General features: G+C 67.1%; 104 protein-coding genes and 1 pseudogene (2 of these 105 only partly in view). 39 read left to right on the forward strand and 66 right to left on the reverse strand.

The genetic code is table 11. The features are described from left to right. Both BW981_RS08575 and BW981_RS08580 read right to left on the reverse strand, forming a co-directional pair. A protein-coding gene (locus BW981_RS08575; protein ID WP_076438127.1) for an ABC transporter permease crosses the window boundary here: on the reverse strand, window positions 1-358 show its start. 506 nt of this gene lie to the left of the window's left edge; 358 of the gene's 864 nt are visible here — the first part of the coding sequence; its start codon is at window positions 356-358; its stop codon lies beyond the left edge, outside the window. After that, on the reverse strand, window positions 355-1347 hold the full coding sequence (locus BW981_RS08580; protein ID WP_076438129.1) for an ABC transporter substrate-binding protein: 993 nt from the start codon (window positions 1345-1347) through the stop codon (window positions 355-357). Before BW981_RS08580 ends, BW981_RS08575 begins: the two co-directional genes overlap by 4 nt. A 299-nt stretch (window positions 1348-1646) precedes the next feature. On the opposite strand from BW981_RS08580, the gene uvrA reads away from it, so the two are divergent. From uvrA to rimO, 8 genes and pseudogenes are all read left to right on the forward strand, one after another. Further along, entirely contained in the window at window positions 1647-4640 is a 2994-nt protein-coding gene (uvrA, locus tag BW981_RS08585; RefSeq protein WP_076438381.1) for an excinuclease ABC subunit UvrA, read from the forward strand. A gap of 185 nt (window positions 4641-4825) precedes the next feature. Beyond that, complete coding sequence (locus BW981_RS22530) at window positions 4826-5686, forward strand: hypothetical protein (RefSeq protein ID WP_139333687.1); 861 nt, start codon at window positions 4826-4828, stop codon at window positions 5684-5686. Further along, entirely contained in the window at window positions 5686-8007 is a 2322-nt protein-coding gene (locus BW981_RS08590; RefSeq protein ID WP_076438131.1) for a UvrD-helicase domain-containing protein, read from the forward strand. Before BW981_RS22530 ends, BW981_RS08590 begins: the two co-directional genes overlap by 1 nt. A gap of 659 nt (window positions 8008-8666) precedes the next feature. Next, window positions 8667-9011, forward strand: a complete 345-nt coding sequence (locus BW981_RS08595) for a hypothetical protein (RefSeq protein WP_076438133.1) — start codon at window positions 8667-8669, stop codon at window positions 9009-9011. A gap of 167 nt (window positions 9012-9178) precedes the next feature. After that, window positions 9179-9943, forward strand: a pseudogene (gene cobA, locus BW981_RS08600) (uroporphyrinogen-III C-methyltransferase); the annotation flags it as partial. A gap of 65 nt (window positions 9944-10008) precedes the next feature. Continuing rightward, window positions 10009-10446, forward strand: a complete 438-nt coding sequence (locus BW981_RS08605; RefSeq protein WP_076438137.1) for an OsmC family protein — start codon at window positions 10009-10011, stop codon at window positions 10444-10446. Next, window positions 10443-11303: a sulfurtransferase gene (locus BW981_RS08610; protein ID WP_076438139.1), complete on the forward strand. Its 861-nt coding sequence runs from the start codon at window positions 10443-10445 to the stop codon at window positions 11301-11303. The genes BW981_RS08605 and BW981_RS08610 overlap by 4 nt, the downstream gene beginning before the upstream one ends. A 203-nt stretch (window positions 11304-11506) precedes the next feature. Next, window positions 11507-12826 (forward strand): 30S ribosomal protein S12 methylthiotransferase RimO, encoded by a 1320-nt coding sequence (gene rimO, locus BW981_RS08615; RefSeq protein WP_076438141.1) that lies wholly within the window; start codon window positions 11507-11509, stop codon window positions 12824-12826. Between the two features lie 12 nt (window positions 12827-12838). Here rimO and BW981_RS08620 read toward each other — a convergent pair whose 3' ends face one another. Beyond that, window positions 12839-13189, reverse strand: coding sequence for a hypothetical protein (locus BW981_RS08620; RefSeq protein WP_139333688.1), 351 nt, complete (start codon window positions 13187-13189; stop codon window positions 12839-12841). A 160-nt stretch (window positions 13190-13349) separates the two neighbouring features. After that, on the reverse strand, window positions 13350-14324 hold the full coding sequence (locus BW981_RS08625) for a quinone oxidoreductase family protein (RefSeq protein ID WP_076438383.1): 975 nt from the start codon (window positions 14322-14324) through the stop codon (window positions 13350-13352). A gap of 133 nt (window positions 14325-14457) precedes the next feature. On the opposite strand from BW981_RS08625, the gene BW981_RS08630 reads away from it, so the two are divergent. Beyond that, window positions 14458-15642, forward strand: a complete 1185-nt coding sequence (locus BW981_RS08630) for a UbiH/UbiF family hydroxylase (protein ID WP_076438146.1) — start codon at window positions 14458-14460, stop codon at window positions 15640-15642. Between the two features lie 53 nt (window positions 15643-15695). On the opposite strand, the gene BW981_RS08635 is transcribed toward BW981_RS08630, so the two are convergent. Together BW981_RS08635 and BW981_RS08640 are read right to left on the reverse strand one after the other, a co-directional pair. After that, entirely contained in the window at window positions 15696-16811 is a 1116-nt protein-coding gene (locus BW981_RS08635; protein ID WP_076438148.1) for a CaiB/BaiF CoA transferase family protein, read from the reverse strand. Between the two features lie 16 nt (window positions 16812-16827). After that, complete coding sequence (locus tag BW981_RS08640) at window positions 16828-17799, reverse strand: AEC family transporter (RefSeq protein ID WP_076438150.1); 972 nt, start codon at window positions 17797-17799, stop codon at window positions 16828-16830. 241 nt (window positions 17800-18040) lie between these two features. Here BW981_RS08640 and BW981_RS08645 point away from each other — a divergent pair, with 241 nt between their 5' ends. Both BW981_RS08645 and hspQ read left to right on the forward strand, forming a co-directional pair. After that, the gene (locus BW981_RS08645) at window positions 18041-19090 is read left to right on the forward strand and encodes an HpcH/HpaI aldolase/citrate lyase family protein (RefSeq protein WP_076438152.1); all 1050 of its coding nucleotides are present in this window, start codon (window positions 18041-18043) and stop codon (window positions 19088-19090) included. A 112-nt stretch (window positions 19091-19202) separates the two neighbouring features. Next, the gene (gene hspQ / locus BW981_RS08650) at window positions 19203-19532 is read left to right on the forward strand and encodes a heat shock protein HspQ (protein WP_076438154.1); all 330 of its coding nucleotides are present in this window, start codon (window positions 19203-19205) and stop codon (window positions 19530-19532) included. A 101-nt stretch (window positions 19533-19633) separates the two neighbouring features. Here the strand turns inward: hspQ and BW981_RS08655 are convergent, their stop codons facing one another. Beyond that, on the reverse strand, window positions 19634-20398 hold the full coding sequence (locus tag BW981_RS08655) for an invasion associated locus B family protein (protein WP_076438156.1): 765 nt from the start codon (window positions 20396-20398) through the stop codon (window positions 19634-19636). Window positions 20399-20660: 262 nt separating this feature from the next. Here BW981_RS08655 and BW981_RS08660 point away from each other — a divergent pair, with 262 nt between their 5' ends. The 9 genes from BW981_RS08660 (at window position 20661) to lexA (ending at window position 30295) form a co-directional block, all read left to right on the forward strand. Beyond that, window positions 20661-22511: an extracellular solute-binding protein gene (locus BW981_RS08660; protein WP_076438158.1), complete on the forward strand. Its 1851-nt coding sequence runs from the start codon at window positions 20661-20663 to the stop codon at window positions 22509-22511. Window positions 22512-22519: 8 nt separating this feature from the next. Next, window positions 22520-23536, forward strand: a complete 1017-nt coding sequence (locus BW981_RS08665) for an AMP-binding protein (RefSeq protein ID WP_076438160.1) — start codon at window positions 22520-22522, stop codon at window positions 23534-23536. 126 nt (window positions 23537-23662) lie between these two features. Next, window positions 23663-25174, forward strand: coding sequence for a helicase HerA domain-containing protein (locus BW981_RS08670; RefSeq protein ID WP_076438162.1), 1512 nt, complete (start codon window positions 23663-23665; stop codon window positions 25172-25174). A gap of 88 nt (window positions 25175-25262) precedes the next feature. After that, window positions 25263-25880: an anthranilate synthase component II gene (locus BW981_RS08675; protein ID WP_076438164.1), complete on the forward strand. Its 618-nt coding sequence runs from the start codon at window positions 25263-25265 to the stop codon at window positions 25878-25880. A 30-nt stretch (window positions 25881-25910) separates the two neighbouring features. After that, complete coding sequence (gene trpD / locus BW981_RS08680; RefSeq protein WP_076438166.1) at window positions 25911-26924, forward strand: anthranilate phosphoribosyltransferase; 1014 nt, start codon at window positions 25911-25913, stop codon at window positions 26922-26924. A gap of 10 nt (window positions 26925-26934) precedes the next feature. Next, entirely contained in the window at window positions 26935-27747 is an 813-nt protein-coding gene (gene trpC, locus BW981_RS08685; protein ID WP_076438168.1) for an indole-3-glycerol phosphate synthase TrpC, read from the forward strand. Continuing rightward, complete coding sequence (gene moaC / locus BW981_RS08690) at window positions 27744-28226, forward strand: cyclic pyranopterin monophosphate synthase MoaC (RefSeq protein WP_076438170.1); 483 nt, start codon at window positions 27744-27746, stop codon at window positions 28224-28226. Before trpC ends, moaC begins: the two co-directional genes overlap by 4 nt. Window position 28227: 1 nt before the next feature. After that, window positions 28228-29439 carry a molybdopterin molybdotransferase MoeA gene (gene glp / locus BW981_RS08695; protein WP_076438172.1) on the forward strand — a complete coding sequence of 404 codons (1212 nt, stop codon included), beginning with the start codon at window positions 28228-28230 and terminating at the stop codon, window positions 29437-29439. Window positions 29440-29581: 142 nt separating this feature from the next. After that, on the forward strand, window positions 29582-30295 hold the full coding sequence (gene lexA, locus BW981_RS08700) for a transcriptional repressor LexA (protein WP_076438174.1): 714 nt from the start codon (window positions 29582-29584) through the stop codon (window positions 30293-30295). On the opposite strand, the gene BW981_RS08705 is transcribed toward lexA, so the two are convergent. Further along, window positions 30289-32544, reverse strand: coding sequence for a ComEC/Rec2 family competence protein (locus tag BW981_RS08705; protein WP_076438176.1), 2256 nt, complete (start codon window positions 32542-32544; stop codon window positions 30289-30291). The two genes, lexA and BW981_RS08705, sit on opposite strands and share 7 nt — an antisense overlap. Window positions 32545-32692: 148 nt before the next feature. Between BW981_RS08705 and gltX the strand changes: the two genes are divergently transcribed. Together gltX and gltA are read left to right on the forward strand one after the other, a co-directional pair. Next, entirely contained in the window at window positions 32693-34111 is a 1419-nt protein-coding gene (gene gltX, locus BW981_RS08710) for a glutamate--tRNA ligase (RefSeq protein WP_076438178.1), read from the forward strand. 309 nt (window positions 34112-34420) lie between these two features. Next, window positions 34421-35710, forward strand: coding sequence for a citrate synthase (gene gltA, locus BW981_RS08715; protein WP_076438180.1), 1290 nt, complete (start codon window positions 34421-34423; stop codon window positions 35708-35710). A 219-nt stretch (window positions 35711-35929) separates the two neighbouring features. On the opposite strand, the gene lpxB is transcribed toward gltA, so the two are convergent. The 14 genes from lpxB to BW981_RS08785 all read right to left on the reverse strand — a co-directional run bounded on the left by lpxB (window position 35930) and on the right by BW981_RS08785 (window position 50986). Continuing rightward, window positions 35930-37117, reverse strand: coding sequence for a lipid-A-disaccharide synthase (gene lpxB, locus BW981_RS08720; RefSeq protein WP_076438182.1), 1188 nt, complete (start codon window positions 37115-37117; stop codon window positions 35930-35932). After that, a complete protein-coding gene (gene lpxI / locus BW981_RS08725; RefSeq protein WP_076438185.1) occupies window positions 37117-37932 on the reverse strand; it encodes an LpxI family protein in 816 nt (271 codons plus the stop codon). The genes lpxB and lpxI overlap by 1 nt, the downstream gene beginning before the upstream one ends. A gap of 44 nt (window positions 37933-37976) precedes the next feature. Next, window positions 37977-38786, reverse strand: a complete 810-nt coding sequence (gene lpxA / locus BW981_RS08730) for an acyl-ACP--UDP-N-acetylglucosamine O-acyltransferase (protein WP_076438187.1) — start codon at window positions 38784-38786, stop codon at window positions 37977-37979. Between the two features lie 93 nt (window positions 38787-38879). Continuing rightward, window positions 38880-39335 (reverse strand): 3-hydroxyacyl-ACP dehydratase FabZ, encoded by a 456-nt coding sequence (gene fabZ / locus BW981_RS08735; protein ID WP_076438189.1) that lies wholly within the window; start codon window positions 39333-39335, stop codon window positions 38880-38882. Between the two features lie 169 nt (window positions 39336-39504). After that, window positions 39505-40569 (reverse strand): UDP-3-O-(3-hydroxymyristoyl)glucosamine N-acyltransferase, encoded by a 1065-nt coding sequence (gene lpxD / locus BW981_RS08740; RefSeq protein WP_076438191.1) that lies wholly within the window; start codon window positions 40567-40569, stop codon window positions 39505-39507. Between the two features lie 35 nt (window positions 40570-40604). Further along, on the reverse strand, window positions 40605-43133 hold the full coding sequence (gene bamA, locus BW981_RS08745; protein WP_076438193.1) for an outer membrane protein assembly factor BamA: 2529 nt from the start codon (window positions 43131-43133) through the stop codon (window positions 40605-40607). A gap of 199 nt (window positions 43134-43332) precedes the next feature. After that, window positions 43333-44481, reverse strand: a complete 1149-nt coding sequence (rseP, locus tag BW981_RS08750) for an RIP metalloprotease RseP (RefSeq protein WP_076438195.1) — start codon at window positions 44479-44481, stop codon at window positions 43333-43335. 23 nt (window positions 44482-44504) lie between these two features. Continuing rightward, entirely contained in the window at window positions 44505-45683 is a 1179-nt protein-coding gene (dxr, locus tag BW981_RS08755) for a 1-deoxy-D-xylulose-5-phosphate reductoisomerase (RefSeq protein ID WP_076438197.1), read from the reverse strand. Window positions 45684-45688: 5 nt separating this feature from the next. Beyond that, on the reverse strand, window positions 45689-46516 hold the full coding sequence (locus BW981_RS08760) for a phosphatidate cytidylyltransferase (RefSeq protein WP_076438199.1): 828 nt from the start codon (window positions 46514-46516) through the stop codon (window positions 45689-45691). After that, entirely contained in the window at window positions 46513-47271 is a 759-nt protein-coding gene (locus BW981_RS08765) for an isoprenyl transferase (RefSeq protein ID WP_076438201.1), read from the reverse strand. Before BW981_RS08765 ends, BW981_RS08760 begins: the two co-directional genes overlap by 4 nt. Window positions 47272-47333: 62 nt before the next feature. After that, window positions 47334-47897: a ribosome recycling factor gene (gene frr / locus BW981_RS08770; RefSeq protein WP_076438385.1), complete on the reverse strand. Its 564-nt coding sequence runs from the start codon at window positions 47895-47897 to the stop codon at window positions 47334-47336. Window positions 47898-48039: 142 nt separating this feature from the next. Next, a complete protein-coding gene (gene pyrH, locus BW981_RS08775) occupies window positions 48040-48747 on the reverse strand; it encodes a UMP kinase (RefSeq protein ID WP_076438202.1) in 708 nt (235 codons plus the stop codon). Window positions 48748-48883: 136 nt separating this feature from the next. Beyond that, window positions 48884-49807 carry a translation elongation factor Ts gene (gene tsf, locus BW981_RS08780; RefSeq protein ID WP_076438204.1) on the reverse strand — a complete coding sequence of 308 codons (924 nt, stop codon included), beginning with the start codon at window positions 49805-49807 and terminating at the stop codon, window positions 48884-48886. 174 nt (window positions 49808-49981) lie between these two features. Then, complete coding sequence (locus BW981_RS08785) at window positions 49982-50986, reverse strand: 30S ribosomal protein S2 (RefSeq protein WP_076438205.1); 1005 nt, start codon at window positions 50984-50986, stop codon at window positions 49982-49984. A 224-nt stretch (window positions 50987-51210) separates the two neighbouring features. Here BW981_RS08785 and BW981_RS08790 point away from each other — a divergent pair, with 224 nt between their 5' ends. After that, the gene (locus tag BW981_RS08790; protein ID WP_076438207.1) at window positions 51211-52380 is read left to right on the forward strand and encodes a GGDEF domain-containing protein; all 1170 of its coding nucleotides are present in this window, start codon (window positions 51211-51213) and stop codon (window positions 52378-52380) included. Window positions 52381-52392: 12 nt separating this feature from the next. On the opposite strand, the gene BW981_RS08795 is transcribed toward BW981_RS08790, so the two are convergent. The 9 genes from BW981_RS08795 to BW981_RS23625 form a co-directional block, all read right to left on the reverse strand. Next, complete coding sequence (locus BW981_RS08795; protein WP_076438209.1) at window positions 52393-52764, reverse strand: VOC family protein; 372 nt, start codon at window positions 52762-52764, stop codon at window positions 52393-52395. 81 nt (window positions 52765-52845) lie between these two features. After that, the gene (locus tag BW981_RS08800) at window positions 52846-53541 is read right to left on the reverse strand and encodes a helix-turn-helix transcriptional regulator (RefSeq protein WP_076438211.1); all 696 of its coding nucleotides are present in this window, start codon (window positions 53539-53541) and stop codon (window positions 52846-52848) included. Between the two features lie 9 nt (window positions 53542-53550). Next, window positions 53551-54177, reverse strand: coding sequence for a bifunctional nicotinamidase/pyrazinamidase (gene pncA, locus BW981_RS08805; RefSeq protein WP_083712253.1), 627 nt, complete (start codon window positions 54175-54177; stop codon window positions 53551-53553). 157 nt (window positions 54178-54334) lie between these two features. Continuing rightward, on the reverse strand, window positions 54335-57808 hold the full coding sequence (gene dnaE / locus BW981_RS08810) for a DNA polymerase III subunit alpha (RefSeq protein ID WP_076438216.1): 3474 nt from the start codon (window positions 57806-57808) through the stop codon (window positions 54335-54337). Window positions 57809-58325: 517 nt separating this feature from the next. Next, window positions 58326-59018, reverse strand: a complete 693-nt coding sequence (locus BW981_RS08815) for an ABC transporter ATP-binding protein (RefSeq protein ID WP_076438219.1) — start codon at window positions 59016-59018, stop codon at window positions 58326-58328. Continuing rightward, entirely contained in the window at window positions 59018-60307 is a 1290-nt protein-coding gene (locus BW981_RS08820; protein WP_076438222.1) for a lipoprotein-releasing ABC transporter permease subunit, read from the reverse strand. Before BW981_RS08820 ends, BW981_RS08815 begins: the two co-directional genes overlap by 1 nt. Then, window positions 60304-61635 (reverse strand): proline--tRNA ligase, encoded by a 1332-nt coding sequence (gene proS, locus BW981_RS08825; protein WP_076438225.1) that lies wholly within the window; start codon window positions 61633-61635, stop codon window positions 60304-60306. The genes BW981_RS08820 and proS overlap by 4 nt, the downstream gene beginning before the upstream one ends. A 104-nt stretch (window positions 61636-61739) precedes the next feature. Continuing rightward, on the reverse strand, window positions 61740-62240 hold the full coding sequence (gene coaD, locus BW981_RS08830) for a pantetheine-phosphate adenylyltransferase (RefSeq protein WP_076438227.1): 501 nt from the start codon (window positions 62238-62240) through the stop codon (window positions 61740-61742). A 61-nt stretch (window positions 62241-62301) separates the two neighbouring features. Beyond that, window positions 62302-62424 carry a hypothetical protein gene (locus BW981_RS23625; protein ID WP_280174196.1) on the reverse strand — a complete coding sequence of 41 codons (123 nt, stop codon included), beginning with the start codon at window positions 62422-62424 and terminating at the stop codon, window positions 62302-62304. A gap of 152 nt (window positions 62425-62576) precedes the next feature. Between BW981_RS23625 and BW981_RS08835 the strand changes: the two genes are divergently transcribed. Beyond that, window positions 62577-64451, forward strand: a complete 1875-nt coding sequence (locus BW981_RS08835; protein ID WP_076438229.1) for an ABC-F family ATP-binding cassette domain-containing protein — start codon at window positions 62577-62579, stop codon at window positions 64449-64451. A gap of 75 nt (window positions 64452-64526) precedes the next feature. Continuing rightward, the gene (locus BW981_RS08840) at window positions 64527-64817 is read left to right on the forward strand and encodes a DUF1330 domain-containing protein (RefSeq protein ID WP_076438231.1); all 291 of its coding nucleotides are present in this window, start codon (window positions 64527-64529) and stop codon (window positions 64815-64817) included. 141 nt (window positions 64818-64958) lie between these two features. On the opposite strand, the gene BW981_RS08845 is transcribed toward BW981_RS08840, so the two are convergent. The 4 genes from BW981_RS08845 to BW981_RS08860 all read right to left on the reverse strand — a co-directional run bounded on the left by BW981_RS08845 (window position 64959) and on the right by BW981_RS08860 (window position 67855). Then, complete coding sequence (locus BW981_RS08845) at window positions 64959-65216, reverse strand: hypothetical protein (protein WP_139333690.1); 258 nt, start codon at window positions 65214-65216, stop codon at window positions 64959-64961. A gap of 19 nt (window positions 65217-65235) precedes the next feature. Then, window positions 65236-65724, reverse strand: a complete 489-nt coding sequence (locus tag BW981_RS22285; protein ID WP_139333691.1) for a hypothetical protein — start codon at window positions 65722-65724, stop codon at window positions 65236-65238. Beyond that, on the reverse strand, window positions 65721-66173 hold the full coding sequence (locus BW981_RS08855) for a DNA polymerase III subunit chi (RefSeq protein WP_076438235.1): 453 nt from the start codon (window positions 66171-66173) through the stop codon (window positions 65721-65723). The genes BW981_RS22285 and BW981_RS08855 overlap by 4 nt, the downstream gene beginning before the upstream one ends. 188 nt (window positions 66174-66361) lie before the next feature. Continuing rightward, on the reverse strand, window positions 66362-67855 hold the full coding sequence (locus BW981_RS08860) for a leucyl aminopeptidase (protein ID WP_076438237.1): 1494 nt from the start codon (window positions 67853-67855) through the stop codon (window positions 66362-66364). 153 nt (window positions 67856-68008) lie between these two features. Here BW981_RS08860 and lptF point away from each other — a divergent pair, with 153 nt between their 5' ends. The 4 genes from lptF (at window position 68009) to rsmA (ending at window position 73934) form a co-directional block, all read left to right on the forward strand. After that, window positions 68009-69202, forward strand: a complete 1194-nt coding sequence (gene lptF, locus BW981_RS08865) for an LPS export ABC transporter permease LptF (protein WP_244560271.1) — start codon at window positions 68009-68011, stop codon at window positions 69200-69202. Beyond that, window positions 69202-70296 (forward strand): LPS export ABC transporter permease LptG, encoded by a 1095-nt coding sequence (gene lptG, locus BW981_RS08870; protein WP_076438239.1) that lies wholly within the window; start codon window positions 69202-69204, stop codon window positions 70294-70296. The genes lptF and lptG overlap by 1 nt, the downstream gene beginning before the upstream one ends. Before the next feature lie 49 nt (window positions 70297-70345). Then, window positions 70346-72898, forward strand: coding sequence for an LPS-assembly protein LptD (locus BW981_RS08875; RefSeq protein WP_244560272.1), 2553 nt, complete (start codon window positions 70346-70348; stop codon window positions 72896-72898). Window positions 72899-73079: 181 nt separating this feature from the next. Next, the gene (gene rsmA, locus BW981_RS08880; protein WP_076438243.1) at window positions 73080-73934 is read left to right on the forward strand and encodes a 16S rRNA (adenine(1518)-N(6)/adenine(1519)-N(6))-dimethyltransferase RsmA; all 855 of its coding nucleotides are present in this window, start codon (window positions 73080-73082) and stop codon (window positions 73932-73934) included. A 3-nt stretch (window positions 73935-73937) separates the two neighbouring features. Here the strand turns inward: rsmA and gmk are convergent, their stop codons facing one another. The 7 genes from gmk to fabD form a co-directional block, all read right to left on the reverse strand. Next, complete coding sequence (gene gmk, locus BW981_RS08885) at window positions 73938-74588, reverse strand: guanylate kinase (RefSeq protein WP_175624083.1); 651 nt, start codon at window positions 74586-74588, stop codon at window positions 73938-73940. A gap of 5 nt (window positions 74589-74593) precedes the next feature. Next, complete coding sequence (locus BW981_RS08890) at window positions 74594-75475, reverse strand: YicC/YloC family endoribonuclease (RefSeq protein ID WP_076438246.1); 882 nt, start codon at window positions 75473-75475, stop codon at window positions 74594-74596. 112 nt (window positions 75476-75587) lie between these two features. After that, window positions 75588-76934 carry an endolytic transglycosylase MltG gene (gene mltG, locus BW981_RS08895; RefSeq protein WP_244560273.1) on the reverse strand — a complete coding sequence of 449 codons (1347 nt, stop codon included), beginning with the start codon at window positions 76932-76934 and terminating at the stop codon, window positions 75588-75590. 203 nt (window positions 76935-77137) lie between these two features. Then, the gene (gene fabF, locus BW981_RS08900; RefSeq protein ID WP_076438248.1) at window positions 77138-78409 is read right to left on the reverse strand and encodes a beta-ketoacyl-ACP synthase II; all 1272 of its coding nucleotides are present in this window, start codon (window positions 78407-78409) and stop codon (window positions 77138-77140) included. Between the two features lie 52 nt (window positions 78410-78461). Further along, complete coding sequence (locus BW981_RS08905; RefSeq protein ID WP_076438249.1) at window positions 78462-78698, reverse strand: acyl carrier protein; 237 nt, start codon at window positions 78696-78698, stop codon at window positions 78462-78464. Window positions 78699-78954: 256 nt separating this feature from the next. Beyond that, on the reverse strand, window positions 78955-79692 hold the full coding sequence (gene fabG / locus BW981_RS08910; protein WP_076438251.1) for a 3-oxoacyl-[acyl-carrier-protein] reductase: 738 nt from the start codon (window positions 79690-79692) through the stop codon (window positions 78955-78957). 60 nt (window positions 79693-79752) lie between these two features. Continuing rightward, window positions 79753-80694, reverse strand: a complete 942-nt coding sequence (gene fabD / locus BW981_RS08915) for an ACP S-malonyltransferase (protein ID WP_076438252.1) — start codon at window positions 80692-80694, stop codon at window positions 79753-79755. A gap of 335 nt (window positions 80695-81029) precedes the next feature. On the opposite strand from fabD, the gene rpsF reads away from it, so the two are divergent. The 10 genes from rpsF to BW981_RS08965 all read left to right on the forward strand — a co-directional run bounded on the left by rpsF (window position 81030) and on the right by BW981_RS08965 (window position 90895). After that, window positions 81030-81461, forward strand: a complete 432-nt coding sequence (rpsF, locus tag BW981_RS08920) for a 30S ribosomal protein S6 (protein WP_076438254.1) — start codon at window positions 81030-81032, stop codon at window positions 81459-81461. A gap of 2 nt (window positions 81462-81463) precedes the next feature. Beyond that, window positions 81464-81709 (forward strand): 30S ribosomal protein S18, encoded by a 246-nt coding sequence (gene rpsR, locus BW981_RS08925; RefSeq protein ID WP_038367644.1) that lies wholly within the window; start codon window positions 81464-81466, stop codon window positions 81707-81709. A gap of 212 nt (window positions 81710-81921) precedes the next feature. Further along, complete coding sequence (locus BW981_RS08930) at window positions 81922-82866, forward strand: hypothetical protein (RefSeq protein WP_076438256.1); 945 nt, start codon at window positions 81922-81924, stop codon at window positions 82864-82866. Window positions 82867-82894: 28 nt separating this feature from the next. Then, the gene (gene rplI / locus BW981_RS08935; RefSeq protein ID WP_076438257.1) at window positions 82895-83461 is read left to right on the forward strand and encodes a 50S ribosomal protein L9; all 567 of its coding nucleotides are present in this window, start codon (window positions 82895-82897) and stop codon (window positions 83459-83461) included. 197 nt (window positions 83462-83658) lie between these two features. Beyond that, window positions 83659-85146 (forward strand): replicative DNA helicase, encoded by a 1488-nt coding sequence (locus tag BW981_RS08940; protein ID WP_076438259.1) that lies wholly within the window; start codon window positions 83659-83661, stop codon window positions 85144-85146. Beyond that, window positions 85146-86273: an alanine racemase gene (alr, locus tag BW981_RS08945; protein ID WP_076438390.1), complete on the forward strand. Its 1128-nt coding sequence runs from the start codon at window positions 85146-85148 to the stop codon at window positions 86271-86273. Before BW981_RS08940 ends, alr begins: the two co-directional genes overlap by 1 nt. A gap of 163 nt (window positions 86274-86436) precedes the next feature. After that, window positions 86437-87867, forward strand: coding sequence for a DNA repair protein RadA (gene radA / locus BW981_RS08950; RefSeq protein ID WP_076438261.1), 1431 nt, complete (start codon window positions 86437-86439; stop codon window positions 87865-87867). A gap of 75 nt (window positions 87868-87942) precedes the next feature. Then, window positions 87943-88617, forward strand: coding sequence for a CvpA family protein (locus BW981_RS08955; RefSeq protein ID WP_076438263.1), 675 nt, complete (start codon window positions 87943-87945; stop codon window positions 88615-88617). A gap of 48 nt (window positions 88618-88665) precedes the next feature. Continuing rightward, entirely contained in the window at window positions 88666-90138 is a 1473-nt protein-coding gene (gene purF / locus BW981_RS08960; RefSeq protein WP_076438265.1) for an amidophosphoribosyltransferase, read from the forward strand. A 16-nt stretch (window positions 90139-90154) separates the two neighbouring features. Beyond that, complete coding sequence (locus BW981_RS08965; RefSeq protein ID WP_076438266.1) at window positions 90155-90895, forward strand: SDR family NAD(P)-dependent oxidoreductase; 741 nt, start codon at window positions 90155-90157, stop codon at window positions 90893-90895. 154 nt (window positions 90896-91049) lie between these two features. Here BW981_RS08965 and der read toward each other — a convergent pair whose 3' ends face one another. The 24 genes from der to BW981_RS09085 all read right to left on the reverse strand — a co-directional run. Continuing rightward, window positions 91050-92468: a ribosome biogenesis GTPase Der gene (gene der, locus BW981_RS08970; protein ID WP_076438268.1), complete on the reverse strand. Its 1419-nt coding sequence runs from the start codon at window positions 92466-92468 to the stop codon at window positions 91050-91052. Between the two features lie 4 nt (window positions 92469-92472). Next, window positions 92473-93135, reverse strand: coding sequence for a tetratricopeptide repeat protein (locus BW981_RS08975; RefSeq protein ID WP_076438270.1), 663 nt, complete (start codon window positions 93133-93135; stop codon window positions 92473-92475). A gap of 80 nt (window positions 93136-93215) precedes the next feature. Next, the gene (gene queA / locus BW981_RS08980) at window positions 93216-94301 is read right to left on the reverse strand and encodes a tRNA preQ1(34) S-adenosylmethionine ribosyltransferase-isomerase QueA (RefSeq protein WP_076438271.1); all 1086 of its coding nucleotides are present in this window, start codon (window positions 94299-94301) and stop codon (window positions 93216-93218) included. A 95-nt stretch (window positions 94302-94396) separates the two neighbouring features. Further along, a complete protein-coding gene (locus tag BW981_RS08985) occupies window positions 94397-94867 on the reverse strand; it encodes a peptidylprolyl isomerase (RefSeq protein ID WP_076438273.1) in 471 nt (156 codons plus the stop codon). Then, a complete protein-coding gene (locus BW981_RS23030) occupies window positions 94867-95517 on the reverse strand; it encodes a hypothetical protein (protein WP_076438275.1) in 651 nt (216 codons plus the stop codon). The genes BW981_RS08985 and BW981_RS23030 overlap by 1 nt, the downstream gene beginning before the upstream one ends. Before the next feature lie 10 nt (window positions 95518-95527). After that, window positions 95528-96079, reverse strand: a complete 552-nt coding sequence (locus BW981_RS08995; protein WP_076438392.1) for a peptidylprolyl isomerase — start codon at window positions 96077-96079, stop codon at window positions 95528-95530. Between the two features lie 393 nt (window positions 96080-96472). Continuing rightward, window positions 96473-96703: a DUF1467 family protein gene (locus tag BW981_RS09000; protein WP_076438277.1), complete on the reverse strand. Its 231-nt coding sequence runs from the start codon at window positions 96701-96703 to the stop codon at window positions 96473-96475. After that, on the reverse strand, window positions 96700-97092 hold the full coding sequence (locus BW981_RS09005) for a RidA family protein (RefSeq protein ID WP_076438279.1): 393 nt from the start codon (window positions 97090-97092) through the stop codon (window positions 96700-96702). The genes BW981_RS09000 and BW981_RS09005 overlap by 4 nt, the downstream gene beginning before the upstream one ends. 4 nt (window positions 97093-97096) lie before the next feature. Further along, complete coding sequence (gene mce / locus BW981_RS09010) at window positions 97097-97501, reverse strand: methylmalonyl-CoA epimerase (protein WP_076438281.1); 405 nt, start codon at window positions 97499-97501, stop codon at window positions 97097-97099. Window positions 97502-97639: 138 nt separating this feature from the next. After that, window positions 97640-99310, reverse strand: a complete 1671-nt coding sequence (locus BW981_RS09015; RefSeq protein WP_076438282.1) for a ribonuclease J — start codon at window positions 99308-99310, stop codon at window positions 97640-97642. 192 nt (window positions 99311-99502) lie between these two features. Then, window positions 99503-100261, reverse strand: coding sequence for a biotin--[acetyl-CoA-carboxylase] ligase (locus BW981_RS09020; RefSeq protein ID WP_139333693.1), 759 nt, complete (start codon window positions 100259-100261; stop codon window positions 99503-99505). A gap of 144 nt (window positions 100262-100405) precedes the next feature. Further along, window positions 100406-101833, reverse strand: a complete 1428-nt coding sequence (nuoN, locus tag BW981_RS09025) for an NADH-quinone oxidoreductase subunit NuoN (RefSeq protein ID WP_076438286.1) — start codon at window positions 101831-101833, stop codon at window positions 100406-100408. A 9-nt stretch (window positions 101834-101842) separates the two neighbouring features. Beyond that, entirely contained in the window at window positions 101843-103354 is a 1512-nt protein-coding gene (locus BW981_RS09030; protein ID WP_076438288.1) for an NADH-quinone oxidoreductase subunit M, read from the reverse strand. Between the two features lie 4 nt (window positions 103355-103358). After that, window positions 103359-105368, reverse strand: coding sequence for an NADH-quinone oxidoreductase subunit L (nuoL, locus tag BW981_RS09035; RefSeq protein WP_076438289.1), 2010 nt, complete (start codon window positions 105366-105368; stop codon window positions 103359-103361). A gap of 27 nt (window positions 105369-105395) precedes the next feature. Continuing rightward, entirely contained in the window at window positions 105396-105704 is a 309-nt protein-coding gene (gene nuoK, locus BW981_RS09040) for an NADH-quinone oxidoreductase subunit NuoK (protein ID WP_076438291.1), read from the reverse strand. After that, window positions 105701-106324 (reverse strand): NADH-quinone oxidoreductase subunit J, encoded by a 624-nt coding sequence (locus BW981_RS09045; protein WP_076438293.1) that lies wholly within the window; start codon window positions 106322-106324, stop codon window positions 105701-105703. Before BW981_RS09045 ends, nuoK begins: the two co-directional genes overlap by 4 nt. 172 nt (window positions 106325-106496) lie before the next feature. Beyond that, complete coding sequence (gene nuoI / locus BW981_RS09050) at window positions 106497-106985, reverse strand: NADH-quinone oxidoreductase subunit NuoI (protein WP_076438394.1); 489 nt, start codon at window positions 106983-106985, stop codon at window positions 106497-106499. Window positions 106986-107005: 20 nt separating this feature from the next. Further along, window positions 107006-107242, reverse strand: coding sequence for a hypothetical protein (locus BW981_RS09055; RefSeq protein ID WP_076438295.1), 237 nt, complete (start codon window positions 107240-107242; stop codon window positions 107006-107008). Then, the gene (gene nuoH, locus BW981_RS09060; RefSeq protein ID WP_076438395.1) at window positions 107239-108291 is read right to left on the reverse strand and encodes an NADH-quinone oxidoreductase subunit NuoH; all 1053 of its coding nucleotides are present in this window, start codon (window positions 108289-108291) and stop codon (window positions 107239-107241) included. The genes BW981_RS09055 and nuoH overlap by 4 nt, the downstream gene beginning before the upstream one ends. A gap of 5 nt (window positions 108292-108296) precedes the next feature. Beyond that, the gene (gene nuoG / locus BW981_RS09065; protein ID WP_076438296.1) at window positions 108297-110360 is read right to left on the reverse strand and encodes an NADH-quinone oxidoreductase subunit NuoG; all 2064 of its coding nucleotides are present in this window, start codon (window positions 110358-110360) and stop codon (window positions 108297-108299) included. Window positions 110361-110370: 10 nt separating this feature from the next. Next, the gene (locus tag BW981_RS09070; RefSeq protein ID WP_076438298.1) at window positions 110371-110580 is read right to left on the reverse strand and encodes a hypothetical protein; all 210 of its coding nucleotides are present in this window, start codon (window positions 110578-110580) and stop codon (window positions 110371-110373) included. Window positions 110581-110584: 4 nt separating this feature from the next. Beyond that, entirely contained in the window at window positions 110585-111889 is a 1305-nt protein-coding gene (gene nuoF / locus BW981_RS09075; protein ID WP_076438300.1) for an NADH-quinone oxidoreductase subunit NuoF, read from the reverse strand. 8 nt (window positions 111890-111897) lie between these two features. Beyond that, window positions 111898-112812, reverse strand: coding sequence for an NADH-quinone oxidoreductase subunit NuoE (gene nuoE, locus BW981_RS09080; protein ID WP_076438301.1), 915 nt, complete (start codon window positions 112810-112812; stop codon window positions 111898-111900). Continuing rightward, window positions 112812-113451, reverse strand: partial view of an NADH-quinone oxidoreductase subunit D gene (locus BW981_RS09085; protein ID WP_076438303.1) — the 3' portion only. It continues 551 nt past the right edge of the window; only the last 640 of its 1191 coding nucleotides appear in the window; the start codon falls outside the window, past its right edge — the gene reads right to left on this strand; its stop codon occupies window positions 112812-112814. Before BW981_RS09085 ends, nuoE begins: the two co-directional genes overlap by 1 nt.

Below are 113451 nucleotides of genomic sequence, written 5' to 3' on the forward strand. Positions count from 1 at the left end.
CGGCCATGCCGAGCGGCAGCCCGATCAGCAGCACCAGCAGCACAGAGACCGTGATCAGGGCGAGCGACTGCATCGCCTCGGTCCAGACGCCGAGCATCGCGATCAGCAGCGGCAGCAGTGCGATGCCGATGGTGAAGCCGAGGCGGCGGCTCGCGGCCCACGCGCCCAGCCCGACCGCCACGGCGAAGAGGGGCGCCGGCACCAAAGCCAGCACCGTCTCCAGCCCGCGAACCGGCGCCGTCAGCGCAGCGCTGACACCGTCGAGCCTGTCGCCATAGCCCGTGACCACCGCATCGACCGCACGGTTGACCGCGCCTTGCAGCGCCTTGCCGAGATCAGGCAGAAAGCCATCCGTCACAGGCCGGACGCGACCTTCTGGGCGATCTCGGCCGGAACCCACTTCTTCCAGACATCGGGCTGCGTCTTGAGGAAGACGAGCGCCTGCTGCTCCGGCGTGACGCCCTTCTCGCGGGCCTCCGCCAGCATCTTCGAGGTCAGTTCGCTGCTGGTGGTGTAGGCCTTGAGGAAAGCGGCGAGCTGCGGCGCCTTCCTGACGAACTCGACATTCGCACCGTTCACCACCTTGCTGTCGGGATAGGCGGTGGCGCGCTTGGGCGCATCGCTCGCCTTGAGGTCCGCCCAGATCGCGGGATCGAAGGCCGGCTCCTGCAGCTTGACGAGGTCATAGGCGCCGACGAGCCAGCTCGGGCCCCAGTAATAGAACACCACCGGCCGCTTGCGCTTCATCGCCGCCTCGATCGCGGCGACCAGCGCCTCGCCCGAGCCGCCGCGGATATTGGTGAAGTCGTTCGCAAGACCATAGACCGCGAGCTTCTTGGTGTTGATGCCCTCGCAGACCCAGCCGGCGACGCAGTTGTAGAAGCGTCCCTTGCCGGGCTCCTCCGGATCGGCGAACAGCTCCTTGTAGCGCTTGAGGTCCTCGACCGATTTCAGCTCCGGCGCCTTCGCGTCGGGGCCGGAGACGAGGTAGCGCGGCACGAACCAGCCTTCGTTCGCATCCGGGAAGGTGGTGCCGAGCGGCTCGACCTTGCCGGCCTCGGCCGCCTTGACCCAAGCCTCGACCGGGTTCGCCATCCAGATTTCCATGATGACGTCGACATCGCCGCGCGCCAGCCCGTTGACCAGCGGCGCGACCACGCCCGGCACGCGCTCGACCTTGCAGCCATAGCCCTTCTCGGCGATGGCGCCGGCGACGGCGGTGTGGAAGGCGGCGGAATCATAGTCCAGGCCGGCCATTTTCAGCGGGCGGCCGAGCTCGCAGGCGCCCGCCGCGCCGCCCCAGGCCAGTCCCGCCGCCACCAGCGCGGCTCCCCAAACGGCTTTCATCCTCGTCGCTCCCCCTGCTTCCTGTAGCACCCCGAAGGCCTGCGTCCCCGCCCGCACGCGACCGGCGCTCGCGAAGCAACGCAGGACAGTGCCGGATGATCCGTTGCCCTTGCAAGGATTGCGCAACCGCGCCGGATGCACCATCTCCGCTCCTGCCATCGACTGTCAGGACAAGGCGGCTCAGGCCGCCGGTCGCGTGGTAGTCATGCCGACGAAAACCGGATCGACAGCTCCTCCCAGGGGCTGGCGCCGCCGGGCATTTGACCTATCTTCAGGCCTTCTCCGACACGGACGCCCCGATGGCTCGCAAGACCAAACCCGCCGCTGCGCAGTCGGCTGCCGAACAGGCCGCCGCGCTGGAGACGATGTTCGACCGCAACGCCGGCTCGGTCGCCGACCGCAACAGCCGCGCCATCACCGTGCGCGGCGCGCGCGAGCACAATCTCAAGAACGTCGATCTGGCGATTCCCCGCGACAAGCTCGTCGTCTTCACCGGCCTCTCGGGCTCCGGCAAATCCTCGCTCGCCTTCGACACGATCTATGCCGAAGGCCAGCGGCGTTATGTCGAGAGCCTCTCGGCCTATGCCCGCCAGTTCCTCGAGATGATGAGCAAGCCCGATGTCGACCAGATCGACGGGCTCTCGCCGGCGATCTCGATCGAGCAGAAGACGACCTCGAAGAATCCGCGCTCGACGGTCGGCACCGTCACCGAGATCCACGACTATATGCGCCTGCTCTGGGCGCGCACCGGCATTCCCTATTCGCCCGCCACCGGCCTGCCGATCGAGAGCCAGACCGTGCAGCAGATGGTCGACCGGCTCGCCGAGCTGCCGGAGAAGACGCGCGGCTACCTGCTGGCGCCGGTGGTGCGCGGCCGCAAGGGCGAGTTCCGCAAGGAGATGGCGGAGTGGCTGAAGCGCGGCTTCCAGCGCGTCAAGGTCAATGGCGAGTTCTACGAGATTTCCGACGCGCCGAGCCTCGACAAGAAGTTCAAGCACGACATCGACGTGGTGGTGGACCGGATCGTCATCCGGCCCGACCTCGGCGCGCGCCTGGCGGATTCGCTGGAGCAGGCGCTGGAGCTGGCTGACGGCATCGCCGTCTTCGAATATGCCGACGCGAAAGAGGAGAACGGCGATGCCCGCCGCATCACCTTCTCGTCCAAATTCGCCTGCCCGGTCTCCGGCTTCACCATCCCCGAGATCGAGCCGCGGCTGTTCTCGTTCAACAATCCGTTCGGCGCCTGCCCGGTCTGCGACGGCCTCGGCCACGAGATGCGGATCGACCCGGACATGATCGTGCCGGACCATTCGCTGACGCTGAAGAAGGGCGCCATCGCGCCCTGGGCCAAGTCGACCTCGCCCTATTACGCCCAGACGCTGGACTCGCTCTCGAAGCATTTCGGCTTCTCGATGACGAAGCCCTGGTCCGAGCTGCCGGAGAGCGCCCGCAAGGCGATCCTGTTCGGCACGGGCTCCGAGGCCGTGCGGATGTCCTATAATGACGGCCTGCGCGCCTATGAGGTGAGGAAGCCCTTCGAGGGCGTCATCACCAATATGGAGCGGCGCTGGAAGGAGACGGAGTCGGACTGGGCGCGCGAGGAGATCGGCCGCTTCATGTCCGAGACGCCCTGCGCCGCCTGCAACGGCTATCGCCTCAAGCCCGAGGCGCTGGCGGTGAAGATCGACATGCGCCATATCGGCGAGATCTCGAAGCTCTCGGTCAGGGACGCGCTGGACTGGGTCAGCGCCCTGCCCTCGCGCCTCACCAAGAAGCAGAACGAGATCGCCCCGCGCATCCTCAAGGAGATCCGCGACCGGCTGACCTTCCTGCTCGATGTCGGGCTCGAATACCTCACCCTCGCCCGCGCCTCGGGCACGCTGTCGGGCGGCGAGAGCCAGCGCATCCGGCTCGCGAGCCAGATCGGTTCGGGCCTCACCGGCGTGCTCTATGTGCTGGACGAGCCCTCGATCGGCCTGCATCAGCGCGACAATGAGCGCCTGCTCGGCACGCTGCGGCGGCTGCGCGATCTCGGCAACACCGTGATCGTGGTCGAGCATGACGAGGACGCGATCCTCACCGCCGATTACGTCGTCGATGTCGGCCCCGGCGCCGGCATCCATGGCGGCGAGATCGTCGCCAAGGGCACGCCGCAGGACATTCTGGACGATCCGAACTCGCTCACCGGCAAATATCTCACCGGCGAGATGTCGGTCGCGGTGCCGGCCAGGCGCCGCAAGGCCTCGAGCGGCCGCAGCCTCAGGATCGTCGGCGCGCGCGGCAACAACCTCAAGAACGTCGATGTCGAGATCCCGCTCGGGCTCTTCACCTGCATCACCGGCGTCTCCGGCGGCGGCAAGTCGACGCTCGTCATCGACACGCTCTACAAGGCGGTGGCGCGCAAGCTCAACGGCGCGATCGAGCACCCGGCCCCGCATGACCGCATCGAGGGGCTGGAGCATCTCGACAAGGTCATCGACATCGACCAGTCGCCGATCGGCCGCACGCCGCGCTCGAACCCGGCGACCTATACCGGCGCCTTCACGCCGATCCGCGAATGGTTCGCCGGCCTGCCGGAGGCGAAGGCGCGCGGCTACCAGGCCGGCCGGTTCAGCTTCAACGTGAAGGGTGGCCGCTGCGAGGCCTGCCAGGGCGACGGCGTCATCAAGATCGAGATGCACTTCCTGCCGGATGTCTACGTCACCTGCGACGTCTGCAAGGGCAAGCGCTACGACCGCGAGACGCTGGAGGTGAAATACCGCGACAAGTCGATCGCCGACGTGCTCGACATGTCGGTCGAGGAGGCCAAGGGCCTGTTCAAGGCCGTGCCCTCGATCCGCGACAAGATGGAGACGCTGGCGCGCGTCGGCCTCGACTACGTCAAGGTCGGCCAGCAGGCGACGACGCTCTCAGGGGGCGAGGCGCAGCGCGTCAAGCTCTCCAAGGAACTCTCGAAGCGCGCCACCGGCCGCACGCTCTACATCCTCGACGAGCCGACGACCGGCCTCCATTTCCACGACGTCGCCAAGCTCATGGAGGTGCTGCACGAGCTGGTCGACCAGGGCAATTCGGTGGTGGTGATCGAGCACAATCTCGAGGTGGTGAAGACCGCCGACTGGGTGATCGACATGGGCCCCGAAGGCGGCGACGGCGGCGGCGAGGTGGTGGCCGAGGGCACCCCGGAAGACATCGTCCGCATCGGCAAGGGCCATACCGCACGATTCCTGAAGGAGGTGCTGGAGCGGCGGCCGATCAAGAAGGGGAAGGCGGTGGCGAGGGAAGCGGCGGAGTAGAGCGCGGTAGCATCGATCAACCGATCCAGTTGATTGGTATACGACTAATCGAGCACCAAACAGCCACACAACGATCTCATGGCGCACTAGCTAATTGCATCCGCCCTTGTTAGGTTACGATTACGACAGCAGTCTCTGGAACACGCGAATGAAATACTTTCGCCCTATTAATGCTAAATCGTATTATGACCCCCCTGCCGCCTGATCAGCATAGCTGTGGCGACATCTGGTCAAATCTTCCTTCAATGGGACTAGTATCTGATTTAGAATTAATCGCCGGCATAACAATAACACCCGCGTGCGATGTAAGTAATTTCAAGAGCGAAACCATCACATTTTTACCTATTGTTTCAATACAACAGTACCTATCGACATTAAGTATGCTGCCTACGGTCAGGCGGAAGCTAATAGAGCGCCTGACGTCTGCAGGCATTGTATCTGGCATAAATTGGCCTGAACCCGGCTATGAACCTCCACATGAAGGATCTATAGACCTTGAGATCATAAGACTGTCACAGATTCTCCAAGATCAAAAAACGAAAGAAAAACATAGGGCCCACATCGAGAGAGCATTAGCGGGATTACGAATTACAAAGAATTGCTGCTCCACTCAAGATAGAGAAGCAAATATTGCTGATTATGATAAACTTTACGGCAGCGAGTGGAGCGAAATAAAAGAGCAGATAGTCAAAAACTCTTTTAGAAGCGACATTCATTTTCTTCCCAAAAGTGACAACAGCGATATTTCTTATGGCCTCGCGCAACATAGCGTAGCCTTGATGCGATATCCAATTACAGTTCCATCAGAAATTCTTACGCGCGCAATATCTACGTCGGAGCAATCATGGCCCGAATTCTTAAGTTCCTATCGATCAATTAGCACAGCATCAGTATTGTTTTCAAAAGCAAGGCCGATAAAGATATCTTCGTTAAAGTCACAATTTATGTCAGATTTGTTATCGCGATTTACATCTTTATTTAGCCGAATTGGATCGCCTGATTTTTCGAAATTTACAATTACGAAATACTGCGCGGAGATCGAGTGATGGACAAATATTTAGCCCTGAGTCAACAAACTTGCTCTTGGCTTCTTTCGCAGCGGCCAGTCCTGACGGCTCTATATCAGAGTCTAAGCGAGGATAATTTAAATGCCCTTGCGAAGGCGGAGTTTGTCGCCGGCCCGTTTCGAATGGCTGGCGCTATTGACGGACGGTTAATTGCAGGGTGGAATCGTGAGTACCTGAGCGGCACAGGCAATGAAAACTGGGGAATCATTAGACTTACCGGTACCTTTGGGCTGCTTGAATTAAAAGAAATTAGCCAGCAAGTATTTGAACGTCAGATTTATTTATTTAATCAGAGACTCCAAGGATTAATCGTCGATGGAGATTTTATACACCGCACTTGGCCGAATGGATCGCAAACTTGCTTAGCAGGCCGAGGTAACGAAGCTCGCCAAAATTCTGTTTGTTACTTTGAAGGCGGGCCGGGATATGGAGGATTGAACGCAAGGGCTTTGATCTGTATTGGCCCCGGATATGACTTCGATCAACTCCAGAAATCAATCCAGTCGGAAATGCCTCGTCTGGCGGAGTTAGCTGCACTCGCCGACGGCCTCGTCGACATTAAGCGACGCCCTCTTCTGGATTCGCCGAGCCTTCAACCACTGAGATCAGCGCTCGTAGTGGGACAGCAGGCATCCCTGCAATTCGATAAAGTAAAGCTAAGTGCTGAATTTCATCCCAGTCAATCTAACATTTCATCTTATGAGACAGTCCACTGGAGCTACGAACATTGGATCGCCAGCGGCTCGCTTAATGATTCGCAACGACGAGTTCTAGAATCAGACGTTTTACTCAAACACCCAGTTCGTGTGATTGGCCCAGCGGGTTCAGGAAAAACATTGTTGATGCAACTTCTAGCTATGCGTCACCTCAAAGCAGCACAAGAGCAGAGCGATAAAATCAAAATACTGTATGTTGTTCACAACGCGCCTATGGCGACATCTGTATCAGATCGTTTTCGCGTCCTTGGAGGCGAAGAGTTCCTAACAAGCTCTAATCAATCTCTTAAAATAACGACTTTAGCAGATTATGGGAGACAGGTTACCGGCTTAACGGAAGACATGATTATTGATAAGGATGCGCATGAAACAAAACAGTTCCAGCTTACGCAAGTGCGTAAATCGCTCAGAGAAGCGCTATCAGCAAACTCAGCGCGAATTGATCAGAGCCCGCTACTGAAGCAAGTTACAGAAAACGATTCTCTTTTCGCGGTGTTTTCAGCACTCGTGGTCGCTGAGATTTCCAATGCGATCAAAGGTCGTGGTCTCGTCGATGATGAGAAGCGTTACGTTCATTCCGAAACGTCACTGAGCCGACTTCATGGAGTGTTAAATGTAAACGAACGATCAGTCATTTATGATTGTTTCCGTAGATATCATACCGCGATTTTCGAAGAATTTGAGTTATTAGATTCGGATGATGTCGCTATCACCCTTGTTGGACGGCTTAGAACTCCACTTTGGGATCTTAAGAGAAAGAAGGAGGGATTTGACTATATATTCGTTGATGAAGCTCAACTGTTCAATGAGAACGAGCGTAGAATTTTCGCATACCTATCCAACGCGCACACGAAACATGTACCAATCGCTCTTGCCTTGGACGAGGCACAAGACATATTCGGTTTTTCTAGTGCCGGACTTGCAACGCTCGGCATCAAGGATGTCGAGAACGAAAGCTTACCTTCTAACCATAGGTCGACAAAAGAGATCGTCGATCTTGCCTTCCATGTCATCCAGCAAACAACTGATTTATTTTCGTCAGATTTCCCTGATTTTGAGACGATTGAGCAGGCAATGGTACCATCAAACCATCAGCTTGCGAAACGCCCAGCGATCATCAGGTGCAGTGACGATCAGCCTAATTTTGGACGTTTTGTAGTCAAGCAGGTGCAAAAAATGCGCGCCAGCAATGTCAGACAGATTGCGGTAGTTTGCCACGCAGAATTATACTGGAGCGATCTTGTAGACGCCTTCAAAGCTTCCGGCCTGCCACTGCACATCATTGAGCAAAGAGGCGAAAAAATAGTTCCTGACCAACCTCTTGTTGTTCTGAGCCGCCCTTCTTTCATAGGCGGACAAGAATTTGATGCAGTTTTATCGGTTGGACTCGAGCAGGGTGTTGTGCCGCCGCGCATTGTTGACAATGCCACACTGGCCGCCGCCGTTGAGCAACAAGTACTAAGAGAAATATATCTAGCTATAACGCGCGCAAGATACAGATTTGCTATAATGCTGAACAAAGCGGCGCTTCCGAATTCAATCGTTGAGGATGCTATGTTAGCGCGCTTGATCGATCAAGCATAGCTCAACTGAACGTTAACTTTGACCTTCCGATAATACATCATCGGAAGAGCGTTCGAATTTTCACTTATCCCCGCTCTCCCAACCTCCCCCATACTCCCCTCGCCCATCACCCGAACGGGGCGGCCATCCGGAGGTGTGCCAATGGCTGGGTGAAGGGTCGGCGCCTGCGGGCGGGGGTCACGCCCTGCTCCCGGGAGGCTTCGGGGCACCGCCCTGGGGGTACTACGGCCCCTGCGCGAGGAGCTCGCTGGACGGACGGCGACGCGGGAGGTGGCTCGCGAGCGCGGGAGCGACGAGGCCGTGTCGGGCCGGCGAGGGATCAGCCCCTCCCACACCCCGACATCCGCGGCCGGACGCGCGACCGGCGCAGACGAGGCACCCGACGCGGCGCGGACCCGATAAGCGCGGCCCGAGGTCTTAAAATCGCCGAAGGCGGAGCGCCACGGGGCGTGCGACGGGTGGCTCAATCCCGCCGCGCCGTTTCCTGGCTCAACGGAAGCGGATTGTTTTCGCGCCTCGCGGCGCTCCGCCAGCCCCGTTTCATCCGTCCCCGCCGCGCTCCTGGCGCGGGCGGCGCGGCCGCGCGCGTCCGGTCCGGCGCCGCGTTGCCATCGACGATGCCTGCCCGAAGCAGAGGCCTTGGCCGGAGGAGACCAGCGATGAGCGCCAGCGAGAAATCCGCCTTCAGCGCCGAGCAGATTGCCGCATTCGAGCGCATCCAGGCGCTTCGTCCCGTCCTGTTCCGCCAGTCGGCCGACAAGGCGCGCCTCTTCGAGATCTGCCCCGATCGGAGCTGCCGGCGCGCTCGTGCGTGCTGCGAACCGCGCGGCCTGTGCTTCCAGATCTTCCTGGCCACGACGCCGGATTATCTGCGCCGGACCTTCGTCTATGCCCTGCGCTACCGCTGCGATGGGCTCGGCCCCGAGGACGCCTGGCGCAAGGCGGAGGCTCGCGTCGCGGTGGAGGGCGCCATGCCGCTGCCGGTCGATCCCGCCGGCCGCTGAGCGATCCCGCGCCGCGCGGGCGCGAACCGCGCTCGCCGCCATCTGGCCCGCAGCCGGCTTTGCTCCTATGATGCGCCGCAGCGACGCGGGGCGAGGCGGCAGAGGCGGCGGTGAGCGGGATCGACGGGATGGAGGAGCCGGGCGGGGACAGGCGCGCGGAAAAGCGCGGCGCGGTCACCCTTGTCGGCGCCGGGCCGGGCGATCCCGAGCTTTTGACGCTGAAGGCCGTCAAGGCGCTGCAGAGCGCCGACATCATCCTCTATGACGACCTCGTCTCGGCCGGGGTGCTCGATTTCGCCCGGCAGGAGGCGAAGCGCCTGCTCGTCGGCAAGAAGGGCTACGGCCCGCAGGTCAAGCAGGCCGAGATCAACGCGCTGATCGTCTCGCTGGCCCTGCAGGGCAAGCATGTGGTGCGGCTGAAGGGCGGCGATCCCGGTATTTTCGGCCGCGCCGGCGAGGAGATCGAGGCCTGCCGGGCCGCCGGCATCCCGGTCCGGGTCGTGCCGGGCATCTCGGCGGCGCAGGGGGCGGCGGCCTCGCTCTGCGTCTCGCTGACCCATCGCGACCACGCCCGGCGGCTGCAATTCGTCACCGGCCATTCGCGCGAGGGCGCCCTGCCGGACGATCTCGACTGGGGCGCCATGGCCGACCCCGCCGCCTCGACGGTGATCTACATGGCCAGAGCCACCCTCCCCGGCTTCCGCGCGCACGCGCTGGCGGCCGGGCTCGATCCGGCGACCCCCGCCGTCGCGGTGCTGGCGGCGACCCGGCCCGACGAAATTCGGCTCGCCGCGACCATCGGGACGCTGCCGGAAAAGCTCGCCGACCTCCCCGCCGACCGGCCGGTCCTGGTCCTGCTCGGCCACGCCTTCGGCGCGCTTCTGGAGCAGGCGGAGCCTGCGGCGGATCGGCGCCTGTCCGGAACCGGCTAGACCCGTCCGGATAATTCCTTAGGCTCGCGCCCTTCCGAATCCGGGCCGAGTTTGAGGACAGGATCATGAAAGCACGCGCGCGTTGGGTCGAAGGCATGGCCTTCATGGGCGAGGCCGGCAGCGGCCACGCGGTGATGATGGACGGCGCCCCTGAATATGGCGGGCGCAATATCGGCATCCGGCCGATGGAGATGCTGCTGATCGGCCTCGCCGGCTGCACCGGCTTCGACGTCGTCAGCATCCTCCGGAAGGGGCGCGAGAGCGTCACCGGCTGCGATGTCGAGGTGGAGGCGCAGCGCGCCGAGACCGACCCGAAGGTCTTCACCAAGATCCACCTCTCCTACCGCATCGCCGGCAAGGGGCTCTCGCAGGCCAAGGCCGAGCGGGCCGTCACATTGTCGAAGGAAAAATACTGTTCCGCTTCGATCATGCTCGGGGCGACGGCCGAGATGACCTACAGCCTCGAGGTCGTCGACGAACTGCAGAAGGATGAAGCTGCATGAGCGGATCCGATTTCGCAGGGCTGATCTCGGCCGACGCGCTCGCCGCCCGGCTCGGCGACGAAAAGCTCGTCATCCTCGACGTGCGTTCGGGCGACGGAGCGCAGGCCGCCTTCGAGGCGGGACGGATTCCCGGCGCCGTGCGCACGGACTATGCCGCCGATGGCTGGCGCGCCAAGATGGGCAACGCGCCCGGCATGCTGCCGCCGCTGGAGCATCTGGCCGTCCTCGCCGGCCGGCTCGGCATCAGACCGCATGACGATGTCGTGATCGTCCCAGCCGGGCTGACGCCGAACGATTTCGGCGCGGCCGCGCGCATCTACTGGACGCTGAAATTCATCGGCCACGGCCAGCAGGCGATCCTCGACGGGGGCTACGAGGCCTGGACGGCGGATGGTGCGCGGCCGGTCGAGAGCGGCCCGTCGCAGCCGAAAGGCGCGGAGCCCTATCCGGTCGTGGCGCAGCAGCGCCTGCGCAGCACGACGGATGCGACCTTCATCGCCTCGCGCAGCAAGCTCGCCAGCCTCGTCGATGCGCGTGGCGCCTCCTATTTCGAGGGTCAGGAAAAGGCAGCGGAAGCGACCCGCGGCGGGCATATTCCGGGGGCGATCCGGCGCGACTATGCCGAAGCCTTCGAGCCCGGCACGGGTCGGCTCAGGCCGAGCGCCGCGCTGCAGAAACTGTTCGCGCCCGTGCCGCATGGTCCGGCGATCTCCTACTGCAACACCGGGCACTCGGCGGCGGCGAACTGGTTCGTCATGGCGGAGGTGCTGGGACGCGACGAGGTCGCGCTCTATGACGGCTCGATGACCGCCTGGACTCAGGATCCGGAGCGCCCGGTCGCGACCGGGCCGGCCTGACACCCTCCGCCATCGCGGGCGCAGCGAAGCAATCCAGGGATATCGCGCTCCGCCGCTCCTGGATCGATTCGTCGCTTCGCCCCTTGCAATGACGGCTTGTCTCTCGCCGCAATTGCAAAACAGGCTGAAACGGTTCAAAGGAGGCGCAGATCCGCAGCGTGAGCGCGGGCGCCTCCTGACATCATGGACCGAGCCACCCGCCGATGAACGCCGTCGCGCCGAAAATCTCCTTCGTTTCGCTGGGCTGCCCCAAGGCGCTCGTCGATTCCGAGCGGATCATCACCTCGCTGCGCTCGGAGGGCTATGAGCTTTCCAAGAGCCATGCCGGCGCCGACCTCGTCATCGTCAACACCTGCGGCTTCCTGGACAGCGCGAAGGCCGAGTCGCTGGAGGCGATCGGTTCGGCCATGGCCGAGAACGGCAAGGTCATCGTCACCGGCTGCATGGGCGCCGAGCCCGAGCAGATCCGCGACGTCTTCCCGAACGTGCTCGCGATCACCGGGCCGCAGGCCTATGAAAGCGTCGTCTCTGCCGTGCACCAGGCGGTGCCGCCGAGGCACGACCCCTTCGTCGATCTCGTGCCCGACCAAGGCGTGAAGCTGACGCCACGGCACTACGCCTATCTCAAGATTTCAGAGGGCTGCAACAATCGCTGCACCTTCTGCATCATCCCCAAGCTGCGGGGAGATCTCGTTTCGCGCCCGATCGGCGACGTGCTGCGCGAGGCCGAGAAACTGGCCAAGGCCGGCGTCAAGGAACTGCTGGTGATCTCGCAAGACACCAGCGCCTATGGGCTCGACATCAAATACGCGCCCTCGATGTGGAAGGACCGCGAGGTCCGCACCCGCTTCTTCGAGCTCGCCCGCGAGCTTGGCCAGATGGGGATGTGGGTGCGCATGCACTATGTCTACCCCTATCCGCATGTCGACGAGGTCATCCCGCTGATGCAGGAAGGCCTGATCCTTCCGTATCTCGACATCCCCTTCCAGCATGCCTCGCCGAACGTGCTGAAGGCGATGAAGCGCCCGGCGCATCAGGACCGCACGCTCGACCGCATCCGGAAATGGCGCGAGATCTGCCCGGATCTCGCCATCCGCTCGACCTTCATCGTCGGCTTCCCCGGTGAGACGGAAGAGGATGTGCAGTTCCTGCTCGAATGGCTGAAGGAAGCCAGGCTCGAGCGCGTCGGCTGCTTCAAATACGAGCCGGTGAAGGGCGCTCCGGCCAACGATCTCGGCCTTCCGCTCGTTCCGGAAGAGGAAAAGGAGGCGCGCTGGCACCGTTTCATGAAGGCGCAGGCGGAGATTTCCGCCCGCATCGTCAAGGGGCGCGTCGGCAAGCGCATCCCCGTCATCATTGACGAGGCCGGGCCGACCGTCGCGAAGGGCCGCTCGAAATGGGATGCGCCCGAGATCGACGGCAACGTCTATGTCTCCAGCCGCCGGCCGCTGCGCGCCGGCGACATCGTCACCGTGAAGATCGAGCGCGCCGACGCCTACGACCTGCACGGCATCGCGGTCTGACCGGACGGCCGCTCAATTCATCCGGCAGATGCGGCGGATCGCGCGGCCCTGTCGGTCGCGCGCCACGACCTGCTCGCTGCAGCCGTCGCCCATAAGCACGATCGGCTCGGCTCGCTGCGGCGGCTCGTTGCACGCATGGGTCCGGCAATTGGCCTGCGCGGCCTTCATCGTGACAGGGCGAGGGACGCGAAGGCGCTCATGATCCTGCAGGCGGATGGCGATGATCGAGTCGTCGCGGCTGCCGCTGTCACCGCCGGAGCCGCCGTCGCCACCGCGACCGCCGCCGCCCTGCTGGGCCGCGGCAACGGTGGATAGGGTCAATGTCGCAAAGAGAAGGCCGACGATCTGAAGCCTGCTGGTCATGGCATCACCTCGAATGAGCCGGCGAAGATCGCCGATGATCATGGGTCGCGGTGACGGGCCGGCAGGTTCACCTCTCTCGCAAGCGCATGGTTCGCCCGCCGTGCCTGCGTCATCCCAGGCAAGCCCGGGATGACGGCGCGTTCTTCGAGAACGCTGATGGCTAGGGGATCAGAACCGTCGAGCCGGTCGTGGCGCGCGATTCCAGGGCCCGGTGCGCCTCGGCGGCATCCTTCAGCGGGAAGGTCGCGTTGACCGGCACGGTGACCTTGCCGGAGAGAACCGCGTCGAAGAGGTTGTTCGCCATCGCGACCATCGTCTCGTGCTTCGCCGTATGCGTGTTCAGCGTCGGGCGCGTCACATAGAGCGAGCCCTTGGCGGCGAGAATGCCGAGATTGAACGCCTCGACAGCGCCTGAGGCGTTGCCGAAGGAGACCATCATCCCGAAGGGCTTCAGCGTGTCGAGCGACTTCAGGAAAGTGTCCTTGCCGACGCCGTCATAGACCACGTCGCAGAGCGCGCCGCCGGTGATCTCCTTGGCGCGGGCGGCGAAGTCCTCCTCGCGGTAGTTGATGACGTGGTCGGCCTTGTGGGCCTTGGCGAGTTCCGCCTTCTCCTTCGACCCGACCGTGCCGATGACGGTCGCGCCCAGCGCCTTGCCCCATTGGCAGAGGATGAGCCCGGTGGCGCCGGCCGCGGCGTGGACGAGCATCGTGTCGCCCGGCTTCACCTTGTAGGTCCGGTGCAGCAGATATTCGGCTGTGAGGCCCTTCAGCATCATGCTGGCGGCGGCCTCGTAGGAGATGCCCTCGGGGATGATGACCGCCGTTGCCGCCGGCACGATCCTCTCCTCGGCATAGGCGCCGAGACCGGCGACCACAGCGACGCGGTCACCCGGCTTGAATGCCGTGACATTCGGCCCGACCGCAAGCACCTCGCCCGCGCTCTCGTTGCCGAGGGTAAAGGGCATCTGCGGGGCCGGATAAAGCCCCGAGCGGAAATAGGTGTCGATGAAGTTGAGGCCGATGGCGCGATTGCGAACCAGCAACTCGCCCGGGCCAGGCTGCGGCAGCGTGACGTCCTCGAACTGGAGGACCTCCGGTCCGCCGGTCTTGTGGGCGCGGATGGCTTTGACCATGAAAGGCGTCTCCCGATGTTGATGGCCGAGCATAGACCGAGCCGGGCGGCGACCGCACCCGCTTCGCGCGCAAATGCCGGTTGCGACTTTGCGGACCGTGGCCAAGCGCGACGGACCGCGCTAGCCATGAGGCATGAGCACAGCAACACCTCGCCGGGTCGACATCGCCATCGTGGGAGCCGGTGCCGTCGGCCTGGCAGCCGGCCTCGCCCTCTCCGGCCGCGGGCACAGCGTCGCCCTGCTGGGCCCTGTCGCCACGCCGCGTGATGGACGCACGGTCGCGCTGTTCGATGGCTCCTGGCGATTCCTGTCCAGCCTTGGCATCGGGGAGGCGTTGCAGGCGAAGGCGGCGCCGCTCGCGGTCATGCGCATGGTCGACGACAGCGGCAGCCTGTTCCGCCAGCCTCCGGTCGAGTTCCGCGCCTCCGAGATCGGGCTCGACACCTTCGGCTGGAATATCGAGAACGCCGATCTCACGACCATCCTCGCCGAGGAGGCCGGAAGGCGCGATCTGGAGACGAGTCCCGGCCTCGCCCGTGAGATTCGTCCGGGCGCGGATGGCGTACTGCTCTCCGGAGAGGGCTTCGACCCCATCGAGGCGCGGCTCGTCGTCGGTGCGGATGGGCGCAACTCGCCGGTGCGCAAAGCGGCCGGAATCGAGAGCCGGGACTGGCGCTATCCGCAGACTGCCTTGACGGCGATCCTGGCGCACGGCCGCGATCACAAGGAGACCTCCACCGAGTTCCACACGCGCACGGGCCCCTGCACGCTGGTGCCTCTGCCCGGGCGCCGGTCCTCGCTGGTCTGGCTGCTGGATCCGCAGGAGGCCGCGATGCTTGCGGCGCTCGATGACGAGGCCTTCGCGCGGCGCGTCGAGCGGCAAGTGCAGTCGATCCTCGGCCCGATGAGCGTCGTCGGTGCGCGCGGCCAGGTCCCGATGGGCGGGCTCTCGATCGATCGCTTCGCGGCGGGGCGCATGGCTCTGATCGGCGAAGCGGCTCATGTGTTTCCGCCGATCGGCGCACAGGGGCTCAATCTCGGCCTGCGCGACGTCGCCGCCTTGCAGGAGGCGGTGCGCGGCGCGGCCGATCCCGGCAGCGAGCGCGCCATGGCGGCCTATGACGCAGCACGGCGCAGCGATGTCCGGCTGCGGACCGGCGCCATCGACATGCTCAACCGCACTTTGCTGACGGACCTGCTGCCGGCGGACCTGCTGCGCGGCGCGGGCCTGCTGGCGCTGTCGCGGATCGGGCCGCTGCGGCGCTTCGTGATGCGGCAGGGCCTGGGCAACGATGCCGGGCGGCGCGCGGCCTCCTGAAGCCCGGCGGAGTTTCACAGGTCCTTTTGCAGGTCCTGCCGTCGTTCTGGGCTCTAGTCTCGAATCTGGGCGGTATCCTCGCCACTGTCAGCGACGGAACGGATCGCCTCGGCGCCCCTGCGAAAGAGAGGGGCCAGCGGGAGCGGCGTCGAAGGGATCGAACGGCCTCCCGGCTCACGGGCTTGGACGGCGAAGAGGCCGCGCTCGGAGAGATGCGGGTCGGCCCGCGCCTCCTCGAGCCTGCGCACGACGGTACAGCAGCAATCGAGGGGCTCGAGACGGGCACGCCAATGCTCCGCGCTTTGACCCGCGATGATGCCGGCGACCGCAGCGCGGGTCGCCTGCGGATCGCGCCGGTCGTCGCGCAGCGGCTGGGCGAGACCGATGTCGTCGCAGAAGGCCTGCCAGAATTTCGGCTCCAGCGCGCCGACGGCCAGGAACCAGCCATCGGAAGTCGCATAGAGGCCATAGCGCGGGCTGGCGCCGGTCAACAGCCCCTCGCCGCCCTGCGGAAAGGTGCCGGTCGCGTGGCCCTGCGCCAGCCCGTACCAGGCGAAGCTGGGCATGGCGTCGACCATGGCGATGTCGAGATGGCAGCCTTTGCCCGTCCGGTCGCGCCGGCGCAGCGCGAGAAGGATGTTGATGACGGCCGGCATCGTGCCGCCGCCGATATCGGCCACAAGGGGCGGCGGCAGCGGAGGCTCCTGCCCCCGCTGCAGTGATTGGCCGAGGAGCCCGCCCAGCGCCTGATAGTTGATGTCGTGCCCCGCCTCCTGCGCGCGGGGGCCGTCCTGCCCGTAGCCGCTGATCGAGCAGTAGACCAGCCGCGGGTTGAGCGCGGCGAGCGTCTCGTAGCCGAAGCCGAGGCGGGCCATGACGCCGGGCCGGAACTGCTCGACAAGGATATCGGCCTGCCGGACCAGCGGCGTCAGCCGCTCCAGCGCGCCCGGCGCCTTCAGATCGATCGCGACGCTGCTCTTGCCGCCGTTGAGAACCGCGAAAGGCGCGGAGGTCTCGCCGAATTTCGGCGGGAAGCCGCGCATGTCCTCGCCGCCCGGCCGCTCGAGCTTGACCACGCGGGCGCCGGCCTCCGCAAGCATGAGCGTCGCCAGCGGCCCCGGCAGCAAGGTCGAGAAATCCAGGACCAGCAGATCGTCCAGCGGCAGCATGGCTCCTCGGCGATGATCAGTGGAAGAGGTCGGCCACCATCCTGCCCGTCTTCACCAGCCACAGGAAGCCCGAGAGCGTCACCATCGATACGATGGTGCCGATCAGGATGCAGGCGGAGGCCCGCTCGATGCCGACGCGGTACTGCGTGGAGATGACGAAGATGTTCAGCGCCGGCGGCAGCGCCGCCATGATGACCGCGGCATAGATCCAGTTCTGCGGGATGCCGCCCACCGCCGAGAGCAGCAGCCAGACCGTGAGCGGATGCAGCAGCAGCTTGACGGCGACCAGCGCCGGCACCTCGCGCGGCAGCGAGCGCATCGGCCGCAAGGCCACCGTCACGCCGAGCAGGAAGAGCGCGCAGGGCGCCGCCGCCTGCGAGAGCCACAGCACCATCCGGTCGAGCGCGACCGGCAGCTCGAAGCGGAAATAGCTCGCCAGCACACCGGCCAGCGTCGCGAGGTTGAAGGGATGGGTGAGGACGCGCCAGACCACCGTCGCGAGCGTCGCGGGCAGGCTGCGTTTCTCGACCCCGGCGAAGGCCATCAGCAGCGGCACGAGCGAGAACAGCAGCAGGCTGTCGAAGACGAAGATCAGCACGACCGGCGTGCTCGCCTCCGGCCCCAGCGCGGCCAGGATCAGCGGCGGGCCCATATAGCCGATGTTGGAATAGGAGCCGGCGACACCCTGCATCACCGCCTGCGGCAGATCCCCCTTCGTGCTCCTCAGCCCGATGGCGAGCGAGACGGCGAAGGCGATGAAGGTGGCCGCCGTCGTCGTTGCGATGAAGCTCCAGTTCGCCAGCTCGCTCAGCGGCTTGTCGGCGATCAGGCGATAGAACAGAGGCGGCAGCGCGACATAGATCAGGAAGAACTGCATCCAGGCCAGCCCTGCCTCAGGCAGGCGCTCGTAGCGCCCCAGCGCGAAGCCGAGCAGGATCAGCCCGAAGAAGGGCGCGACCAGATTGAAGATGCTGACGAGATCGGCCATGGCGAGGATCGGTTGCGCTTCACCCGCATTGGCCCGTCCGGCGCGAGGGAACAAGCGCATTGGCGCCGCCCTCCCGGCACCCCAGCGCAGGACAAGGACGATTGTCCTAGGTATTTTATCCTCCACCATCGTTGCGATTATTTACCTAGGCATCCATTCCACCGAGCGCGGCCTTCGAAAGCATCATGGACGGCCGCTCCTTCCTGACGCAGATTTCCCGCACTGCAACATGGTGAGCCCGATGACCGTCAAGACGCCGCGCCAGTTCTTCCGCCCTCTCGCGATCGGTGCGCCGGAGCCCTTCCGCGAACTGCCGCTCAAACTCGAACGGATGATCCATTTCGTGCCGCCGCATCTGGAAAAGGTGCGCGCCAAGGTCGGCGACCTCGCCGGACAAGTCGACATCGTGCTCGGCAATCTGGAGGACGCCATTCCCGTCGAGGCCAAGCAGGCGGCGCGGGACGGCTTCATCGCCATGGGCAAGGCAGTGGATTTCGGGCAGACCGGGCTCTGGACGCGGGTCAATGCGCTGAATTCGCCCTGGTTCCTCGACGACATCACCGCGATCATGGCCGAGATCGGCGGCAAGCTCGACGTGGTGATGGTGCCCAAGGTCGAGGGGCCGTGGGACATCCATTATGTCGATCAGCTGCTCGCGCAGTTCGAGGCCCGGCACCTCCTGCGCAAGCCCATCCTCATCCACGCCATCCTGGAGACGGCCGAGGGGGTGAAGAATGTCGAGGCGATCGCGACCGCCTCGCCTCGCATGCACGGCATGAGCCTCGGCCCGGCGGACCTCGCCGCCTCGCGCGCGATGAAGACGACCCGCGTCGGCGGCGGGCACCCCGACTACAAGGTGATCGCAGACCCCTCGCCCGAAGGCGGGCCGCGCGCGGTCGCGCAGCAGGACCTCTGGCACTACACGCTGGCCAAGATGGTGGACGCCTGCGCGGCGGCCGGCATCAAGCCGTTCTACGGGCCGTTCGGCGACTTCTCGGATGCCGCGGCCTGCGAGGCGCAGTTCCGCAACGCCTTCCTGCTCGGCTGCGCCGGCGCCTGGACGCTGCATCCGTCCCAGATCGACATCGCCAAGCGGGTCTTCAGCCCGGACCCTTCCGAAGTGCTCTTCGCGAAGCGCATTCTGGAGGCGATGCCGGACGGCTCCGGCGCCGTGATGATCGACGGCAAGATGCAGGACGATGCCACCTGGAAGCAGGCCAAGGTCATCGTCGATCTGGCGCGACAGGTCGCCGCAAGGGACCCCGCTCTGGCCGGGCATTACGGAATGTGATGGGGATGCAGGCCGCGGTTGGTTGATTGCGACGCATTTGCGACGCAATTCTTGCGCAAGGGCGGCGAGGCCCGGCCGGCAGCCTATCGGGCCGGCACAGCATGGAACCCCTATGGAAGCGCGTTCGGCCAAATTCCGCATCGGCCAGGTGGTCAAGCACCGCCTCTATCCGTTTCGCGGCGTGATCTTCGACGTCGACCCCGTGTTCTCCAACACGGAGGAATGGTGGATGGCGATTCCGGAGGAGATGCGCCCCTCGAAGGACCAGCCCTTCTACCACCTCTTCGCCGAGAACGAGGAGACCGAGTACGTCGCCTATGTCTCGGAGCAGAATCTCGTCAGCGACGAATCCGGCCTGCCGGTGCGCCATCCGCGTGCGCGCGAATTCTTCCGCCGCGACCGCAAGGGCCGGTACCTGATCGATCGGGCGGAGCTGAACTGAGCGGAGCGACCAACGCCCGGCCCGTCAGCAGAGATCACGAAAAAGGCCGGTCCTCGCGGACCGGCCTCTTCTTTAGGTCAGCAGCCGCGCCGAGCGCCCGATCAGGGCTTCGGCGGGGTCGCGGGAGCCGCCGGGGCCGCGCCGGGAGCGGGGGCAGCACCCGGAGCCGCGTTGGCGCCGCCGGGGCCGAGACGGTTGCGCAGCTCCTCCTGGCGCTTGGCCAGCTCGTCCTGAAGCTGCTTCTGCTGCTCCTCGAGCACCTTCGGGTCGATGGCGGCGCCGTCGAAGCCCTTGGCGAAGTCGGCGAGCGGGATCTGGAAGGTGACCTCGCGGGCGCCCTGGTTCTGGACGCTGACGTTGAGGTTCGTGCCCTTCTTCATCGCGTTGATGAAGTCGTCCTTCACCTGCGCCTCGGCGAAGCAGCCGTTCGGGAAGCAGATGGCGTAGCGGCCGCCGGTCGGCTGGGCGCTGTCGACGCCGAAGCGGATGCCCGGCTGCAGCAGCAGCCCGAGCGGCATCAGGAAGCGCACGATCTTGTTCGGGTCGCCCTTCACGTCATAGACGGCGGCGGCGAGAACCGGCTGGCCCTGGTCCGAGACGAAGTCGCGGGTGGTGTAGCAGATTTCCTTGTTGGCCGCCTGGTCCTTGCCGCAGACCTTGGTCCAGCTCGTCTGGGACGGCTCGGGCTTGACCTGGACGACGGTCGGGCCGGTCTGAGCGGCATTGTTCTGCTGGGCCGGAGCGGCAGGCGCAGCCGGCTTCGCCGGCGGCTTGGCCTGCGCGAAGGCGGCGACGGGCGCGAAGCCGATGGCCGCGCTCAGCACGAGCCCGAGGGCAGACGAGGACAGGCGAAACGAAGCGGACATTCTTGTCTTTCCTTACAGGCGAATTCGGGAATCACGACTTCGCAAGCCGCGTGCGTCACCGCCGGCGGCTCCATCGCATGGCTGCGCAGGCCACCGCAAGCCGTGCACATCAGGGGCGATTGAGGCGTTTGAATGACACCCGCCTCCGGCTGTAGCGAGTTCGCGCGACCAATTCTAGCCCAGATCGCTGCAATTCCAGTCCGAATAGCTGCCTCAGGGCCTCCGGGCCATGCTATTCTTACGCAGGGAATCAGGTCACGCGATGGAATTGCCTCGATCGACCGCGACGCCATCGCGCCGCGCTTTCACCTTGCTGCTCACCACCGCGCCGCTCGCCCTGTCGGTCGGCCGCGCGGCGCGTGCCGATTCGCCCGTCGCCAGCCACGCCATCGCGATGCATGGCGCGCCTGCCCTGCCCGCGGGCTTTCCGCACCTGCCCTATGCTGACCCGGATGCGCCGAAGGGCGGACGCATCGTGTTCGGCATCCAGGGCACCTTCGACAGCCTGAACCCGCTCGTCGTGCTCGGCGTCGCGCCGGATGCGGTGCCGAAATACGTCCAGCAGAGCCTGCTCTACCGATCGGCCGACGAGCCCTTCACTGCCTACGGCCTGCTGGCCTCGAAGGTCGAGCTCGACGCGGACCGCAGGCAGATCGCCTTCGAGATCGATCCGCGGGCCCGTTTCTCGGACGGCAAGCCGGTGACGGCGCAGGACGTGCTGTTCACCTATGAAATGCTGAAGGCGAAGGGGAAGCCCTATCACCGCTCCAGCCTCGGCGGGGTGAGCCGCGCGGCAGCCCCCTCCCCATCCCGTGTCGAATTCGCGCTCGGCAACGGGGCCAACCGCGAATTGCCGCTGGTCATCGCGACAATGCCGATCTTCGCCGCGCATGCGACCGACGCCGAGCGTTTCGGCGAGACGAGCTTCAAGCCCGCGCTCGGCTCCGGCCCCTATGCTGTTGCCGAGGTGCGGCCGGGCGAATCGCTGACGTTGCGCCGGCGCGCCGATTTCTGGGGTGCCGACCTGCCGGTGATGCGCGGGCTCTTCAACGCCGACGAGATCCGCTACGATTTCTACCGCGACGCCAACGCGCTGTTCGAGGCCTTCAAGGCGGGGCTCTACGATGTCCGGCTCGAAGGGGAGCCGACGCGGTGGATGACGGGCTATGACATCCCGGCGGTGCGCGAGGGGCGCATCAAGCGGCAGACCCTGCATTTCGACACGCCCAAGGGCATGACCGGCCTCGTCTACAACACGCGCCGGCCGCTCTTCTCGGACATTCGGGTCCGCGAGGCGCTGGGCCTGCTGTTCGATTTCGAATGGGTCAACCGCAACCTGTTCTACGGGGTCTATCGCCGCGCCGGCAGCTTCTTCTCCGATTCGGACCTCTCCGCGCTCGGTGTCGCGGCCGACGAGCGCGAGACCGCGCTGCTGGCGCCCTTCCCCGGCGCGGTGCGGGAGGATGTCCTGACCGGCCGCTGGCGGCCCACCGAGACCGACGGCTCGGGGCGCGACCGCGAGCAGGCGCGCAAGGCGCTGGCCCTGCTGGAAGAGGCGGGCTTCACGCTGCGGGACGGAGCCCTGCGCAACCGCCGCGACGAGCCCTTCGCCTTCGAGATCATGGTGACGAGCCGGCCGCAGGAGCGGCTGGCGCTGAATTTCGCGCAGTCGCTGGCGCGGCTCGGCGTCACCGCCAATGTCCGGCTGATCGACGACGTCCAGTACTGGCGACGCCTCTCGGCCTTCGATTTCGACATGATCCAGTGGACCTGGCCCGCCCCGGCCTCGCCCGGGAACGAGCAGATCGGCCGCTGGGGCTCGGCCAATGCCGAGCGCAAGGGCTCGCTGAACTATGCCGGCGTGAAATCGCCGGCGATCGACGCCGTGCTCAAGGCGATGCTGGGTGCGCGCCAGAAGGAGGATTTCGTCGCCACCGTCCGCGCGCTCGACCGGCTGCTCGTCTCCGGCTTCTATGTGGTGCCGCTCTACTATCTGCCCGATACCTGGCTCGCCCATTCGCGCGATGTCGTGATGACCGGCCGCCAGCCCGCCTATTTCCTGTCCAACGAAACGCTCGCGCGGCTTCCCCAGCCGCCGGCTCCGGCGAACTGAAGGACGTCATGCGGGCCGAACAGGACGAAGCTTCCGCCCTGCTCGACGGGCTCGACCTCGACCAGCTGCTCGGCGCCCTGACGAGGGGCCGCGGCTACGAGGCGGCGCTGCGCGACCCGCCGGGCCGGCGCGACTGGAGCGACGTCGGCGCGGCCTCGGTGAACTTCGTCCAGCTCGACCAGCGGATCGATCGGCTTGCCCGCCTGCTCGCGATCAACAAGGCGCGGCCGGGCGCGACCGTCGCGATCCTGGCGCCGCTGGGGCCGGAGGCGATCGTCTCGGTGATGGCCAGCCTGCGAGCCGGGCTCTCGCCCTTCATGCTGCCGCTGCACGGCAACGAACTCGAGCTGCTTAGGCTGATCGAAGCCTCGGAGGCGGTGATGGCGCTGGGCGTCAGCCGCGTCGGCACCCAGAGGCCGCTCCTCGTCCTGCGCAACCTGGCGATGCGCGCCTTCAGCACGCGCTTCGTCGGCGGTTTCGGACCCGATGTGCCGGACGGGGTGGCGCCTCTGGACACGCTGATGGCCAGCGCCGGCTCCCACCCGCTCCCGGATGGGGCCGGGCGCGCCGCGATACAGGTCGCGGACGCGGCGGCCATGACGGGACCTTTTCCGCTGTCCGAACGGGAGCTGCTCGGCAAGGCCCTGGACTTGTCGCGGCTGCTCAAACCCGAGCCCTCGGCGCGCATCGTCACGACGCTGGTCGGGGGAGACCTTGCCGCTCTCGCCAGCGGGCCGGCCACGGCCCTGCTGACCGGCGTCGAGCTGCTGCCGCTCGGCCTGTTCAGCCTCGGCGATCTGCGGGCCTGCCTGGCCGGCGGCCGCGCCGTGCATCTCATCCTGCCAGGCGCGTTCGAGCCCGCGCTGGCACATTCGCGACTGGCCGCCCATGCCGGGCTGGCGAGCGTCGTCTTCGTGCAGCGGAGCGGCGACCAGCGGTCCTATCCGGCGCTCGACCGGCCGGACGTCACCATCGCCGATATCGTCGTGCATTCGGCCGCCCAGATCACGATCGCCCAGCGCTAGCCGCTGGGGAGCCGCCTGCCGATTGCCTGTGGAAGGCAGGGCTGCCTTGCGCCCGGCGCCGGGCGCGGCGTGCTAGAAGCGCCGGCCGCACTCCAGAAGCGGCCGGCAAGGCGATTCAAGACAAGCATGAGCACGGCGATCGAGATGGGAACGACACGGACCGGCGAGCCCGGTCTGCTCGATCTCGCCGAATTGCTGGCAACGCGCCTGCTCGTGCAGGGCAATTCGGGCTCGGGCAAGTCGCATCTGCTGCGCCGGCTGCTGGAGCAGAGCGCGCCGCTGGTGCAGCAGGCGGTGATCGATCCCGAGGGCGATTTCGTCTCGCTGGCCGACCAATTCGGCCATGTTGTCGTCGATGGCGAATGCGGCGAGGCGGAATTGCAGCGCGTGGCGCTGCGGGTGCGCCAGCACCGCGTCTCGGTGGTGCTGAATCTCGAAAACCTGGAAGCCGACGAGCAGTTGCGGGCGACGGCGGCGTTCCTCGGCGGGCTCTTCGACGTCGACCGCTCGCTCTGGTTCCCGATGCTCATCGTGGTCGACGAGGCGCAGCTCTTCGCGCCGGTGATGGCGGGCGAGGCGTCGGACGAGGCGCGGCGCCTCTCGCTCGGCGCGATGACCAACCTGATGTGCCGCGGCCGCAAGCGCGGCCTTGCCGGCGTCATCGCGACGCAGCGCCTCGCCAAGCTCGCCAAGAACGTCGCGGCCGAGGCCTCCAACTTCCTGATGGGCCGCACTTTCCTCGACATCGACATGGCGCGCGCGGCCGACCTGCTCGGCATGGACCGGCGCCAGGCGGAGATGTTCCGCGACCTGGAGCGCGGCCAGTTCGTGGCGCTCGGCCCGGCGCTCTCGAAGCGCCCGCTGCCGCTGCGGATCGGCACGGTCTCCTCGGTCGATCGCGGCGGCGCACCGGGGCTGATGCCCCTGCCCGAGCAGGCGCCCGAGGAGGCAGGCCGGCTGATCTTCACCCCCGGCGAGGACGAGCCCCCGCCGATGGAACGCCTCGCCCGCCCCGCGCCGCGCCCGCGCCCCGCCGCCGGCGAGGTGCTGCGCCAGATCGAGAACTATCGCCCGGCCCCGCAGGCGGAGCCGGAACCGGAGATCGAGCTGGAGCCGGCCGAGCGCGAGGCGATCATGACCGAGATCCTGCGCGAGCTGATGGGCGATCCGGAAGCCCGCTCGCGTCAGTCCGCGGTGCTCTACCAGGATTTCACCGTGCGCTGCCGGATGCGGCGCCTCGGCCGCACCCATCTCAGCCTCGAGGAATTCCGCCGCAAGCTGGTGGTGGCCCGCGCCGGGGTCAGCGACAGCATCGCGGAGAGCGAGGGCTGGCGCGCGGCGGTCGAGGCTTCGGCCTCCCTGCCCGAGGACCTCCAGGGCCTGTTCCTGTTCATCGCCCGCACCGCCATCGAAGGCGCCCCCTGCCCCGGCGACGCCGAGCTGGCGCGCGTCTATGGCAGCCACTCGCCCAGCCGGGCACGGCGGCTGCTCGGCTATATCGAGGAGCGCGGGCTGATCGTCTGCCATGTCGATTTCCGCGGCCAGAGGACGCTGGCGCTGCCGACCCTCGGTGTCGAGACGGCGCCGGGGCTCGCGCAGCCGCGTGTCGCGGGGATGGCGCGCGGCGCACGGGGCTGATGCGGCGAGGCCTTCCCGGACGGCGCCAAAACTTGACCGCCCCGCCCCGGACCGTGCATGACCTCAACCCTCATTCACGGGTCAGGTCATGCGCGTCCTGCTGATCGACAATTACGATAGCTTCACCTGGAACCTCGTCCACCTGATCGGCGGGCTGGGCGCGCAGGTCGATGTCCGCCGCAACGACGCGCTGTCGGTGGACGACGCGCTCGAAGGCGGGCATGACGCGATCGTGCTGTCCCCGGGCCCCTGCACCCCGAACGAGGCCGGCATCTGCCTCGATCTGGTGAAGCAGGGCGCGCCCGTGAAGCCGATCTTCGGCGTCTGCCTCGGCCTCCAGACCATGGGGCAGGCCTTCGGCGGCGACGTGGTGCGGGCGCCTTCGCCGATGCATGGCAAGGTCTCGCCGATCCGCCACAAGGCGCGGGGTCTCTTCCGCGGCATCAACGGCCCGCTGCAGGCGACGCGCTATCATTCGCTGGTCGTCGCGCGCGAGACCTGCCCGGATGTCTTCGACATCGAGGCTGAGACCGATGACGGATTGATCATGGCGCTGTCGCATCGCGAGCTGCCGGTCTGCGGCGTCCAGTTCCATCCCGAGAGCATCGCCTCGGAGCATGGCGGGACGATCCTGCGGAATTTCCTCGACCTGGCCCAGCGATGGCGCAGCGAGCATGACGCGCCCGCGCTGAGCCCATCCGCCTGATTTCCCAGACTTCGCATTCTCAGAGTTCCCATGGACGATTTCAAACCCTTCATCGCCAAGGTCGCGACCGGCGCGAGCCTCTCGCGCGAAGAGGCGCGCGACGCCTTCGACACCATCCTCTCCGGCGAGGTGACCAACGCCCAGTCGGCGGCCTTCCTGATGGCGCTGCGCGTGCGCGGCGAGAGCGTCGAGGAGATCGCCGGCGCCGTTGGCGCGATGCGCGGCAAGATGCTGCCTGTGAAGGCGCCGGCGGACGCGATCGACATCGTCGGGACCGGCGGCGATTCCTCCGGCTCCTACAACGTCTCGACGCTGGCCTCGATCATCACCGCCGCCTGCGGCGTGCCGGTCGCCAAGCACGGCAACCGCGCCGCCTCCTCCCGCTCCGGTGCGGCGGACGTGCTGACGGCGCTCGGCGTCAAGGTGGGTCTCGATGCGGCGGGCACCGAGCGTTGCATCGCTCAGGCCGGGGTCGGCTTCATGTTCGCGCCGACGCATCATGCCTCGATGCGCCATGTCGCGCCGGTGCGGACCGAACTCGGCACGCGCACCATCTTCAACCTGCTCGGCCCGCTCTCCAACCCGGCCGGCGTGAAGCGCCAGCTCATCGGCGCCTTTTCGGAGACCTGGCTGGAGCCGATGGTGAAGGTGCTGGCCTCGCTGGGCTCGACCCGGGTCTGGGCCGTGCACGGCTCGGACGGTCTCGACGAGATCACCACCACCGGCCCGACCAGCGTCGTCTCGCTGGAGAACGGCGCGATCACCCGGTTCTCGATCGCTCCGGCCGAGGTGGGGCTCGAACCGGCCAGGCCCGAGGACCTGCGCGGCGGGACGCCGGAACAGAATGCGGCGGCGCTCAACGCCGTTCTCGACGGCGCCAGGACAGCTTTCCGCGACATCGCCGCCTTCAACGCCGCCGCGGGCCTGCTCGTCGCCGGCAAGGCGAGCGACCTGAAGGACGGCTTCGCCCAGGCCAATGCGGCGCTCGATTCCGGCAAGGCGAAGGCGGTGCTGGCGAAGCTGATCGCCGCCTCGAACGCCTGAGGAGACGGCCGTGACCGACATCCTCGCCCGGATCGAAGCCTATAAGAGGCAGGAGATCGCCGCCGCCAAGGCGGCGGTGCCGCCCGCCGAGATGGAGAGACGCGCCCGCGCGGCCGGGCCGGTGCGTGGCTTCGCCGATGCGCTCGACGCCAGGATCGCCGCCGGCAATCCGGCGCTCATCGCCGAGATCAAGAAGGCGAGCCCGTCCAAGGGGCTGATCCGGCCCGATTTCGACCCGCCCGCCCTGGCCCGTGCCTATGCGGAGGGGGGTGCGGCTTGCCTCTCGGTGCTGACCGACGCGCCCTCCTTCCAGGGCCGGCCGGAATTCCTGAGCCAGGCGCGCGAGGCCTCAGGCCTGCCGGTGCTGCGCAAGGATTTCCTCTACGATCCCTATCAGGTGTTCGAGGCACGGGCCTGGGGCGCCGATTGCATCCTGATCATCATGGCCGGTGTCGACGACGCCACCGCGAAGGCGCTGAACGAAACCGCGCGCGCGCTTTCCATGGATGTGCTCGTCGAGGTGCATGACGAGGCCGAGCTCGACCGGGCGCTCGCCATCGAGAGCCGCCTGCTCGGCATCAACAACCGCGACCTGCGCAGCTTCCATGTCGATCTGGCCGTGACCGAGCGGCTGGCGCCACGCGTGCCGGCAGACCGTATCGTGATCGGCGAAAGCGGCATCTTCACCCATGCCGACGTGCAGCGGCTGAATGCCGTCGGCGTCAACGCCTTCCTCGTCGGCGAGAGCCTGATGCGTCAGGACGACGTCGCCGCGGCGACGTCCGCCTTGCTGACCGGCCGCTCCGGCGAGAGCACGGCGTGAGCCGGCTCAGCCATCTCGACGCCCAAGGCCAGGCGCATATGGTCGATGTCGGCGACAAGGCCGAGACGACGCGGATCGCGATCGCCGAGGGCAGCGTGACGATGGCGCCGGAAACGCTCGCCATCGTGCGCGACGGCAACGCCAAGAAGGGCGACGTGCTCGGCACGGCGCGCCTGGCCGGCATCATGGCGGCGAAGCGCACCCATGACCTCATCCCGCTCTGCCACCCGCTGCTGCTCAGCAAGATCGCCGTCGATCTTGCCATCGACGAGGCGCTGCCGGGCGTGCGGGTGCGGGCGGAGGTCAAGCTGACCGGGCAGACCGGCGTCGAGATGGAGGCGCTCACCGCCGTCTCCGTCGCCTGCCTCACCGTCTACGACATGGTGAAAGCGGTCGACAAGGCGATGCAGATCGAAGGCATCCGCCTCGTGCACAAATCCGGCGGCCGTTCCGGCGATTACGACGCCAAGGCCCGGTGAGATGGCGCTGACCCCGGTCCACGTCGCGCTCAAGGCCCTGCTCGGCAGTGTTCCGGCCGCCACGGAAGCCGAGCGCCTGCCCCTGGCGCGCTGCGCCTGGCGGGTGCTGGCCGAAGACGTCGCGGCGCTGCGGACGCAACCGCCCTTCGCCAATTCGGCAATGGACGGCTACGCCGTGCTCGCGGCCGATATGGAAGCCGGCAAAGTTCTTCGTGTCATCGGCGAATCGGCGGCCGGGCGGGGCTTCGTCGGAACGGTCGGCGCCGGCGAGGCCGTCCGCATCTTCACCGGCGCCCCGATGCCGCAGGGGGCCGACACCATCCTGATGCAGGAAGATGCAGACGGCGTCGGCTCGGCCGCTGTCACGGTGCGTGTGCCGGCTGCAAAGGGCAAGTTCCTGCGGCCGGCCGGGCTCGATTTTCGGGAGGGCGATGCGCTGCTCAAGGCCGGACGTGTCCTCGACAGCGCCGCGCTCGGGCTCGCCGCCGCGATGGGCCATCCGAGCTTGCCTGTGCGGCGCAGGCCGCGTGTCGCGATCCTCGCCACGGGCGACGAGCTGGTCACTCCCGGGGCCCCGGCCGGGCCGGACCAGATCGTCGCATCCAACTCCTTCGCGCTCATGGCGCTCGTCGAGAAGGCCGGCGGCGAAGCGCTCGATCTCGGCATTGCGCGCGACGACCATGACGATCTTAGGGCGAAGATCGCGGCCGCTCGCGAAGCCGATGCGGATGTGCTGATCACGCTCGGCGGTGCCTCGGTGGGCGAGCACGACCTCGTGCAGGAGGCGCTGACCCGCGCCGGGATGACGCTCGGCTTCTGGAAGATCGCGATGCGGCCGGGCAAGCCGATGATGACGGGCCGGCTCGGCCGCATGGTGGTGGTCGGCCTGCCCGGCAATCCGGTCTCCTCCATCGTCTGCGGCCATCTCTTCGTGCTGCCGCTGATCGAGGCGATGCTGGGCATGGAGGATTGCGCGCGGGACCGGAGTATTCCTGCCATCCTCGGCAGAGATATGCCGGCTAATGATGAGCGCGAGGACTATGTCCGGTCCGATCTTGAGATGACGGCCGCCGGCTGGCGGTCCACCCCGTTCGACCGGCAGGATTCCTCGATGCTCGGCACTTTGGCACGCGCCCGCTGCCTGACGATCCGCCCGGCTTTCGCGAAGCCGGCGAAGGAAGGCGATGCCTGCCGGGTCCTCGTGCTGAGATAGCGCTGCCGGACGGCACGGCTCGACGCTGCCGATCAGGCGGGCGTTCCTCTTGAGACGCGGGCGCGCCGCTTGCGGAACACAAGGCGAACGGCTATGGTGTTCGTGCTTTGTTTCGAATCTGCGACTTCGTCTGGCGGGGACCATGCTGACACGCAAGCAACACGAACTCCTGCGCTTCATCCAGGAACGCTTGCGCGAGAGCGGCGTGCCGCCCTCCTTCGACGAGATGAAGGATGCCCTCGATCTGAAGTCGAAATCCGGCATCCATCGGCTGATCATGGCCCTGGAGGAGCGCGGTTTCATCCGCCGCCTGCCGAACCGGGCGCGGGCGCTCGAGGTCATCAAGATGCCGGACGGGGCTGCGGGGCCCCAGCCCCGGCGCTTCAACCCGGCCGTGGTGCAGGGCGGCCTGGCGAACCAGCCGAACGTCGCCAAGACGCGCCCGCCGGCCGCGCCGGATGAGGATGCGCGCGGGACCATCGCGATCCCGGTGATGGGCCGCATTGCGGCCGGCACGCCGATCTCGGCGATCCAGAGTCGCAGCCATACCGTCTCGCTGCCGCCGGACATGCTCGGCTCCGGCGAGCATTACGCGCTCGAGGTCCGCGGCGATTCGATGGTCGAGGCCGGCATTCTCGACGGCGACACCGTCGTCATCCGCCGCCAGGACACCGCCAATACCGGCGACATCATCGTGGCGCTGATCGACGACGAGGAGGCGACGCTGAAGCGTCTGCGCCGCCGCGGCTCCTCGATCGCGCTGGAGGCCGCCAACCCGGCCTATGAGACGCGGGTTCTCGGTCCGGACCGGGTCAAGATCCAGGGCCGTCTGGTCAATCTTCTGCGGCGCTACTGAAAGGCGTCTGGTTCATCGGATGGGGCAGCGTCCGCGCGCCCCGGAGGAGCGACGGCAGGTGCCGGATGCTGAGGCTGCGGCGCTTCTGCGCGGCGCCGGGTCCAGGGGCGGTCGGCGCCCTGGGGCTCGGAAGGCCGGAAGCTCCAGCCCTCGGAGCGGCGATAGAGCGAGGTCGCGCCGTCGCGGGCAAGATCCATGCGGTGCACCAGCGTCGCCTCGCAGGGCGCGCTCCAGGGAATGGCTGTGACGACCAGGTCGGCTCGGCGGCAATCCTCGATGATCCCGACGCGGTCGCGCGCATAGGACACGGTCCTGCCCTCGGCGGTGCGGGCGACGCAGCCGAGGCTGTCGCAAGCGATGCCGTCGCGCAGCGTCGCATCGTCGGGCGAACGGTTGTCGCCATCGGCGGTGAGCCATTGCTGCAGGACGAAGCGGCTGGGCTTGCCGGCGATGGCGAAGCGGCCGTTCGCGCCGCGCACGGCGATGCCAGAACCGTCGCGCTCGATCAGGATTTCCGGCCGCTCCGGCTTGGCGGCGAAGGCGACGCCGAGCGCCAGCGGCAGAATGCCCAGCCAGCGCAGCCTGGTGGTCCAAAGCGTCGTCCAGAGCAGCGCCGCGACGAAGCTGAGCAGCACGGCGGTGCCGAAGGCGGGGATCGTCACGGTCGAATGGTCGATGGTCGCGACCCAGTGCGCCACCTGCAAGACCAACTCGGAGCCAAGCCCCATCAGCGCCCAGGCCGGCCAGTCGAGCCCGAAGGGGTAGGCCAGCACGCCGAACACGGCGGCCGGCATCACGCAAAGCGAGACGAAGGGCAGCGCCAAGGCGTTGCCGAGCAGGCCGAAGGGGTTGAAGGTCTGGAAGTGGAAGGCGCCGAAGGGCGCCGTCGCGGCGGTGGCGAGGATCGTCGTGACGAGGATACCGAGCGCAGCGGTCCACAGCGCGCCCAGCGGCCAGGGCAGCACGCGCGGCGGCTGCGAGCGTTCGCGCCGCTCCCAGCGCTCGGCGAAGGCGATCAGCGCGGCCACCGCACCGAAGGACATCTGGAAGCTCGGTCCCAGCAGCGCGTCCGGCTCGCGCAGCAGCACGATCAGGGCGGCGAGCGCGAGATTGCGCATGCTCAGCGCCGAGCGGTCGACGAGGATGGCGCCGAGCATCACCAGCGTCATGATCAGCGAACGCTCCGTCGCCACGTCGCCGCCCGAGAACACGCAATAGGCGGTCGCGCCGATCATCGCCGCCACGGCCGCGATCTTCTTGACCGGCCAGGACAGGGCGACCGTCTGCGACAATGCGAGCAGCGCCCGGACCAGCCAGAAGATCGTGCCCGCCGCCAGCACCATGTGCAGGCCGGAGATCGAGACGATGTGGTAGATGCCGGCCGCACGCAGGTCGTTGTTGGTCGCTTCGGTGATCAGCCCGCGCTTGCCGGTGACGAGCGCGGCCCCCACCGCCCCGCCCTGCCCGCCGCCGACGCTGGCGATCCGCTGCGTCAGCGCGTTGCGGGCCCTGTCGAGGGCGGCGTCGAGGGCCAGCCGCATCGGCATCGCCGACGGCGGCGGCGCCAGCGCGATCTTGCCGGCGATGCTGCCGACGGCACCGATCCCCTTGAAGAAGGCGTCCCGCCCGAAATCGTAGCCGCCGGCACGGGCGGGGCCGGGTGGCGGCAGCAACCGCGCCGTGGCGACGATATGGTCGCCCGGAGCGACCGCGCCGCTGCGGATATTGACGCGCACCCGCCTCGGCCGGCTTTCGGGCGCGAGCCCGGCGATGTCGGTGATCAGCAGCACGAGGCGGGCGCCGACGTCTCGCGCCTCGACGCTTTCGACGAAGCCCGTGATCTTCGCGACGCGCGGGCGGTCCAGCATCGGCGCGGCGATGTCGGCCGTGCGCCAGACCCCCGCGCCGAAGCCTGCGAAGATGGCGGCGACGGCGACGCAGGCTCCGGCCGCGACCGGCCGTGTCCGGAGCAGGCCGGCCAGGGTCGCAGCCACGGCGAAGCCGATGGCGGGCGCCCAGAGCGAGGGCTCGCTGTCGGCGGCGAAATAGAGCAGGACGCCGAGGCCCATCGCCACCGGCAGCCAGAGAAACAACCGCCGTCGTTCGGTCTCCAGCGCCAGCGCCTCCGTCAGCGCGCCGCCCAGCTCCGCCAGCAGGGAGCCGCCATTCAGAGCGAAGGGCGGCAGCAGCCGCGCCGGCATGGCGGCGGCGATCAGCCTCGCGCGACGACCGGGCGTTGCGGACTGCATCGCCTCCCCTCCCCGCCGGGCGCGATTGAGCGCTTAACCCCCCGGCGAAGCCATGTTACAGGGCGCCCGCCGGTTGTCATGCGCTGCCTGGCCCTTTCCCGTTTTCTCGTCCCGGGCCCCTGATCCCGCCCGGTCGGAGCCTGCCTTCATGAGCAACGCCGTCATCACGCGCTTTGCGCCCTCGCCCACCGGTTTCCTGCATATCGGCGGGGCGCGCACGGCGCTGTTCAACTGGCTCTATGCCCGCCGGCAGGGCGGCAAGATGCTGCTGCGCATCGAGGACACGGACCGCGAACGCTCGACCGACGCCGCCATCACCGCCATCATCGACGGGCTGTCCTGGCTGGGCCTCGATTGGGATGGCGACACGGTCTACCAGTTCGCCCGCGCCGAGCGTCATCGCGAGGTGGCCGAGCAGATGCTCGCCGCCGGCACCGCCTATCACTGTTATGCCAGCCAGGCCGAGCTCGAGGAGATGCGCGAGAAGGCGCGGGCCGAGGGCAAGCCGCTGCGCTATGACGGGCGCTGGCGCGACCGGGACCCGTCCGAGGCACCGGCCGGCGTGAAGCCGGTCATCCGCCTGAAGGCACCGCAGACCGGCGAGACGGTGGTCGAGGACGAGGTGCAGGGCCGCGTCGTCTGGCAGAACGAGAATCTCGACGACCTCGTGCTGCTGCGCTCGGACGGCACCCCGACCTATATGCTCGCCGTCGTGGTCGACGACCACGACATGGGCGTGACCCATGTCATCCGCGGCGACGACCACCTGACCAATGCCGCCCGCCAGACGCAGATCTACAACGCGCTCGGCTGGACCGTGCCGAGCATGTCGCACATCCCGCTGATCCATGGGCCGGACGGGGCCAAGCTCTCGAAGCGCCACGGGGCGCTCGGCGTCGATGCCTATCGCTCGATGGGCTATCTGCCGGCGGCGCTGCGGAACTACCTGGTCCGGCTCGGCTGGAGCCATGGCGATCAGGAGGTGTTCTCGACGCAGGAGATGATCGACGCGTTCAACCTCTCCTCGATCGGCCGTTCGCCGGCCCGCTTCGACTACGCCAAGCTTGAGAACCTGAACGGGCTCTATATGCGCCAGTCGGACGACCGCGAGCTGCTCGACGCGCTGAAGGTCATCCTGCCGGAAATCGGGCCGGCGCGCGGTCTCGGTCCCGAGCTCTCGCCGGAGCTGGAGGCCAGGTTCCTCGCGGCGATGCCGGGGCTGAAGGAGCGGGCGAAGACTCTGGTCGAGCTGCTCGACAGCGCCTTCTATCTCTATGCCCAGCGCCCGCTGCAGCTCGACGACAAGGCGAAGGGGCTCCTGGACGCCAATGCACGGGCCCGGCTTCCCGGCCTCGGCGAGGCGCTGGCGACCGTCAACGACTGGTCGCCGGCGCCGCTGGAGGCCGCGGTCAGGGCCTATGCCGAGGCGAACGGGCTCAAGCTCGGCCAGGCGGCGCAGCCGCTGCGGGCGGCCCTGACGGGGCGCGCCATGTCGCCGGGACTGTTCGATGTCATGGCCGTGCTGGGCCGCGACGAGAGCCTGGCGCGGCTCGCAGACCAGGCCTGACGACAAACCACGCCGGCGGCGAACGCCGCCGGTTTCGGGCCATGATGCCGACGCGCGACAAACCGCCTTTAGGCTTGGTTGAATGCATGGGGCAAATGGGCTAGTGACGCGCAAGTGCGTTGCGCCGCAACACGGCGCCGCGACACGAATATTGCTTGTAAATCAGTTGCATGGATCGCATCCGCCTCGCACCGCCGACATGCGCCTGTCACGTCGGACCGCTGGGATGAGGACAAGTTCGCGCCAAGTCGCGAACGGGCTGCACCGGCTACTGCCGAACGGCGGCGAGCCTTGAAAGGATCGGTATCGATGAGCGAAAACACCAGCAAGCTCCAGGTCGGCGACAAGGCCGTCGACATGGCCGTCAAGCAGGGGTCGATCGGTCCGTCCGTCATCGACATCGGCAAGCTCTACGCCCAGACGGGCATGTTCACCTATGACCCCGGCTTCACCTCGACGGCGAGCTGCGAGTCCCAGATCACCTATATCGATGGCGATGCCGGCGTGCTGCTCTATCGCGGCTACCCGATCGAGCAGCTGGCCGAGCATGGCGACTTCCTCGAGACCTGCTACCTGCTGCTGGAAGGCGAGCTGCCGACGGCGGCACAGAAGGCCGATTTCGACTACCGCGTCACGCGCCACACGATGGTGCACGAGCAGATGTCGCGCTTCTTCCACGGCTTCCGCCGCGACGCGCATCCGATGGCGGTGATGGTCGGTTCGATCGGCGCGCTCTCGGCCTTCTACCACGACTCGACCGACATCTCGGACCCGACCCAGCGCATGATCGCTTCGATGCGCATGATCGCGAAGGTGCCGACGCTGGCGGCGATGGCCTACAAGTACACGGTCGGCCAGCCCTTCGTGTATCCGGTCAACGCGCTGGACTACACCTCGAACTTCCTGCGCATGTGCTTCGCCGTGCCGGCCGAGGATTACAAGGTCAACCCCGTGCTCTCGCGCGCGCTCGACCGCATCTTCATCCTGCACGCCGACCACGAGCAGAACGCCTCGACCTCGACCGTCCGTCTCGCCGGCTCCTCGGGCGCCAACCCCTTCGCCTGCATCGCGGCCGGCACGGCCTGCCTGTGGGGCCCCGCCCATGGCGGCGCCAACGAGGCGGCGCTCAAGATGCTCGAGGAAATCGGCTCGGTCGAGAACATCCCGAAATACATCGCCAAGGCGAAGGACAAGAACGATCCGTTCCGCCTGATGGGCTTCGGCCACCGGGTCTACAAGAACTACGATCCGCGCGCGAAGATCATGCAGAAGACCACGCATGAGGTGCTGAACGAGCTCGGCATCAAGGACGATCCGCTGCTGGACGTGGCGATCGAGCTGGAGCGCATCGCGCTGTCGGACGATTATTTCATCGAGAAGAAGCTCTATCCGAACATTGATTTCTATTCGGGCATCACGCTGAAGGCGATGGGCTTCCCGACCTCGATGTTCACGGTGCTCTTCGCCGTCGCCCGCACGGTCGGCTGGATCGCGCAGTGGAAGGAAATGATCGAGGACCCGTCCCAGAAGATCGGCCGTCCGCGCCAGCTCTATACCGGCTCCCCGAAGCGCGACTACACCCCGATCGGCCGCCGCTGAGACCAGCGGCCAGGCTTTCGAGACAGGGCGCGGCGGTTTTCCGCCGCGCCCTTCTTGTTGCAGGCATCAATGCCGGTCGGTCGACGGGACGCCGGCCGCTCTCGACGTCCCTGCTGAAGCAGCGGTGGAGCTGAAAGGCCCGCGCAGCCGATGACGGTGATGCCGACCATCTCGGCGGCGACTGTCCGTCAGGCGCACCGAGGTCCTGAAGCCCAAGCCCTAAGCGGACACGACCGGGCGGCCGCTGCGCCGCTCGACCACCGCCAGCGCCGCCTCCACCGCATTCGCAGCCGGGCTCTCGCCGGCCGAGCGCATGATCGTCTCGACCTCCGCGAATCCAGCGAGTTGCCGGGCCCGGTCTGGTCCCTCGCCGAGGGCGGCGAGCAGATGGCGGCTCAGCGCCTCCGGCGTCGCCTCCTCCTGGATGAATTCGGGCACGATGTTTCGACCGAGGATCAGATTGGGCAGGATCACGCTCGGCAGCTTGACGAGGCGACGCGCGAGCACCGCCTCCCATCCCGCGCCCCGATAGGCGGCGACGGTCGGCACCTGCGACAGGGCGAGCTCCAGCGTGACGGTGCCAGATGCGGCGAGCGCAGCCCGCGCGTTGCGAAAAGCCGCGAGCTTGGCGGCCTCGCCCGTCACGATCTCCGGCTTGGCCGCCCAATGCGCCACCGCCTCGGCGATCGTCGGCTGCAGCCGGCCCACCGCCGGCAGGACGAACCGGGCGCCGGGTACCGAAGCCGAGACCTTGGCGACGGCCTCTCCGAAGACCGGCATCAGGTGATGGATCTCGGAGCGGCGGCTGCCGGGCAGCACCAGCACGAGCGGCCGTGCGGCATCATCCCGCTGCTGCTGCTCCACCGCTTGCGGCCGGAATTCCTCCAGGCGTTCCATCAGCGGGTGGCCGACATAGACCGTCTCCGGCCCGTGCAGCCGCGCCAATGCCGCGGGCTCGAAGGGCAACAGTGCCAGGATGCGGTCGACATGCGGCGCCATTCTCCGCGCCCGCCCCGAGCGCCAGGCCCAGACGCTGGGGCAGACCCAATGGACGATCGGGGTGGCGGGCGCGCGCGCCCTCACCTTCCTGGCCACGCGCAGGCAGAAATCGGGGCTGTCGATCGTCAGCAGCAGATCAGGCTGGAAGGCGACGATCCCGCGGGCCGCGTCCTCCATCCGCCGCAGCAGCAAGGGCAGCCGGGCAATGACCGGGCCAAACCCCATGACCGCGATGTCGGATTGCGGGAAGAAGGAGGTCAGTCCCGCCTCGGGCAGGCCATGATCGCCGACACCGCGGATCTCGATCTCGCGGTCGCCCAGCCGCTTGCGCAGGCTCGCGAGAAAGCGCAGCGCCAGCGCATCTCCGGAGGCCTCACCGGCGATGATCGCCAGCCTGAACGGGCGCATCAGGCTATTCCCTCGACAAAGAGGCCGAGTTCATCGGCCAGCCGGCCCAGCGCCGCGCGATCCCCCACGAGGACCTGCCCGGCCCGGACGCCGATGCCGGCAAGCCCGGCCGCCTTGACGTTCCGCAGGGTCTGCTCGCCGATGGCGGGCATGTCCACCCTGAGATCCTGCCCGGCCTTCGGCGCCTTGACCAGCACCCCGTCGCCCTCCGTGAGCTTCAGGCGGCGGCGGGCGACGAGATCCCCGACGCGCGCGATCATCGCGTCGGTTCCCTCGGCCGCCTCGACGGCGACGACACGATGGTCGGCGAGAATCGCGGCCTGGCCGACATCGAAGGGCGACAGCGCCTCGATCAACGAAAAGCCGCGCTGGAGCAGGTTCTTTTGATGCTCCGTGGCGCTCTGCCGGCCGAGCGGGCCGGGCGGCATGGCAAGTTCGGGCGCGATCTCGGCCGGGCCGTGCACGCGAAAACCCTGATCCTCGAAGAAGCGCACCACCCTGCTGAGAAGATGGTCGTCGCCGCCCTGAAAGGCCTTGGCGAAGTAAGGCAGGTAGCGCAGCGTCGCGAGCTCCGGCCTGAGCGAACCGAAGCTCGGGCGGGGCAGGCCGCCGAGCATGACGAGATCGGCGATGCCGCGCCGACGCAGTTCCTCGATCAGGCTGCCGAGCTGGCCGAGCCGGTAGACTTTGACAGGGGCGTCGCCATAGGCGGACGGATCGCCGACCCCCTCGATAGCGGCGATGAAGATGTCCCCGCCCCGCCCTGTAACGATGCGGGCCAGGGCCGGCGGGTAGTCGCCACCGCCCGCGATCATCGCAAGCGGCCCTCGCAAGGCGGCCGGGGGATCGGCCGCGTGCGTCACCGGTCGACGAGCGCGACGTCGCGCGGGACGCAAAGCCCCTTGTCGCCGCCCGCGCGGATGAAATCGAGGATCTCGTGGACCAGCGGGTGCCCAGCAAACTCCGCCGCGACGTCCTCGACGCGCTCCGAGAGCGTGCCTTCATCGGCGAAGAGCAGCCGATAGGCCCGGCGCAGCTCATGAATCTGCTCGCGGGTGAAGTTGCGACGCTTCAGCCCGATCAGGTTGAGCCCGGCGAGATGGGCCGGGTTGTCGCGCACGGCGCCGAAGGGAATCACATCACCCAGCACGCCGGCACCGCCACCGATGAAGGCGTGATCGCCGATGCGGACGAATTGCTGGATACCGCAACCGCCACTCAGGATGGCGAAGTTGCCGATCGTCACATGGCCGGCACACATCACATTGTTGGAGAAGATGATGTTGTTGCCGAGGCGGCAGTCATGGCCGACATGCGAGTTGGCCAGGAAGAAACAGCGGTCGCCGACCACCGTCTCCATGCCACCGCCCTCGGTGCCTGGGTTCATGGTGACGCCTTCGCGGATCTGGCAATCGGCGCCGATCGAGAGGGTCGAGGGCTCACCCCGGTATTTCACATCCTGAGGGGGATGCCCGATGGAGGCGAAGGGGAAAATGCGGGTGCGCGCGCCGATGCTGGTGCGGCCGGCGACGACGACATGGCTGACCAGTTCGACGCCTTCGCCGAGCACGACGTCCGGCCCGACGGTGCAGAACGGGCCGATGCTGACCCCTGCGCCGAGCTGCGCCTTGGGATCGACGATCGACATGGGATGGATGGAGACGCTCATGGCGCGTTCGCTTGTCCTTGCCGGCTGTCCGTCCGGAGCCTCGGCGCCTGCCGTCTGCGCTGCGAGGCCGTCATTCCAGAAAGGCCGAAGGCCTCAGGAGACCATCGCCGAGATTTCGGCTTCCGCCACTAGGGTGCCGTCGACGCGGGCCTCGCCGCGGTAGAACCAGATGTTGCGGCGGCGCGCCATCTTGGTGAGATGGAACCGGATCTGGTCGCCCGGCGTCACCGGCTTGCGGAACTTCGCCTTGTCGATCGTCGTGAAGAGCACTGTGTTGACCTGCTCTCCGGCCCCGCGCGCATTGACCACAAGCACGCCAGCCGTCTGGGCCATGCCCTCGATCATCAGCACGCCCGGAAACACGGGGCGGCCGGGAAAGTGACCGGTGAATTGCGGCTCGTTCGCGGTGACGTTCTTGATGCCGACGCCCGATTCCTCACCATTGATCTCGACGACCCGGTCCACCAGCAGGAAGGGGTAGCGGTGGGGAATGGATGTCATGATCCTCTGGATGTCGATGACATCCAGCGTCGTCGTCGGCTCGCTCATCGCCTGCAATCTCCAACGGCTCCGGCGTTCTCGTGACGCCTGCGTCCATCGTGGGCCATCAGCATAACGTGCCGGCAGCCCAGCCTTCATTCCTGACCGTTTGCCGGAAACAAAGCCGTCCGGGCAACAGAAATCTCATCGACCGGCGCTCGCGAGCGGGGCGCAGCAATCAGCCCTTGGGGGTGTCGTCCTTGGCGCGCCCGCGCCGGCTGACCGCCGCCTTGAGCCAGGCGCTCTCGCGCGCCCAGCTGAGCGCCGGCTGTGCCGGATAGCCGCCATAGCGTGCACCCCGCGGAACATCACCCGCCACGCCGCTCTGCGCCGCGATCTGCGCGCCCGCGCCGATCGTCAGATGGCCGGCGAGGCCGACCTGGCCACCGAGCACCGCGAAATCCTCGAGAGTCGAGGAGCCGGCGAGACCGGTCTGCGCGCAGATCACGCAATGCCGCCCGATCACGCAGTTATGGCCGATCTGGACGAGGTTATCGATCTTGGTGCCTTCGCCGATCACCGTGTCGCGGCTGGCGCCGCGGTCGATGCAGCTGTTGGCGCCGATCTCGACATCGTCCTGGATGATGACGCGGCCAATCTGCGGCACCTTCATGTGCCCCTTCGGGCTCATGGCGAAACCGAAACCGTCCTGCCCGATGCGGGCGCCTGGATGCACGATCACGCGGTTGCCGATCAGCGAGGCCTGGATCGAGGCGCCGGCGCCGATGGAGCAGTTGCGCCCGATCCGGACCTGGGGTCCGATCACTGCATTGGCGGCGACGATGGTGCCCGCGCCGATCTCGGCGCCGGGTCCGATGACGGCACCGGGATCGACCGTGACGCCTTGCTCGAGAACCGCCGACGGATGGACCACGGCACCAGGCGCGATGCCCTGCGAAGCAAAGGCCGCTTCCGGCCTAAGAGCCTCGGGGAAGAAGCGCGCAAGGACGCGCGCAAAGGCGTGGTAGGGCGTCGCGCTGACGAGGACCACCGCAGATGCGGGGGCGCGGTCGGCGAAGCGCGACGATACCAGGACGCAGCCCGCCTTTGTCGAGACAAGCGCCTCGACATATTTCGGGTTGTCCATATAGGCAATATCGCCCGGCCCGGCCGTTTCGAGCGCGGCGGCACCGGACAGGATCCGACCGGCCTCGACGCCGTCAGGAACGGCCGTGCCACAAAGAGCTGCGACCTCGCCGATCGTCAGCGAGGTCGCAAGCGGGAAGAAAACAGGTTCTGTCATGGGTGAGACCGAAGCGGGGCCGAAGCCCCGCATCGTCAGAAGCGTGTGCCGCCGGAGAAGCGGAAGGCCTGCATGCGGTCGCCGCCGTAACGTGCGGTGATGCCCGTCTGCGGGTCGGTGCCGATCTGCCCCTTGTCGCGAGTCAGGGCGAAGGCATAGTCGAAGCGGATCGGGCCAAGCGGCGACTGCCAGAGCAGGCTCACGCCGACCGAGGAGCGCAGGACGTTCTTGTCGCGCACGCAGGCCACGTTCGACTGGCCGTAGACGCCACCGCCCGTCACGACGTTGAACTGCCGTGCTGCCGAGCCGGCCGGGCAACCCAGGAAGCCGGGGCTGATCGCGCTCGAACCGCCATCGTAGTTGAACAGCGTGCCGGCATCCGCGAAGACCGCGCCGCGCAGACCGAGGTCACGCGGCAGGCCGAAGATCGGGAACTGCAGTTCGGCGGTGCCGCCGAAATAGGTGGTGCCGCCGAGCGCGTTCGCCGTCGGGTCGCTGCGCACGTCACGCGGGCCGATGCCGGACGAGGCGAAGCCGCGAACCAGTGACGGGCCGAGGAAGTAGTGGTCCGCCATGCGCAGATTGCCGCTGGTGGCCTGGACGTGACCGCCCTGGACCCGCAGGAAGCCGACGACGTCGTCGAAGAGCTCGCGATAATAGCGGGCATCGGCCGCGATGCGCAGGAACTTCGAATCGCCGCCAAGACCCGCGAATTCCGGCTTCAGCTCCGCGACGAAGCCGTTGCGCGGCTGCTGGACGTTGTCGAGCGAGTTGTAGTTGAAGTTCAGGCCGACCAGGGAGGTCAGGGTCGAGCCCTGCGCCTCCTTCACCGCAACCGAGGCTTCGCCGTTGGTCACGCAGTTGTAGGTGCTGTTCGAGCCAATGGCGCCAGCGGTACCGGGCGTGATGCCCGCGATCGGATAGGTACAATCGTTATAGGGATTGCTGACCGTGTTCGGGATCTTGATCTCGGTCGTGTAGATCGAATACCGCGGCGTGATCGAGAACTCTTCCGTGATCGGGAAGGTGAAGCGCAGCTGACCGCCCGTCACGCGGCTCGAATAGCGGCCGGTGTTGTAGTTGTCCTGGTACTTGGAGAACAGGTCGATGCCTGCCGCCACGCGGTAACCGAGGAAATAGGGCTCGGTGAAGGAGAAATCCACACCCTGCGTACGCTGGCCGAGCGTGCCGGCAATGCGCACGAACTGGCCGCGACCGAGGAAGTTCGACTCCGACAGCGAGACTTCGCCGATGACGCCGTCCGATGTCGAGTAGCCGCCAGCGACGGAGAACGAACCGGTCGCCTTGTCCTCGACATCGATGTTGACCACCACGCGATCCGGCGCAGTGCCAGGTTCGTTGGTGATGCGCACCTTCTGGAAGAAGCCGAGATTGTTGAGGCGACGCTCGGCGCGATCGACCATCACCTTGTTGTAGGCGTCGCCCTCACCCATATCGAGTTCGCGGCGGATGACGTAATCGCGGGTCCGGGTGTTGCCGCGCACATTGATGCGCTCGACATAGACCCGCGGGCCTTCGTCGATGACATAGGTGATGCCGATGAGGTTGCCGGCGGAATCGCGGTCGCCGCGCGGGCGAACCTGGGCGAAGGGATGGCCCTCACGGGCGACTTCCGTCGTCAGCGCGACGAGAGACTTCTCGACCGCCTCGGCATTGTAGGTGTCGCCGCGGGAGGTGGCGACATAGCGCTGCAGACGTCCGGCATCGACATCCCGCAGCGAGGAATCGACCGCGACATTGCCGACCTTGTACTGCGGGCCTTCCGACACCGCGATGTCGATGACCCAGCCGCCAACCGCATCGTCGAAGCGCGCGGTCTCGTTGACGATCTGGAAATCGGCATAGCCGTTCTTCAGGTAGAAGCGGCGGATCAGGTCGAGGTCCGAGCTGATGCGCTCGGGGTCATAGACGTCCGAGGTCTTGATCCAGCTCAGGAAGTTCGATTCGGTCGACTGCATCAGGCCGCGCAGGCGCCCGGCGGAATAGATGTTGTTGCCGGTGAAGTTGATCTGCTTGATGCCGGTCTTGCCGCTCTCGCTGATCGTGAAGACGACGTCCTCGCGACCGTTCGGGAGGGTCACGACCCGGCCGGTGACCGATGACAGGCCGTAGCCGACGCGGCGGTAGGCTTCCTTGATGCGCTCGGCATCGGAATTGATCAGCGTCTGGTTGAGCGGGCCGCCGGCCTTGGACTGCACGATCGGCGAGAGCTGATCGCTCTTCAGCCGCTTGTTGCCCTCGAAGGCGACGCGGTTGACCGTGCCGCCCTGCTCGCGCACCGCGATCACATAGCCGCCGCCGCTGCGGGAAACCTGAACGCTGCTGAAAAGACCGGTCGCCAGAAGGCTCTCGCGGATCTCCTGCGGATTGTCGCGGCCCTGAACGTAGGAACGGATCGTCTCCGCATCGACGCGCTGGTTGCCGCGGACCGTCACGGCCTGCGCAAACGCCACACCACCACTCACGGCCAGAATCAAAGCCGAAAGTCCGATCGATCGCGAGAGAGCCGCCTTGGTCGTCCGGCTCTTTTGGGTCGACGTCATCGGGTCGCCTATTCCATTTCTCTGGTCACCACCCCGAACGGGGACCGCCATAGGGAGATGGCAGTACGGGACATTTGCAGTGCGATTGCTTCTACAAAGTTTCATGACGGGTGCAAACCGCCATCAGCGTTAACAAAGTATTTTTAGGGTCCTCGTTGCCTGGAGGCCACGGCGTCGCCGCGGCCCCGGTCGGAACGCGTCAGAGCAGTCCCTTGACATGGACGAGGTCGTTCCAGGTCACGAACAGCATCAGCATCAGCACGAGGGCAAGGCCGACCCGGAAACCGATCTCCTGAGCGCGCGGGCTCAGGGGCCGTCCGCGCACCGCCTCGTAGAGATAGAACATCAGATGCCCGCCATCGAGCATCGGCACGGGAAAGAGGTTCATCAGGCCGATCGAGACCGACAGGACGGCGGCCAGGTTGATCAGGCCGAGCAGCCCGGCATTCGAGGCGACCGCCCCCGAGACCTGCGCGATGCGGATCGGCCCCGACAGCTGGTCGGTGGACGCCCGCCCCTGCACCAGCCTCGAGATGTAGTCATAGGTCTGCGTGACGATCGACCAGCTCTGGACACCGCCTTCCCTGATCGATTCGAGCAGGCCGAAATGCTGGGTCGTCCAGTCGTCCGGCCTGGAAGATGCCCTGACGCCGATGACGCCGATGCGCTGCTTGCCGATCGGCGAACTGACCTCGGCCAGGGCCGGCGTCACCGAGAGCGTGACATCGCTGCCCGCCCGCGTGACCGTGAGCTCGATCCGCTCGCCGGGGCGCATGGAGACGACGCGCTGCATGTCCGCGAAACTGTGGATCTCGTGACCATCGATCGCGACGACGAGGTCTCCGGGCTTCAGCCCCGCCTGCTCGGCGGCGCCGCCCGCGACGAGCGAATCGACTCGCGGAGACAGAACAGGCTTGCCGAAGATGAAGGCGGAGGCGGCGAAGATCGCGATCGCGAGGATGAAGTTGGCGATGGGTCCGGCCGCCACGATGGCCGCACGCTCGCCGATCGACTGCGCCGGGAAGGAGCGTTCGCGCTCCTGCGCCGTCATGCGGCCGACCGCCTCCTGATCCGGCGCGCTGGACACGTCGGCGTCGCCAGAGAACTTCACATAGCCGCCCAGCGGGATCAGGGCGAAGCGCCAGCGCGTGCCGTGGCGATCATTGAAGCCGAAGAGCTCCCGGCCGAAGCCGATGGAGAAGGTCTTGACGTCGACGCCGCACCAGCGGCCGACAATGAAATGGCCGAATTCGTGGACGAAGACGACGAGCGTCAACACGAACAGGAACGGCACCACATAACCGAGAACGGCGAGACCCGTGCCGCCGAACGATGCCAAAATGTCCATGAAGGGCTCCTGATGCTGGCCCCTTAGGTGACAGCGAAAGGCGCCTGCGACAAGAGCGAGGCGGCCCTTCGCCGCGCATCATGGTCAATGGCGAGCGCTTCGGCGATGTCGCGGGGCGCCTGCGCCGGCGCATCCTGCGCGCAGACACGCTCGACCAGGGCAGCGATGCCGGGGAACGGGATGCGGCCGGCGAGGAAGGCCGCGACCGCCACCTCGTTGGCCGCGTTGAGGATCGCCGGCTTCGGCCCACCCTCCGCCAGCGCCGCGATCGCCAGCGCCAGAGCCGGAAAGCGCTGGAGGTCGGGGCGCTCGAAGGCGAGCGGCTCCTGCAGGGCCAGATCGAAGAAGCGGGCCGGCGGCGCGTCGAGCCGCCCGTCGATGCCGAGGCAATGGGCCGCCGCGACGCGCATGTCGGGCACCGCCATGCCGGCGCTGACCGAGCCGTCCCGGAAGGTGACGAGCCCGTGCACGATCTGCTGGGGATGGACCAGCACGTCGAGCTGTTCCGGCCGCAGGCCGAACAGGAAGCGCGCCTCGATCAGCTCCAGCCCCTTGTTCATCATGCTGGCCGAATCGATCGTGATCTTGGCGCCCATCGCGTAATTCGGATGCTTCAGCGCCTGCTCGGGCCGTGCCTGCGCGATCTCCTCCGCGCTCCAGGTGCGGAACGGGCCGCCCGACGCGGTCAGGGTCATGCCGCGCACGGACTCGATCGGCTCGCTCCCCAGCACCTGGAAGAGCGCGTTATGCTCGGAATCGAGCGGCAGCAGCCTGGCCCCGACCGCCCGGGCGCGGGACATGACCGCCTCGCCGGCGCAGACGAGGCTCTCCTTGTTGGCCAGAGCCAGCACACGGCCGGGCATCAACGCCGCAAAGGTGGCCTCGAGGCCGGCGGCTCCCGAAATCGCACTGACGACGATCTCCGATGGCCGGGCGACCGCCTCCAGCACGGCAGAACGCCCTGCCCCGCTGGCGATGCCCGTGCCGGCCAAGGCCCGGCTGAGCGCGTCCGCTGCCGTTTCGTCTGCCAGCGCGGCAAAGCGCGCCTTCGTCTCGATCGCGAGGCGGGCCAGGCTCAGCGCATCGCGACCGCCGACGACCGTCTCGATCGACAGCCGCCCGGGGTTTTCCGCCACGACGTCACAGACCGAGCGGCCGACGGAGCCGGTGGCTCCCAACAAGGTGACGGAACGCGGCTGCATCGGCTTCAGGAAACGAGAGAAAATGCGAGGAAGGCGAGCCCGGCCAGCACCATCACCGCCCAGTAACCGTCGAGCCGGTCGAGGAAGCCGCCATGGCCGGGGATCAGGCCGCTGGAATCCTTCGTGCCGAAGCGGCGCTTCAACGCGGATTCGTAGAGATCGCCGGCCTGGCTGGCGACCGAGGCGAGGAGTGACGCGGCTGCCACGAGGCCGAGCGAGGGATTTTCATGCTCGGGCGCGAGCCAGATCCAGACGAGGCACCCGGCCAGCACGCCCGCCAGTGTCCCGCCGATCGCGCCCGACCAGGTCTTCTTCGGGCTGACGCTCGGCATCAGCTTCGGACCGCCGAGTGCGCGCCCGGTGAAGTAAGCCGCGATATCCGTCAGCCAGACCACCGCGAAACTCCACAGAATCAGCGCGAGGCCGATCGCCGGCCGGTCGCGCAAGGCCGGGGTGACCAGCGCGAAAGCGAGCGCATAGGCGACGCCGCAGAGCTCCAGCGCCAGGCGCGCCGACATGATCGGCGCGGCGATGGCGCCGAGCAGGGCCGCAAGCGCGGCTACGCCAGCCAGAGCGGGGGGAGCGATCGGCAGCAGGGCCAGAACGAGCCCGGCAACGACGACTGCGGCTGCGCCCGCCACCGCGTTGGCGCAGCGGATGATCGAAAGCCATTCATAGGCGACGACGCCGGCGACGAGGACCCAGACCAGCCGGAAGGGCCAGCCGCCCCACAGGGTCACGGCCAGGATGCCAGCCGCAAGAACCAGCGCCGAGACGATCCTCAGCCTCAGTTCGCCGCCGGGTTTCGGTGCTGCTGGCGCGGGTTCGTTCACGCCACGTCCACGCTGCGCAGGGCGGCTGCGCCGAGCCCGCCGAAACGGCGCTCCCGCCCGCGGTACTGGGCGAGCGCATCCTCGAAGGCGGCACGGTCGAAATCCGGCCAGAGCACCGGCGTGAACACGAATTCGGCATAGGCCGACTGCCAGAGCAGGAAGTTGGAGATGCGCGTCTCGCCGGAGGTGCGGATCACCAGCTCCGGGTCCGGCAGGTCCCAGGTGTCGAGGCTCGCCGACAGCGCCGCTTCGTCGATCGCGTCAGGTGCCAGCCGGCCGGCGGCGACCCCGGCCGCGAGCTTGCGGGCGGCGCGCAGGATCTCGTCGCGGGCGCCGTAATTGAAGGCGATCACCAGGATGAGCCCGGTCTTGTCCGCCGTGCGCGCCTCGGCATGCTCGACGAGGCGGCGCAGATCGGCCGGCAGGTCCTCGCGATTGCCGATGATGCGTACCCGGACATTGGCGTCGGCCAGCTCAGACAGGTCCTTCTCGACGAAATGCTTGAGCAGCCCCATCAGGAAGCTGACCTCGGCATGGGGCCGGCGCCAGTTCTCGGTGGAAAAGCTGTAGAGAGTCAGGACCGAGAGGCCGAGATCGCTCGCGTTGCGCACGGTGCGGCGCAGCGCTTCCAGCCCCCGCCGATGCCCTTCCTGGCGCGGCAGGCCGCGCATCTTCGCCCAGCGGCCATTGCCATCCATGATGATGGCGACATGGGCCGGGTTCGCAGTGCCCGTGTCGTGCGGGGCGGATGACATGCGGATGAGCCTCGCTGGGCTGCCGGGAGGGAGGCTGAGCCGCCTTGCGGGCGGCCGCAGGCTCAGACGTGCAGGATTTCCTTTTCCTTCGCCGCCAGCGCCTGGTCGATCTCGGCGATGTGCTGGTCGGTCGCCTTCTGGACGAGGTCGGAGTTCTTGGCGGCGTCGTCCTTGGTCATGTCGCCGTCCTTCTCCAGCTTCTTGACCACGTCGATGCCGTCGCGGCGGACATGGCGCACGGCGACCTTCGCCTCTTCGGCGTATTTATGCGCGACCTTGACCATCTCCTTGCGGCGCTGCTCGTTCAGTTCCGGGATGCGGATGCGCAGCACCTGGCCCTCGGTCTGCGGGTTCAGACCGAGATCGGATTCGCGGATGGCCTTCTCGACAGCGTTGGTCATCGAGCGGTCCCAGACCTGCACGCTGAGCAGGCGCGGCTCCGGCACGCTCACGGTGGCAAGCTGGCTCAGCGGCGTGCGGGCGCCATAGGCCTCGACCGTGATCGGGTCGAGGATGTTGGCGGAGGCGCGGCCGGTGCGCAGCGAGGCGAGATCGCTCTTGAAGGACTGGACGGCGCCGCCCATGCGGCGCTTGATGTCGGCGAGGTCGAACGTCGTCTGGGCCATTTCAATCAGAACCTTGCGGGTCATTCAAAATCGGCGCGACCATGGCCGCGAGGGCGCCCATGGTCAAGAATTACATGCCGTTGCACCGCGAGAGTGAGCCAAGCGCGCCGGCGCGGCAAGCTCGGCGGCGGCGACCGACGCCTCAGGGAGTGACGTAGGTCGCCCTGCCCTCGCCCCGCAGCACGGCGGCAAGCGCGCCCTTCTCGGCGATGGAGAAGACGACGATGGTCAGGCCGGCATCCCGCGCGAGCGCGAAGGCGGCCGTGTCCATCACCTTGAGGTCGCGCTTGATCGCATCCTCATGGGTCAGCGTGTCGTATCGGGTCGCGCTCGGATCCTTTTTCGGATCGGCGCTGTAGACTCCGTCGACCTGCGTCGCCTTGAGCAGATGGGAACAGCCGAGCTCGGCCGCGCGCAGGGCGGCGCCGGTATCGGTCGTGAAATAGGGATTGCCGGTGCCGCCGCCGAGAATCACCACCTTGCCGTTGGTCAGATGGTCGAGCGCGCGCTTGCGGGCGTAGCTCTCGCAGAGCGAGGGCATCGGCACAGCCGACATGGCGCGCGCCGGCGCGCCGGCCGCCTCGATGGCGTGCTCGAGGGCGAGCGCGTTCATGACCGTGCCGAGCATGCCGATCGAGTCGGCGGTCGTGCGGTCGAGGCCCTTGTTCAGGCCCTGCACGCCGCGGAAGAAATTGCCGCCGCCGACGACGATGCCGATCTCGACGCCTTCATGCGCCGCATGGGCGATGTCGGCGGCCAGAGCCGTCAGCGTCACGCCGTCGAGGCCGGAGCCCTGCGGCCCGGCCAGGGCTTCGCCGGAGAGCTTCACGAGAACGCGTTGGGGTCTCATCGATGGGCTCTCCGTGATGCTGTGCAGGCTGTTCCGGCCGCGGGCCTGCCCTCAAAAAGAAAGGCCGCGCGATGCGCGGCCTTTCTGTCATTTCGCACCGGGCTTGTCAGCCCGGCAATTCATCCGGAACGGCCGGTCAGCCGGTGGTGCCGCCAGCGGCGGCGACTTCGGCGGCGAAGTCCTGCTCTTCCTTCTCGATGCCTTCGCCGAGCGCGTAGCGGGCGAAGCCGGTGAGCTTCACCGGAGCGCCGACCTTGCCCTCGATTTCCTTGAGGACCTGCGAGACCGACTTCGAGCCGTCATGGATATAGGCCTGCTCGAGCAGGCAGTTTTCCTTGGCGTAGCTCTTCAGGCCGCTGTCCGTGATCTTCTCGAGCACGTTGGCGGGCTTGCCGGCGTTCTTCTCGGCCAGGATCGCCTTTTCGCGCTCCAGAACCTCGGGGGCGACGGAGGCCAGATCGAGCGCGACCGGGTTGGTCGCCGCGACATGCATGGCGAGCTGGCGGCCCAGCGTGGCGAGCTCGTCCGACTTGGCGGTCGATTCCAGCGCGACGATGACGCCGATCTTGCCCAGGCCGTCGGCGATCGCGCCGTGCACATAGGAGCCGATCACGCCCGACGACACCTTGAGCGAGGCGACGCGGCGGAGCGTCATGTTCTCGCCGATGGTGGCGATGGCATTGGCGATCGCCACCTGCACGGTGTCACCGCCCGGATAGTGATGGCCGAGCAGCGCCTCGACATCGCCGCCGCGCTCGAGCGCGACATCGGCGATGGTCTTGGCGAGCGCCTGGAACTCGGGGTTGCGCGCCACGAAGTCCGTCTCGGAGTTGACCTCGACGACGACGCCCTCGGTGCCCTGCACCGCGACGGCGACGAGGCCCTCGGCGGCGACGCGGCCAGCTTTCTTGGCGGCCTTGGCGAGGCCCTTGGCACGCAGCCAGTCGACGGCGGCTTCCAGATTGCCGTCATTGGCGGAGAGAGCGGCCTTGCAGTCCATCATGCCCGCGCCTGTCTTGTCGCGGAGTTCCTTCACGAGTGCGGCGGTGATCGCTGCCATCTGTCTTGTCCTTGCTGTGGTTGCGGCCGGCGCCTCACGGCGGACCGCGCCTCGGTCATCTCGATGCCGGATGGGAAAACGCCGACGCTCCGTTTCCGGCCGTCGGCGCTGATCGGCATCAAATCGAAGGTGATTGCGACGCGCCGATGACGCGCCGCGATCAGGAAGCCTGGATCAGGCGTCGGCGAGGTCGCGCGCCTGGGCGACCCAGCCTTCGCGCTCGATCTTGCCGCCGAGCTTCAGGTCGTGATCGACCTTGGTCACGTCGGCCGGGGTCATCGCCGCGACCTGCCAGAAGTGGTAGATGCCGCCGTCGTTGAGCTTCTGCACGGCATCGGGGCCCATGCCCGAGAGCTTGGTCAGGTCGTCCGGGGCGCCGCGCGGAGCGGTCAGCATCTCGAAGCCCTGGCTCTCGCCCGCGGCCGGCTCGATCGCCTCCTCGACCATCGGGGCCTCCGAGGCACCGAGATCGACGCCCTGGTCGCCCGAGGCGCGGCCGAGGCCGTCGATGGCCGAGCGTGCGACGAGGTCGCAATAGAGCGCGATGGCGCGGCCGGCGTCGTCATTGGCCGGGACCGGGAAGGTGATGCCGTCCGGATCCGAGTTGGAGTCGATGATCGCGGCGACCGGGATGCCGAGGCGCTGGGCCTCCTTGATCGCGAGGGCTTCCTTGTTGGTGTCGATCACGAAGATCATGTCGGGCGTGCCGCCCATGTCCTTGATGCCACCGAGCGCCTTTTCCAGCTTGTCGCGCTCACGCGACAGCATCAGACGCTCCTTCTTGGTCAGGCCAGAGCCGCCGCCAGCGTTGAGCAGCTCGTCGACCTTGCGCAGGCGCTGGATCGAAGCCGAGATGGTCTTCCAGTTGGTCAGCATGCCGCCGAGCCAGCGGGAGTTGACGTAATACTGCGCCGAGCGCTTGGCGGCGTCGGCGATCGCGTCCTGAGCCTGGCGCTTGGTGCCGACGAAGAGCACGCGGCCGCCCTTGGCGACGGTGTCCGACACGGCCTGCAGGGCGCGGTGCAGCATCGGCACCGACTGCGACAGATCGAGGATGTGGATGTTGTTGCGGGTGCCGAAGATGTAGGGGGACATCTTCGGGTTCCAGCGGTGCGACTGGTGGCCGAAATGCGCGCCGGCTTCGAGGAGCTGGCGAATCGAGAGATCGGGCAGTGCCATGGTATTCTTCGTCCTTCCGGTTGTGCCTCTGGGGTGCGAATGAAACGGCCATAGGCTGACCGATCACCGGAACGCCTCGGTGTCGAGGTGATGCTCCCCATGTGGAATGAGGCGCGCCATACACGCCATCTCCGGCGTTTGCAAGTGCCGCTACGGCATGGTGACGCTGGGTTCTCCTCCCGCTAGGAGAAAACCCGCGTGCTGGCGGCGGGCCTTTCGATCTCGTGATCCTCGATCTGCGGACCATCTTCATCAGCGGCGCCGTGACATGCTATGTCATCGGCGCGACGCTGCTGCTGGCTTTCGCCACCGGGCGTTTCACGCGCTGGCCGGCCTGGTGGGGCATCAGCAGCCTCTGCATCGGCACCGGCCTGCTCTGCAGCGCCCTGCGGGGGCGCATCCCCGACATCGTCTCGGTCGAGTTCGGAAACACCATCAACGTCGCCGGAGCGCTGCTGCTGCTGTTCGGCGTGCGCAGCTTCGCCGGCAAGTCGTCGAGCTGGGGGCTGTTCGCCGCCACCCTCGCCGCGGTCTGGATCGCGCTGGCGGCGATGCCGGGCGAGGACGGCTTCGCCGGCCGGGTTGTGGTCATGGCGATCATCCTGGCAATCTGCGATGGCGCGATCGTTCGGGAGGGGGTCCAGCTGGCTCGGCGCGAGCGCCTGCGCTCCGGCTGGATTCTGGCAGGCTTCTTTGCGCCGACTGTGCTGCTCTACGCGGTCAGGGCGATTTCGGTGGTGGCCGACGGCAGCCAGACGACGCTCTTTCCGCCCGAGGCGCCGGTCCAGAGCTGGGCTGCCGCATCCGGCATCGGATTTGCGGTGCTGCGCGGGAATGCCCTGTTCCTGCTCGTCGCGGAACGCAGCAACGACACGCTGACGACACTCGCCCGGCGCGATCCGCTGACCGGACTGCTCAACCGCTGGGGGCTCTACGAGGAGCTGGCCGCGCTGGCGCGGCGCGGCGGCCCCAGCACTCGCCGCGCCTCGCTGCTCGTGGCCGATGTCGATCATTTCAAGACCGTCAACGACGGCGCCGGCCATGCGGCGGGCGACGAGGTGCTGCTGCTTTTCGCGGATGTCGCCCGCAAGATGCTGCGCGCCCACGACATCATCGCGCGACAGGGCGGCGACGAGTTCGTGGTCGTGCTGCCGGGTCTCGGCACCCAAGAGGCGATGGCCGTTGCGGAACGGCTCCGCGAAGCTTTCCGCGACGCGATGGCGCCGCGCAAACAGTGGCCCATCCGGCCGACGCTGAGCATCGGCGTGACGGAAGCGGAGATCGGCAGCCGTGCCGTCACCGAATTGCTCGAAGAGGCGGATGCGGCGCTGTACCGGGCGAAAAAGCTCGGGCGCGACCGGGTTCAGGCCCAGTTGACGCCCGCTCGCGCCTGAACGTCCCCTCCCTCATCGCTCCAAAGGGCAGAAGACGCGCAGGCGATGGCCGTCCGGATCCGCCGCCGTGAAGGTCCGGCCGAAATCGAGATCGGCCGGCTCCTGGAGGATCGCGATGCCGCGGCTGCGCCAGTCCGCATGGGCCGCGTCCACCGCCCCGGCGGAGGGCACCACCATCGCGATCTCGGCGGCCCCGCCCTTTGCCGTGGCAGCCGGCTCGACGGTATCGCGCGACCACAGGCCGAGACGCGTGCCCGATGGCAGCGCGAACATCGCGAAGGTCGGCGACTGCTCCAGAGGCGGCATGCCCAGCAGGTCCTCGTAGAAGCGCGCGCTGTCGGCGGGGCTTTCGACATGCAGCAGGATGAAATGGGCGTCGAACATGGGGCTCTCCGGGTCGGGTCCGAGACGTCTCGAACGGTCCGGAGGCTAGATGCAGATGCTGCCAATTTCCGGCAGCGTCTGTCACCGCGGCGAAGGAACGCCTTCCTGCTCGCGCCAGTTCTTGAGCAGCGCCGCGCGACGCTGTGGGTAGCGCGTCTCGCTGGGCTCGAAGCGGCCGATCCGATCGGCACGGAAATGGCGGAAATCCTGCCGCAGCTCGCACCAGGCGATCAGGATCCGGACATGGTCGAAGAAGGACAGGGCCAAAGGCCAGACGAGCCTCTCGCTCATGCGCCCTTCCCCGTCGCCATAGGCGATCAACGCCTTCCGTTCGGCCCGGATCGTGCGCCGAACGAGGGCGAGATCAATCTGCATCATGTCGGCGAGCGGACGGCCGGGGCCGACCATCAGGACCGCCTCCTCGACCCGCCGGGTGAGATCGGGCGGCAGCACCGCGACGATCTTGGCCATCGCATCGCGTGCCGCCAGCGCCAGCGGACCATCAGCGCGGTCCGCGACCCAGCCCGAGCCGAGCAGCAGCGCCTCGATCTCATCCTCGCCGAACATCAGGGGTGGCAGCATGAAGCCGGGCTTCAGCACATAGCCCAGACCCGGCTCCCCCTCGATCGGCGCGCCCTGCCCCTGGAGCGTGACGATGTCGCGGTAGAGCGTGCGGATGCTGACGCCGAGCTCGTCGGCCAGGCGCCTGCCGGAGACCGGGCGGCGGTGACGGCGCAGCAGCTGCACCAGATCGAGGAGGCGTTCCGCGCGAGACACGGGATCGGCTCAGCCTGCGAGGTCTGCGGCCCTGATCCGCATGACATCGACCTCCGCCATCGCGGCCCAGGCCTTGTCGAGCGAGCCGTCGAGGTCGATAGCGCGGCAGGCGTCCTCCACCACATAGGTCTCGAAGCCGGCGGCGGCCGAATCCTGCGCGGTCCAGCTGACGCAGAAATCGGTGGCGAGCCCGGCGATGACGGCGCGCAGGAAGCCGCGCTCCCGGAGATAGCCGGTGAGGCCGGTCGGCGTCCTGCGGTCCGCCTCGACGAAGCCGGAATAGCTGTCGATCTCGCCGCGATTGCCCTTGCGGATCACCGCCTGCGCGTGAGGCAGCGCCAGACCGGGATGGAACTCGGCCCCCCTTGAGCCCTGGACGCAATGGTCCGGCCAGAGCACCTGCCGGCCATAGGGCATCTCGACCGTCTCGAACGGCGTCTTGCCGGCATGGCTGGAGGCGAAGGAGGAATGGCCGGCGGGATGCCAATCCTGCGTCATGACCACATGGGCGAAGCGCTTGCCCAGCGCATTGATGACCGGAACAACCTCGTCCCCGCCCGTCACGGCGAGGCTGCCGCCCGGGCAGAAGTCGTTCTGGACGTCGACGACGATGAGCACCGTCCGTTCGCCAATCATCGGTTTCTCCTGAGCCTTTGCCCCGCCGGCGGCCGCCGCTGCGGTCACCGTCGCACCGGTGAGCAGCTTGCGCCTGTTGACCTCCAACGGCTCGGCCACGTTATGGTCTCCCAGCCGCGCGTCAAAGTGCTCCGCTCCCGAAGTCGACAGATGTCACCTAGCGCAGCTCGACGCTCACCACCCCGGGAGCGGCCCGCACCGCGTTCGCGATCTGCTGGCTGACCGGAAACTTCCCCGGCAGCTCGATCTCGACCTCCTGGGCGCCGTCGTCGAGGATCATCACGATCGAGACCTTGCCGTCCGAGCGCACCGCATCGCCGCGTGGCCGGATGCGCTCGGCGATGGAGGGCACGGCCTTCTCGTCGCGCAGATAGATCAGCAGGTCCTGCTTCTGGCGCGCGGCGAGGCCGTCGAGTTCCTCGGCGTCCTCGATGCGCGGGCGCACCTCCTCGCCATCGAGCACGGCCGAGAGCCGGAGCACCAGCGCCCTGCCCGGCTCCAGCAGGTCGCGCAGCTTCATCAGACCTTCGGAGAACAGCACCGCCTCGAACTGGCCGCTGGGATCCGACAGGTTGACGATGCCCATCTTGGAGCCGGACTTCGTGCGCCGCTCCGACTTGTCGATGACCGAGACCGCGACCTTGCCGACGCCGGTGCCGTTGGCACGCACCGTCTGGGCGAAATCGGCATAGCGCTGCACGCGCAGCCGCTTCAGGACATGCTCGTAATCGTCGAGTGGATGACCTGAGAGGAAGAAGCCGACCGCCTCGTGCTCGCGCTTCAGCTTCTCGGCAGGCGCCCAGGGCTCGACCTGCGGAATGCGAAAGGGCTCCTGCACCACGCCGTTTCCGAGCAGGTCGAACTGCCCGGCCGCCGTCTCGTCCCGGATGCGGTTGGAGAGCGCCAGCATGCCGTCGAGCGCCGCAACGGCCCGCGCCCGGTCCTCCATCAGCTCGTCGAGGGCGCCGGCGGCGATCAGCGCTTCCAGCGTGCGGCGGTTGACGAGCCTGGTGTCGATCCGGCGCGCGAGATCGGCGAGGTCACGGAACGGGCCACCGGCCTGCCGCGCGGCCACCAGCGATTCCACGGCCGCGGTGCCGACGCCCTTGATGGCGCCCAGCGCATAGAAGATCTTGCCGTCGGCGACGTCGAATTCGACGCCGGAGCGGTTGATCGCGGGTCGCTCGACCTTGATGCCGAGCCGCTCGGCATCGCGGCGGAATTCCGAGAGCTTGTCGGTGTTGCCCATGTCGAGCGTCATCGACGCGGCGAGGAACTCGACCGGATAGTTCGCCTTGAGATAGGCGGTCTGGAAGGCGACGACGGCATAGGCCGCCGCATGGCTCTTGTTGAAGCCGTAATCGGCGAACTTCGCCAGCAGGTCGAAAATCTCCGAGGCGATGTCGTTCTTGATGCCGTTCTCGATCGCGCCCTTCACGAAGCGGTCGCGCTGGGCGTCCATCTCCGCCTTGATCTTCTTGCCCATGGCGCGGCGCAGAAGGTCCGCTTCGCCGAGCGAATAGCCCGACAGCGCCTGCGCGACCTGCATCACCTGCTCCTGGTAGACGATGATGCCGTGGGTCTCGCGCAGATAGGGCTCCATGCCGGGATGGAGATAGGTGGGGTCTTCCAGACCGAGCTTGCGGCGGCAATAGGTCGGGATGTTGTCCATCGGGCCCGGCCGGTAGAGCGCGACCAGCGCGATCAGGTCCTCGATCCGGTCGGCCTTCATCTCGACCAGCGCCTTGCGCATGCCGACCGATTCCACCTGGAACACGCCGACCGTCTCGCCACGGGCCAGCATCGCGTAGGTTGGCGGATCGTCGAAGGGCAGATCGGCGAGGTCGATGTCGATATCGCGCTGCTTGATCAGCCTCACCGCGGTGGTCAGCGTCGTCAGGGTCTTGAGGCCGAGGAAGTCGAACTTCACCAGCCCGGCCTGCTCGACCCATTTCATGTTGAACTGGGTGACCCGCATGCCGGTACGCGGATCGACCGAGAGCGCGACGAGCTGTTCCAGCGGCCGGTCGCCGATCACCACGCCGGCAGCGTGGGTCGAGGCGTGGCGGTGCAGGCCTTCCAGCTTCTGGCCGATCTCCAGCAGCCGCGCGACGATCGGCTCCTCGGCCGCCGCCTGCTGCAGCTTGGGCTCGCCCTCGATGGCGTCCTTGAGCGAGATCGGCTTGGCCGGATTCTGCGGGACGAGCTTGGTCAGCTTGTCGACCTGGCCATAGGGCATTTCGAGGACGCGGCCGACATCGCGCAGCACGCCGCGGGCGAGCAGCGTGCCGAAGGTGATGATCTGGGCGACGCGCTCGGCCCCGTAGTGGTGCTTGACGTAGTCGATCACCTCTTCGCGCCGATTCTGGCAGAAGTCGATGTCGAAGTCCGGCATCGAGACGCGATCGGGATTGAGAAAGCGCTCGAACAGCAGGCCGAAGCGCAACGGGTCGACGTCGGTGATCGTCAGGGCATAGGCGACGAGCGAGCCCGCGCCCGAGCCGCGCCCCGGCCCGACCGGGATGTCGTGGGCCTTGGCCCATTTGATGAAGTCCGAGACGATCAGGAAGTAGCCCGGGAATTTCATCCTGGTGATGATCGAGAGCTCGAAATCGAGCCGCTTCTCATAATCCTCGACGCTGTAACCCTGGGCGGGGCCATGCTTGGCGAGCCGCGCCGCGAGGCCCGCACGGGCCTGCTCCTGCAGCTCCTCCGCCTCGTCGCGCCCCTCCTCGCCGAAACGCGGCAGGATCGGCTTGCGGGTGGTGACGCGCCAATGGCAGCGCATCGCGATCTCGACCGTGTTGGCCAGCGCTTCCGGCAGATCGGCGAAGCGCCTCTTCATCTCGGCGCGGGAGGCGAAATAGTGCTCCGGCGAAACGCGGCGGCGCGTGCCATCGGAGACGAGGCGCCCTTCCGCAACAGCCAGCAGCGCGTCATGCGCGTCGAAATCCGCCGGCTTGGCGAAAAAGGGCTCGTTCGTCGCGACGATCGGCAGGTCGGAATCATAGGCCAGGCGCAGGAGATGAGCTTCCAGCGCCGCCTCGTTGTCGCGGCCATGCCGCTGGATCTCGACATAGAGCCGGTCGCCATAGATCCGGGCCAACGTACCCAGCCGCGCCGCCGCCTGCGCCGGTTGGCCGTTGCGCAGCGCGAGATCGACGGGGCCGTCGCTGCCGCCTGTCAGCGCGATCAGCCCGCTTTGGAAAGCCGCGAGGCGCTCGACCGTGGTCACCGGCTGGCCGGCGCCGCCGGTCGCGAGCGCGGCCTCGCTGACGAGCTTCATCAGGTTGCCGTAGCCGGCCTCATCCATGGCGAGCAGGACGATATGCGGCAGCCGCTGCATCTGGAGCGGACGCCTGCCCTCGCCCTCATCGGCGAAATCGACGGATAGCTGCACGCCCACGATGGGCTGGAGCCCGCTGCCGGACAGCTTCTCGGAAAACTCCAGCGCGCCGAAGAGGTTGTCGGTATCCGTCAGCGCCAGCGCCGGCTGGCCATCGGCCGCCGCCATCTTGGCGAGCGTCGTGACGGTCATCGCCCCTTCGAGCAGCGAATAGCTCGAATGGACATGGAGATGGACGAAGCCGATCTCGGAGAGGATACGCCCCTCGCCCGCTTCCCGGCTCATGCCCTGCTCCCGCGCTTTCGACTCGACCTGCCCGCTCCCGTTATGGCGCCGGGCGGGCCTTCGCGTCGAGCCGCGATCACAGGCGCAAGCCGGCGGCTGTGGATGGCTGCTGACGCGCTCAGACGTGGGGCGCGGAGAGAATGGCGGCCCAGAGCCAGATCATGCCGAGGAAGACCCCCAGCGATGCGATCTCGGCGACGCCGGCGGCGAGCTTGCGGGCAGCAGTCATGTGAACCTCCGTCGTTCTCGATAGGTTCAATTTAGTTCCTGTTTTGTTCTCGTCAATTGCCGCGACGGAAGCGAACCTGGAAGCCGCCGGAGAGAGTCAACGGGCCGTTAACGGACCGTCGTCCTGCGGGCCGCGTCCCGGCAAGCCGGCAGATGGTGCCGACAAGGCCGATGGAGAATTCGGAACCTTTGCTTCCACCCGACGCGAGGGCGGCCGCCACCGGAGCGGTCCCCGGCATGGACCTTCCGCGCCGCCACCAAGCGGCCGCATTCGCTGCCGAGATGGCGCCTAGCGCAGCGGCACCACCAGCCCGTCGCGGATCGTGACCTGTCGGTCCATCCGGTGGGCGAGGTCGAGATTATGCGTGGCGATCAGCGCCGCCAGCCCCGAGGCGCGGGCGAGCGCGATCAGCGTGCCGAAGACATGCTGCGCGGTCCCGGGGTCGAGATTGCCCGTTGGCTCGTCCGCAAGCAGGAGGCGCGGCCCGTTGGCGACCGCGCGGCCGATGGCGACGCGCTGCTGCTCGCCGCCGGACAATTCGCCCGGCAGATGGTCGAGCCGCTCGCCGAGGCCAAGGAAGGTCAGCAATTCGCTGGCACGCTCCTCCGCCACCGCCTTGCCCAGGCCGCGGATGCGCTGTGGCAGCACCACGTTCTCCAACGCCGTGAACTCCGGCAGTAGATGATGGAACTGGTAGACGAAGCCGATCTCGGTGCGGCGCAGGCGGGTGCGGCCCTTGTCGTCGAGCCTGGTGGTGGCGAGCCCGCCGACGAAGACCTCGCCGGCATCGGGCTTCTCCAGCAGGCCGGCGACATGGAGCAGCGTCGACTTGCCGGTGCCGCTTGGGGCCACCAGCGCCACCACCTCGCCCGGCCACAGCGCGAAATCGGCCTTGCGCAGCACCTCGAGCGGCGCGTCGGCCTGGGGATAGAAGCGCTCGACCTGCGAGAGGAAGAGCGCGGGCGTCTCCTGCGCGGCCATCAGCCCATCCTCAAGGCTTTGACCGGGTCGAGCCGCGCCGCCTTCCAGGCGGGGTACAGCGTCGCCAGCAGCGAGAGCACCAGTGCCATCGCCACGACGCTCACCACGTCGCGCCAGTCGATGACCGAGGGAATGTCGCTGAGGAAGCGCACCGTCGGATCCCAGAGATTGGCCCCCGTGATCCAGTTGAGCGCCGCCATGATCGACTTGATGTAGTGCGAGAAGGCGAGCCCCAGCGCGAAGCCGGCCAGCGTCCCGAAAACGCCGATCGCCGCCCCCGTGATCAGGAAGACGCGCAGGACGGAGCCGCTGGTCGCGCCCATGGTGCGCATGATGGCGATGTCCTCGGTCTTGTCCTTCACCAGCATGATCAGGCCCGAGACGATGTTCAGCGCCGCAACCAGCACGATCAGGGTCAGGATGATGAACATGACGTTGCGTTCGACTTCCAGCGCGTTGAAGAAACTGCGGTTGCGCTGGCGCCAGTCGGACAGCACGAGCGGCCGCGGGGCGTTGGCCTCGATCGCGTCGCGGACCGCCTGGGTCCTGTCGGGATTGTCGACGAAGATCTCGATGACGTTCACGTCGCCGTCGCGGTTGAAATAGGCCTGGGCCTCGTTCAGCGGCATGTAGACGAAGGTGCCGTCGAACTCCGTCATGCCGATCTGGAAGATCGCCTTCACCGGATAGGCCTTGATGCGGGGCGCGGTGCCGAAAGGCGTGGAGGCCCCCTGCGGCGTCACCAGCGTGATGCTGTCGCCGACCTGGACGCCGAGCGCATTCGCGAGGCGGATGCCGATCGCGACGCCGGGCGTCGTATCAAAGCCCTCCAGCGTGCCGGAAACGATGTTGCCGCCGATGAAGGGGATCGACTTGATATCCGCCTCGCGCACGCCGCGCACCAGCACGCCGCTGTTGCCGGTCTGCGAGGAGGCCAGCGCCTGCCCTTCGACCAGCGGAATGGCGAGCTTGATGCCCGGTATGGCGCGCAGCCTGGCGGCGACGGGATCGTAATCGTCGAGCGGCCGGTCGATCGGGGTCGCGAAGATATGGCCGTTGACGCCGACGATCTTGCTGAGCAGCTCGATGCGGAAGCCGTTCATCACCGACATGACGATGATCAGCGTCGCGACGCCCAGCATGATGCCGAGAAAGGAAAAGCCCGCGATGACCGAGACGAAGCCCTCTCGCCGGCGCGTCCGGAGATAGCGCCCGGCAAGCTGCCATTCGAAGCCGGCGAAAGCCTTCGTGCCGGTCGGGATGTCGGCGCTGTCCGCGACGTCGCTCACGCGGCCCGACCCTGGAAGCGGGTCAGCGCCTCGTCCAGCGTGACGGTCTCGCGCTCACCGCCGGCGCGGCGCTTGATCTCGACCTTGCCCTCAGCCAGGCCTTTGGGGCCGACGATGATCTGCCAGGGCACGCCGATCAGGTCGGCGGTGGCGAACTTGCCGCCGGGCCGCTCCTGCGTGTCGTCGTAGAGCGCGTCATAGCCCCTGGACAGCAGGTGCTTGTAGATGCGCTCGCTCGCCTCGTCGGTCGCGGCGTCGCCGACCTTGAGGTTGATGACCTCGACGTCGAAGGGCGCGATCTCGTCGGGCCAGACGATGCCGGCGTCGTCATGCCCGGCCTCGATCAACGCGGCGACGAGCCGGCTCGGCCCGATGCCGTAGGAGCCGCCATGCAACATGACCTGCTGGCCATCCGGCCCGGTGACGCTCGCCCCCATGGGCTCGGAATACTTGGTGCCGAAATAGAAGATGTGGCCGACCTCGATGCCGCGCGCCGAGACCTGCTTGTCCTCAGGGATCGCGTCGAAGGCAGGCTTGTCGTGCATCTCCTCGGTGGCGGCATAGAGGCTCGTCCACTTGTCGACGATGCCCTGCAGGCCCGGCACGCTGTCGAAATCGGTGTCGGCCGCCGGCGTGTCGAAGGTGAGGTAGTCGCTGTGGCAGAAGACCGCGCTCTCGCCGGTCGAGGCGAGGACGATGAATTCGTGGGAGAGGTCGCCGCCGATCGGGCCCGTATCGGCCTTCATCGGGATCGCCTTCAGACCGAGCCGCGCGAAGGTCCGCAGATAGGCGGTGAACATCCGGTTATAGGCGTGGCGCGCCGCGTCCTTGTCGAGGTCGAAGGAGTAGGCATCCTTCATCAGGAACTCGCGGCCGCGCATCACGCCGAAGCGCGGACGCACCTCGTCACGGAACTTCCACTGGATGTGGTAGAGGTTGAGCGGCAGGTCCTTGTATGACTTGACGTAGGAGCGGACGATGCCGGTGACCATCTCCTCATTGGTCGGGCCGTAGAGCATGTCCCGGTCGTGCCGGTCCTTGATGCGCAGCATCTCCTTGCCATAGGCCTCGTAGCGGCCGCTCTCGCGCCAGAGATCGGCCGACTGGATGGTCGGCATCAGGATCTCGACGGCACCGGAGCGGTTCTGCTCCTCGCGCACGACCTTGCAGATCTTGTCGAGCACGCGCAGGCCGAGCGGCAGCCAGGCATAGATGCCCGCCGATTCCTGGCGGATCATGCCGGCGCGCAGCATCAGGCGGTGCGAGACGATCTCCGCCTCCTTGGGCGTGTCGCGCAGAATGGGCAGGAAATAACGGGAAAGACGCATCGGGGAACCTGTCGGAGAGCGAACGCATCGGGACCGGACCCCGAGTCACTTCACGCCAGAGACACCATCGCTAAGGCGAAAATGCAAATGCAAATGCAGATGCATCAGCCCTTGGCGAACTTCCCGCGAAGGGCCTTCGCCACCACAGGGGGCACGAAGGGGGCGACGTCGCCGCCCATGCTCGCGATCTGGCGGACCAGGGTCGCGGTGATGTGGCGCACCCCGATGGAGGCCGGCAGGAAGACCGTCTGGATGGAGCCTTCCATGGTGCGGTTCATGCCGCAAAGCTGCATCTCGTAGTCGAGGTCGGACCCGTCGCGCAGGCCACGAATGAACAGCGTCGCGCCCGCGTCGCGCGCAGCCCAAACAGCGAGATTGTCGAAGGTGATCACCTCGACGGTCGCGTTCTCGGACGTCGCGAGCGGCGTCGCAACCTCGCGCAGCAGGCGGGCGCGCTCCTCGGCCGGGAAGATCGGCGTCTTGCCGGGATGGATTCCGATGGCGAGAACGAGATGGTCGCAAAGCCGGCAGGCACCGGCGATCACGTCAAGATGCCCGTTGGTGACGGGGTCGAACGATCCGGCATAGAAGGCGATGCGGCTCATGCCATCAGCGTTAGCGGCAGCCGCCGTCTCGTACAAGCTCCTGATGGATGAGCAGCCTGCCTCAGCTCAGCGGCACAATCGCGGCGATCGCAGCGGCACTGCCGACCACGATCGACAGGCAGATGATCACGGATGCCGCAAGGGAGACGCGGCGGGAGGAGATGTAAGGCTGACGCGTGTCCATGTAACGCCTCGGCGAATCGGTCTTTGCTTCGGTTCCCTTGGGTGACCCTGACGCTGGGCCAACGCACGGCGAGATCGTGACCAAAACGTGACAACCGCTTGCGGGTTCCGGTTTGGATTGCCTTTTGCCGCGGATCGCTCCACATCCGCGCCATGCTGACCCTGAACGACATTACCTATCGCCTCGGCGAGCGCCTGTTGCTGGACCATACCGGCGCCGCGATTCCCGATGGATCGCGCGTCGGCTTCGTCGGCCGCAACGGCACCGGCAAGACCACCCTGTTCAAGATCATCACCGGCGATCTCGGTACCGAGAGCGGCACTATCAGCCTGCCCCGGGGCCGGCGTATCGGCGGCGTGGCGCAAGAGGCGCCGGGCGGGCCTGAAACGCTGATCGAGGTCGTGCTGGCGGCCGATACCGAGCGCATGGCGCTGATGCAGGAAGCCGAGACCGCGACCGATCCGCACCGCATCGCCGAGATCGGCACGCGGCTGGCCGATATCGGGGCGCATTCGGCCCCGGCTCGTGCGGCAATGGTCCTGCACGGGCTGGGATTCGACGAGGCGGCGCAGCAGCGCCCCTGCTCCGATTTCTCCGGCGGTTGGCGCATGCGCGTCGCGCTTGCGGCCGTGCTGTTCTCCGAGCCGGACCTGCTGCTGCTCGACGAGCCGACCAACTATCTCGACCTCGAAGGCACGCTCTGGCTCTACGATTACCTGGAGCGCTATCCGCATACCGTGATCGTCATCAGCCACGATCGCGAGCTGCTCGACACCTCGGTCGACCACATCATGCATCTCGACCAGGGCAAGCTCACGCTTTATCGCGGCGGCTATTCCTCCTTCGAGAAGCAGCGCGCCGAAAAGCAGATGCAGCTCGCCCGCGCCAAGGAGAAGCAGGACGCCGAGCGCAAGCATCTCCAGTCCTTCGTCGACCGCTTCAAGGCCAAGGCCACCAAGGCACGGCAGGCCCAGTCGCGCGTGAAGCGGCTGGAGAAGATGCAGACCATCGCCGCGATCGTCGACCGCGACGTCCAGCCCTTCAGCTTTCCCGGTCCGGAGAAGCCGCTCTCCCCGCCGATGATCGTGCTGGAGGACGCTGCTGCCGGCTATGGCGAGCGCAAGGTGCTGTCGCGGCTCAATTTCAGCATCGCGCCGGACGACCGGATCGCCCTGCTCGGCTCCAACGGCAACGGCAAATCGACCTTCTGCAAGCTGATCGGCGGGCGCCTGCCACCCATGTCCGGCGAGATGAAGAAGTCGAGCAAGCTGGAGACCGCCTATTTCGCCCAGCACCAGCTCGACGAACTGCGGATCGAGGACACGCCGGTCGGGCATCTGCGCGATCTGATGCCGGACGCGCCCGAAGCGAAGGTGCGCTCCAAGGCGGCGCAGATCGGCTTTCCCGCGAACAAGGCGGATACACCGGTGAAGCTGCTCTCGGGCGGCGAGAAGGCGCGCCTGATGCTGGGGCTTGCGACCTTCCACGGGCCGCATCTGCTGATCCTCGACGAGCCGACCAACCATCTCGACATCGACAGCCGCACGGCTCTGGTCAATGCGATCAACGACTATCCCGGCGCGGTGATGCTGGTCAGCCACGACCGCTTCCTGATCGAGGCCTGCGCGGACCGGCTCTGGTTGGTCGGCGGCGGGACCGTCAAGACGTTCGATGGCGACATGGACGACTACCGGACCTATGTGCTGGGCGCCGCCAAGGCGGAGCGGCGCGGCAAGCCGGCGCCGGAGCCCGGCGCCGCCAAGCCGAAGGCCGAGGAGCGCAAGGATGCGGCCGGCAAGCGTGTCGCGCTGGGCCCGCTCAAGCAGAAGCTCAACCTGGCCGAGGCGCGGATGGCCAAGCTCCACGGGCTGATCGAGAAGATCGACGCCGCGCTGGCCAACGGCGCCTTCGCCCGCGAGCCCGACAAGGCGCTCCAGCTCTCGCGCCAGCGCGCCGAGGTGGAGGCGGCCCTTGCGTCGGCGGAGGAAGAGTGGCTGCTGCTGAGCGAGGAACTGGAAGGGGCCTGAGACCAGCCACCCGGCTCAGGTGACTTGGGTACGGATTTCGCTACAGTCCCGGCTTTCCAACGAGGACTGAATGCCATGGCCAAGGCCTATTGGGTCGGCGCGTACCGATCCGTCAGCAACCCCGATGCGCTTGCCGCCTATGCCAAGCTGGCCGGGCCGGCGATCACGGCCGGCGGCGGCCGGTTCCTCGCGCGTGGCGTTCCGTCCCAGATCTATGAGGCGGGGCTCGATCAGCGCACGGTTCTGATCGAGTTCGACTCGGTGGAGCACGCCAGGACCGTGCATGACAGCCCGGCCTATCAGGAAGCGCTGGCCGCGCTCGCCGGCGGAGCGGAGCGGGATATCCGCATCATCGAAGGCGTCTGAGCCGCCTCGGCTCTCTCTTCCGCCATCTTCGGAGCTGGAGCGGGAGGGTTTTCCCGAGAACCACGCCGTCATTCCGGACAGGCTGACACGCAGCCCTGATCCGGGATGACGTGTTTCCGCTTCGGGCGGCCCTGGTCCGGCTCACTGCCTCGGCACACAGACGCCGAGCCGCAGCATGCTGCCGGCGGGACAGGTCTGCTCGCCGTTCGAGGGCGCCATCGCCCGGATGGATTCGCAGCAGGCGCCCCTCAGGACGTAGCCGCTGGGGCAGATTCCCGGATTCTCGATCCTGTCCTTGCCGTCACGCGTCGGCCGACAGGAGCCGGCCGCAGACGCGGCGGTCGCGGTGACGAAAGCCGAAGCGGCCAGCATCGCCACCAAAGCGGCAGCTCTCACCATGGGTGAACATCTCCGGCCATCATGAGGGTGTCGAAGGGGTTTGCGCCAAGGGAGGCGGGACCGAGGGGGGCGCCGTCGAGGGACCTTGCCCCGAAACATCCGTACCGCCCGGCTTCACGATCCGGCCCAGCCGGTTATCGGTGAACAGATAGAGCTCACGGCCACCCGGCTCTGAATAGAGCACCTGCACCTCGCGCTGGCCCTTGCCGCTCTCGCCGACCAGCACGTCGGTCGGCGGCTTGCCCTTGATCTTGACGAGCTCGCATTCGGTGATGCCCGGCGCGATCTCCCTGGGCAGCGGCCGGGTCGAGGGGTCGAGCGAGGCCCCGACGCTGCAAGCGCCTTCCGGTGTCAGCACCGGCTCGCGGGTCGAGACGCCTGCGCTGACGCTGCGGGTCGTGGTGGTCGTCACCGCGCCCTTCTTCTCGGACTGGAAGGCGAAGCCGCCCATATCGACCGAGCAGCCGCCGAGCGCGACCGTGCAAACCAGCAGGACAGGCAATCTCACGCTTTTTTCTCCCAGCGGCCAGCCTCGTCCTGCTGCCAATAGCTGGCGGCATGGCCGGAGGCTCTCGCCTTCTTCCAATCCTCCCGCGCGGCGGACAGCGCCTCGGGGTCATCTCCGTCGAAGATCAGGACGACGCGCTCGTAGTCCTGCATTGCGTCGGGAATGCGAATGCCATCGGCGCAGACGCGGACCTCAGCGCCATTGGGATTATGCGGCTGCGTCGTCAGCACGATCGGGTTCTGCGCGGCGTCGGCCTCCCTGTCGGTCACATGCGGCAGGAAGCTCTCGTCCGAATAGCTCCAGAGATGATCGTCGAGCACGCTCAGCCGCTCCTGGCTGGCCACCTCGACCACGACCTTCTGCCCGCGCGACAGCGCCCGGTCGAGAATGGTCGGCAACACCTGCTCGAGCGGCCGCGACTGCAGATGGAAGAACAGGATCTCAGCCATCAGCGGCAGTCGGCAGACGGCAGACGGCAGACGGCAAGGGCCGCTGTGCCGAGACATGCGCGCCGTCATCCCTGACGAAACAAAGCGTAGATCCGGGATCCATCGAAGGGCCCCGGCGCTCTACGATGGATCCTGGGCCAACCCCGGCATGACGGCGACGTTTCGCCAGGAGAACGGCAACGCTCACATCACCCCTCGTAATGATCGCGCACCAGCCGGTCGAGGAGACGCACGCCCCAGCCAGGCCCCCAGGAGCGGTTGATCTCGCTGTCCTTGGCGCCCATGCCGGTGCCCGCGATATCGAGATGGGCCCAGGGCACATCGTTGACATGGCGCTGCAGGAACTGCGCGGCCGTGATCGAGCCGGCGTGCCGGCCGGCGGAGTTCTTCATGTCGGCGAACTTCGAATCGATCATCTTGTCGTAGGCCTTGCCCAGCGGCATGCGCCAGACGGTCTCGCCCGTCGCCGTTCCCGCCGCCGACAGGCGCTCGGCCAGTTCGTCACTGTTGGTGAAGAGGCCAGCATGCTCCTGGGCCAGCGCCACCAGGATGGCGCCGGTCAGCGTCGCCAGGTCGATCATGAAGCGCGGCTTGAAGCGCTCCTGCGTGTACCAGAGCACATCCGCCAGAACGAGACGGCCCTCGGCGTCGGTATTGATGATCTCGATGGTCTGGCCCGAAAGCGAGGCGACGATGTCGCCCGGCCGCTGGGCATTGCCGTCCGGCATGTTCTCGACCAGGCCGATGACGCCGATCGCGTTGACCTTCGCCTTGCGGCCGGCGAGCGCCTGCATGAGGCCGGTGACGCAGGCGGCGCCCGCCATGTCGCCCTTCATGTCCTCCATGCCGGCGCCCGGTTTCAGCGAGATGCCGCCGGTGTCGAACGTCACGCCCTTGCCGACGAAGGCCACCGGCTGGTCGTGCTTGCCGGCCCCGTTCCAGCGCATCACCGCAACGCGGCTTTCCCGGCGCGAGCCCTGCCCGACGCCGAGCAGCGCCCGCATGCCGATCTTCTTCAGGTCCTTCTCGTCGAGGATCTCCACCTCGACGCCGAGCTTCTCCAGCTTCCTGGCGCGATCGGCGAACTCCTCGGGGTAGAGGACGTTCGGCGGCTCGTTCACCAGTTCGCGCGCGAGCAGCACGCCACCGGCAAGCGCATCGGCCTGCTTCACCGCCTTCTTGACGGCGCCCGGATTCTCGACCCGGAGCGTCGCCTTCAGCGGCTCGGCCGTCTCTTTGTCCTTCGTCTTGGTCTTGTAGCGATCGAAGCGGTAGCTGCGCAGCGCCAGCCCGAGCGCGAGGTCGGCGGCCTGCGCCGGCTCGACCGGGCCCTCCGGCAGGGCGAGCACGATATCGGCGTGCCGCCCGCCCGTCAGCCGGCCCGCGACCGCGCCGCCGAGCTTCACGAAATCGAGCATCGCACGCTCGCCGGCCGGCCCGATACCGACGACGATCAGCCGCTCATAGCCCGCGCCCTCCGGCGAAGGCATCGCCAGCGCCGAGAACGCCTTGGCCTTGAACGACTCGGCTGCGGCGGCGCGCGCAACCAGGGCCACGGCGCCATCGCCCGCCAGGCTCTCCGCCACGCGCGCCAGCGACAGGCCTTCGGCGGCGAAGATCACGAGATCGCGCCCCTCCACGGCATCGACGGCTTCGACCTCGAGCTTCAGGCGCTGCGACATGATGGGCTCACATTCTCGCGAAATGGCTGCGGATACGACCGCCGGGGCATGCCGCGAACGATTCCCGTTTGCGCCATGATCCTGCCTATACCATAGGGTGAGTTCGACGAACCACCTCGGGAGCCTCGGTTCCTGCCCTTCCGGAAGCGACGCGTGCTGCTGAACCGCCTCGATCGATATATCCTCAAGATCGCGGCGGGTGCGGCGGTCGTGCTGCTGCTCGGGCTGACCGGCGTGATCTGGGTGACGCAGGCCTTGCGCGAGGTCGACCTCATTACCGGCAAGGGGCAGACCGTCCTGATCTTCCTGACGGTGACGCTGCTCTCGCTGCCGGCCCTGCTGGCGGGCATCGCGCCGGTCGCCCTGTTCATGTCGACGCTCTACACGCTGAACAAGCTCAACGGCGATTCCGAGCTGATCGTCATGAATGCGGCCGGCGTCCCGCCGCACCGGGTCACGCGGCCCTTCCTGACACTGTCGATAATCACGTCGCTGCTGGTCGCGTGGATGACGATCTCGGTCATGCCGGCGAGCTTTCGCACGCTGCGCGACCTGATCACGCTCATCCGCGCCGACTTCGTCGCCAATGTCGTCAAGGAAGGCCAGTTCGTCTCGCTCGATTCCGGGGTGACGTTCCATTATCGCGAGAAGGCCGGCGACGCGCTGGTCGGCATCTTCATGCAGGACCGACGCGACCCGACGCAGCCCTCGATCTATCTGGCCGAGCGTGGCCGCACGGTCGAGGCGGAAGGCCAGAGCTTCCTGATGCTGGAGAAGGGCACGATCCAGCGCGAGGCCAAGAACACCAACACGACCTCGATCATCTCCTTCGAGCGCTATGCGCTCAACCTGTCCGCCCTGACCGGCGACGCGAGCGGAGGCCCCGGCGAGGGCGACGGCGATAAGGTGATCTACAAGCCCCGCGAGCGCACGACCTTCGAACTGATCCGGCAAAACACGAACGAGCCCTACTACAAGATCCAGGAGGGGCGCTTCCGGGCAGAATTGCACAACCGGCTCTCGGCGCCGCTCTATCCCTTCGCTTTCATGCTCATCGCCTTCGCTGCGATCGGCGAGGCCCGCACGACCCGGCAAGGGCGCGCACTCGCGATCCAGTCCGCGATCCTGATCGTCGGCGCCGTGCGCATCGGCGCCTACGCCGCCTGGACGGCGAGCGTGCGCTCCCCCTTCGCGGCCGCCCTGCTCTACATCCTTCCGGTCGCCTCGATCCTGCTGTCGGTCGCCTTCATCTATCAGGGCGAGAAGCTGCGGCCGGTCCTCGCAAGCGCCATGGCGCCGCTCACCGATCCCGTATTTGCCCTCCTGGCTCGATTCCGGCGCGCCTGATGCTGCTCTTCACCACGCTCGGCCGCTATCTGACGCTGCGCTTCGCCCGCGCCATCATCAGCGTCTTCGGCACCTTCTTCTTCCTGATCGGCACGCTCGACTTCGTCGAGCTGATGCGGCGGGCCGGCGATTCACCCATCGCTACCACCCCGCGCATCATCACGCTGGCGCTCTACCGGGTGCCGAGCGTGGCCGAGCAGATCTTCCCCTTCGCCGCCCTGTTCGGCGGCATGTTCGCGCTGCTGACGCTCAGCCGGAAGCTGGAACTGGTGGTCGCCCGCTCGGTCGGCGTCTCGGCCTGGCAGTTCCTGCAGCCCGCGGCGGTGGTCGCGGCGGCGATCGGGCTGATCTCTGTCACCGTCTACAACCCCGTCGCGGCGGAGTTGAAGCGCAAGGCGACGGCCCTCGAGACCCGGCTCTTCGTCCGTGCCGGCAGCTCGACCGCGACGGCGATCCCCGAGATCTGGCTGCGCCAGCGCAGCGATGACGGCCAGGCGATCATCCGTGCGGCAGGCGCCCTACCGGATGAAGACGGCCTGTCGCAGGTGGCGATCTTCAACTTCAACCCGGACGGATCCTTCCGCGACCGAATCGATTCCAGGCAGGCCTTCCTCAAGCCGGGCCACTGGGAGCTGATCGATGCCCGGGTGATCTCCACGTCGCAGGAGCCTCGCAGCTTTCCGACCTTCAATCTGGCGACGAACCTGGAGCCCGAGCAGATGCGCCAGAGCTTCACGCCGCCGGAGGCCGTGGGCTTCTGGTCGATGCCGGCCGTGATCGAGCGGACACAGCGGGCAGGCCTCGACACCACGCGATATGAGCTGCGATATCAATCGCTTATGGCAAGACCCTTACTGCTGGTCGCCATGGTGCTGGTGGCCGCATCCGTTTCCTTAAGATTTTTCAGGTTTGGTGGCGTGACCAAACTGGTGATAGGTGGTGTCGCAGCAGGCTTCCTGCTGTATGTTGCGACACAGCTGTCGGAGGAACTCGGATCGTCGGGAATCGTCAATCCGGTCGTCGCGGCGTGGCTGCCTGCAGCATTGGGGACAATGCTCGGGGCGCTCGCTCTCCTTCATCAGGAAGACGGGTAAAACGTACTGTGCCTATGGTTAATTTTGGGTTGAGCAGATGGATCCAGGCGTGAAGGGAGTTGCGCGATTTGCTGCGGCGACCGCCCTCGCCTCGAGCCTGGCCTTGCTGCTGGCCGGCGCCGCTCTGGCGCAGGGCAAGCCGAGTCTCGGCGCGCCCGCGGCTGCGACGCCTGCCAATGCCAAGCCGCAGGACCGGATGGTCGTCGACGCCCAAGAACTCGTCTACGACAACGACAAGAAGACCGTCGCCGCCGTCGGCAATGTCCAGATTCTCTATCAGGGCCGCACGATCGAGGCCGACCGTGTCGTCTACGACCAGGCGAGCAAGCGGGTCATCGCCACCGGCAACGCCCGCATCACCGAATCCAACGGCACGGTCATCACCGGCGACCGATTCAACCTCACCGATGATTTCCGCGACGGTTTCATCGACTCGCTGCGGGTCGTGAACCCGGACAAGACGCGATTCACCGCGCCGCGCGCCGAGCGCACGGACGGCGAGACCTTCATCTTCGAGAAGGGCATCTATACGGCCTGCGAGCCCTGCAAGGACAATCCGGAGCGCCCGCCGCTCTGGCAGGTGCGCGCCGCGCGCATCATCCACAAGAAGTCCGAGCAGACGATCTATTACGAAGATGCGCGGCTCGAATTCGCCGGCATCCCGATGGCGTACATCCCTTATATGTCGGGGCCGGATTCGACGGTGAAGCGCAAGACGGGCTTCCTGGCGCCGCGTTTCGTCAACACCGGGCCGCTGGGGTATGGCATCGGCCTGCCCTACTTCATCAATCTGGCGCCGAACTACGACCTCACGCTGACGCCGACCTATCTCACCCGCCAGGGCCTGCTGGGCCAGGCGGAGTGGCGCCATCGCCTGCTGAACGGGTCCTACACGATCCGCGCTTCCGGCATCTTTCAGCAGGACAAGAGCGCGTTCCTGGTCAGCCCGCTCGGGGCCGGCGACAAGGACTTCCGCGGCTCGATCGAGACGAACGGCAAGTTCTACATCAATCCGAGCTGGAATTTCGGCTGGAACGCGTCGATGTCAACCGACCGGTGGTTCTACAAGAACTACCGCGTGCGCAACGAGACGATCAGTTCCACCACCTATCTGCAGGAAGCGATCTCGACGGCCTATCTCAACGGCCAGAGCTCGACTGCCTGGTTCGACATGCGCGGCTATTATTTCCAGCCGCTCAACGCACAGGACTGGCAGAAGCAGCAGCCCTTGGTGCTGCCGGTGATCGACTACGACAAGCGCGTCCACAAACCCTCATTCATGGGGCTGGGCGGCGAGTTCGAGTTCAACGTCAATGTAACGAATCTGTCGCGCGATACGGCCGCCTTCAGTGAGTTGCCGCAGCAGCGGACCATGCTGGTCAACGGGGTGACGAGTGCCGGAACCGGCTACGCGCTCTATGACGGCTGCGCGGTCTACCAGAAGAATACCTGCCTTGTCCGCGGGCTGGCCGGCAACATGTCGCGCGCCTCGGTGCAGGCCTCCTGGCGCCGCAACATCATCGACCCGCTCGGCCAGATCTGGACGCCTTACGCGTCGCTGAGGGCTGACGTCTTCTCGATCAATCCCGACGTCAACGGCGTGATCAATTCGCGCGTGGTGACGATCGCCGATCCGTCGAACGAGGTGTTCGGCCGGGCGATGCCTTCGATCGGCCTGATGTACCGCTATCCCTTCGTCGCCAAGACGGACTGGGGCACCCATATCATCGAGCCGGTGGCCCAGATCGTTGCGCGGCCGAACGAGACCAACAGCCTACGCGTCGCCAACGAGGATTCGCAGAGCCTCGTCTTCGATGCCAACAACCTGTTCGAATGGAACGGCAAGTTCTCCGGCTACGACCGGCTGGAAGGCGGCACGCGGGCCAATGTCGGCGCGCTCTATACCGGCCGCTTCGGCAAGGAGGCCTATGCCAATGTGCTGCTCGGCCAATCTTTCCAACTCGCGGGGCGCAACTCCTACGCCTCCGGCGACCTGCTGAATGTCGGCCTCAATTCCGGCCTCGACTCGCGCAGCTCCGACTATGTCGCACGGGCGCAGATCTCGCCGATGAAGGGCTTCTTCCTGTCCGGCGCGACCCGGCTCAACCAGAGCAATTTCGAGATGCAGCGGATCGATGCAGCCGCCGCCTATTCGAATGGCATCGTGTCGGGCTCGGTGGGCTATGCCCGCTATGAACCGCAGCCCGACCTCGGCATTCCGCGCCGCCGCGAGGGCCTGTCGCTCAACGGCTCGCTGACGGTTGCTCAGAACTGGCGCATCAGGGCCGGCGTCCTGTTCGATCTCGACAAGTATAAGTACGATCGCGAGCTCTGGCGGACGGCGTATGCCTCCGGCGTGATCGGAGCCTATCCGACATCCGGACCGTTCCAGACCGCCTCGACCTCGCTCGGGCTTAACTACACGGACGAATGCACGATCTTCGACGTCAGCTATTCACAGAGCTATGCGGACCGTTATTCGGGCTCCACGAAGGATACGCGCACAGTGATGTTCAAGCTGGAATTGCGCACGCTCGGCGAGCTCAGCTATTCGCAGAACCTCGGCGGCGCATCGTCGTCCAGCGACGGTGTCAGCAACTGAGGCTCCGGATCGTTCGATCCTGAAGCGGAAGATCGCGGAGGGCGCCGGTGTCCGCCATACCCCTTGCATCGATCACGGGCGGCCTTGCCGGGATCGGTTCCGGACTTGCGTTTCAAGCCTCGATCGAGCCGAGAGAGCATCAGCTCACCGCCCACATGGCAGAGATCCCGGTCAACGCACGATGAGCCAGATCGACACCCTGCCGCCTCTGCGCGAGGTGGTCGAGCGCCATGGGCTGATGGCGCAGAAATCGCTCGGCCAGAACTTCCTGTTCGACCTCAACCTGACGAGCCGCATCGCCCGTTCCTCGGGGCTGCGGGAGGGCGAGACGGTTGTCGAGATCGGCCCGGGCCCCGGCGGCCTGACGCGAGCGCTGCTCGCGGCCGGCGCCGGGAAGGTGATCGCGATCGAGCGCGACCGGCGCTGCATGCCGGCGCTGGCCGAGATCGCCGCGCATTATCCGGGTCGGCTGGAGGTCATAGACGGGGATGCGCTCGCGGTCGACCTGGCCCCCCGGCTCGACGGCGGCAAGGCCCGCATTATCGCCAACCTGCCTTATAACATCGGCACGCCGCTGCTGGTCGGCTGGCTGAGCCTGGAGCCCTGGCCGTCCTGGTGGCGCTCGCTGACGCTGATGTTCCAGCGCGAGGTCGCCGAGCGCATCGTCGCGACGCCCGAGGAGCGGGCCGACTACGGCCGGCTCGCCGTGCTCGCCAACTGGCGCTGCGAAACGCGGATTCTGTTCGACGTGCCGCGCAACGCCTTCGTGCCTCCGCCGAAGATCACCTCCTCGGTGGTGCAACTCGTGCCGCGCGAGAATCCCGAGCCCTGCGATCGGCGCCTGCTGGAGCGGGTGACGCTCGCCGCCTTCGGCCAGCGCCGCAAGATGCTCAGGCAGAGCCTGAAGGCGGTGACGCCGGAGCCCGGCGGGATCATCGCGGCGGCCGGTCTCGACGAGACCGCGCGGGCCGAGGAGGTGCCGGTCTCCGGCTTCGTCAGGCTTGCGAACGCGCTGGTGGCGGCGCCGCGCCCCTGACCCTCAGAGCTCCTCGCTCAGCAGCTGCTCGACGAAGGCTGCCATGCCGACCGCTCGGGTGCGCTTGTGCCGCTCGGCGGCCAGGATCGCCCGGACGGCCTCATAAGCCTTTTCGAGGTCGTCATTGACAATGACGTAGTCGTAGACGCTCCAGCGTGCGATCTCGTCGCGCGCATTGGCAAGGCGCTTCGCGATGACCTCCGGCGCATCCTCGGCCCTCCGGACGAGGCGGGAGCGCAACTCCGCCATCGAAGGCGGGAGGATGAAGATCGACACCACGTCCTCGCGGGCCTTCTCCAGGATCTGCTGGGTGCCCTGCCAGTCGATATCGAAGAGGACGTCGCGTCCGGCCTTCAGCGAAGCCTCGACCGGCCGGCGCGGCGTGCCATAGCCATTGCCGTGCACCTCCGCCCATTCGAGCAATTCGTCCCGCTGGCGCATCGCATCGAAGGTTTCCCGATCGATGAAATGGTAATGGACGCCATCGATCTCGGACGGCCGCTTCGGCCGGGTCGTCACCGAAATGGACAGGTCGAGATTGGTCTCCGTCGGCGATTTCGATAAGGTGCGCGTCAGCGTCGACTTGCCGGCGCCGGACGGCGACGACATGATCATGATCAGGCCACGGCGGGCCGGGCGGGCGGTCTCGGCCATGCGCGTCACTCCACGTTCTGCACTTGCTCGCGCATCTGGTCCACGACCGTGCGCAGCTCCAGCCCGATCCGCGACAGGCCAGGGTCGTTGGCCTTGGCGCAGAGCGTCGAGGCTTCGCGGCCGAACTCCTGCGACAGGAAATCGAGCTTGCGGCCGATCGGGCCGCCGGTGTCGAGCAATTCCCGCAGCGCCGTGACATGGGCGTGCAGCCGGTCGATCTCCTCGCGGATATCGGCGCGCACGGCGATCAATGCCGCCTCCTGGTGCAGGCGCTGCGGATCGAGCCCGCCCGACGCGCCGAGCAGCGCTTCGACCTGCGCGGCGATGCGGGCGCGGATCGCGTCGTTGCTGCGGGCGGGATGGGCCTCGGCCTCACCGGTCAGGCGGGCGATGGTGGCGAGATGGCCGCGGATGATTGTCTCCAGAGCGCGTCCCTCGCCGGCGCGCGCATCCTTCAGCGCGTCCGCGGCCGCTTCCAGCCCGGCCAGCGCCGGCTTCTCCAGCGCAGCCAGCGCATCCTGAGCCTCCTCGGCATAGTCGACCACGCCACGGATCCCCAGCAGCCCGTCATAGGTCGGGGGTGCGATGCCCGCCGCGCCCGGCAGCTTGCGGACCGCCTCGAGGAGCGCAACGAGGACCGCCTCGTTGATGCGCGGGCGCGGCGGGCCGGCATCGCTGGTGACAGCCAGGTTCACATGCAGGGTGCCGCGCGAGAAGGCGCCGGAGAGCCGCTTGCGCGCGGCCTCCGCCAGCAGCTCAAGGCCAGGCGGGACGCGGACGCGCAGATCGAGACCACGGCCGTTGACGCTGCGGATCTCCCAGGCCCAGCCATGGATGCCTGCGGTTCCCGCCGCGCGGGCAAAGCCCGTCATGCTCTCGATGGCCATGCGCCGTCACGCTCCCTTGCCGAATGCGGCGGGACCGTAGTGGTGCGTCCGGCGCGCTGCAAGCGCGCTGCGCCGGAAGATGGGGACGATGCTGCGTTCGCAGCCGCTCGCGTCAGGGCTTGAGCTGCGGAACCTGCTTGGGCGAGTTCAGGTCAAAGGTCTTGTTGAGCAGCGGGTCGCGCGCTGTCCCCTCCGAGGCGTCGAAGGCGCGGGCGCGGGTGCCCGCGACGCCGCCGGCAGGCTGCGCCACCGGCAGGCCCCACGCACCACCATCGGATGCAGGCTGGGTCGTCGCCGGCGCCTCGGTGCGGCTGTCCGGCGTCGCCGGCGGCTCGACCTTGTCGATGGCATCGGCAGGAGGCTTGCCGCCCTGCTGAGTGCGCGTGGCCTCGATCTGCCGCCAGCGGCCGACATTCCGGTTATGCTGGTCAAGCGTTTCGGCGAAGATGTGGCCACCGCTGCCGTCAGCGACGAAGTAGAGTTCCTTCGTGCGCGAGTGGTTCACCACCGCCTCCATCGCGGCACGGCCCGGATTGGCGATCGGCCCCGGCGGCAGGCCGGTGATGACATAGGTGTTGTAGGGCGTCGGCGCCGTGATCTCGCTGCGCTGGATCGGCCGGCCGAGCGTGCCCTTGCCGCCGACGATGCCGTAGACGATCGTCGGATCGGATTGCAGCTTCATCTTCTGGTTCAGCCGGTTGATGAAGACACCGGCCACGCGCGGACGCTCGTCGGCGCGGCCTGTCTCCTTCTCGACGATCGAGGCCAGAACCACCAGTTCCTGCGGCGTCTTGATCGGCAGGTCGGCGGGCCGGCGCTCCCAGATCCGGGCCAGGACCGTGCGCTGGTCGCGGGCCATGCGGTCGATGATCGCCTGGCGGGTGAAGCCGCGCGGAAAGCGATAGGTGTCGGGCAGGATCGAGCCTTCCTTCGGCACCTGGGCGATGTCGCCGCTCAGCAGCTCGTTGCTGCGCAGGCGCTCGACGATCTGCTCGCTGGTCAGCCCTTCGGGAACCGTCACCGAGTGCTCGACCACCTTGCCGCTCGAAATGATGCCGAGAATCTCCTGCGGGCTGACGCGCGCCTTGAACAGGTATTCGCCCGCCTGCAGCTTGTGCCAATCCCCGCCCATCACCGCCGCGACGCGGAAGCTCAGCGGGTGCTCGATGAGGCCCTCCCGCTGCAGCAGTTCGGCGATCTCGGTCAGCCCGCTTTCCCTCGGAATGATGAGGACACGGTCGCTGGCGAGCGGCCCCGGAGATTTGCTCTGATTCGAAACCAGCGCGATGCCGGCGCCGACCACGCCCGCGCCGACAAGCGCGACGGTGAACAAGCCGCTCAGCATCGACAGGAACGGGCTGCGCCGGCGGCGGCGCGCCTTGGGCGGCGGCGCAGGGGGCGCCACGGGCTTGAGAGCCTCGCTCGGACTTTTGGGGGCGACGCGGGGCGTATCGTTCACAATCGTGGCGCTCGCAGAACTCTGATCGGCATCATGGATCGCCCCTGCGCGCTCGCCGCGGGACGGGACAGGCAACGCCCATTAGAGCCGGTTTGCAGCCGGCTGTGAACGCAAAATCGCGAGCGGACCAAGCCAGCCGCCGATTCTAACCAGGATTATGGCAAAACGGCGCTGGCATGCGGCCCTGCGGCCGCCGCCTTCGGTCAGCCCTCGGCGTGGTAGCGACGCAAGACCAGCGACGCATTGGTGCCGCCGAAGCCGAACGAGTTCGACAGGGCATAGTCGATCTCGCGCTTGCGCGGCTTGTGCGGCACGAGGTCGATATCGGTCTCGACGGAAGGGTTGTCGAGGTTGATCGTCGGCGGCGCCACCTGGTCGCGAATGGCGAGCACGGTGAAGATCGCCTCGATCGCGCCCGCGGCCCCCAGCAGATGCCCCGTCGCCGACTTGGTCGAGGACATGGAGGGGCGCTTCGGCGCATTGGCGAGCAGACGCTCGACCGCACGCAGCTCGATCTCATCACCGAGCGGCGTCGAGGTGCCATGGGCATTGATGTAGTCGAGATCGCCCGCCGTCACGCCGGCGCGATCCAGCGCGGCCTGCATGCAGCGATAGGCGCCGTCGCCATCCTCGGAAGGCGAGGTGATGTGATAGGCGTCGCCCGACATGCCGTAGCCGACGACCTCCGCATAAATGCGCGCGCCGCGGGCGAGAGCGTGCTCAAGCTCTTCCAGCACGACGACGCCGGCGCCCTCACCCATGACGAAGCCGTCGCGGTCCTTGTCATAGGGGCGCGAGGCCTTTTCGGGGGCGTCGTTGAAGCCGGTCGAGAGCGCGCGGCAGGCGCAGAAGCCTGCGATACCGATGCGGTTGATCGCCGATTCGGTGCCGCCCGCGACCATGACCTCGGCATCGCCGAGCGCGATCATGCGCGAGGCGTCGCCGATGGCGTGCGCGCCGGTCGAGCAGGCGGTGACGACCGCATGGTTGGGGCCCTTCAGCCCATGCTCGATCGAGACATAGCCCGCCGCCAGATTGCTCAGGCGGCCGGGGATGAAGAAGGGAGAGAGGCGGCGCGGGCCGCGCTCCTTGAGCAGGAGCGAGGCCTCGTAGATTCCGCCGAGACCGCCGATGCCGGAGCCGATGGCGACGCCGGTGCGGATCTGGTCTTCATGGCTTTCGGGCTTCCAGTCGGCATCCCTCAGCGCCTGCGTGGCCGCGGCCATCGCGAAGACGATGAAGTCGTCGACCTTGCGCTGCTCCTTAGGCTCCATCCACTGGTCGGGATCGAACGTCCCGTCGCTGCCGTCACCCCGCGGGATGTTGCAGGCGATCTGCGCCGGCAGGTCGCTGGCGTCGAAGCTCGTGATGGGGCCGGCGCCGCTGGCGCCGGCAAGGAGTCGGGACCAAGTCGGCTCGACGCCGCAACCGAGCGGCGTCACCATGCCGAGCCCGGTCACGACGACACGCCGCATCTGGATACTGCGAGAAGCCATGATGTCGTCTGCTGAAAGAGCCCGGGGGCCCTTAGGCGGTCTTCGACGAGAGGAACTTGACCGCGTCGCCAACCGTCACGATGGTTTCGGCCGCATCGTCCGGGATCTCGACACCGAACTCCTCCTCGAACGCCATCACGAGCTCGACGGTGTCGAGGCTGTCGGCGCCCAGGTCTTCGATGAAGTTCGCGCTGTCGATGACCTTCTCGGGCTCGACGCCGAGGTGCTCGACCACGATCTTCTTCACGCGCTCGGCGACATCGCTCATGAGTCTCTTCCTTAGAAACTGAAAACGCATCGCTTAGCGGCGACGCGCCTATTGGCTTTGGTTCCTGCCGATCGCGTCATCGGGCTGATGCGCGATCGCGGACCGTGAGAAGCCTGCACAAACGCAACAACCGGGTTCCCGTCAAGTCCCCGGTGGCCGGAAAGGCAGCGCGACGGCTCTCGTTAGCACACCCGATCCACAGAGGCGAGAGCACCCACAATCTCAGGCATCGCCTTAATACAAAGGCGCAACATCCTCAGATACGAGCCATTCCGCCGTTGACGTGAAGGGTCTGTCCCGTGACGTAGCCAGCTTCCTCGCTGGCGAGGAAGGCGACGGCGGCCGCAATGTCCTTGCCCGCACCGAGCCGGCCCATCGGGACGTCCGCCAGGATCGCCTCGCGCTGCTTTTCGTTCAGCACCTCTGTCATCGGAGACTCGATGAAGCCCGGCGCGACGACGTTGACCGTGATGTTGCGACTCGCGACCTCGGCCGCCAGGGCCTTCGACATGCCGATCAGGCCGGCCTTGGCGGCAGCATAATTGCCCTGCCCGGGGTTGCCCGTCGTCCCGACGACGGAACCGATGGAGACGATTCGCCCGTAGCGCTTGCGCATCATCGACTTCACCGCCGCGCGGGTCAGGCGGAAGGCCGCGGTGAGGTTGACGGCGAGGACGCTGTCCCAGTCCTCGTCCTTCAGCCGCATGAAGAGGTTGTCGCGGGTGATGCCGGCGTTGTTGACCAGAATGTCGAGGCCGCCGAGCTTCTCTTCGGCGGCCGGCACCAGCGCCTCGACCGACTCCTTGTCGGAGAGGTTGCAAGGCACGACGAACACGCGCTCGCCGAGCTCGCTCGCCAGCGCCTCCAGAGCCTCGGTGCGGGTGCCGGAGATCGCGACGCTGGCGCCCTGGGCGTGCAGGGTCCGGGCGATGGCGCCACCAAGGCCGCCGGTCGCGCCGGTGACCAGGGCCTTGCGGCCGGTCAGATCAAACATGTTCGCTCCCTTTGCTCGGCGTTCTGCCGTCTGTTTTCTCGCCCGTCCGGGCGGGCCGTCTCAGGCGCGGGCCTTCCAGGCGGCGATGTCGTCCGCCGTGCCGATCGAGGCTTGCGTCGTGCCCGCCGCGATGCGCTTGACGAGGCCGGCGAGCACCTTGCCGCTGCCGAGCTCGACGAAGTCGGTCACGCCAGCCGCCGCCATCGCCTGAACGCATTCGCGCCAGCGCACCGTACCGGTGACCTGCGCTACCAATGAGGCACGAATCGCATCGGGATCGGAGAGCGGGGCGGCGCCGACATTGGCCATCACCGGCACGACAGGCGCCCGCATCGTCACCTGCGACAGGGCATCCCGCATCGCCTCGGCTGCCGGCTGCATCAGCGCACAATGGAAGGGGGCGGAGACCGGCAGGAGCATGGCGCGCTTGACGCCGCGCTCGCCGGCCAGCGCAATCGCCCGGTCGATCGCGGCCTTGGCACCGGACAGCACGACCTGACCGCCGCCATTGTCGTTTGCGGCCTCGCAGACCTCGCCTTCGGCGGCCGCAGAGGCGATCTCGCGGGCGAGATCGAGTTCGGCGCCGAGCAGGGCGGCCATCGCGCCCTGCCCTGCGGGCACCGCCTTCTGCATGGCGTCGCCGCGGATTCGCAGCAGGCGGGCCGTGTCGCCGATCGAGAAGGTGCCGGCTGCGGCCAGCGCGGAATATTCGCCGAGCGAGTGGCCGGCGACGAAGGCCGCGTCGCGCTTCAGGTCCAGCCCCGCCTCGCTTTCGAGCACGCGGACGACCGCGAGGCTCACGGCCATCAGGGCCGGCTGGGCGTTCGCGGTCAGCGTCAGTTCCTCGGCCGGGCCTTCCCACATCAGCTGCGAGAGCTTCTGCGAGAGCGCCGCATCCACCTCGTCGAAGACCGAGCGCGCGACCGGGAAGGCTTCGGCGAGGCTCTTGCCCATGCCGACGGCCTGCGATCCCTGGCCCGGAAAGAGAAAGGCTTTGCTCATCGCGCTGGCGTCCCGCTGATCATGCGTGGTAAAATATGACGCGGCTGTCACAACGCTTTCGCCTTCAAGTCAAGCATAATGGCGCGATTTTCCGCCTGTGCGGCCGCCATGGACAGATTTCGATTGCCATGCGGCGCATCGCCCTGTATCGACCGCCTCCTGCTTGTTCGGCCGGAGGCTGAACGGATGGCGCGTGGTCGCAGGGCTACGCGCAGGCTCCTGATCGAGCCGGCATCCCGTGTCTCCGCCTTCGATGAAATCCTGTCGGGCCTGTTCCAGGGCTCGGAGGGCTCCGCGCCGGGCGAAGCAGGGTGAAACAGAAAGGCCAACTCTCTATGGCATTGTACGAGCATGTGCTGCTCGCGCGGCAGGATGTCAGCGCGCAGCAGGTCGAAGCCCTCGTCGAGCAGTTCAAGGGCGTGATCGAAGCGAATGGCGGCGCCATCCGCAAAGTCGAGTATTGGGGCGTCAAGTCCCTCGGCTACCGCATCAAGAAGAACCGCAAGGCGCACTACACGCTGCTGAACATCGAGGCTCCCTCCGCCGCCGTGCTGGAGATGGAGCGCCAGATGCGCATCAACGAGGACATCCTGCGCTTCATGACCATCAAGGTCGACGAGCTCGAGGAAGGTCAGTCGGCCATGCTGCAGAAGCGTGACCGCGACGACCGCCCGGAGCGTGGCGGCGACCGGTTCGATCGCGGCCCGCGCCGTGACCGCCCGCGTCGTGAAGACGAAGCGACCGAAACCGTCGAAGCGGAGGCCTGAGAATGTCGACTGCATCCGCTGGCGCCCGTCGCCCCTTCTTCCGCCGCCGCAAGTCCTGCCCCTTCTCGGGCGAAGGCGCCCCGAAGATCGACTACAAGGACGTGCGTCTGCTCTCGCGCTACATCTCTGAGCGCGGCAAGATTGTCCCGTCCCGCATCACGGCGGTTTCTGCCAAGAAGCAGCGCGAGCTCGCCCAGGCGATCAAGCGCGCCCGCTTCCTCGGCCTGCTGCCTTACGTCATCCGCTGAGCGGATGGATGTCTTCCGGAGGTGCCTCGGCACCTCCGGCTTTGGTCTAGAACCCACCAGTCGCCCGGCGGTGAGACTCCACCGGGTTCGTTGAGGCGGATGCCTCTCACCCTGCCGCGCCGACGGCATCGGGCCGAAAAGTGGAAGCCACTTTTCGGAGAGCCTGATGCCCGAACAATGGCGTCGAGCAGCGGGACAGCAGGACGGATTTGATGATTCCGGTCGTCGGCATCGGCGCGGGCCTCGTGGCGGCCCTGCTCTTCTCAGTGGTGATCACCGGATCGCCGCTGTCGGCGCTGCTGTACTCCGCCTCCCCCCTTCCGATCTTCATCGCAGCCCTCGGCTGGAACCACCGCGCGGGCCTGTTCGCCACCGCGACCGGTGCGCTCGCCGTCGCCGTCGCCCTGACGCCGACCGGGGGGATCGCCTTCGCCCTCATCATCGGGCTGCCGGCGTGGTGGATCGCCTATCTCGCGCTGCTGGCCCGGGCAGATGGACAGGGCCCTCTGGAATGGTATCCGCTCGGCAAGCTGATGCTGTGGATCGCGGCCACCGCTGCGCTCGCCACGGTCGGCAGCGCGCTGGTGATGACCACCGATTACGAGCTCTATCGTTCTGCCATCGCCCGGATGATCGAGGGCATCCTCAACGAGATGGTGCGCAGCCGCATGATCTCGCTGCCCGCGGACATGCCGGTCAAGGAGCTGGCGGACGGGCTTTCCCCGGTCGTGCCGCTCGGCATCGGCGCCTCCTTCGTGACGACGATCACGCTGAACCTCTGGCTCTCGGCCAAGGCGGTGACGATCTCCGGTCGCCTGCCGCGGCCCTGGCCGTTCATTCCATCGACGACGCTGCCGCGCCTTGCGCTGCTGCTCCTGCTCGGCGCCGCCGTGCTGGCCTCGCTCGGCAACTATCTCGGCGTCGCGGCGATGGCCTTCAGCGGCGCGCTGCTCGCCGCCTTCATGTTCAGCGGCCTTTGCCTGCTGCACGACCTCTCGCGCGGCCGCTCCTGGCGGCTGCCGATGCTGATCTCGGTCTATGTCGCGCTCGTCGTGATGCAGGCCGTGCTGACGCCCCTGCTCGCGCTCATCGGGCTGGCCGACACGCTGTTCGGCCTGCGCAAGCGCGCGCTGCCCCCTCCGCCTGCCCAACCCTGAATTCATCCGACCATCAAGGAGAAGACAAATGGAAGTGATCCTGCTCGAACGCGTCGCCAAGCTCGGCCAGATGGGCGACGTCGTCCGCGTGCGCGACGGCTTCGGCCGCAACTACCTCCTCGCCCGCGGCAAGGCGCTGCGCGCCACCGACGACAACCGCAAGCGCTTCGAGAGCCAGAAGCTCGAGCTCGAGACCCGCAACCTCGAGCTCAAGTCGGAAGCCGACGCGATTGCCGAGCGCGTCGACGGGCAGAGCGTCGTGATCCTGCGCCAGTCGGGCGAATCCGGCGTGCTCTACGGCTCGGTCTCGACCCGCGACATCGCCGAGGCCCTCGTCGCCGATGGCTTCAAGGTCGCCCGCAGCCAGGTGACGCTCAACACCCCGATCAAGACGCTCGGCCTGCACACGGTCCCGGTCGTGCTGCATCCGGAAGTCACCGTCACGGTCACGGTCAACGTCGCCCGCTCGGCCCAGGAGGCCGACCGCCAGGCCGCCGGTGAGAACGTCACCGCGCGTGAGGCGTTCGACCTCGACGATCTCGGGCTCGAGGTCGGCGCTGCGCTGGCCGAGGCCGGCGGCGACGACGACCGCTGAGAGCCGCACAGGCTTTCGTGATCAGGCGCCGCGAGCGATCGCGGCGCCTTTTTTCATGCGGGCGCTCCGGCATGAGATTGCGTTCCCGGAGTTTGTGGACGCGGCGCTGTGAACAACGGGTACAGCTTGCAGCGTAAAGTTGCGTTCTCTATATGTTCACGTTCAAGAACCGCCCCTACTGACGTATCCAGATCGCCATGGCTCCCGTCACAGCTCTCGTCGCCCGCCTCGACAATCGCGAGGCCGAATATCGCGTCCAGCCTCACAACATCGAGGCCGAGCAGGCACTGCTGGGCGCGGTGCTGGTCAACAACGACGCGTTCTACCGCGTCTCCGACTTCCTGCTGCCGGACCATTTCTTCGAGCCGATCCACCAGCGGGTGTTCGAGCTCGTCGGGAGCATGATCCGCGCCGGAAAGCTCGCCACGCCGATCACGCTCAAGACCTTCGTCGGCGATCTCGACCTCGGCGACATCACGCCCAGCCAGTATCTCGCGCGGCTCGCGGCGGAGGCGACGACCGTCATCAATGCCGGGGACTATGGCCGCACGATCTACGACCTCGCCATCCGCCGCCAGCTGATCGGCGTCGGAGAGGACCTCGTCAACGTCGCCTACGACGCGCCCGTCGAGATGGCGCCGCGCGAGCAGATCGAGGATGCCGAGCGCAAGCTCTACGAACTGGCGGAAAAGGGCCGCTACGAGGGCGGCTTCCAGAAATTCGACGGGGCGCTCAGGCTCGCCATCGACATGGCGGCGAGCGCCTATCAGCGCGCCGGCGGGCTCTCCGGCATCTCCACCGGCCTGCGCGACGTCGACCAGCGCATGGGCGGTCTGCAGCGCTCCGACCTGCTCGTGCTCGCCGGCCGCCCCGCCATGGGCAAGACCTCGCTCGCGACCAACATCGCCTTCAACATCGCCAAGGCCTGGCGCGGCGAGCGGCAGGAGGACGGCACCATCAAGAGCGTCGATGGCGGCATCGTCGGCTTCTTCTCGCTCGAAATGTCGGCCGACCAGCTTGCCACCCGTATCGTCGCCGAGCAGTCCGGCATCTCCTCCTACAAGATCCGGCAGGGCCGCATCACGGAAAGCGACTTCGCCAAGCTGACCGACGTCGCGGCGCAGATCGAGAAGCTGCCGCTCTATATCGACCAGACCGGCGGCATCTCGATAGCCCAGTTGATGGCGCGCGCCCGGCGCCTGAAGCGCCAGAAGGGCCTCGACGTCCTGTTCATCGACTATCTCCAGCTCTTGTCCGGTTCCGCCAAGAACGGCCAGAACCGCGTGCAGGAACTGACCGAGATCACGACAAGCCTGAAGGCGCTGGCGAAGGAGCTCAACGTTCCGATCGTCGCCCTCTCCCAGCTCTCGCGCCAGGTCGAGAACCGCGACGACAAGCGGCCCCAGCTCTCGGATCTGCGCGAATCCGGCTCGATCGAGCAGGACGCCGACGTGGTGATGTTCGTCTACCGCGAGGAATACTACCTCAAGGGCAAGGAACCGCGCCCCGGCACCGAAGAACACAACAAGTGGCAGATCGAGATGGAGGCTATGCATGGCGTGGCCGAGCTGATCATCGGCAAGCAGCGTCACGGCCCCACCGGCGCCGTTGCCCTGCAGTTCGACGCCGATGTGACACGCTTCTCGGATCGGGCCGACGAGCTTCGCCTTCCGGATCGTGAATGATGACCCTCGACCAGCGTGATATCGGCCCCGACGCCGCGACACTGACCGTCGATCTCGGGGCGCTCGTGGCGAATTGGCGGATGCTGGGCGCGCGCGCCGGTACCGAGGCGGGTGCCGTGGTCAAGGCCGACGCCTATGGCATCGGCATCGAGCCGGCGGTGACGGCGCTGTCGAGCGCCGGCTGCCGCCAGTTCTTCGTCGCGCATCTGTCCGAAGGCATCCGCGCCCGCAAGGCGGCGCCGGACGCGACGGTCTATGTCCTCAACGGCATGCTGCCGGGCAGCTGCGGCCTCTATGCCGAGCATGGACTGTCGCCGGTGCTGGGCTCTCACGAGGAACTGCTGGAATGGGCCTCCTTCCGCCAGACCGGCGCGACGGTTCGGCCCGCGGCCCTGCATGTCGATACGGCGATGAACCGTCTCGGCCTGTGGCCGGGCGAGGGCCGGTCGCTGGCGCGCGAGAAGGCCGGCGTGATCGCGGCGGCCGAGATCGGGCTGGTGATGAGCCATTTTGCCTCCTCGGAGGACGAGGCCGATCCGGCCAATGCGCGGCAGATCGCCGCCTTCGCCGAGATCGCCGCAGCCTTTCCCGGGCTGCCGGCCTCGCTGCTCAACTCCTCCGGCCACTTCCTGAAGGGCTGCCCGGCCTACCAGCTGACGCGGCCTGGATATGCGCTTTATGGCGGCAACCCGACGCCGGGCCGGCCGAACCCGATGCAGCCCGTCATCGGGCTGGAGGCACGGATCATCCAATTGCGCGAGGTCGAGGCGGGAATGCAGGTCGGCTATAACGGCCGCTGGACCGCCAAGGGCAAGCGCCGGCTCGCCACGATCTGCCTCGGTTATGCCGACGGCTATCCGCGCAACGGGAGCTGGACCGATACCGTGACCGGCGGTTCCGCGGTTGTGGGCGGCGCGCTGTGTCCCTTCGTCGGCTCGGTGTCGATGGACCTGATCATCCTCGACGTGACGGATGCTCCCGCAGGCTCGGCGGTGCGCGGCGCGCCGGTGACGCTGATCGGCGGCCCGCTCGATCTCGAGGCCGTCGGCGCCGGCGCCAAGACGGTCGGCTACGAAATTCTGACCAGCCTCGGGCGGCGCTATCAGCGGCGGTATGTGGGGCTGTGAGGGCGCCTCAGGCCGTCATTCTCGGGCGAAGCGCAGCGCAGACCCCAGAATCTCAGGGCACGAAGGCTTCGGTGCCTGCCTCGGCAAGAGATGCTCGGGTCGGGCCCGAGCATGACGCTGCTGCAATGACGCTCGCGCTCTATCCGTCGCGGCTGCCTCGCTGATGGCCAAGCGCGGCCCGACCTATCATTGCCAGGCCTGCGGCGCGGTCTATCACCGCTGGCAGGGCAAGTGCGACGCCTGCGGCACCTGGTCCTCGCTGGTCGAGGATGCGGCGACGGCGCCCGTCCCGGGCGGCGGCCGCGCCTCCGGCAACAGCAGGGTTCGCGGCCGCGTCTTCGCGCTGGAGACTCTGAAGGGCGATACGCAGGACGCGCCGCGCATCACCTCGGGCATCGGTGAGCTGGATCGCGTCACCGGCGGCGGCTTCGTGCCGGGTTCCGTGCTGCTGATCGGCGGCGATCCCGGCATCGGCAAGTCGACGCTGCTGATGCAGGCCTGCGCGGCACTGGCGCTGGCCGGACAGCGCGTCGTCTACGTCTCCGGCGAGGAATCGACCGGGCAGGTCCGGCTGCGGGCGGAGCGGATGGGGCTTGCCGAGGCGCCGGTCGATCTCGCGGCCGAGACCAATGTCGAGGACATCGTCGCCACCTTGAGCGAAGGCCGGCGCCCTGCCCTCGTCGTGATCGATTCGATCCAGACCATGTGGTCCGGCGAGGTCGAGAGCGCGCCCGGCACGGTGACGCAGGTGCGGGGCTCGGCCCAGGCGCTGATCCGCTACGCCAAGACCAGCGGCGTCTGCCTGATCCTCGTCGGGCACGTCACCAAGGACGGGCAGATCGCCGGCCCGCGTGTCGTCGAGCACATGGTCGACGCCGTGCTGTCCTTCGAGGGCGAGGGCGCGCACTCCTTCCGCATCCTGCGCGGGCAGAAGAACCGCTTCGGTCCGACCGACGAGATCGGCGTCTTCGAGATGACCGGCAAGGGCTTGTCCGAGGTCACCAACCCCTCGGCCCTCTTCCTGGCCGGGCGCGACCAGCCGGCGCCGGGCGCGGCCGTGTTCGCCGGGATCGAGGGCACGCGGCCGGTGCTGGTGGAAATCCAGGCGCTGGTGGCACCGACCGCGCTCGGCACGCCCCGGCGCGCCGTCGTCGGCTGGGAGAACAGCCGGCTCGCGATGGTGCTGGCGGTGCTCGAGACCCATGGCGGGCTGCGCCTCGGCCAGCACGACGTCTATCTCAACGTCGCCGGCGGCCTGCGCGTCAACGAGCCGGCGGCCGATATCGCCGTCGCGGCGGCTCTGGTCTCGTCGCTGACCGGCGCCATCCTGCCGCAGGAGGCGGTGTATTTCGGCGAGGTCGCGCTGTCGGGCTCGGTGCGGCCGGTTTCGGTGACCGCGGCGCGGCTGCGCGAGGCGGCCAAGCTCGGCTTCGAGGCGGCCATGATGCCGGCCGGCGGGAACGACCATGGCGATGGCGGCGGGTTGAACCTGCGCCGTTTCGGCCATGTCACGGAACTCGTTGCCGATATCGCCGCCCGGGCACCGCGCAGAGATGTGAAATCGCGCGGCCCGAAGGGTGACGCAGAGGACTGAAACGCGTATAGCCAGCGCAAACGGCGGCTCGCTTGCGGGCCGCCGTCGTCGGATCACAGCAGAGCGGCCCTCCCCATGCCAGTCACCATTCTCGATCTCGTCGTCATCGGCGTGGTTCTGCTTTCGGCTTTGCTCGCGGCGGTTCGCGGCTTCACCCGCGAGGTGCTGGCGATCGTCTCCTGGGTCGCGGCGGCGGCCGTCGCCTGGGCGTTCCATCCCCAGCTCGTGCCCTTCATCAAGCAGTATATTCCGGCGAGCTCGGCGCAGGACATGATCTCGCTGGTCGCGGCGATCGCGGTCCTGTTCCTCGGCACGCTGATCGTCGTCTCCATCGTCACGGCGCGCATTTCCGACTTCGTGCTCGATTCGCGCATCGGCGCGCTCGACCGCACGCTCGGCTTCGTCTTCGGCGCGGCGCGCGGGCTGCTGCTGGCGGTGATCGGCTATTTGTTCTTCACCGCGCTGGTCGGCACGGAGAAGATGCCGGTCTGGGCCAAGGAGGCCAAGTCACGGCCGATGCTGGAAGAGACGGGGCGCTCGCTGGTCGGCATGCTGCCCCAGGAGATCAATGCCGACTTCGTCAAGAACCTGCTGAAGAAGCCGGGCGCGCCGGGTTCGACCGAGGCCCCGGCCGAGGAACCCAAGACCCCGGTGGGCACCGCCCCGGCCACGACGTTGCCGAGCGGCAATGCGCCGGTTGCAACACCGGCGAGGCCAGGGACGGTTGCGCCCGCCCCATCGCGACCCTAATTGACGGCTAAAGACGCGTACGCCCCCAGCCCGCGTGGAGCTTTCTCGATGACATCGTCGACCGCATCCGACTCCGCCTTCGATCCGAATGCCGACCGGCTGCGGGAGGAATGCGGCGTCTTTGGCATCTATGGCCATGCCGATGCCGCGGCGCTGACGGCGCTCGGACTGCACGCGCTGCAGCACCGCGGGCAGGAGGCGGCCGGCATCGTCTCCTTCGACGGCAACCGCTTCCATTCGGAGCGCCGGCTCGGCCTCGTCGGGGACGCATTCTCGGAAGCGAGCGTCATCGACAAGCTGAAGGGCCCGCAGGCCGTCGGTCATGTCCGCTATTCGACGACGGGCGAGACGATCCTTCGTAACGTCCAGCCGCTCTTCGCCGAGCTGCATGGCGGCGGTTTCGCCGTCGCCCATAACGGCAACCTGACCAACGGGCTGAGCCTGCGGCGGGAGCTGGTGCGCGACGGCGCGATCTATCAGTCGACATCGGACACCGAGGTGCTGCTGCATCTGGTGGCGCGCAGCCGCAAGCCGCATTTCGTCGAGCGCTTCATCGAGGCGATCCGCCAGATCGAGGGCGCCTACGCCTTCGTCGGCATCACCAACAAGAAGCTCGTCGGCGCGCGCGATCCGCTGGGCATCCGCCCGCTGGTGCTCGGCGAACTCGACGGCGCCCCGATCCTGACCTCGGAAACCTGCGCGCTCGACATCATCGGCGCCAAGTTCATCCGCGAGATCGAGAACGGCGAGGTCGTGATCATCTCCGAAAGCGGCATCGAGAGCCACAAACCGTTCCCGCCTCAGCAGGAGCGGCCCTGCATCTTCGAATACATCTATTTCGCCCGTCCCGATTCGGTGGTGAAGGGCCGCAGCATCTATGAGCGCCGCAAGGCGATGGGCGCGGTCCTGGCCCAGGAATCGCCGGCCAATGCCGATGTCGTCGTGCCGGTGCCGGATTCCGGCGTGCCGGCGGCGCTCGGCTTCGCGCAGGCCAGCGGCATTCCCTTCGAGCTCGGCATCATCCGCAACCATTATGTCGGCCGCACCTTCATCGAGCCGACGCAGAAGGTCCGCGAGCTCGGCGTCAAGCTGAAGCATTCGGCCAACCGCTCGGTGGTCGAAGGCAAGAGCATCGTTCTGGTCGACGATTCGATCGTGCGCGGTACGACCTCGTTCAAGATCGTGAAGATGATGCGCGAGGCCGGCGCCCGCGAGGTGCATTTCCGCATCTCCTCGCCGCCGATCACCCACCCCGACTATTACGGCATCGATACGCCCGACCGCGAAAAGCTGCTCGCCGCCACCCACTCGCTGGAGGAGATGCGGCAGTTTGTCGGCGCCGATTCGCTGGCGTTCATCTCGGTCGACGGGCTCTATCGCGCCATGGGCCATGAGCGGCGCGACCCGACCCGCCCGCAATTCACCGACCACTGCTTCACGGGCGATTACCCGACCTCACTCACCGACGTGATCGGCGAGAGCGCCAAGCAGCAGATCTCCCTGCTGGCTGAAGCCGGCTGACCTCCCGAGCCTCCCGATGACCAAGCCTTTGCAGGGGCGCGTCGCGCTCGTTACCGGCGCCTCGCGCGGCATCGGGCGCGCGGCAGCGCTCGCCTTTGCCCGCGCGGGCGCTCATGTCGTCGCGCTGGCCCGGACCTCCGGCGCCCTCGAGGAGCTCGACGACGAGATCCGCCTGATCGAGGGCAGCGCGACCCTGGTGCCGCTCGACCTCACGGATGCCGGCGGCATCGAGAAGCTCGGCCCGGCGCTGCTGGAGCGCTGGGGCAAGCTCGACATCCTGCTCGCCAATGCCGGCGTGCTGGGGTCGTTGTCCCCACTCGGCCATGTCACCGACAGTGACTGGGCCAAGGTCATGGACGTCAATGTCACGGCGAACTGGCGGCTGATCAAGTCGCTCGATCCGGCGCTGCGGGCTTCCGAGGCCGGGCGCGTGATCCTGCTCTCGTCCGGCGCAGCCCATAAGTGCACCGCGTATTGGGGGCCCTATTCGGTCTCCAAGGCCGCTGTGGAGGCGCTTGGGCGCACCTATGCTGCCGAGACGGCGACGACGCCGGTCAAGGTCATGCTGGTCAATCCTGGTCCGCTGCGGACGCGGATGCGGGCCGAGGCCATGCCGGGCGAGGACCCCGCGACGCTGAAGACGCCGGAGGATCTGGCGCCGCATCTGGTCGCCCTCGCCTCGCCCGACTGGGCCGAGAGCGGCAAGATCTTCGATTTCCCCCAGGGCAAGGTGCTGACGCCGCAGCTGCCGGTTTGAGCTGCGCGTCCCTTGTTCCTTGAAGGCAGGAAGGCGTCTGGGAGAGTCGCATGAGAGAAGGGTCGCACGAAGCGGCCCTTTTTTCAGAGAGCGGTTGCTCATCCGTCAGCGCTTTACGCCGCCACCCTCTCCCCCAAGAGAGAGGGAGAAGGCCTCAGCCCTTGCGTGCCTTGTCGTAGGGGTTCTCGCCGCCGCGGGTGTGCAGGCGGATCGGCGTGCCCGGCAGGTCGAAAGCCTCGCGCAGATTGTTGACCAGATAGCGGGTGTAGGACACCGGCAGATGGTCGAGCTGGTTCCCGAACAGCGCAAAGGTCGGCGGGCGTGCCTTGGCCTGCGTCATATAGCGGATTTTGATGCGCCGTCCGGCCACGGCCGGCGGCGGATGGGCCGAGAGCACGCCTTCGAGCCAGCGGTTGATCTTCGCCGTTGAGACGCGCCGGTTCCAGACCTCATAGGCGGTGAAGACGGCCTGCATCAGCCGGTCGATGCCCTCGCCAGCGAGGCCCGAGAGCGGGATGATCGGCACGCCGCGCACCTGCGCCAGCAGATGGCTCGCCTTCTCCTTGAGCTCGGCCAGCAGGCCGTTCTTGTCGGCGACGAGGTCCCATTTGTTGAGGCCGATGACGACGCAGCGGCCTTCGCGCTCGGTCAGGTCGACCAGCGTCAGATCCTGCTTCTCGAAAGGGATGGTGGCGTCGAGCAGCACGACGACGACCTCGGCGAAGCGGATCGCGCGCAGCGAATCCTGCACCGACATCTTCTCGAGCTTTTCCTCGATGCGGGCGCGCTTGCGCATGCCGGCCGTGTCGAACAGCTTCACCGGCCGGCCGCGCCATTCGTAATCGACCGAGATGGTGTCGCGGGTGATGCCGGCTTCCGGGCCGACGAGCAGGCGGTCCTCGCCGATCATCCGGTTGACCAGCGTCGATTTGCCGGCGTTGGGACGGCCGATGATGGTGACGCGCAGCGGCTTGTTGGGGTCGTTGTATTCCGCGTCCTCATCGACGAAGGCGGCAGGGGCCTCGACCCATTTCTTGTCGCCATAGCTTTCGTCGAAGGGCTCCTCTTCCTCCGGCTCGACATCGACGTAAGGCGCGAGCGCCTCCAGCAGATCCGAGGTGCCCTCGCCGTGCTCGGCGGAGAACGGCACGGGATCGCCTAGCCCGAGCGAATAGGCATCGATGATGCCCTCCGTGCCCTTCCTGCCTTCGGCCTTGTTGGCGAGCAGGATGACCGGCTTGCCCGACTTGCGCACGAGATCAGCGAAGGGTTGGTCCATCGGTGTCAGGCCGAGGCGGGCGTCGATCATGAAGACGATGACGTCGGCCTGGGCGATGGCGGTCTCGGTCTGGGCGCGCATGCGGCCGAGAAGCGAATCCTTGTCCGCCTCCTCCAGCCCCGCGGTGTCGATGACCTTGAAGCGCAGATGGCCGAGCGCGGCGTCGCCCTCACGGCGGTCGCGCGTCACACCCGGCCGGTCGTCGACCAGCGCGAGCTTCTTGCCGACGAGCCGGTTGAACAGGGTCGATTTGCCGACATTGGGGCGCCCGATCAGGGCGACGATGGCTGTCATCGGATCAGGGTTTCACCGTGACGCGGCCGCCGCGAACCAGCGCGAGATAGAGCTCGGCGCGCTGCCGCTCGGCCGCCGAGGTGGCGGGATCGGTCACGATCGCGTCGAACCAGCGCCCTGCAGCGTCGAAGTCATTGGCCTTCAACGCGGAGACGCCGAGGAATTCGCGAGCGGTGTGGCGCCAGGCGCCCTGGGGCACCGCCAGCGGCTCCAGCGCCTTCTTGACCTCGTCATAGGAGACGAGATCGACACGCAGGATGCCGGCGCGCAAGCGGGCGAGGTCGCGATAGAGCGGATCGATCGATCCGTCATTGGCGATGGCGTCGAACGCCGTCGCCCCCGCCGCCGGATCGGCCTTCGCCGTCTCCGAGGCAAGGCGGAAGCGGGCGATCTCGCGGTAGCCTGCCGGCGCCGAGCCGGCGAGGTCCTTCAGGATCGTCTCAGCCTGGGCACGATCGCCGTCGCGCGACGATTTCAGCGCGGCTTCCAGCCGCGCGCCGACCCCCGCAGCGGCCTCCTGCTGCCGGTGCTGCCAGAACTGCCAGCCGCCGACCGCGAGCACGATCAGCACGGCCAGCGTCGTGACGACCCAGCCATATTTCTTCCAGAGCTCGGCCGCCTTGTCGCGGCGGACCTCCTCTTCAATCTCGCGAAAAATATCGGCCATTTGACTGTCACAATCCCTGTTGGGAGCGCGGTAGCACTTTCGTGCCGCGAAGGCGAGCCGGAACGGCGCCTGCCCCGCTGTTACTCGGCCCGGAACAGCAGGCTGCCATCGCCATAGCTGTAGAAGCGATAGCCCCCGGCGACCGCGTGTGCATAGGCTCGCCTCATCACGTCGAGCCCGCAGAAGGCCGAAACGAGCATGAACAGCGTCGAGCGCGGCAGGTGGAAATTGGTGATCAACAGATCGACCGCGCGGAAACGATAGCCCGGCGTGATGAAGATCGCGGTGTCGCCGGAAAAGGGCTGGACCACGCCGTCTTCGTCCGTCGCGCTTTCGAGCAGCCGCAGCGAGGTCGTGCCGGCAGCGACGATGCGCCCACCCCGCGCCTTCACGGCATTCAGCGCCAGTGCCGTCTCGGCCGAGACCGAACCCCATTCGGCATGCATCCGGTGCTCGTCAGTGTCCTGCGCCTTCACCGGCAGGAAGGTGCCGGCGCCGACATGCAGCGTGACGAAATGGCGGGAGACGCCGCGTGCCTCCAGCGCCGCAAACAATTCGGGGGTGAAATGGAGGCCCGCGGTCGGAGCGGCGACGGCGCCTTCGTGGCGGGCATAGGCCGTCTGGTAGTCGGCTGCATCGGCGGCGTCGGCCGGGCGCCTGCCGGCGATATAGGGCGGCAACGGCAATTCGCCCAGCCGGCCGATGGCCTCGTCGAGATAGGCACCCGTCAGGTTGAAGCGCAGCCCGACCTCGCCGCCCTCGCTTTTCGCGACCACCTCCGCCTGCAGTCGCGCGAGTTCGCAGGCGTTGCTCGCGCCTTCGTTGTCGAAGACCACCGTCTCGCCCAGCGAGAGCTTCTTGGCCGGCCGCGCGAAGGCAAGCCAGCTGTCGGCGCCTTCGCGCTTGTGCAGCATGATCTCGATGCGCGCCGAATCCTCGCCCCGCCAGCGCCGTCCGCGCAGGCGAGAGGGGATGACGCGCGTGTCGTTGAGCACCAGCGCGTCGCCCGGCTGCAGGAGCAAAGGCAGATCGCGGATGATCCGGTCCTCGAGCGGCTCCGGCGCGCCCGGCTTGACGACGAGCAGGCGCGCGGAATCGCGAGGGCTCGCCGGCCTCAGCGCGATGCGGTCTTCCGGCAGGTCGAAATCGAAGAGGTCGACATCCATCGTCGGCGCAACTCTTGCCTCAAACGGAACGAGCCCTCGTCCCAGGACGCCGCTGGAGCGGGTCCGGAACGAGGGCTCGCCCCTGATCGAAATGCTCAGGCCGCGTCGGCCATCACCTTCATCGAGACGATGGAATCGGGATCGCGCACGGGCTCGCCGCGCTTGATGCGGTCGACGTTCTCCATGCCTTCGACGACCTGGCCCCAGACGGTGTACTGCTTGTCGAGGAAGCGGGCATCGTCGAACACGATGAAGAACTGGCTGTTGGCCGAGTTCGGGTTCTGCGAGCGGGCCATCGAGCAGATGCCGCGCACATGCGGCTCGGCATTGAACTCCTGATTCAGATCCGGGTGCTTCGAGCCACCGGTGCCGGTGCCGTGCGGGCAGCCGACCTGTGCCATGAAGCCGTCGATGACGCGGTGGAAGACGATGCCGTCATAGAAGCCCTCGCGCGCGAGCTGCTTGATGCGCGCCACGTGCTCGGGGGCGAGATCGGGACGCAGCTTGATCACCACCTTGCCCTTGGTGGTTTCCATGAGAATCGTGTTTTCGGGATCGAGCGACATCAGCTCTGCCTTTCGTTGGGCGGCACGCGGCCGTGGAAGCGTAGGGTGAAGGGTCGCCCCGCGATACTCGCTCCGAGGTCCTTCGACAACCTCATCGGCGTGCAACGACGAACCGCAGCGATGGCGGATTGGGCAAAGGCGTTTTGGAAGGCGGCATCGCCGCGCCGCGTCTCCCAGGAGACACGCGGCTCGCCGAACAGGCTGCCGTCCCGGCGCAGGCTGAAGCGAACCGTTGCCATCGCACCGGTCAGCTCCGCGGGCAAGGGCGGCGGCGACCAGCAGCGGCTGATCGCCGGGCCGATCCCGGCAAGCGTGGAAACAGGCTGGCCGGCATCGGGCGGATCGACCGGAGACACGCTCCCGACAAGGCCGAGCTCGCCCGCCCCGCGGCGCAGGCTGCCCTGCTCGCCGAGCGGCCTTTGTCGCATGCCGGGGACGTCGTTGGAGCCGCCGAAGCGGCCGCCGACGCCCGGATCGTAGCGTTGGCCGCTCTGCGGCGGCAGCACGGGATATTGCGAGCCGGATGGCGGCGGAAGCACCGGGTTCTGCGAGCCCGAAGGCGGCGGCAGGCCGAGATCATGCGTTCCCTGCGCGGCGGCGGGCAGCCCCGCCAGCAGCAGGAGACAGGCGAAGCCGGCCCGGCCGATCATGCCGAACGCCTTACTTGGCGTCGGCCTGCATGCGCATGGTGACGATCTTGTCCGGGTTCGTGACCACGCCGTTATTGGCCGACGAGCCCTTCTTGATCTTGCGTACCGCGTCCATGCCTGAGACCACCTCGCCGAACAGCGTGTACTGGCCGGTCAGCGAGCCGCAGCCCTCATAGCAGATGAAGAACTGCGAGTTCGCCGAGTTCGGCGAAGACGAGCGGGCCATGCCGACGGAGCCGACCTTGAACGGCGTCTGTCCGAATTCGGCCGGGATGTTCGGCAGGTCCGAGCCGCCGGTGCCGGTGCCGGTCGGGTCGCCGGTCTGCGCCATGAAGCCGTCGATGACACGGTGGAAGACGATGCCGTCATAGAAGCCGCGCTTCACCAGCGCCTTGATCTGCGCCACATGTTTGGGCGCCAGATCGGGCCGCAGCTGGATCGTGACCGGGCCGTCCTTCGTCGTCAGCACGACCGTGTTGTCGGGGTCGGCCTTCGGTGCCTGAGCCTGTGCGAGGCCGATGGAGGCGAGAAGGGCGAGAGCGGCCAGCGAACTGCGCAGCATGAAGATCTCCATTGCCGCACGGGAAGCTGCGGCGTTTCGTTCCGATAACGGCAAGCTTTGACCGGAACAAGGCGCGGGCGCCCCGACTCACGTGTTGCTGCACTGCACAAGTGCAGCCCAGCATAAACTTGCAAAAAGTTGAGGCTGGACCTGCACAAACTGGTGACAACTCCGTCACAATCGGCTAATCCTTCTCGCGCTGGGCACGCTTTGTTAGGCAAGGCGCCGCGGACCAGGTCTCGGGAGGAAGAAACGCACCGCTCGTATACGCGCCTTACGCATCAGACGTGTGCCGATACTGCGGACATAAGCGGACTGGACAGGGCAAGGCGAAAGCCTTGCCTTTTTTCTTTGGCCGATGGCGCCGGCGGTCGCCGCGCCGCAGAGAAACGCTCAGAAGTCGAAATTCGACCAGCCATACCAGACGAAGGCGAAGATCACGGCGGCGATGAGCGAGGTGATCGCCGCCTTCCTGAGCAGCCCCGGCAGAACGGGCGCGCCAGGCTCGGTCCCTTCCGCGATCGCCCCCGCCTCGTGCTGGCTGCGGACGCCGAAGGGCAGCACGGCGAACAGCACCGTCCACCAGATGATGAAATAGACCGCGAGCGCGCTGGCGATGCTCATGAGGCGCTCCCAGCAAGGGCGATGCAGGAAAAGGCGACTCGCGCCTGCGTCGGCACGCCGAACCGGGCCGTGTGCCGCGCCGGCAGGCCGGCGGGAAAGTGCCTTACATACTCGGCGTTGCAGGCGGCATAGTCGGCCGGGTCGCTGATCAGCATCGTCATCTGCACGACACGGTCGAGCGACGAGCCGGCCTCAGCCAGGATTTCGGCGATGCGGCCGAGCGCATTGCGGACCTCGTCGGCCGGCGTCTCACCGCGATGAAGGCCGCGCTCGGGATCATGCGGGGCTGAATGGCCGGAGACGAAGACGAGCCCGGCCGCAACGGTGGCGGCGCTGAACGGACGCGGGGAGCCGGATTCGGGCTCGCCGAGGAAGGCGATCTCAGGCATCGGATCAGGCCTGCTCCAGCTCGACCAGGGTGCCAAGGAAATCCTTGGGGTGCAGGAAGAGGACCGGCTTGCCATGGGCTCCGATGCGCGGCTCGCCCGAGCCCAGGACCCGGGCTCCCTGCGCCTTCAGCCGATCGCGGGCCGCCAGGATGTCATCGACCTCGTAACAGATGTGGTGGGTTCCGCCGTCGGGATTGCGCTCGAGGAACTTGGCGACCGGCGAGTCGGCGCCCAGCGGCTCCAGCAGCTCGATCTTGGTGTTGGGCAACTCGACGAAGACCACGGTGACGCCATGCTCCGGCTGCGGGAGCGGCTGCGAGACGCGGGCACCCAGCGTGTCGCGGTAGAGCGCGGTCGCGGCCGCGAGGTCCCTCACCGCGATGGCGACATGGTTGAGCCGTCCGATCATGAGAGCGCTCCGATTGGGCAAGTGGCAATGGGCAGTCGGCAGTCGGCAGTCGGCAGTCGGCAGTCGGCAGTCGGTCAAACGGCGCGATTCTCGGCGACCAGTCCATACCCGACTGCCTATTGCCTATTGCCGACTGCCTTAAACCTCAACCACCAGCGCATGCACCTGGGGCTTCTTGCCCCACTCCTCGTTGACCGCGCTGCGGACGCCGCGTTCCAGCGCGTTGCGCAGGGCCTCGGGGTCGCGGCGGCGCGCCTTGGGAATGCCATCCAGCAACTCCCCCACGGTGTCGGCGACATACTCCTCGAAATCGGTCCCGTCGCGGGTGCGTGGCGGCAGGCCGAGCACGGCGATCTCCGGCTCGCCGGCGATGCCGCCCTTCTCGTCGATAGCGACGGCGATGGAGACCATGCCGGCGAAGGAGAGCCGGCGCCGCTCCTGGACCGTCTTCTCCAGCGCGTTCACCAGCAGCATGCCGTCCTGGTAGAGCCGGCCATGCTGGACGCTGTCGATCTTGCTCGCGCCGGCGGCGGAGATCGCAATCACATCGCCATTGCCGGCCCGGATCACCGTCTTGACGCCGAGGCGGCGCGCGAAGGTCTCGTGTTCCGACAGATGCAGATCCTCGCCATGGGCGGGAATCGCGATCTGCGGCTTCAGCCAGCCATAGAGCTGCGCCATCTCCTCGCGGCGGGGGTGGCCGGAGACGTGGACGAGCTGGGTCCGGTCGGTGATGATCTCGATCTTGTCGCGCGCCAGCGCATTCTGGATCGCGCCGACGGCCTTTTCGTTGCCGGGGATCGTCCGCGACGAGAAGATGACGCGGTCGCCGGCCGAGAGCGCGATCTCCGGATGGTCGTCGGCGGCGATGCGCGAGAGGGCCGCGCGCGGCTCGCCCTGGCTGCCGGTCAGCAGCGCGACGACCTTGTCGCGCGGCAGGTAGCCATAGGCATCCACCGGGCGGAAGCCGGGAATACCGTCGAGATAACCGCATTCGCGGGCGACATCGATGACGCGGTCCATGGCGCGGCCGACGACAACGACCTCGCGGTCGTTCGCCATCGCCGCCTCGGCAACCGCCCGCAGGCGCGCGACGTTCGAGGCGAAGGTGGTGACGGCGACGCGTGCCGGTGCCGAAGCGACGAGCTCCTTCAGCTTGGCGGCGACATCCGCCTCGCTGGGGCTGATGCCGTCGCGCATGACATTGGTCGAATCGCAGATGATCGCGAGTACGCCCTCCTCGCCGAGCTCGCGCATGCGCTTCTCGTCGGTCGGCAGGCCGACGCCCGGCGTGGCGTCGATCTTCCAGTCGCCGGTATGGACGACGAGGCCGACGGGCGTGCGGATCGCCAGCGCGTTCGATTCGGGGATCGAATGCGCGACGGGAACGAACTCGATGTCGAAGGGGCCGAGCGTGATGCGCCCGCCCTGGGGCACGACATTGATCTCGACCTTGGGAGCACCCGGCTCCGAGAGGCGGCGGGTCGAGAGCAGACCGGCGGCGAAGCGCGTGCAGTAGACCGGCGCGCGCAGGCTCGGCCACAGCGCGGCGAGCGCACCGATATGGTCCTCATGGGCATGGGTGATGACGATGCCGAGGAGGTTGGCCCGCTCCTCGATGATATAGCGCAGGTCCGGCAGGACGATATCGACGCCCGGCGCCTCGGGCCCCGCGAAAGACAGGCCGCAATCGACCAGGATCCATTTTCGCCGCCCCTCGGGCCCGAAGCCGTAGAGCGCGGCGTTCATGCCGATCTCGCCAAGGCCGCCGAGAGGAACGAAAACGAGCTGGTCGGTGGAACGGGTCACGGGAATTCCTTGAGAAGCGGCGGGCTGCGCAGCCCTAACACGGCGGCCGGCGCGTCTCCATAGCAGGAGGCGCATCGTTCATGTCGCTCGCCTCGGTCCTTGCGAAGAGCGTTGCGACGAAGAGATCCGGGCGACGGGGTCAAGCACCTCGCCCAAACCCCTGGATTGCTTCGTTTCGGTCGCAATGACGGGTCAGGCCGGGTTTCCAAAAAACAGGTCGCCCGCATCGATCAGCCGCGAACCGCCATCCGTTTCAAGCTGAAGCCTTCCAGTCGGATCGATGCCGGCGAAGCGGCCGTTCAGCGGTCCTTCCGGCAGACGAATGGTGATGGTCTCGCCCAGGAAGGCGGCCCGCTCCAGCCATGCGGCGCGGGTGGGGCCGAAGCCACCGGGCTGTGCCCAGACGGCGAACCGCTTGGTCCAGGCTTCGCCAAGCGCAGACAGCACAGCCTCGACGCTGGCCTGCGGCGCCTCAGCCTTCAGGAAGGTCACCGGATAGGGCGTGTCGGAGGGGCATGAGACGATGTTGACGCCGCAGCCGAGGATCACGTCGAAGCGCCCTGCCCGGCTCTCGCCCTCCAGCAGCAGGCCGGAGGTCTTGGCGCCGCCGAGCAACAGATCGTTCGGCCATTTCAGCTTCAGGCGATCGGCTGCGGGCCCGAGCACCGTCGCGGCGGCATCATGCAGAGCCAGGCCGGCGACGAAGCCGAGCTGGGGCGCAAGCGCCGGTTCGCATGGGTCCGTCAGCAGCAGGCTGGCGTAGAGGTTGCCGGGCGGGGAGCCCCATTGCCGGCCATGCCGGCCGCGCCCGGCGTTCTGGCTGCGGGCGACGATCCAGAGCTTGCCCGGCTCGCCCTGATGGAGCGCGCGCCGCGCTTCCTCCATCGTCGAGCCGACCTCTTCGCGGACGATCAGCCGGTAGCCGGCGGCGCGGGCGGTCTCACCGAGCATGAGGAGAATCCACCCCCCTGGACGTCATCCCGGGCGCAGCAAAGCGGAGACCCGGGATCCATGCCTGAACCGGACCGGCATGCATTCCGGATCGGCGCGGCTTTGCCCCTTGTCCGGAATGACGGCGGTGGCTGGCAGAAGAAGTCAGAACAGCGACTTCGCCGCCGCGGCCGCCGAGTCGAACAGCGGGGCCGGCACGAAGGAGAGGACCAGCACGAACAGCGCCGAGATCAGCAGCACCGTCCGCACGCCAAGGTCGGAACGCTCGAAAGCCGGCTTCGGCTCGTCGAAATACATCACCTTGACCAGGCGCAGATAGTAGTAGGCGCCGACGACGCTGGTCAGCACGCCGACCACCGCCAGCATGTAGAGCTTGGCGTTGATCGCGGCGAGGAAGACGTACCACTTCGCCCAGAAGCCGGCGAGCGGCGGGATGCCCGCGAGCGAGAACATCATCATTGCCATCGCGAAGGCCATCCAGCCATTCGTGCGCGAGAGGCCGGCGAGTTCCGAGATGTCCTCGACCAGCTTGCCGTCGCGCCGCATCATCAGCACGCAGGCGAAGGCGGCGAGCGTGGTGGCGAGATAGATCGCCATATAGGTCATCACGCCCTGGATGCCGTCCGCCGTGCCGGCCGCGAGGCCGACCAGCGCGTAGCCCATGTTGGCGATCGAGGAATAGGCGAGCAGGCGCTTGATGTTGGTCTGGCCGATCGCCGCGAAGGCGCCCAGCGCCATCGAGGCGATCGAGATGAAGATCACGATCTGCCGCCAGTCGCCGATCGCGCCCGGGAAGGCGCCGACGAAGATGCGCACGACCATCGCCATGGCGGCCATCTTCGGGGCCGAGGCGAAGAAGGCCGCAACCGGAGTCGGCGCGCCCTCGTAGACGTCCGGCGTCCACATGTGGAACGGCACGGCAGAAATCTTGAAGGCGACGCCCGCCGCAATGAAGACGATGCCGAAGATGAGGCCGAGGCCCGCATGGCCCCCGGCGGTGGCCGCAGCAATGCCGGGGAACGTCACCGTGCCGGTGAAGCCGTAGACCAGCGATGCGCCATAGAGCAGCATGCCGGAGGAGAGCGCGCCGAGCACGAAGTACTTCAGGCCGGCCTCGGTCGAACGGGCATTGTCACGGTCGAAGGCGGCGACGACGTAAAGCGCCAGCGACTGCAGCTCGAGGCCGACATAGAGGCTGATGAGGTCGTTGGCCGAGATCATCATCATCATGCCGATGGTGGCGAGGACGACGAGGATCGGGAACTCGAAGCGCATCACGCCCTGCTGGCGCAGCGTGCCGCCGGCGAGCAGGATCGAGGCGCCGGCCCCGAGCAGGGTCAGTACCTTCATGAAGCGGGCGAACCCGTCCGCGATGAAGCCGTCATTGAAGGTCAGCAGCCGGCCCTGCCCCGAGACGACCAGCACGAGAGCGACCGCCAGCAGCAGCAGCGCGGCGCCCTCCAGCAGGCGCGACGAGCGCTCGCCCTGGACGGCGCCGATAAGCACCATGGCGATGGCGCCGAGCGCCAGGACGATTTCCGGAAGGGCCGGGCCGAGAGCGGGCAGAGCCATGACGAGACCTTACTGGGCGACGGCGAGCGCCGTCTTGGTGACGGCGAGCGCGGCCTGATAATTCTTGATGAGCATTTCGGTCGGCGCCGCGAAGGCGTCGAGGATCGTGTGCGGCTGGACGCCGTACCAGATCGTCAGCAGGACGAGCGGCACCAGGATCGCGATCTCGCGGCCGTTCAGATCCTTGATGTCCTTGAGCTCCGGCTTGACCAGCTCGCCGAAGACGACGCGGCGATAGAGCCAGAGCGCGTAGCAGGCCGAGAGGATGACGCCGGAGGTCGCGAAGAACGCGACCCAGGGGTTGGCGCGGAAGGCACCGAGCAGCGTCAGGAACTCGCCGACGAAGCCGGCCGTCCCGGGCAGGCCGACATTGGCCATGGTGAACACCATGAAGATCACCGCATAGACCGGCATCCGGTTCACCAGACCGCCATAGGCGGCGATCTCGCGGGTGTGCATCCGGTCGTAGATCACGCCGACGCAGAGGAAGAGCGCGCCCGAGACCAGGCCGTGGCTCATCATCTGGTACATCGCGCCCTGCACGCCCTGCGGCGTCAGCGTGAACAGGCCCATGGTGACGAAGCCCATATGCGCCACCGAGGAATAGGCGATCAGCTTCTTGATGTCCTCCTGCATCATCGCGACCAGTGAGGTGTAGACGATGGCGATGACCGAGAGCGCGAAGACCAGCGGCGCGAAATACTGCGAGGCCTCAGGAAACATCGGGATCGAGAAGCGGATGAAGCCGTATCCGCCCATCTTCAGCAGGATCGCCGCCAGGACGACGGAGCCGGCCGTGGGCGCCTCGACGTGCGCGTCGGGCAGCCAGGTGTGGACCGGCCACATCGGCATCTTCACCGCAAAGGAGGCGAAGAAGGCGAGCCACAGCCAAGTCTGCATGCCGGACGGGAACTTGTGCGCCAGCAGCGACGGAATGTCGGTGGTGCCGGCGTTCCAGTACATCGCCATCACGGCGAGGAGCATCAGAACCGAGCCGAGCAGCGTGTAGAGGAAGAACTTGTAGGAGGCGTAGACGCGCCGCTTGCCGCCCCAGATGCCGATGATCAGGAACATCGGGATCAGGCCTGCCTCGAAGAACAGGTAGAACAGCACCAGGTCGAGCGAGGCGAAGACGCCGATCATCAGCGTCTCGAGCACCAGGAAGGCGACCATGTATTCCGGCACCCGCTTCTGGACCGAGGTCCAGGAGGCGGCGACGCAGAACGGCATCAGGAACGCCGTCAGCACGATGAAGGGGAAGGAGAAGCCGTCGACGCCGAGCTTGAAGCGGATCGCGTCCGAGATCCAGGCATGGCTCTCGACGAGCTGGAAGCCCGGATCGGCCGGGTTGAAGCGATACCAGGCGACGCAGGCCAGCACGAAGGTGAGGACCGTCGTCGCGAGCGCCACCCAGCGGGCGTTGGACGCGACAGCCGCCTCATCCCCGCGCTGAGCCAGGATGAAGGCCGCGCCGACCAGCGGCAGGATCAGGAGACCGGTGAGGATACCGAAGCCGAACATCATCTCACCCGCGGGTCACGAGATACCAGGTCACGAGCCCGGCAACACCGATCAGCATCGCGAAGGCATAATGATAGAGATAGCCGGTCTGCAGGCGCACGACGCGGTTGGTCACATCGACGACGCGGGCCGAGACGCCGTCCGGGCCGAAGCCGTCGATGACGAAGCCATCGCCCTTCTTCCAGAGGAAGCGGCCGAGCCACTTCGCGGGACGCACGAACAGGAAATCGTAGATCTCGTCGAAATACCACTTGTTGAGCAGGAACCGGTAGAGCGCCGGGTTCGCCGCCGCGAGCTTGGCGGGGATCTCCGGGCTGCGGACATACATCAGCCAGGCGAGCGCGAAGCCGATCAGCATCGCCACGAAGGGCGACCAGACGACCCAGCCGGGCACCTCGTGCATGGCGTGCAGGATGTGGTTGTCCTTGCCCATGAACAGCGCCGACTTCCAGAAATGCTCGAAGTCGTGGCCGATGAAGTACTCCTTGAAGGCGAAGCCGGCGGCGATCGCGCCGAGCGACAGCACGACGAGCGGCAGCAGCATCACCCAGGGGCTCTCATGCGGCGTGTGCCCGTGGCCATGGCCGTGGTCGTCATGGCCGTGAGCGGCATGGGCATGATCGTCATGGCCGTGACCATGCGCGTCATGGCCGTGGCCCCAGCGCGGCTTGCCCTCGAAGGTCATGAAGTAGAGGCGCCAGGAGTAGAAGGAGGTCATGCAGGCGGCGACGACCAGCAGCACGAAGGCATAGGACGACGCGAAGCCGCCATGGCCGACCGAGGCGTAGGCGCTCTCGATGATCGCGTCCTTGGAGAAGTAGCCGGCGAAACCGGGAAAGCCCGTCAACGCCAGCGTGCCGATCGTCATCGCGGCCGCGGTGAAGGGGATGTGCTTGCGCAGGCCGCCCATGTTCCGCATGTCCTGCTCGTGGTGCATCGCGTGGATGACCGAGCCGGCACCGAGGAACAGCAGCGCCTTGAAGAAGGCGTGGGTGAAGAGGTGGAAGATGCCGGCGCCGTAATTGCCGACGCCGAGCGCCACGAACATGTAGCCGAGCTGCGAGCAGGTCGAATAGGCGATGACGCGCTTGATGTCGTTCTGCACGAGCCCGACCGTCGCCGCGAAGAAAGCGGTGGTGGCGCCGATGACGACGACGACGGTAAGCGCGACCGGGGCGTACTCGAAGATCGGCGAGAGGCGCGCCAGCATGAAGACGCCGGCGGTGACCATCGTCGCGGCATGGATGAGGGCCGAGACCGGGGTCGGGCCTTCCATCGCGTCCGGCAGCCAGGTGTGCAGCAGGAACTGCGCCGACTTGCCCATCGCGCCCATGAACAGCAGCAGGCAGGTGATTGTCAGCGCGTCCCAGTCATAGCCCAGGAAGTGGAACGGCTTGCCGGCGAGGCCTGCGACGTTCGGGAAGATCGAGTCGAAGGCGACCGAGCCGAACAGCACGAAGACGAGGAAGATGCCGAGCGAGAAGCCGAAGTCGCCGACGCGGTTGACGATGAAGGCCTTCATCGCGGCGGCGCAGGCCGAGGGCTTCTGGTACCAGAAGCCGATCAGCAGATAGGAAGCGAGGCCGACGCCCTCCCAGCCGAAGAACATCTGGACGAGGTTGTCCGACGTCACCAGCATGAGCATCGCGAAGGTGAAGAGCGAAAGATAGGCGAAAAAGCGCGGACGGTGCGGATCCTCGTGCATGTAGCCGATCGAGTAGAGGTGCACGAGGCAGGAGACGGTGTTGACCACGACCAGCATCACCGCCGTCAGCGTGTCGATGCGGAAGGCCCAGTCGACCTGCAATTCGCCGGAGGCGATCCAGCTCGCGATCTGGACGCGGGTGGTGCCGTGGCCGAAGCCGACCTGGAAGAAGGCGATCCAGGACAGCACCGCCGACACCATCAGCAGCGAGGTGGTGACGATCTCGGAGCCGCGCGCGCCGATCAGCCGGCCGAAGAGGCCGGCGATCAGGAAGCCGATCAGGGGGAGGAAGACGATCGCGTGATACATGGTCGCTAGGTCCAGGCGCTGTCGCGCTCAGCCTTTCATCATGTTGATGTCTTCCACCGCGATGGAGCCGCGGTTGCGGAAGTAGACGACGAGAATGGCAAGCCCGATCGCGGCCTCGGCCGCCGCGACCGTGAGCACGAGCATGGCGAAGACCTGGCCGACGATGTCGTTCAGGAAGCTCGAGAAGGCGACGAAGTTGATGTTCACCGCGAGCAGGATGAGCTCGACCGACATCAGGATGACGATGACGTTCTTGCGGTTGATGAAGATGCCGAGCACGCCGAGCGTGAACAGGATCGCGCTGACCGCGAGATAATGGCCTAGTCCGATCATCATGCCATCTCCTCGGGAACGCCGGCGTGCGACGGCACCTGCTTGACCTCCATGGCGGCCTCCTTGGTGCGGGCGTTCTGCACCGGGACGCTCTGGCGCTTGATGCCGACCCGCTCGCGCAGCGTGAGCACGATCGCACCGATCATCGCCACCAGCAGGACGAGGCCGGCCGCCTGGAAGTAGTAGACATACTGCGTGTAGATCACCCGGCCGAGCGCCTCGGTGTTGGTGATGCCGGCGGGGATCGCGGAGACGGGCGCCTTGACGATCTGCGGATCGATGACCCATGCGCCGACCACCATCAGCAGCTCTACGGCGAAGATGAAGCCGATCAGCGCGCCGATCGGCAGGTAGTTCAGGAAGCCCTGGCGGAACTCGGCGAAGTCCACGTCGAGCATCATCACCACGAAGAGGAAGAGCACCGCGACCGCGCCGACATAGACGACGACCAGCAGCATCGCCAGGAACTCGGCGCCCAGCAGCATGAAGAGCCCGGCCGCGTTGACGAAGGCCAGGATCAGGAACAGCACGGAGTGCACGGGGTTGCGCGAGGTCACCACCATGAAGGCGGACCCCACGGTCACCCCTGCGAAGAGATAGAAGAAAGCCGCTGCGGCATTCATCTCGGCCAGCCCTTCCCGCCCCTTCCGGCGCGGTCCTCATGTGGTTCGTGCGCCAGGACTCAATCGAGCCCGCCGCAATTTGGAGCGTCTTTAATCAAGGCAGTCGGCAGTAGGCAATCGGCAGTCTATGCGTTGTTCCCGACTGCCTACTGCCGACTCCCCATTGCCGCACTTAGCGATAGGGCGCGTCCATCGCGATATTTCGCGCGATCTCGCGTTCCCAGCGCGCACCGTTCGCGAGCAGCTTGTCCTTGTCGTAGAACAGCTCCTCGCGGGTTTCGGCCGCGAATTCGAAATTCGGGCCCTCGACGATGGCATCGACCGGACAAGCCTCCTGGCAGAAGCCGCAATAGATGCACTTCGTCATGTCGATGTCGTAACGCGTGGTGCGGCGCGTGCCGTCGTTGCGGCGCGGGCCGGCCTCGATGGTGATCGCCTGCGCCGGGCAGATCGCCTCGCACAGCTTGCAGGCGATGCAGCGTTCCTCGCCGTTCGGGTAACGGCGCAGCGCGTGCTCGCCGCGGAAACGCGGCGAGAGCTGGCCCTTCTCGAACGGGTAGTTCAGCGTCGCCTTCGGCTTGAAGAAATAGCGCATCGAGAGCCCGATGGCCCCGACGAACTCCTTCAGCAGCAGGCCCCTTGCGGCTTGCGCGAGTGACATCGCCTTCGTCCCTTCCATCCTCAGCCGGACACCGCCCGGCCGATCACGAAACCCAGGATCGGCATCAGGCCGATCGTGATAGCTCTCAGCACCCATCGCAGAATGGCGATGCGGCGCTCGTAATCGTCCTTCTCGGCCTCTGTGACCGAGCGGTCGGTGCGCCTGAGCGCCCCGATCACCACGGCCGCCATCAGCCGGTATTCCAGCAGGCCGAGCCCGAGGCCGATCAGAGCACCGAGCAGGCCGGCCGGGCTCACCCCGCCACCGGGCCCCAGCCCGTCAGCTGCAGCACCAGCGCCACGATCACCACGCTGGCGAGCGAGAGCGGCAGGAAGACCTTCCAGCCTAGGCGCATCAACTGGTCGTAGCGGTAGCGCGGCACGAAGGCCTTCACCAGCGCGAACATGAAGAAGACGAGGCAGACCTTGAGCGCGAACCAGAACACGCCGGGCAGCCAGGTGAAGGGCGGCAGCGCCACCGGCGGCGCCCAGCCCCCGAGGAACAGGATCGTCGTCAGCGAGCACATGGTCATGATCGCCACGTATTCGCCGAGCATGAACAGCAGGTAGGGCGTCGAGGAGTACTCGACCATGAAACCCGCCACGAGCTCGGACTCCGCCTCGGCCAGATCGAAGGGCGGCCGGTTCGTCTCGGCCAGCGCCGAGACGAAGAAGACGATGAACATCGGGAAGAGCGGGATGAAATACCAGTTCAGGATGGTGAGCCACGGCACGCCGAGCGCGTGCGCAAGACCCCGGTTCTGCTGCGCCTCGACCACGGCCGAGAGATTCAGCGAACCGACGCAAAGCAGCACGGTGACGATGACGAAGCCGATCGAGACCTCGTAGGAAACCATCTGCGCCGCCGAGCGCAGCGCGCTCATAAAGGGGTATTTCGAGTTGGAAGCCCAGCCGGCCATGATGATGCCGTAGACTCCCAGCGAGGAGATCGCGAGGATGTAGAGCACGCCGACATTGATGTCGGCGATGGCCCAGCCTTCCGCAACCGGGATCACCGCCCAGGCGCCGAGCGCCAGGAGGCAGGAGACGAAGGGCGCCAGCAGGAACAGGCCCTTGTTGGCGCCGGCCGGAATGATCGGCTCCTTCAGCGCGAACTTGATCAGGTCGGCGAAGCTCTGGAACAGGCCGAAGGGGCCGACCACGTTGGGGCCGCGGCGCAGTTGCACCGCCGCCCAGACCTTGCGGTCGGCCAGGAGGATATAGGCGATGAAGACGAGCAGGCAGACCAGGAGCAGCAAGCTCTTGCCCAGCACGATCGCGATATCGAGGACGAGGTCCCAGTTCATGGCGCTCACTCCGCCGCCTGCCGCATCCGGCCGGAGGCCAGAGCCGAGCATTCCGCCATCACGGCCGAGGCCCGCGCGATCGGGTTGGTCTGATAGAAATCTGTGACGGGCGAGACGAAGCCCGACCGATCGGTCTGGCCGCCGAGTCCGGCCAGGTCGCCGAGGCCCGCCGTATCGTTGACCGCCAGCACATCGAGTGCAGCGAAATGCGGATGCGCCTCGTAGAGCGCCTTGCGCAGGCCCGCCAGCGAATCGAAGGGCAGCGTCTTGCCTAGGACGGCGGAGAGGGCGCGCAGGATCGCCCAATCCTCTCGGGCATCGCCCGGCGGGAAGGTGGCGCGGTCGCCCATCTGTACCCGGCCCTCGGTGTTGACGTAGGTGCCGGATTTCTCGGTGTAGGCCGCGCCCGGCAGGATCACGTCGGCGCGGTGTGCGCCCTTGTCGCCATGGGTGCCCTGGTAGATCACGAAGGCGCCGGCCGGCACCTCGATTTCGTCGGCGCCGAGCAGGAACAGCACGTCGAGTGCGCCCGGCTGCAACATCGCCGCGACATCCTTGCCGCCCTCGCCAGGCACGAAGCCGAGATCGAGCGCGCCAACGCGCGAGGCGGCGGTGTGGATCACGCCGAAACCGTTCCATTCGGCCGTGACGGCGCCGAGCGCCTGAGCGGTCTTGGCGGCGAGCGAGAGCACGGCCGCACCGTCCTGGCGGGCGAGCGCGCCCTGCCCCACCAGCACCATCGGCTTGCCGCCCTTGGCCTCGGCCGATTTCACGAAATCGGACAGCGTCTCCGGGCCGGCGCCGAGATAGTCATAGGTGTAGGTCAGGTCGGCCTGCTCGCCGACGACGCTCACCTTGAAGTCGCCGCGCAGCCAGCGCTTGCGGATGCGGGCGTTCAGGATCGGAGCCTCGCGGCGCGGATTGGCGCCGATGATCAGGAGCGACGTCGCCTCCTCGATGCCGGCGATGCCGGCGTTGAGCGTGTAGGAGGCGCGGCCGAATTTCGGATGCAGAACGCTGCCGTCCTGGCGGGCATCGAGATTGGTGCTGCCCAGCGAGACGACCAGGGCCTTCAGCGCGAACATCTCCTCGACCGCGGCGAGATCGCCGGCGATGGCGCCGATGCGGTCAGGCGCAACAGCCTTCACCTTGTCGACGATGGCGGCGAAGGCCTCGGTCCAGCTCGCCGGGCGCAGGCGGCCATTCTCACGCAGATAGGGCCTGTCGAGCCGCTGGGTCTTGAGGCCATCGGCGACGTGGCGGGTCTTGTCGGAGATCCACTCCTCGTTCACCGCCTCGTTGAGGCGGGGCAGGATGCGCATCACTTCCTTGCCGCGCGAGTCGACGCGGATGGCCGAGCCGACCGCGTCCATCACGTCGATGCTCTCGGTCTTGGAAAGCTCCCAGGGCCGCGCCTTGTTCTGGTAGGGCTTGGAGGTCAGCGCGCCGACCGGGCAAAGATCGACGACGTTGCTCTGCAGCTCCGAGGCCATCGCCTGCTCGAGATAGGTCGTGATCTCCATGTCCTCGCCGCGGCCGATCGCGCCGAGGTCGGAGGCTCCCGCGACCTCGGTGGTGAAGCGGACGCAGCGCGTGCACTGGATGCAGCGGTTCATCGAGGTCTTGACCAGCGGGCCGATATACTTGTCCTCGACCGCGCGCTTGTTCTCGGCATAGCGCGAGGTGTCGGCGCCGAAGGCCATCGCCTGGTCCTGCAGGTCGCACTCGCCGCCCTGGTCGCAGATCGGGCAATCCAGCGGGTGGTTGATGAGGAGGAACTCCATCACCCCTTCGCGGGCCTTCTTCACCATCGGCGACTTGGTCAGCACGACCGGCGGCTCGCCATTCGGGCCCGGGCGCAGGTCACGCACGCCGATGGCGCAGGAGGCCTGCGGCTTCGGCGGGCCGCCCTTCACCTCGACGAGGCACATGCGGCAATTGCCGGCGATCGAGAGGCGCTCATGGAAGCAGAAGCGCGGAATCTCGGCGCCTGCGGCCTCGCAGGCCTGGAGAACGGTGTAGTCGGCCGGAACGTCGACCTCGATGCCGTCGATGAGAAGTTTGGTCATCGCGTTTTTCTCAATGCGGCGTATCGACGAGATCGAGCCGACGCTCGATCCTTTCGACACGCAATTCAAGTCGATCGATTCGACGCTGCACGCCGACGACGCCTTCTTCCAAGCTCGTCATGCGCACCTTCAAATCCTGCACGTCATCGCGGAGCCGATCGAGTTTCTCGTCGATCCGCCGAAGGTAGACCAGAACCAGATTCTCGGGCTCCTGCGCCATGGCATCACTCCGCCGCCATCAGGCGCACAGGCTCGCTGTGCGGGTTGGCGGCATAGTCGTCGATGCGCTGCTCGATCTCGTGGCGGAAATGCGCGATCAGGCCCTGGATCGGCCAGGCGGCGGCATCGCCGAGCGCGCAGATCGTGTGGCCCTCGATCTGCTTGGTGACGTCGAGGAGCATGTCGATCTCGCGCTTCTGGGCGCGGCCCTCGGCCATGCGCTCCATGACGCGCCACATCCAGCCCGTGCCCTCGCGACAGGGCGTGCACTGGCCGCAGCTCTCATGCTTGTAGAAATGGCTGATGCGGGCGATGGCGCGGACGATGTCGGTCGACTTGTCCATCACGATCACCGCCGCGGTCCCGAGGCCCGAGCGCAGCTTGGAGAGCGAGTCGAAATCCATCGGCGTGTCGATGATCTGCTCGGCCGGCACCATGCGCACGGAGGAGCCCCCCGGGATGACCGCCTTGAGATTGTCCCAGCCGCCGCGGACGCCGCCGCAATGCTTGTCGATCAGCTCGCGGAAGGTCAGGCCCATCGCCTCCTCGACGTTGCAGGGCTTGTTCACATGGCCCGAGACGCAGAAGAGCTTGGTGCCGACATTGTTCGGCGTGCCGATCGAGGAGAACCAGGCCGCGCCACGGCGCAGGATGGTCGGCGCGACCGCGATCGACTCGACGTTGTTGACGGTCGTCGGGCAGCCATAGAGGCCCATATTGGCCGGGAAAGGCGGCTTCAGCCGCGGCATGCCCTTCTTGCCCTCGAGGCTCTCGAGCAGCGCCGTCTCCTCGCCGCAGATATAGGCGCCGGCGCCGTGATGGACGTAGAGGTCGAACGGATAGCCGTGGACGTTGTCCTTGCCGATGAGCCTGGCCTCATAGGCCTCGTCGACGGCGCGCTGCAGCGCCTCGCGCTCCCGGACATATTCGCCGCGGATGTAGATGTAGGCGGCATGCGCGCCCATCGCGAAGGAGGCGATGAGGCAGCCCTCGACCAGCGTATGCGGGTCGTTGCGCATGATCTCGCGGTCCTTGCAGGTGCCCGGCTCCGACTCGTCGGCGTTGACGACGAGATAATGCGGGCGCCCGTCGCTCTGCTTGGGCATGAAGGACCATTTCAGCCCGGTCGGAAAGCCGGCGCCGCCGCGGCCGCGCAGGCCCGACTTCTTCATCTCGTCGATGATCCAGTCGCGGCCCTGCTCCAGGATGAATTTGGTGCCGTCCCAGCCGCCGCGCTTGATCGCGCCCTGCAGGGTCTTGTCGTGGAGGCCGTAGAGATTGGTGAAGATGCGGTCGCGGTCGGCGAGCATGTCGGGCCTCACTTATCCAGCTTGTCGCCGGCTGCGGAAGCCGGCTTGGCGGATTCGGCGGCAGATTTCGGGTCGACCTTGCCGGCCGAGGCTGGCGTGTCGTTCGCAGCGCTCGAAGGCTGTCCCGCCTCGGAGGGTTTCGGGCGGCCCGGCGAGGCCGTCTCGGTCGCGGGCTTCTCAGGTGCGGCGGCGGCAGTCGCCTCGGCCTTCTTGGCCTCGGCCTCGGCGGCAGCCTTGGCGGCGGCGGCTTCGGCGGCAGCCTTGCGCTGCTCGGCCACGCGCTTCTGCCAGTCGCCGGCGCCGATCATCGAGCCGTCATAGAGCGACTGGTCGGTCAGCGTCTGGGCTCCGCCTTCCGGCTCCGAGCCGACGCGGCCGTTCTGCGGGCCGGGCCTTGTGGGACGGCCATGGCGCAGATCGTCGAGAAGCTGGCGGAAATTATCCGGCGTCAGGTCCTCGTAATAATCGACGTTGATCTGCGCCATCGGCGCGTTGCAGCAGGCGCCGAGGCACTCGACCTCGAGCCAGGAGAGCTTGCCGTCGGCGGTGACGGTCGATTGCGGGCCGATGACCTCGGCGCAGACCTTCTTCAGGGCCTCGGCCCCGCGCAGCGCGCAGGGCGTCGTGCCGCAGAGCTGGACGAAATACTCGCCGACCGGCTGCAGGTTGAACATGGTGTAGAAGGTTGCGACCTCCAGCACCCGCATCGGCGCCATGCCGAGCCGCTTCGCTACGGTCTCGATCACCGCGCGCGAGACCCAGCCCTCCTGCTCCTGCGCCTTCCACAGGAGCGGGATCACGGCCGAGGCCTGGCGGCCTTCCGGATATTTGGCGATCTGCTGGTCGATCCAGTTCTCATTCGCCGGGGAGAAGGCGAAGGAGGCCGGCTGGATCGGATCGGGAGCGAGACGACGGACGGACATCAGCGGTCAACTTCACCAAAGACGATATCGAGAGAGCCGAGGATCGCGGAGACGTCGGCGAGCATGTGCTTGCGGCACATGAAATCCATGGCCTGGAGATGGGCGAATCCCGGCGCGCGGACCTTGCAGCGATAGGGCTTGTTGGTGCCGTCCGAGACCAGATAGACGCCGAATTCGCCCTTCGGCGCCTCGACGGCGGCGTAGACCTCGCCCTCGGGGACGCGGTAGCCCTCGGTGTAGAGCTTGAAGTGGTGGATCAGCGCTTCCATCGACCGCTTCATCTCGCCGCGCTTGGGCGGCACGACCTTGCCGTCGAGCGAGGAGACCGGCCCGCCGCCATCGGCGGCCAGCAGCTTCTCGCAAGCCTGCTTCATGATGCGCGCCGACTGGCGCATTTCTTCCATGCGGATGTGATAGCGATCGTAGCAGTCGCCGTTCTTGCCGACCGGAACGTCGAATTCCATCTCCTCATAGCACTCATAGGGCTGCGACTTGCGCAGGTCCCAGGGCGCGCCGGATCCGCGCACCATCACGCCCGAGAAGCCCCACTTCCAGCAGGTCTCCAGATCGACGACGCCGATATCGACGTTGCGCTGCTTGAAGATGCGGTTGTCGGTGAGCAGGGTCTCGAGATCGTCG

The sequence above is a fragment of the Allobosea sp. TND4EK4 genome, from assembly GCF_900156025.1.
Classification (GTDB): domain Bacteria; phylum Pseudomonadota; class Alphaproteobacteria; order Rhizobiales; family Beijerinckiaceae; genus Allobosea.

Excerpts from the sequence above, each read along its gene's own strand:
- nuoN (WP_076438286.1), bottom strand. The coding sequence starts at position 101,833 with ATGGCTCTGCCCGCTCTCGGCCCGGCCCTTCCGGAAATCGTCCTGGCG.
- BW981_RS08595 (WP_076438133.1), top strand. The coding sequence starts at position 8,667 with ATGAGCGCCAGCGAGAAATCCGCCTTCAGCGCCGAGCAGATTGCCGCA.
- BW981_RS22530 (WP_139333687.1), top strand. The coding sequence starts at position 4,826 with ATGACCCCCCTGCCGCCTGATCAGCATAGCTGTGGCGACATCTGGTCA.
- BW981_RS08605 (WP_076438137.1), top strand. The coding sequence starts at position 10,009 with ATGAAAGCACGCGCGCGTTGGGTCGAAGGCATGGCCTTCATGGGCGAG.
- nuoE (WP_076438301.1), bottom strand. The coding sequence starts at position 112,812 with ATGTCCGTCCGTCGTCTCGCTCCCGATCCGATCCAGCCGGCCTCCTTC.
- fabZ (WP_076438189.1), bottom strand. The coding sequence starts at position 39,335 with ATGAGCGAGCCGACGACGACGCTGGATGTCATCGACATCCAGAGGATC.
- BW981_RS08590 (WP_076438131.1), top strand. The coding sequence starts at position 5,686 with ATGGACAAATATTTAGCCCTGAGTCAACAAACTTGCTCTTGGCTTCTT.
- BW981_RS09005 (WP_076438279.1), bottom strand. The coding sequence starts at position 97,092 with ATGCCTGAGATCGCCTTCCTCGGCGAGCCCGAATCCGGCTCCCCGCGT.
- BW981_RS08835 (WP_076438229.1), top strand. The coding sequence starts at position 62,577 with ATGCTGACCCTGAACGACATTACCTATCGCCTCGGCGAGCGCCTGTTG.
- BW981_RS08855 (WP_076438235.1), bottom strand. The coding sequence starts at position 66,173 with ATGGCTGAGATCCTGTTCTTCCATCTGCAGTCGCGGCCGCTCGAGCAG.
- BW981_RS08985 (WP_076438273.1), bottom strand. The coding sequence starts at position 94,867 with ATGTCGCTCGATCCCGAAAACACGATTCTCATGGAAACCACCAAGGGC.
- BW981_RS08640 (WP_076438150.1), bottom strand. The coding sequence starts at position 17,799 with ATGGCCGATCTCGTCAGCATCTTCAATCTGGTCGCGCCCTTCTTCGGG.
- rimO (WP_076438141.1), top strand. The coding sequence starts at position 11,507 with ATGAACGCCGTCGCGCCGAAAATCTCCTTCGTTTCGCTGGGCTGCCCC.
- nuoI (WP_076438394.1), bottom strand. The coding sequence starts at position 106,985 with ATGTCACTCGCGCAAGCCGCAAGGGGCCTGCTGCTGAAGGAGTTCGTC.
- BW981_RS08705 (WP_076438176.1), bottom strand. The coding sequence starts at position 32,544 with ATGCAGTCCGCAACGCCCGGTCGTCGCGCGAGGCTGATCGCCGCCGCC.
- coaD (WP_076438227.1), bottom strand. The coding sequence starts at position 62,240 with ATGAGCCGCATCGCCTTCTATGCCGGATCGTTCGACCCCGTCACCAAC.
- lpxI (WP_076438185.1), bottom strand. The coding sequence starts at position 37,932 with ATGATCGCGGGCGGTGGCGACTACCCGCCGGCCCTGGCCCGCATCGTT.
- BW981_RS08995 (WP_076438392.1), bottom strand. The coding sequence starts at position 96,079 with ATGCTGCGCAGTTCGCTGGCCGCTCTCGCCCTTCTCGCCTCCATCGGC.
- lptG (WP_076438239.1), top strand. The coding sequence starts at position 69,202 with ATGCTGCTCTTCACCACGCTCGGCCGCTATCTGACGCTGCGCTTCGCC.
- BW981_RS08890 (WP_076438246.1), bottom strand. The coding sequence starts at position 75,475 with ATGGCCATCGAGAGCATGACGGGCTTTGCCCGCGCGGCGGGAACCGCA.
- der (WP_076438268.1), bottom strand. The coding sequence starts at position 92,468 with ATGACAGCCATCGTCGCCCTGATCGGGCGCCCCAATGTCGGCAAATCG.
- BW981_RS09045 (WP_076438293.1), bottom strand. The coding sequence starts at position 106,324 with ATGAATGCCGCAGCGGCTTTCTTCTATCTCTTCGCAGGGGTGACCGTG.
- BW981_RS08675 (WP_076438164.1), top strand. The coding sequence starts at position 25,263 with ATGCGCGTCCTGCTGATCGACAATTACGATAGCTTCACCTGGAACCTC.
- rpsR (WP_038367644.1), top strand. The coding sequence starts at position 81,464 with ATGTCGACTGCATCCGCTGGCGCCCGTCGCCCCTTCTTCCGCCGCCGC.
- BW981_RS08975 (WP_076438270.1), bottom strand. The coding sequence starts at position 93,135 with ATGGCCGATATTTTTCGCGAGATTGAAGAGGAGGTCCGCCGCGACAAG.
- BW981_RS08765 (WP_076438201.1), bottom strand. The coding sequence starts at position 47,271 with ATGTCATCCGCCCCGCACGACACGGGCACTGCGAACCCGGCCCATGTC.
- BW981_RS08795 (WP_076438209.1), bottom strand. The coding sequence starts at position 52,764 with ATGTTCGACGCCCATTTCATCCTGCTGCATGTCGAAAGCCCCGCCGAC.
- BW981_RS08665 (WP_076438160.1), top strand. The coding sequence starts at position 22,520 with ATGCGGGCCGAACAGGACGAAGCTTCCGCCCTGCTCGACGGGCTCGAC.
- BW981_RS08845 (WP_139333690.1), bottom strand. The coding sequence starts at position 65,216 with ATGGTGAGAGCTGCCGCTTTGGTGGCGATGCTGGCCGCTTCGGCTTTC.
- rsmA (WP_076438243.1), top strand. The coding sequence starts at position 73,080 with ATGAGCCAGATCGACACCCTGCCGCCTCTGCGCGAGGTGGTCGAGCGC.
- nuoF (WP_076438300.1), bottom strand. The coding sequence starts at position 111,889 with ATGCTCGCCGACCGCGACCGCATCTTCACCAATCTCTACGGCCTCCAC.
- pyrH (WP_076438202.1), bottom strand. The coding sequence starts at position 48,747 with ATGAGACCCCAACGCGTTCTCGTGAAGCTCTCCGGCGAAGCCCTGGCC.
- BW981_RS08660 (WP_076438158.1), top strand. The coding sequence starts at position 20,661 with ATGGAATTGCCTCGATCGACCGCGACGCCATCGCGCCGCGCTTTCACC.
- purF (WP_076438265.1), top strand. The coding sequence starts at position 88,666 with ATGACATCGTCGACCGCATCCGACTCCGCCTTCGATCCGAATGCCGAC.
- bamA (WP_076438193.1), bottom strand. The coding sequence starts at position 43,133 with ATGACGTCGACCCAAAAGAGCCGGACGACCAAGGCGGCTCTCTCGCGA.
- BW981_RS08785 (WP_076438205.1), bottom strand. The coding sequence starts at position 50,986 with ATGGCACTGCCCGATCTCTCGATTCGCCAGCTCCTCGAAGCCGGCGCG.
- BW981_RS08860 (WP_076438237.1), bottom strand. The coding sequence starts at position 67,855 with ATGTCGCAGCGCCTGAAGCTCGAGGTCGAAGCCGTCGATGCCGTGGAG.
- gltX (WP_076438178.1), top strand. The coding sequence starts at position 32,693 with ATGAGCAACGCCGTCATCACGCGCTTTGCGCCCTCGCCCACCGGTTTC.
- proS (WP_076438225.1), bottom strand. The coding sequence starts at position 61,635 with ATGCGTCTTTCCCGTTATTTCCTGCCCATTCTGCGCGACACGCCCAAG.
- glp (WP_076438172.1), top strand. The coding sequence starts at position 28,228 with ATGGCGCTGACCCCGGTCCACGTCGCGCTCAAGGCCCTGCTCGGCAGT.
- BW981_RS08670 (WP_076438162.1), top strand. The coding sequence starts at position 23,663 with ATGAGCACGGCGATCGAGATGGGAACGACACGGACCGGCGAGCCCGGT.
- lpxD (WP_076438191.1), bottom strand. The coding sequence starts at position 40,569 with ATGACAGAACCTGTTTTCTTCCCGCTTGCGACCTCGCTGACGATCGGC.
- dnaE (WP_076438216.1), bottom strand. The coding sequence starts at position 57,808 with ATGAGCCGGGAAGCGGGCGAGGGGCGTATCCTCTCCGAGATCGGCTTC.
- lexA (WP_076438174.1), top strand. The coding sequence starts at position 29,582 with ATGCTGACACGCAAGCAACACGAACTCCTGCGCTTCATCCAGGAACGC.
- BW981_RS09070 (WP_076438298.1), bottom strand. The coding sequence starts at position 110,580 with ATGGCGCAGGAGCCCGAGAATCTGGTTCTGGTCTACCTTCGGCGGATC.
- mce (WP_076438281.1), bottom strand. The coding sequence starts at position 97,501 with ATGATCGGACGGCTCAACCATGTCGCCATCGCGGTGAGGGACCTCGCG.
- BW981_RS08655 (WP_076438156.1), bottom strand. The coding sequence starts at position 20,398 with ATGTCCGCTTCGTTTCGCCTGTCCTCGTCTGCCCTCGGGCTCGTGCTG.
- BW981_RS09020 (WP_139333693.1), bottom strand. The coding sequence starts at position 100,261 with ATGCTCGGTGAGACCGCCCGCGCCGCCGGCTACCGGCTGATCGTCCGC.
- BW981_RS08930 (WP_076438256.1), top strand. The coding sequence starts at position 81,922 with ATGATTCCGGTCGTCGGCATCGGCGCGGGCCTCGTGGCGGCCCTGCTC.
- rpsF (WP_076438254.1), top strand. The coding sequence starts at position 81,030 with ATGGCATTGTACGAGCATGTGCTGCTCGCGCGGCAGGATGTCAGCGCG.
- BW981_RS08630 (WP_076438146.1), top strand. The coding sequence starts at position 14,458 with ATGAGCACAGCAACACCTCGCCGGGTCGACATCGCCATCGTGGGAGCC.
- BW981_RS08620 (WP_139333688.1), bottom strand. The coding sequence starts at position 13,189 with ATGACCAGCAGGCTTCAGATCGTCGGCCTTCTCTTTGCGACATTGACC.
- pncA (WP_083712253.1), bottom strand. The coding sequence starts at position 54,177 with ATGATTGGCGAACGGACGGTGCTCATCGTCGTCGACGTCCAGAACGAC.
- lpxB (WP_076438182.1), bottom strand. The coding sequence starts at position 37,117 with ATGCGCCCGTTCAGGCTGGCGATCATCGCCGGTGAGGCCTCCGGAGAT.
- rplI (WP_076438257.1), top strand. The coding sequence starts at position 82,895 with ATGGAAGTGATCCTGCTCGAACGCGTCGCCAAGCTCGGCCAGATGGGC.
- BW981_RS08905 (WP_076438249.1), bottom strand. The coding sequence starts at position 78,698 with ATGAGCGATGTCGCCGAGCGCGTGAAGAAGATCGTGGTCGAGCACCTC.
- nuoH (WP_076438395.1), bottom strand. The coding sequence starts at position 108,291 with ATGAACTGGGACCTCGTCCTCGATATCGCGATCGTGCTGGGCAAGAGC.
- frr (WP_076438385.1), bottom strand. The coding sequence starts at position 47,897 with ATGGCCCAGACGACGTTCGACCTCGCCGACATCAAGCGCCGCATGGGC.
- BW981_RS08815 (WP_076438219.1), bottom strand. The coding sequence starts at position 59,018 with ATGGCCGCGCAGGAGACGCCCGCGCTCTTCCTCTCGCAGGTCGAGCGC.
- BW981_RS09000 (WP_076438277.1), bottom strand. The coding sequence starts at position 96,703 with ATGAGCATCGCCAGCGCGCTCGCGGTCTATTTCATCATCTGGTGGACG.
- BW981_RS08635 (WP_076438148.1), bottom strand. The coding sequence starts at position 16,811 with ATGCTGCCGCTGGACGATCTGCTGGTCCTGGATTTCTCGACCTTGCTG.
- nuoK (WP_076438291.1), bottom strand. The coding sequence starts at position 105,704 with ATGATGATCGGACTAGGCCATTATCTCGCGGTCAGCGCGATCCTGTTC.
- BW981_RS08940 (WP_076438259.1), top strand. The coding sequence starts at position 83,659 with ATGGCTCCCGTCACAGCTCTCGTCGCCCGCCTCGACAATCGCGAGGCC.
- radA (WP_076438261.1), top strand. The coding sequence starts at position 86,437 with ATGGCCAAGCGCGGCCCGACCTATCATTGCCAGGCCTGCGGCGCGGTC.
- BW981_RS09030 (WP_076438288.1), bottom strand. The coding sequence starts at position 103,354 with ATGTTCGGCTTCGGTATCCTCACCGGTCTCCTGATCCTGCCGCTGGTC.
- BW981_RS08610 (WP_076438139.1), top strand. The coding sequence starts at position 10,443 with ATGAGCGGATCCGATTTCGCAGGGCTGATCTCGGCCGACGCGCTCGCC.
- queA (WP_076438271.1), bottom strand. The coding sequence starts at position 94,301 with ATGGATGTCGACCTCTTCGATTTCGACCTGCCGGAAGACCGCATCGCG.
- BW981_RS08580 (WP_076438129.1), bottom strand. The coding sequence starts at position 1,347 with ATGAAAGCCGTTTGGGGAGCCGCGCTGGTGGCGGCGGGACTGGCCTGG.
- BW981_RS23625 (WP_280174196.1), bottom strand. The coding sequence starts at position 62,424 with ATGGACACGCGTCAGCCTTACATCTCCTCCCGCCGCGTCTCCCTTGCG.
- uvrA (WP_076438381.1), top strand. The coding sequence starts at position 1,647 with ATGGCTCGCAAGACCAAACCCGCCGCTGCGCAGTCGGCTGCCGAACAG.
- lpxA (WP_076438187.1), bottom strand. The coding sequence starts at position 38,786 with ATGAGCGTCTCCATCCATCCCATGTCGATCGTCGATCCCAAGGCGCAG.
- tsf (WP_076438204.1), bottom strand. The coding sequence starts at position 49,807 with ATGGCAGCGATCACCGCCGCACTCGTGAAGGAACTCCGCGACAAGACA.
- gltA (WP_076438180.1), top strand. The coding sequence starts at position 34,421 with ATGAGCGAAAACACCAGCAAGCTCCAGGTCGGCGACAAGGCCGTCGAC.
- nuoG (WP_076438296.1), bottom strand. The coding sequence starts at position 110,360 with ATGACCAAACTTCTCATCGACGGCATCGAGGTCGACGTTCCGGCCGAC.
- BW981_RS08645 (WP_076438152.1), top strand. The coding sequence starts at position 18,041 with ATGACCGTCAAGACGCCGCGCCAGTTCTTCCGCCCTCTCGCGATCGGT.
- fabG (WP_076438251.1), bottom strand. The coding sequence starts at position 79,692 with ATGTTTGATCTGACCGGCCGCAAGGCCCTGGTCACCGGCGCGACCGGC.
- BW981_RS08955 (WP_076438263.1), top strand. The coding sequence starts at position 87,943 with ATGCCAGTCACCATTCTCGATCTCGTCGTCATCGGCGTGGTTCTGCTT.
- alr (WP_076438390.1), top strand. The coding sequence starts at position 85,146 with ATGACCCTCGACCAGCGTGATATCGGCCCCGACGCCGCGACACTGACC.
- fabD (WP_076438252.1), bottom strand. The coding sequence starts at position 80,694 with ATGAGCAAAGCCTTTCTCTTTCCGGGCCAGGGATCGCAGGCCGTCGGC.
- nuoL (WP_076438289.1), bottom strand. The coding sequence starts at position 105,368 with ATGTATCACGCGATCGTCTTCCTCCCCCTGATCGGCTTCCTGATCGCC.
- rseP (WP_076438195.1), bottom strand. The coding sequence starts at position 44,481 with ATGGACATTTTGGCATCGTTCGGCGGCACGGGTCTCGCCGTTCTCGGT.
- BW981_RS08625 (WP_076438383.1), bottom strand. The coding sequence starts at position 14,324 with ATGGTCAAAGCCATCCGCGCCCACAAGACCGGCGGACCGGAGGTCCTC.
- BW981_RS08840 (WP_076438231.1), top strand. The coding sequence starts at position 64,527 with ATGGCCAAGGCCTATTGGGTCGGCGCGTACCGATCCGTCAGCAACCCC.
- gmk (WP_175624083.1), bottom strand. The coding sequence starts at position 74,588 with ATGGCCGAGACCGCCCGCCCGGCCCGCCGTGGCCTGATCATGATCATG.
- dxr (WP_076438197.1), bottom strand. The coding sequence starts at position 45,683 with ATGCAGCCGCGTTCCGTCACCTTGTTGGGAGCCACCGGCTCCGTCGGC.
- trpD (WP_076438166.1), top strand. The coding sequence starts at position 25,911 with ATGGACGATTTCAAACCCTTCATCGCCAAGGTCGCGACCGGCGCGAGC.
- BW981_RS23030 (WP_076438275.1), bottom strand. The coding sequence starts at position 95,517 with ATGATCGGCCGGGCCGGCTTCGCCTGTCTCCTGCTGCTGGCGGGGCTG.
- fabF (WP_076438248.1), bottom strand. The coding sequence starts at position 78,409 with ATGCGGCGTGTCGTCGTGACCGGGCTCGGCATGGTGACGCCGCTCGGT.
- hspQ (WP_076438154.1), top strand. The coding sequence starts at position 19,203 with ATGGAAGCGCGTTCGGCCAAATTCCGCATCGGCCAGGTGGTCAAGCAC.
- BW981_RS08965 (WP_076438266.1), top strand. The coding sequence starts at position 90,155 with ATGACCAAGCCTTTGCAGGGGCGCGTCGCGCTCGTTACCGGCGCCTCG.